A 115,343-nucleotide genomic window follows, 5' to 3' on the forward strand; every position below is an offset into this window, starting at 1 on the left:
CTACTTTAAAAAAACTTGGAGCATCCAATGAGCACAAACGTCACCCAGCTTTTCGCCGACTTAGACGGCGGACTATTTATAGAAAAACTAGCTCACACCCTCAGTGAAGTAGCCGGCGCTGTCAGCGACCACGAGAAAAAAGGCGAGGTGAATATCAACCTGAAAATGTCAACAATCAAGAACAGCGCCCAGGTCCAAATTGAACACACCGTGAAATTCAAGAAGCCGACCATGCGCGGCTCAATTATCCAAGATGACGCCACTTCTACACCAATGTACGTCGGCACCAAAGGCGCCCTAAGTCTCTACCCTGAAAAGCAGCCACCGCTGTTTGACCAAGAGAGCAACGGCAACGTCGCCAAACTTAAAAGCAACGGCTAAGCCTTAAAACCCATTTCTTTCAAACCCAAGTCAAACCTAAAAAAGAAAAGAAGGATTTACCAATGACCATGGATCAAAGCGCAGTAAAGGAAATTAAGCAATGCCAAACTGTAGCAACACTCGATGCCGCCATTCACGGAAAACAGCTCCAAACGCCAATTTTGGCTGCGCCCATAGACTTCAAGCTGCACGACCTCGAGGGTTATTTGCCTGGCAGAACCCGCCTGCGAGGCGCAATGCACACAACTGCTTTGAAAGATTTTATTGAGTACTCCCTCGGGCATCACTGTGCAGGTTCTTCAGCATGTTTTGTCAATCCTGAGAGAATGTCTGCAGAAACAATTTTTAACCTGGGTAATAGCACCCAACCAGGCCATGCAGATTTCTCTGCAGAAGTAGCACTTGTCAAAACTGCAGAATATCGCGCCCTGTTAGGCATCAACGGTGAAAGACTCAGTCAAAAACACCTGGCTGAATTTATGGAAGACTACACCGACAACATTGTCTGCTACTCCGCAGACGGCGAAACGATAAATAACAGCAAAGCCATCGCCGCCGTGCGTCGTCTCACTATCGAATCCTCACGCAAAGAGGATCACTCCGTTGAAGACTTTAAATCTAGCCGTAGTGCCTTGGAAAATATCGAAGCCCGCAGTGATGAGGGATTACCAGCCGGCTTTATTTTTGAGTGTGAGCCTTACAACGATCTAAAACTTAGAGCTTTTGATCTGCGCTTATCGGTAATTACCGGACGTGAAGCTCCTATGCTCAGCGTTCGCATCAAACGGCTGGAAGCCATTCAAGAAGATATGGGCAGAGAACTTGAAACCAAACTCGGCGAAGCATTCAGTTTAGATGATACAACCAGCCCAATAATAGACACCTATATCGGCACCTTCTCACCCTAACCACAAACTTAGTTGCTTCGGGCCGCAGATACTGGGCCCTAATACAGGACCAAGATCCAATGAAACCATACGCCCTATTTTACGGCGCCTACAACCTTGAGATGGGTGGCGTAATAGATTTTAAGCAGTCATACCACACAGAAAAAGAAGCCTTTGAAGTGGCAACACAAATTGCCAAAAACGATATTTTCACCAGCTGGATTCAGATATTCGACAAGAAAACAGACACCGCAAAGATTTACAGCGTGGTGGATGGAAAGTTGAAAGAACGGAAAGATAAGACTTGCCCTGCAGGGTTATTCGAAACCGCCCAGCCTCAGGCCTGCTGAAAATTAAATACTGACCTAAGCCCGCCCAGTGCGGGCTAAGTGGGTAGAGGTAATTAATAACTTAATCAGGTGGAGAACATGACAAACTTTGTTTCAGGAGTAACTCGTCATATATGCATTGATATCCAAGGCGCGTTGAGGAAATCCGACAAATGGCTAGATGGGATTTTGCAGGATGCTGAAACCGGGAGAGAAATGTCCCCAAATGAGGTACGGCATTTTCTGCGCAAACAGCAGGAGAAAGGACTTAGCTACTATAGCGGCTGCGACAACATGGACTCTACTGGGCGCTGCGCAGGACACCCACCAGAGGAAGAAAGCAGTGGCCAAGCGTAAACCCCGCAAACCCATGAGCAAGCAGGCACAACACGCCCGCCTGGTTAACCGCTGGCTGCCCGGCTTGGTCCTCACCGCCCGAAGCAGCACCGGCCTGGATACCGATGGCGACCCCATTCTCGACATCAGTCATCGACGTCAAGGCGGCGCTGTTGGTGATATTGCCCGCGCCAAGCTACAGCACGAAATCCTCAACTGGCAACACCACTGGCTGGTAACGGTTTTTGTTGAGTGCAAAACCCCAAAGGGCGAACGCTATACCGACTCCACCGAGTTCGAAGCCCGCGGAGTCCGCCTAAACGACTTGGCCGAACTGGTGCGCCCAGAGCTGGACAATATCCAAAACCAAGCCAACCCCAACCACTACAAAGACCACGGCTGGCAGGCGGAGATTCTGCCGAACCGTAAGCAAGAAAAAGGGAGAGCAGCATAATGAAGGAAAGACCTATTTTATTTAATGGGGATATGGTGCGGGCTGTTGTTTGGACCGGCTACCGCAACGCAAAACATCGACGGAATGGGGGAATGAAGTGATGACACCTGAACAGAGAGCTCATAGGGATTTTTTCCGGAAACACTCAGAGCCAACTGCAGATAAGCCGTGGTTTTCGTATAGCCCTGACGGCGACTTCTTATTTTTTTCCACTGAGGAAGAGGCCAAGGAGCATGCAGAGGGCGAGATTCCAGATTACTGCCAGGACACCTGGGATGAAGAAGTTGAAGGGGTTCTTGTGGGCAGGGTTTCGCTAGTGGCGACCCAGACCGATCTGCAGCATAGACCTCCAGAGGATCAGCTTGACGACGATGGCTGTGATGAGGATGGCAACTACTGGGATGATGGTGTCGATTATCGATGCGATTACAAGCTCCTACCCCTGGCAAGTGAAACTGAAAAAGCTGCAGAGCAGCAAGACGAGAGCCCAGTGGATGCGCTGATGAAGAAGGTTGAGTGCCTTATCACTACCTATGTCTCTGCTCGCACAGATGAGTCGAATGGAGCCCTGTTAGAGGGGCTGCAAGGGTTAGAAGATGCGAAGGAACTGTATTCAGAGCTGCGCGAAGAGCTGGAGGCACTCCTGTGATTTCACCAAAACAGGAAAAGCCGATCCTATTTAATGCCCAAGATGTGCGGGCAATTCTGGATGGCCGCAAAACCCAGACGCGCAGGCTTATAAAGCCACAGCCATTTAATGGTGTAAACGATGAGGAGGCTATCAAGCAAATGGGTGGTTTACCTGCTGGCCGCTCCTTATATCAGGAGATCAACAGTGCCTGGCAAAGCGGGTTTGTAGATATTAATTGCTCCTACGGTGAACCCGGTGACCGCCTATGGGTGCGTGAGACATTTGGTTATGAGGTTCGCTCATTGGGAGGCTCGCCACATGAACAGATCGTCTATCGAGCCTCTAAACCAGATGCCGTGCGCTGTTATGACTGCAATGGGATGGAACAACCCATAAAGTGGAAGCCATCAATCCACATGCCCCGCTGGGCCAGCCGTATCACCTTAGAAATAACTAATGTTCGCGTTGAGCGTATTCAAGGTATCAACGGCGATGATGCCATTGCTGAGGGGATTCAATCTTGGATAGACAGCTTTAAAGCGCGGCCAACGTATCACCAGAATAGCAATTTAGGTGGTTATCCAGTTACCGCATTTAGCCGGATGTGGAAATCCATTTATGGCGACGACTACTGGGACAAAAACCCATGGGTATGGGTGATTGAGTTTCGCAGGGTTGAACGGGCAGAGGTGGCAGCATGAAAGTACAGACCGGAATTATTGAGGGTGGCATAGCCACTATGTTTGCGCGTTAGCTTACAGGAAAGGATTATGAGCGAGATACTTACCGATGCCCAGCTGCGTAGATTGACCGGAGCAAAGTCTTCTGAGTTACAGAAGTCGGTGTTAGAGGAAAATCAGATTCCTTATGTACGCCGCAGGGATGGCACACCAGTCGTAACCTGGGCCATGGTCAACCAATCCAAATTAGCTTCACGACCAAGGGGTAAAGCACTCCCTCTTGGATTTAATCTGGAGGCCGCTAGTTAATGGGGAGACTTAGAAAGCCTGAAAATATTTGGATGCCGCCCTATGTTGTGAGATACCCCCGCGGTTATCGAGTACGCAGGCGGGGATACCCAATTCAACACCTGGCCGGACCTGACGCCAGTCGTTCTGAAGTGTGGGCAGCATATGAGCGCTGGCAGACTGGCCAGAAGGTCAAAAATTCTACCGTAAATGATTTAATTGACCTCTACTTCGCATCACCCCAATACACTAAGCACCTTAAGCCCAGTACACAGCGAGACTACGAACGCTACAGCAAGCGTATTCGCAAAGTGTTCGGTGAGATGGACCCAGACAATATCACCTCCCCTATCATTCAGATGTTTTTGGATGCACGTGGGGCTGAACACCCTACAGCAGCTAATCGAGAGAAGACTTTTCTGGGAATAATAATGACCTGGGGAAAAAGCCGCGGCCTCGTGAATATCAGCAACCCATGTGATGCTGTGAAGCCAATGCCGGAAAACCCTGGAGGCCGGTATGTTGAGGACTGGGAGTATGACGCTTTCTGGGAGTTTTTAGGTGCTAAGGGGCACCTCATGCATCAGTGCGCCATGGAGATAGCCTACCTATGTGCCGCGCGCCAACAAGACGTACTTGCCCTCTCGACGGAGCATATTCAAGAGGAGGGTTTATTAATTGTTCAAGCCAAGACGGGAAAGCAACAGATTAAGTTATGGTCACCTCGGCTAAAAGATGCCGTTGAAATGGCCCTGTCTACCAATACTCAAACCAAGGTGCAGACTTCCCACATACTAAGAGGCCGTACCGGTCGCGGATATACACGCACCGGCTTCAATGCGGTATGGCAAAGGGAGCAGCGCGCAGCTCTGGAAAGTGGAGCAATCAAGAAGCGCTTTCGGTTTCATGACCTCAAAATTAAAGCAATCTCTGATTTTGAGGGTGACACTCAACGCTTCTCTGGGCATAAAACAAGGTCCATGGCTGAGCGCTACAATCGCACTCCAGACCGCGTAGATACACTCACTAAAACCAGAATTGGCACCAGGGATTGGCACCACAAGTCCAAAAACGAAAAAACCCCGCACTAGGCGAGGTTTTAAGTCCTTGATAAACAAGGAAGAATCTGGGGTGGCCGACGGGGATCGAACCCGCGACCTCAGGAGCCACAATCCTGTGCTCTACCAACTGAGCTACGGCCACCATAACAGTGATATACTTCAGCACCTTGTGGCAGTACTGATTGCCGGATATCTCTTGCAGCCAATCTGGCTTCAGACCAAGTCCTTTTTGCCAAACCAGCACCATCTTGTGAAGATGGCACGCCCGGCAGGACTCGAACCTGCGACCATCCGCTTAGAAGGCGGATGCTCTATCCAGCTGAGCTACGGGCGCAAGGTGAACCCGGAAAATTGGTCGGGGCAGAGGGATTCGAACCCCCGACATCCTGCTCCCAAAGCAGGCGCGCTACCAGACTGCGCTATGCCCCGTTTTCCCAATCATTCGCACCTCTTTGACCCTGTTAACCGCCCCGTAGGTGGCTGTGTAAGTCGCTGTAGCTGCGAAGTGCGTGCATAGTAATGATACCCCCGGCCCATGTCAACGCTTCTAAGCTATTATTTTTAAAGAAGTTTATCCTTTTGCCTATCTGGGCCCAGAAGTGGCGAAATTATTTCCAACCTGTGCGAAAATGGCGCACTTCGCGAATCCGACCGGATAAAAAGTAAGCGTTTTTAAAAATCGCCTGCTTCCGCCCTTCTATTAACAGTAGGTGCTGGAGCAGACTCCGGTCTATTAGCCATCGATTTTTTATTGTTAGAGATAGCATCTATGTCTGCACTGGTTCTGGACGGCAAGGCCCTGGCACAGAAAACTGAAGAAGAACTCTCGGCCCGGGTAGCCGTACTAAAGGAGAAGAGCGGTGGGCAAACGCCAATCCTGGCGACCATCCTGGTGGGTGATGACCCCGCTTCCGCTACCTATGTAAAGATGAAAGGCAATGCTTGCCGCCGCATCGGCATGGATTCCATGCAGGTGGAATTGCCCTCCTCCACCACTACTGAGGAGCTACTCGCCAAGATTGAGGCGCTCAACGCCAACCCCAACGTCCACGGTATCCTACTTCAGCACCCGGTGCCGGCACAGATCGATGAGCGTGCCTGTTTTGACGCGATCAGCCTGGAAAAAGATGTAGATGGCGTGACCTGCCTGGGCTTTGGCCGTATGGCCATGGGTGAAGAGGCCTATGGCTGTGCAACCCCTAAAGGCATTATGCGCCTACTGGAGGCCTATAATATCGAAATGGAAGGCAAGCACGCCGTGGTCGTGGGCCGTAGCCCTATCCTAGGCAAGCCGATGGCAGCCATGCTATTGAACGCCAACGCCACCGTAACTATCTGCCACTCCCGCACTCAAGACCTGGCCGAACATATCCGCCGCGCCGATATCATAGTGGGCGCCGTGGGCAAACCGGAGTTTATCAAGGCTGAGTGGATTAAAGATGGCGCAGTGGTTGTCGATGCCGGCTACCATCCAGGCGGTGTGGGCGATATCGAACTGGGCCCGCTGACTGAGCGCGTTGCCGCCTACACTCCAGTCCCCGGCGGTGTTGGCCCCATGACCATCAATACCCTGATCTACCAGTCTGTCGATTCCGGTGAGCGCAAGATTGGCTAGTTCTATACGATTGGACAAAGCGGTCAGCCAGGTCACCGATCTCTCCCGCTCCGATGTAAAGCGCGCCGCCTGGGCGGGGCGCATTACTGTGAATGGTGTGACAGTCACGGATGCCTCTACCAAGATACAGCCCAGTGATGAACTGTGCCTGGATGATGAGCCCCTGCATGAGCCGGGGCCCCGCTATATTATGCTGAACAAACCTTTGGGCTATGTAAGTGCCACCAAAGATGGCGAACATCCCACGGTACTGGACTTAATCGACGAGCCGAACAAAGCCAAGCTGCATATTGCCGGGCGCCTGGATATCGATACCACCGGGCTGGTACTGCTCACTGATGATGGCCAGTGGTCCCACAAGGTGACTTCACCAAACCACCATTGTGAGAAAACCTACTACGCTCTGCTGGCAGAGAAAATTGAGGAGGATGCAGTGGCAAAGTTTGCCAAGGGCATCTGGCTCAACAATGAAAAGAAAAGAACCAAGCCGGCCAAGCTTGAGATTCTCTATGCCAACGAGGTGCGCATCACCCTCGGTGAGGGCCGCTACCACCAGGTCAAGCGTATGTTTGCCGCCCTGGGTAACCGGGTAATCGAACTACACCGGGAGAGAATCGGCGATATTTTCCTGGATGAAGAACTCCAGGAAGGCGAATACCGGTTGTTAACTCCTGAAGAAATCGCTTCGGTACAATAAAGAATATGTCTTCGCTTCTCCTCCAGGAAATCTCACAGGTGCCGAGTGAAACCCTGTGGATCGCCGATGAAAACAGCAAGCCCTTGCTACAGCCGGGTTTCCACTTCGAAGGCGATCTCCTTACCAACCGCTGGGATATTGCCGAGCTGGCACAGGGTAAGGTTGGGCGCAGCTTCTATAACGACTTTCACTTTGAAGAGCTGGATCGCCGCTATCGCCGCATCGTTTATTCAGTTTCTAAAGAGAAGGCAATCGTTCACCATATCATCAATCAGGCCCCCCCACTCCTCGGTGAGGGTGGCGAACTGGTGTTACTGGGTGAAAAGCAGAGCGGCATTAAAAGCTATGCACTGAAAGTTGCGGAGCGCCTGGATAGCGGTAAGCACCTGCAAAAATGCGGTAACGATTATTGCAGCGTTAACCGAGTGGAGCATCCCCAGGGCGGAAAGCTCATCGCTGAGGAGGATTACCCGCAGCTCCGCAGTCTGCCAGAGTTAGGCGGCCTCTACAGCAAGCCCGGTCTATTCGGCTGGAACAAGATTGACAAGGGCAGCGCCCTGCTGGCCCAGCAACTCACCACCGAGCTGCCCAAGGAAAACGCCCAGGTAGTGGACCTCGGCTGTGGCTACGGCTACCTCAGCACACGGCTGGCATCACTCGGGAGCTTCCACTTTACCGCCACCGATAATAATGCCGCCGCCCTGCTCGCCTGTAAGAAAAACTTTCAGACTCTAGGGATAAAAGGGGTAGTACTGCCCTCGGATGTCGGGGATGAGCTGGAAAGCGGTGCTGCCGATCTGGTGCTGTGCAACCCACCCTTCCATCAGGGGTTCCAGGTGGAGGGCGATCTCACCGATCGCTTTCTGCAACAAAGCGCACGGTTATTGAAAATAACCGGTACGGCGCTCTTTGTGGTGAATGAGTTTATTCCGCTGGCCAAAAAGGGGCCACGCTACTTCTCTGAGGTGCAGTTGATCACCAAAGAGAAGGGCTTCTGTGTATATCGGCTGCGCCCTTAGGGCGCAGTTTGCCGACGTCCAAATAAGGCGAGCAGTCGCCAGGACAAGAAATCATGCTTTCATGACTAACGCGATCTGCAAAGTCTGCAGAATTAGCACAATCAATAGTCGCGCAAATTAAACAGATTCATAGAGAGGGTGTGCTCCTCCAACTCCTCCAGTTGCCGCAAGCGCTCAAAAGCCTCACGGGCAGAGGGTGTCTCCGCCCCCTGAGCCAGATCCCGGTATTGATCGGCCAGGTAGATTTCAATATCCATAGCCAGTTTGGCAATGTCGTCTAGATTATCAATATCAATACTGCGCAGACGTTGCAGGAACTCCTTCTCGCGCCCTTCTGGGGCAAATTGCACCCAGGTATGCAGGGCACCAGGGGGCAGGTCGGCGTGGAAGTTCTCCAGCGAGTGCTTCATGGAGTCCTCCCGTCGTCGAAGCTGATCTAGAAGCAGCTCAACCCGCTTGTTGGTGGCAAGCTGCTCATACTCTTCGTATTGCAGCGCCAATTTGGCATGAAAATCCCTTCCTTCCTGAATAACTTCCTCAACTGTTTTGTACCGCATTAACGAGCCCTGGAGTAATAAGTCGCTAATGTCAGTATAGACAGACTGTGAGAAAGGGCGCCAACAAGACCCCACAAAAAAACGACAATGGCATTTTTCTCCCTATCTAGTTTGCCGTTTGGGCACGCCAGTCAGGAAACTCAACGCAAAATTCGGTGATGGGTATACAGACGACAGCTGGATCTACTGGGGTTGATTTTGGCTGGAGCGCGGGCATTCAGTTCCGACAGGGAAAGTGTCTTTCTACTTACCGCCAGGATATGGTTTTCATATTGGGGCATATAGGCCATCCAGGCGCCACGTAGAAGACTGCGCAAAGTTTTTTGACGCCAGGCACTGCCTCGAAGCTCCTGGAGATCGCCAAAATTGCTGACCAAAACACCCTCCTTGTGCAGGAGGCGCATTAAGCTGGAACACCATTCTTGATTTGCGGGTACGGCACGCTGTGCTACCCCCTGGAAGTGACCAAACAAATCATCGATCACCAGATCAAACGGCTCATTGGAGGGGTTTTCCAGGTAATCTGTCACATACTCATTGGCATCGGCATGCACCAACTCAACATCCCTAACACCGAAGAAGCGGCGGGCTACTTGCAGGTGTACCGGGTCCAAATCCACCCCAACAATACGCTCTGCTGAGGTATAGGTCTGCAGCAGGCGAATCAGGGCACCGCCCCCCACCCCCAACAGCAATACCGAGTTGAGGCGCTTTTCCGGGAGGAAGAAAGCCGGTAGCAGAAGCAGCTCCCACAGGGAGCCCTTGAGGGGATCGCGGGGATTCCACTGGGAGTGAAAAACCCCGTTACTGTACAAGCGAACACTGGCGCCGTGGTTGCGCACCTCGTAGCAGGTGTCTCCCACCTGCTTCTGCCACAACAGCGCCATTAGCTTTTCGGCAGATCGGAGGATTTCAGCAAAACCTGGGCAAAGCCCTGTAAGCCGGCCAAGTCTTCCTGAGTAAAGCGAGCAACGGTAGGGCTATCGATATCCAGCACTCCGAGGCAGCGGCCGTAATTATCGTAAAGCGGAATAACCACTTCAGAAGCAGAAACCGCATCGCAAGCAATATGGCCGGGGAACTGATGCACATCTTCCACTAACTGGGACTCACCAGTGGATACCGCTGTGCCACAAACGCCGGCACCGACCGGAATCCGAGTACAGGCGGGCTTACCCTGGAAGGGCCCCAGGCGCAGCTCATCCTCATGTAAAAAGTAGAAACCCGCCCAGTTGATATCTTCCAACTCCATAAACAGCAGGGCGCTGGCATTAGCAGTATTGGCTAGCCAATCATTCTCCGCTGATAACAGGCCTTCGAGTTGACTATTGAGCGATGAGTAGAATTTATTTAACGACATTGGCCGGGGCGCCCCCTCACAATCAGTGGCTGTAAAACGCATTTGCCAGATACAGCAAACCCGCGAAATACCTGGCACGGTGTGCGCCAAGAGGCAGGTATTTTGCGGGCTTTACAGCAGGAATCAACCGGTGAAGGTAAATTACTGGTAGGGGTCCAACACTTCCTTGTCCGTAGACTCCTTTTGATACTGGTCTGCATCCATAGTGGGGCGCGACCACTCATCACCCTCGTTCTCACCCTGCCCTTCTCCCGAATGGATTGCAGGCGGGGCCGTAGTAACATCGGAGGCCATCAGAGCGGAGCGTTTTTGCTCGAATCGCTTTTCCGCTACGGGTTTGGGAGGCATGGACGAGTTGGACTCCCGGCGGATACGATTGGCCATAGTGGACAAATTCGGCCGGCGACGCTCTGCGAGTTTCACGGCTTCAAGCTCGCTGTTAAGTCGATTGACCTCCGCCTGCAAATCCCCCATTTGCGCCTGCAGCTCGGTAATCTGGGATAACACGCCTTTAACCTTGCGGCTTTCCTTCTCATATAAAACAGCGGCGCCGCCAAAGGCCAAAGCAAAAATGACCAAAATGGAAAACTGACGCATAGAGATCTCCAGGAACTTCCCTTGTTATTTTTAAAGGGCATTTTTACCGCATATTTCCTGCATCTTCCGAGATGTTGCGCATAAAAAACAAGCTTTAAAGCTGACTGAAGCTATTGCATGGGCCACTGAGCGAAAAAACTGTAGAGAAATTTATCGATTAGCGACAAAGGCAATCTTTCCTAAAGACTATGGAAGGGTTTCCAGTAAAGCACCTAAATTGGCAGCCTCCTGGTCCACAAAAGAAGTGGTTGCCGAGAGAGCCGGGATCAAATATTGATCCGCGTATTGGCAGCCAATCATTTCGATGGGTTTTTGCCCTAGTTTTTCTGCCAAGTCGGGGGAATGGGCCTTGCCAGTGCGAAGAGAGTCGAGCAATAAGTCATAACCGGGACGCCAACACTGCAGCTCAGGAAAGCTTCTTCTCAATGCGGCAGCGATACGCAAGCCTTCATAGTCCAGATCCCCCCAGAAAAAAACTGGCAATGGACTCGAGTCATTGCCATACCACCATTGGAGAAATTGCTGCCGAGACGCTTCATCAACCACATTAAATGTACTAAAGCGAGCAATGCCAGGATTGCGAATCCGCTCTGCACCGCCCTGATAGCCCTCGCTATACACCAGGCCCGTGCGGTTGGGCTGCAATTCCGCCAGGCTGATAAAAGTATCTTGGTTTTCTATAAAAATGACCTGCACAAATTGTTTAGGCAGGTAGGCATGGAGTAACAGTTGGCGCTCGCGGATTTTTCGGCTCAGCTCCGGGAACAAGTTACGCACCAGGGACTGGCGACTATGTAATTCAAGATACTTGGAGTCGCCTTTAAAGCAGCGCGCGGCCAACTGCCGCCAGGAGATTTGCTCAGCAAATACCAACTCCCGGCCTATAGAGGCCCAACAAGAGACCAACTCTTCAACGGAGTCGAATCCCGGCTGGAGCTCCAACCCTTCAATGGGAAAAGCAGCGGGGTTCTCAAAACGGTCGGCATAGGGTTCCAGTAAACTGGTCCAGGCAGACTGGCGCAAATTGGGGGATGGGCGATCGAGCCACAGGCGCAGCTGCTCTTCACTGGCATCCTTAAAGATCAGCTGGGCGCCCTGCCACTCTGCAATACCCGGTCGCCGTTTGGGATTCGGCTTTACCGCAAAGCATTGATACTCATTGGCGAAGTGCTGGAGCTCGCTCCAAAGTTCCTGCTCATCCTGAGTGGGGTCCCTGAGCGGTTCAAGTACTTCCTGCCAGAGTTTACTGCCTGCGCGCAAATCCAACCTGAAACTAATGCGGGCTTCCTTGCCGCGTTGCAGCTGGCTGTCCCGCCGATCCAGAATAAAATTCAGGATACCGATTAATAGCGGGTTTTCCTTTACCCAATAGGGCAATGCCTTTTCCATCGGTTGCCTCCCTGCCAATGGAGGGGTTTCCCCCGAAAAACGCCTGCTCAGTTCAATCTACTTCTACCAGGTCCATAAAATCCAGCGATGCCTGTTGGCGAATCGTGCGGCGGTGATTGGCCCAGAGTTCGGCGATACGCTCTTGGTTGCACACCTTGCGATCCACATACACCCGAGTATTCAGCTGGCCGATAGGCTTGGCACTGGGGCACTTGCTGAAGACAAACTGGTTGGAGATCAGATCCATAAAAGGCCCGGATTTACTGCTGGGCATAATAAACAGCAGCTGTAAGCCCAGCGTTTCGGTCAGGTAACGGATCACTTCCTTAGAGCGGGACTCATCCATTTTGGAAAAGGCCTCATCCACCAGCACCATTTGCAAATGACTGCCACTTTCACCAAAGCGGAAGGCGGAAGTGACCGCTGCGGAGCGGATAATATAAGCCGGGGTTTCCAGCTGGCCGCCAGAGCCGGTGCCGTACTGGCTGAGGGCAATCGGTTCCTTGCCCTCCGGTTCTTTGTAGATCTCGTAGCTGCGGTAGTTGCGGTAATCGCTGATTCGATCCAGCTCGCGCCGCGCCACCTGTTCGTCCTCACTCAGCAGCATATCCAGCAGGCGATCGCGCACTTTACGGTGCTTGGGTGCCAAATCCGTATCAAACAGGCTCTGCTCTTCACCCAGACTTGGCAGCTCGATCACCGCCTTGAAGAAGCTCCAGTACTCCTTAAATTCCGCTACCCATTGGTAGTCGAAACGGAAGCGCTCGCGATCAGCGCCGAAACGGTGGTGCTCCAGTTCTTTGTTCAGATCATCCAGCACGCGCTTACCGTCGTTGATGGACTGGTAAATAGCGTGGCACAAGTGAGTGACAAAAGTGGTGTTGAAGGATTTTTTCAATCCCAGCAGTTGATCGTGACGCTCCACCAGCAGATTATTCTTCAGCCGGTTACGCAGGGTCTCAACCTGATTGCCGAGGCCACTGATCAACTTGAACAGGTTGTCTTTATGGCCACCGCTCAGGTCTGGCTCAAACACCAGGGTATCAACGCTGGCACAAGTGGCGTTGTACTCCATGACCGCACGATCCAGCTGACGACTGTATTTTTCCAGCTGCCCCTGCCAGCTTTCAATATCCGCTGAGAAATCGAAGTTATCGGCGACGCGCTCCACCTGCTCGTCGGCAGTAACCAGCACTTTCTCGGCATCGAAAGCCGGATCGATGGCGGTAATACGCCTTACCATCTCCTCGCTGTCACTGGCGGCATCGTCCAGGGACTCCAACTCACCAGACAGGGCATACAAAAGTTTTTCGTTGCTCTTTAACTTTGTTTCCAGGGAGCCGGTTTGACGCTGGAGATCAGACAACTGCTTCTGCTGGTTTTTAAGCTGGGCTTTTAGTTCATCGACTTGCTGCTCGAACTGCTCGAAATCCTTCAGATCCAGGTTTTCCAGGGCGCGCTCGGCACTGCGCCATTCGCGCTGGGCTGTCAGTGCGGAATCCACTATGGACAACAGCTTAATATTGGCCAGCCCACGCACCGCGTTGGTGACGCGGCGGTAAAGCTGGTGGCGCTCGTTGACGTGGGCGGCCTCTTCCAGCAACTGCTCCATGGCGCGCTGCTGTGCGGCCAATGCGCGAGCGCGGGCGCCCTGGCCGAATACCAGCTCGGCATCGTCCATATCGCAGCGCCACATGCTGTAGTTGCCACTGGCCATACCGTCGGCGGTCAGGCCTCGACGGGTACCGCGCAGCTCGTGTTCATCCTCTACCTGTACCACAGCACCGTAGGAAGCGCGCAAATAGTGCTCAGCAGTTTTATGGGTGAACTCCATCAATTCGAGAATGGAGCTGGACGGTGTCTCCAGACGCTCAGCATCATGGCGGGCTTTATCCCCCTGGATCACCCGGGCGCGGTTGTTGCGCCCGGGCAGGCTGCGCACTATACGAATTGCGCGGGCTTCGTGTTCCGGCTCCACAATAATTGAGAAGCGCGCGCCGCCCAGATAGCCCTCAATCGCCATCTGCCAGCGCTCATCCAACACTTCCACATAGTCACACAGGACGCGGGGTTCCGCCTGCGAGCACTGTTCGCGAATAGCGGCCAGGGCCGCTTCTACCGATTGGGGGTAGCGAACGCGGTTGGCCTGCAAATGCTGGATACGACTTTCCTGGGTGCGCAGCTGCTTTTGCAGCTGTTGCACTTTTTGTTCCCAGCGGGAGGCCTGCTGGGCAATCTGCTCTTTGGGAGAAACCTCATCACTGGTGCCAGCTTTGCCACTGCTATCCAGCAGGTCGAAGAGGCGGTTCTGTAGGGCCTCACTGCTGGCAGCACGCTCGCGCAGGGGCTCCAGTGCGGCCAGGTCAATCCAGTCCTTACCCAGCAATTTGTGCAGGTCCGGCAGGTCTTCCTCGCGGGCTACTTGCTTGATAGCCTGCACCAGCGCCTTATCGGAGAAGGCGGGAATTTCCAGCTCGGCGGAGGTGGAGTTGAGCAGGTTTAATAATTCTTCAGCGGCCTCGCGGTTCTCACGCCAGCGGGCCTCTTCGGCAGACATGGGGGTGTGCTGCTGGGACAGAAGGCTCAGGGCATTATTAATACGCTGCTCCAGCTCGTCCTTGTTGCGCAACGCATCGATGCCCAGGCGCTGGGCCTGGAGTTCAACGAGCTGGCCATTGAGTTGCTCGACGCGCTCGGAGGCGATGCGCACTTCCCGCTCATTGTTGTCCAGATCGCTGCGCAATTTTTTCTGGTCGTTCTTGCCGCTCAGGTAACTTTTTTGTACCCGCTGCTGGCGGTGGCGCGCGCACAAATATTCCTGCACCCGCAACTGCAACCACTGCTCCCGATAGAGCTCTACGGACTGGGCAATGGCCTCTAGCGAACTGACTCGCTCCACAATATGGCGGGCTTCCTGTTCCATGCTGTGAATGGTTTTCATCAACTCGGATACCGAGCGAATAGCATCGCCCAGATCGCGCTTTTCCAACACCTCTTGGGCAACAAAATCGTTGATGCTCTTTACTGGCTTGTAGGCCATAAAGTTGGCAAAGGTGCGCGCGGCGTGCGTGGCCTCGCGATCGGAGACTGCATCGCGGCGTCCGCGCAGGGCGCCGTAAAGGCGGCGCAGGTAGGCCTTTTTCTTATCGTACTGCTCAACTTTTTCAAACTGCTTGCTTAGGACCTGGTTGAATTTATCCAGGGGCAGCAGGTGTTTGCCATCGGTGTAATCCCGAACAAAATCCCCCATCACCAACTGTTCGCCGGGGAATACAAAAAAGCGCAAATCACTCTGGCGGGCCTGGGCGGGCTTACTGCTGCTATCCAGGTGTGCGCGGATGCCCATCACTGCGGTAAAGGGCTCAGCGCTCTCTTCACCACTGGTGGGATGAAAAATACCGGCGATATAACAATCAGTGGGCTCCACACGAGCGTAGCTGCCGTCGTCACAACCCAGTACATAAGAGGCCAGGGTGCGCACCTGTTTGCCACCGCGCCCGCGCTGGGTGGTTTCATCCTGCCCTGGGTTAAAGGTAAACAGGGTGTCATGGGCGGCGGTCATCAGCGTCTGGATGGCATCGGCCGCTGTCGTTTTACCGGAACCGTTACCCCCGGAAAACAGGTTGATCGGGCCGAAATCATATTCCAACTGCGGGATATTGCCCCAGTTAATCAGGATCAGTTTTTTTAGGAACATAGTCTTTTCAAAAACACAGTCTTTTCGCAGGCGGGAACCCGACAACCTTTTGCAAGGCTCCCGGGCGCAGTTCACACAGCCCCAGGTGGTCGAATATTTCTCGATTTTTTGGCCGGCAGTCCCGGCCATTTTTATTACACCCTAAGAGGCCGCTTCGCTCTCAAACAGGCTGTGGTCTTCAACTTCTGGGGTTATACGTTTGGAGGGTTTTTCTTCCTCAGCATCATCATCCTTCTCTTCGTGGGAAGCCGGTGGAATGTCATTGTCGATCAACTGGCGCAGTACCGACTCGCTGACAAAGTGCGCGATCGTCGGGCGCACTCGCAGCCAGACTTCCGCACTGGTCTCCACTTCTTCGCTGCTGAACTGCACCAAACGCAGCTGGCGTAATTTCTTCAGCAGGTTTTTGCGCTCGGCGTGTTTATCCGGCAGGGACATTTTCAGCAAATTACGCATGCCCAATTCCAGGGCTTCCAGAGACAACGCGGCACAACCGCCCTCATCCACCTGCCCTTCCCGCAGCGCTTTGTCGTACTCCACCCGCAGGGCGAGAATCGCCGCCACTTCCTGCTGACTCAGGCGGGCGCGGAAGCCACCGTGGTGCGGTTCTTCCTGATCCGGCAGACCGGGCACCTCAGCACCGGGCGGGTATACGCGGATAAACTGGAAACGGCTGTCGTGCTGCAAACGCAATCCCAGCGGAGCCAACCACTCGCGCACCAGCGGCTCACAGCGCTGGAAACGATCGTAAAGGGTGGTCTCAATCACGCTTTCATCCCGGCAGATCACACCGTAATCCAACAGGCGCACCATCAGCTCGGAGAATTCACTGCGATTCAGGCGGCATTGCGCCAGAGCCTCTTCCAAAGCCTGTTCAATCACTGTTTTTCAGCTCCAGGATATATTCGTCAAACTCGGTGAAATAATCATTGCTGGCAATTTCACCGGTAAATTTCACCTGCAGATCGGCGGCGCCACTCTGGTTCACCGCGGCCGCTTCGATCACATGGCTCATGGCGAGCAAATCCCGCGCATCCCGCAGTGGCAGGTTGCGGCTGTTGATCTGTCGGCCGGTGCCGAGGGCATCACTCAGATAATCGCGCAGGTGACTGTTGTTGAAGTTAAACGCCTGATCGAGCAGTTGTTGTAGCTCAATCTCGCGGCGGTTTTCTTCACCAATGGGGGTTTCATCTTCGACCCGGGTATTGACCGGCTGGCGGCGGTTGCGCTGCCACAACTGGGTTTGCTTGGGGTCGAATAAGCGCAGCTGAAAACCGCCCAGCTCTTCACCCAGCTGTTCGAGAATTTGTGTTTTTTGCTGGCTTTCGCCAAGGCGCTGGCACAGGTCGGCAAACTCGCCCTCGGCCTGGCTGTGAAGGTAACTCAGCTGGCGAATAATAATATCGGCGCGCTTGGTAAAGCCCTGTAGTGCGCGGCGCAGTGCGGGCAGTTTCACCTCGCAGGCGCGGCGCATGCGGTCCTCGATGGTATCGAGCATCAGCCACAATAAAGACTGCCCCTGCTCCACCAATTCCGGCAAAAATTGGCGCAGGCGCTTTTCCCACTCCGCCTTCTGCACATCCTCTTTGCGGCGAATACGCTCAATCACCCGGTTGATGGCATCGCGGTGCTTTTCCACGCTGTCCGCAGACAAGCGGATAGCCAGATCCGGCTGGAAGCGGCTCTCCATAAAGGAGAAAAACTCATCGGTGGCCTGCTGCACCAGTAACTGGGCTTCCACCTCGCGCACCATTTCCCGCTTGCGCTCTTCCAGCTCGGCAATCATATCGGTGAAGTCCGCCACGATACGCTCGGAATATTCCCAGGCATCGATTAAATCGTGGATTTCACCTCGGCTGGCAAAGGCTTCGAGGGCATTTAAGGTATTGCGGGTGTTGCGGTGGCGGGTGCGCACGCGGGTGCCATTCACTTCCACTAACGGCTGAGTGAAAAGTCGGCCCCGTCGGCTAAATGGATAAGTGGCGGTGAGCGTGGCGCTGTCCACCTGCTTCTCCAGCCAACCGAATTCCACCAAACCGTTCAGTACCCAGACGGCCTGATCACGCAGATTGCGGAAGCGGCCCTCTGGGTCTTGTACACCGTCCTCGCTATCGAGCTGCGGAGCGCGGGTCAGGGCCTCGGCAAAAATTTCCAAGATCTGCTCGCGCAGCAAAGACTCACCGTAATCAGCCTTGGCGGTGTACAGACGCTCGTATAACAAACGCAAGCACTCAACCACCTGCTCGCGGTATTTACCGGTCAGCGGGCGGAAGAAGTGCTGGTAGGAATCGACGAAGAACAACGACTGCAGACCCGCTTATTCTTCTTCCGGCTTTTGATTAAATGTACAGTACTTGAGGTAGTCGCCGGAATCATCCAACGTCCATTGGCCCTTGGGCACTTTATCCATTTTTTCACACCAGGCGTCGGAGCCGCGTTTGGGCTCACAGGCGGTCAGTGCGACAAGGGCTACAGCGGAACTGATTAAAACGAGTACTTTTTTCATGGTTCGCTTCTACAAATGAAATTCGAATGACGTTTTCTCCCCAGCTGCCACGCTGCGACTAGTCAGGGAGAAATCAGTGAGCGTAGTTTAAGGATGTAGTTTAGGGATCAGGAGCGCCCTACTCGCGGCGCCACTTGGTGCCCTCGCGGCTATCCTCAAGCACTACACCCTTGGATTTTAACTCTTCGCGAATCTCATCGGCGCGGGCAAAGTCACGGTTTTTCTTGCTCTGCACACGCTCTTCAATCAGCGCTTCAATTTCCTCTGCGGAAATGGATTCTTCGCCACCGCGGACCTGCTTAAACCAGGCCTCCGGGTCCTGCTGCAAAATACCGAGCATATCGCCAGCGGCCAACAGCAAACCTTTCAAGTGCGCTTTATCGACATCTTCGGCCTTGTTCAAATCACGGGCAATCTGGTGCAACTCGCTAATGGCGATGGGAGTGTTCAGATCATCTTCCAGCGCTTTAAGGAAAGCGGTGTCGGTCAAGTCTGCCACTTGCGCCTCAACCGCTTCGGTTTCACGCAGGGCGCCGTAAAGGGTATCCAGTGTACGCCAGGCTTGATCGAGCAGGTCTCCACTGAAATTCAATTCCGAACGGTAGTGGGCAGACAAGAGCGCAAAACGCAGCACCTCACCCGGGTAAAGCGCCAGCAGGTCTTTCACCATGCGGAAGTTACCCAGGGATTTGGACATCTTCTCGCCGTTGATATTCACGTAGCCGTTGTGCATCCAATAGCGCACAAAGTCCACGCCATTGGCGCAGCAGCTCTGGGCGCGCTCGTTTTCATGGTGGGGGAAGGTCAGGTCGCGACCGCCGCCATGAATATCGATAGTCTCACCCAGATGCTTCTTGATCATGGCCGAGCACTCCAAGTGCCAACCCGGACGACCGCGACCCCAGGGGCTATCCCAACCGGGCTCTTCATCAGAGGAAGGCTTCCACAGTACGAAGTCACCCGCGTATTTTTTATAAGGCGCCACTTCCACACGCGCACCGGCGAGCATATCGTCGAGGGAGCGCTTCGACAGCTGACCGTATTCCTGCATCGACTCCACCGCGAACAGCACATGGCCCTCGACGGCGTAGGCGTGGCCCTTCTCCAGCAGGCTTTCGATCATAGCGATCATTTCCGGCAGGTGCTGGGTGGCATAGGGGACAATATCCGGCTCGAGGTTATTGAGCGCTGCCATATCCTCATAGTAAGCCTGGGCATAGCGGGCTGACAGCACAGCGATCTCCTCGCCATTGTCCCGTGCGGTTTTCATGATTTTGTCGTCAATATCGGTGATATTGCGCGCGTAAAGCACATCGCTGAAATTTCTTTTCAGTAGCCGATAAAGGGTGTCGAACACCACTACAGGGCGGGCATTGCCGATATGCACGCGGTTGTACACGGTGGGGCCACACACGTACATGCGCACCTGATCTTCCACCAGTGGTACGAAAGGTTCTTTCTTGCCGGAAAACGTGTTGTAGACCTGTAGAGACATCTCTTCTCTCAAATTCTTTTGCTGACTGGGCTGGGCCTATCATTGGCCCAGCCTCCAAACACCGCCCTCGGACAGTGACCTGTTATGTTATTTGCTTTGCTCTTTCGCCCAGCTGTCGCGCAGACCAATAGTGCGGTTAAACACCGGCGCTTCCGCGCTGCCGTATTTGCTGTCGCGACAGAAATAGCCGTTGCGCTCGAACTGGTAGCCCTGCTCCGGCTCAGCTTTGGCTAGGCCGATTTCTGCTTTGCAGCCTTTGAGGACTTGCAGGTTGTCCGGGTTGACACAGTCGAGGAAGTTCTTGCCGCCGGCATCCGGCGCCGCATCATTAAACAGGCGATCGTAGAGGCGCACTTCGCAATCGACATTGTTATCCGCAGAAACCCAGTGAATTACGCCCTTGGGTTTAACGCCGTCGGCCGGGTCTTTACCCAGGGTGTCGAGATCGACAGAGCAGATCACTTCCACAATTTCGCCAGCATCGTTCTTCACCACTTCTTCGGCAAAAATCACATAGGCATTGCGCAGGCGAACCTTCTTGCCCAGCACCAGGCGCTTGTACTTCTTGTTGGCCTCTTCGCGGAAATCCTCTTTTTCAATATAGAGAGTACGGCCAAACGGAAGTTCACGAGCTGGCAGATCATCGCGCACCGGGTGGCCCGGTGCCGACAGCAGTTCTTCCTGACCTTCCGGGTAGTTTTTCAGGGTGATTTTCAACGGCTCCATCACACACATTGCGCGCGGGGCTTTCTTGTCCAGGTCATCGCGGATGCTGTACTCCAGCATGCCTACATCCACCACCGAGTCAGAGCGGGTTACACCGATCATCTCGCAGAAATTGCGGATGGAGGCCGGGGTAAAGCCGCGACGGCGCATACCCGAAAGGGTCGGCATACGGGGGTCATCCCAACCATCTACATGACCTTCATCGACCAGCTGCTTGAGCTTGCGCTTGGACACCACGGTGTAGTTGAGGTGCAGGCGTGCAAATTCGTACTGGCGCGGGCGCGAAGGCACCGGCAGGTTCTCGATCAGCCAGTCGTACAACGGCTTGTGATCTTCGAACTCCAGGGTACAAATAGAGTGACTGATGCCTTCAATCGCATCGCACTGGCCGTGGGCAAAATCGTAGCTGGGATATATGCACCACTTATCACCAGTCTGGTGGTGAGCCATTTTTTTGATGCGGTAAATAATCGGGTCACGCAGGTTGATATTGGGCGCGGCCATATCGATCTTGGCGCGCAGGCTGCACTGGCCCTCTTCCATTTCGCCATTTCGCATCTTTTCAAACAGCGCCAGGTTTTCTTCCACGGTTCTTTCGCGGTAGGGGCTGTTTTTACCCGGCTCCTTGAGCGTGCCGCGGTAGTGACGAGCTTCTTCCGCAGACAGATCACAGACGTAGGCCTTGCCAGCCTTAATCAGGTGCAGTGCCCACTCGTACAGTTGATCAAAATTATCCGAGGAGTACTTCGCCTGGCCATTCCACTCGAAACCGAGCCAGGAGACGTCGCGCTTGATCGCATCGACAAACTCTTCCTCTTCCTTAGCTGGGTTGGTGTCATCGAAGCGTAAATTGCAGGTGCCGCCAAACTCCTGTGCCAAACCAAAGTTCAGGCAAATGGATTTGGCGTGTCCAATATGTAGATATCCATTCGGCTCCGGTGGAAAGCGGGTTGCCACCTGGGATACCCGGCCCTCTGCCAGGTCTTCGCGAATAAGGTTCTGTAAAAAGTGAGCGGGCTTGCTCTCGGATGTCATAGGATTCTCTTATTTACAGCTGTGCGAACATAAACGGCGAATTATACCCTAGTTGAGCCACAGAATATCCTATTTAGCTGAGCGTCAGACGATGATTTTTACTGTTGGCGCACACTTTTTAGGCAATCCATTATGATATCGTGACTCGGCGTTTTACAGCTCCTGACGAAAAGGTATCATGCCGGCCGAAATCAACCCTCATAGGACATTTTATGATCACCTTGCACACTACCCACGGAGATATTGCTATCGAACTGGATTTCGACAAGGCCCCAAAGACTGCAGCCAACTTCCTGCAGTACTGCCGTGATGATTTTTACACTGGGACCATTTTCCACCGGGTGATCGACAACTTCATGATTCAGGGTGGCGGTATGACCCCCGATATGGAGCAGAAAGAAACCCGCGAGTCCATTGAGAACGAAGCGGACAACGGCCTGAAGAATGACACCGGCACCCTGGCCATGGCCCGCACCATGGACCCACACTCCGCCAGCTCCCAGTTCTTTATCAATGTAAAGGACAACGACTTCCTGAACTTCCGCAGCAAGGACACTCAGGGCTGGGGTTACTGCGTGTTTGGTAACGTGGCCGATGGTATGGACGTGGTCAACAAGATCAAGAGCGTAAAAACTGGCAGCAAGGGCTTCCACCAGGACGTACCGCTGGAAACTATCGAAATCACCGGCATCAGCATTTCTGACGACTACGCGGATAAGTAATTTTTCGAGCCCTCTCAGGCTCTAAGGCGGGGACATTGTCTATTTATTTTATTTCCGATCTGCACCTCGATGAGAGCCGTCCGGAGATCACCCAGGCTTTCTTTGATTTCCTGCGCGGCCCCGCCGCCGGTGCCGAGGCACTGTATATTCTCGGTGACTTCTTCGAGGCCTGGATTGGCGATGACGACGATGCTCCCCTGATCGATGAAGTGGTGCGGGAGTTGAGCCACTACAGTGGCTCCGGGGTGGAACTGTACCTGATGCACGGCAATCGCGACTTCCTACTCGGTGCCGATTTTGCCCAGCGCACCGGGGCAATATTGCTGCAAGACCCGACCACTCTCACTCTGGCAGGCCAGCGAGTATTGCTGATGCATGGCGATAGCCTGTGTACCCGAGACCAAGAGTACATGGCCTTCCGACGCCAGGCGCGGAATCCCAACTGGCAACAGGGGTTGTTGGCCAAACCGCTCGAAGAGCGCCGCGCTATCGCTGCACAGATTCGCGCCGCCTCCAAAGCCATGAATAGCCGCAAAGCGGAAGACATCATGGACGTCACCCCCGAGGAGGTGGAAAGAGTCATGCTTGAATACAACGCGGACACTCTGATCCACGGCCACACCCACAGGCCAGGCCGCCACCCATTCTCACTCGATGGCGCCCCTGTAGAGCGCATTGTACTGGGAGACTGGGAAAGCAATGCTTGGTGCCTAAAGGCGAGCGGGGAAACATTGGAGCTAATGCATTGGCCAATCGGCTAAGCCCTGGCCGCCACCCCATCAATCCTCCCTGTTAATGGTAGAGTCTTTGTTCGAGCTTCACAGCTTCCGCCAAAAGGCGCAGGCTGTGACGCAAACGCTCAGTCCCACCAAATTGGAATCCTTTACCCTGTAAATAGGCGCAATCCATTACTGCTGGCGGTTCATCCTGGGGTTCTGGGGGTAGAGGGCTACGTTTTCCCACCATAGACTGCAAAATCTCCGCCACCTCCCGATAGCTCACCAGGCGATCGCTGCAATTTACCGCCCGGCCCCGAGCATCCTCCTCAGACAGCACCAACTCTACCGCCCTGGCGACATCTTCTCCATGTACCTCGGTGGCAACTCTAGCTTGGGTATAGGGCTCTCCACTAACCACCGCACGGGCAATGTCATACCACTTGCTACGCTCCAGTGGATTGACTACACCGTAAACTCCGGTGAGACGCAGAGAAACCGCGTGCCATTGACGCTGCTGAGCCCAGGCTGAGATCATCGCCTCCACCGCCGATTTATAAGCCCCATAAAACGTATCGGGCCGCGCCGCCTGATGCTCGTATAAACTGCCGTGCAGACAGCCTGTTGCGTACACCGCCCTACTGGAAATAAAAACAAATTTATCCACGGCCGCTGTGTGGGCCATTTGCATTAACAGCAGTGTACTGTTTAAGTTGGAATCGAGGAACTTGGGGAGATTCTCGCCCTCCCCTCCGCGATAACGACCGGGTAGATGGTCATAGGCGCAGTGCACTATCGCATCCAGCCCTCTAACAAATTTATTTAAAACACTGCGATCCCCCATATCGCCAGCAACCCATTCGAAGTTACTGCCCGCAGCAAAAGGAAATAATCCTGACTTGCGCCCCGAACGAGACAACGCCCGCACCTTGTAGCCATGATCAAGAAAGTAGCGAACAATAAATTGCCCAACATAACCACTGGCGCCAGTGATACCAATAATCACAAACTACCATCCGACGATTGACGCTGCTCACGGGCAAACTGTTCGATTCTCAAGCTGATATCGCGCCCTTGCTTGACCGCCCACCACAACTCGATCAGTGGCCTGAGTTGCTCCGCTTTTGCATGGTCCTTTTGCCAGGGTTTTTCGTATTGATAGTGAATCACATGAATACTGCTCCACAGCCATAATTGCGGTAAGTTCAGGTACAGATACTGCAAAGCATTGTAGATATAAGGTATACCGTGCCAACGGGGAAAAAACGCCTGTAAGAAAGTTTGGTCAGTACGACGCCAAAATACGCCTGGTCGATCCAGGAACTTTAGCATTTTCTGATAAGTACTCTCACAGGGTACAGCGGTGAACAAGCCCGAATTCATCCGCGCAAACCCATCCAAGCCTTCATAGAGGTTAGGGGCGGCACAAAACTCGGGGTACTCCATCAGGTGATCAATATTGCGAAGCACTAAAATATCCGCATCAAGAAACACCAACTTGTCATATTCCTCTAGACGCCAAAGGGCCAGCTTTGAGAAATTATTCAGTGGAATATGGAACTGGGGCTTTTCCCCTTTATCAAAAGGCGCACACCGGTGTAGCCCCTCGCGCCCATGACGCAGAATAAATGCCTCAGATAAATCCGGTGGACTGATCTCCCGCACCAAGCACCCAGAGGATTCCAGATGCTCAGTATCCACACACTCCGCGGCCACCATTGCTATCAGCGGATAGACACTGCCTACCCTCTCCAGTGAGCGCTTAAGAACAACTGCACCAATCACATAATCCGGGCTATTAACGAGGGTAACAAAGGCACAACGAGACATGGCGACAACTGCAAACTACTTGAACTCACTGGGATACGCACTGCCAAGTATTCAGAAAAAACATAAGGGATGGATCACAGAGGAGGCATCTTATCGCCCGAGCCATGGATCGAACGGAGGCGCCATCGATCCATAATGCTTTCCACCTGATTTTGACTGAAACAGTTCACATTATAGATAAAGCTCGCCCTTAGTTGGCCTCCATAAGCCGCCATTGAGAGGTAGATTCCGTAGGGGGTTAGCCGTGTGGGCAGCGGGGTCGTATGAATTTTCAATTTCTCGCCAACCTCCACCCATTCTGAAGTTTCGCCGGTATACACAGCGGTAAAACCCTCGCGGTGCTCTTCCGTTTGAAGAAAAGTAATCAGAAAACAGCTCGAAGCATTGAGGTTATGGCCGATACTGCCATGAGGACCGATAGAATCTGCGGCATAAGCCGTGCGCACTGCGTGTTTGATCTCCTGCGACAACCGGGCCAGCTTTTCCGACCAGGATTCATTCCTGCAAACAGTCAAATTCCCATAACGAAACATAGGCCCCAGAATATACCGATGCTCCCGTTTTAAGCGCAGAGACAAGCTGGTATTCATCCAAAAGTCATAATGGAGAAATTCACATAAAGTTTGTTGGTAAGCCGCACACAAGTAGGCAAACAGACTAACTTCTGCATCATTGGCATTGGTTTGAATCTGTACGAACTCCACCCCCTCAATATTGAGAGTCTCTTCGCCGCAAATAATTGAGGCAATTTCTTGATGCGAAGCTTGCCAGACCGTTTCTCTCTGCAATTCCAATTTGTTGCGCCAGTAATAACTGGCTTTTTGCCCCCGCTCCGATTCGAGATAGGTTTCTTCAAAATTGATATAGTCAGCAAAATCCGTAGTTTCTCCACGGGGCTTATAAGGCTTCCCAGCTCCCATAGTCAGGTAAGCAGTCAATGATTCGGCCCACAATAGTGATAGGCTAATGCCATCGGTAATGATGTGGTGGCACTTGGTCAAGAAAATATATTCATCCTCACCAGTACGAAAAAGGCTGAGGCCAAGTAGTTGATCCGAATTTAAATCCATGGGTGAACTGCTGAACTGGCGCAGGAAGCTGGTGATATCTGCTTCGCTCATATGGCGAATATCCATATAGTCCAGCTCGATATCATCAAAGCTTCGAACAGCTGGCTCATCGTGGTAACGACAACGAAAAATAGGATAGGTATTTACCACCAATGGAACGGCAAACTCAAACAACGCGACATCCACATCACCCTTGATACACATGGCCCGGGCAATCAAGTCCGCCAGCACTTTGCGGTGATGCAGGTTATAAATACTCTGCTCCGTGATAGATAGTGGCACACGCGCGGAGCTGTCCCATCCCGCCATCTCAGACTTCCGCTATTGATTATCAGGCCTGATCAAGCTTGAGGGCCTTTCCAGTAGCCGGCGCATGTGGGGCGCCTCCGCGGCTTGGGTAGGCCCCAGGTCTTTACGTGTACGCCAGTAGGAACGACAGGGAATCAGATCGGGATTACAGCGGTGGGCATATTTTTCAGCAATTTCAGAGATTTCCTCCATCAACCCCTGAGCCAAAAAGGTTGGCTTCAGCCCCAGATTGCAAAGGCTGGCATTCTCCACAAACAATTCATTTTCCGCATCTTCATTACGGGGATTATCGACAAACGCCATTTTGGCCCCACTGGCATCGGCGATCATCTTGGCGAGATCACGTACCCGATGAGTTTCAGTCATCTGGTTCATGATGCGCACACGCTCACCGGGAGCAGGTGGCGAATCTATTGCCAACTGAATACAGCGCACCGTATCGGAGATATGAATAAACGCACGGGTCTGCCCACCAGTGCCATGCACGGTCAATTCATGACCAATGGCAGCCTGCATAAGAAAGCGATTCAGTACAGTGCCGTAGTCACCATCGTAATCAAAGCGGTTAATCAAACGCTCATCCAAGGAGGTTTCCGCGGTTTGAGTGCCCCAGACGATACCCTGATGTAAGTCAGTAACCCGCACACCATCGTTTTTGTTGTAGTAAGCAAAGAGCAGCTGATCCTGAGATTTAGTCAGGTGATAAATACTGCCAGGGTTAGTCGGGTAGAGAATCTGCTGAGAAACCCTTTGACCGTTTTCCAAAGGTATTTCCACATCCAAGTAACCCTCCGGAATCTTCATGCCCGCAGAGCCGTAACCGTAGACTCCCATGGTACCGAGATGGACGATATGAGTATCGACACCGGCATCCACCACTGCAGCAAGAAGATTATTGGTGGCATTGATATTGTTGGAAACCGTGTAGCGCTTATGGCGCGAGGATTTCATGGAATATGGCGCAGCGCGCTGTTCGGCGAAATGTACTATTGCGTAGGGCCGGGTCTCCGCAATCAACTCCACAAGCGGCTCATAGTCACAGGCAAGGTCCAGCTTGCGCAGCTCAATATTAAGCCCGGTCATCTCCCACCAGCATTGCAGACGCTCACCAATACTCTCGATGGGGGTCAGGGACTCCACTCCCAACTCTTCATCTATAAGGCGTCGTGAAAAATTATCTACGATAGTGACAGCGTAACCCTGTCTCGATAAATACAATGCTGTAGGCCAACCGCAGAAGCCGTCCCCCCCCAATACCAAAATGCGGGCATTGTTGTTTTGCCGCATATTTGCCTCCCCAGAGTAAATTCGCGCCAAATACCGAAAGCTATGAATAAATAATATACAAGACCACCCACCAGAAGGATGACAGCTGCTGGTTAGTATCACTGATAAGCGCCTGCAATCCACCCACATTCCACAGAGGAAAAAACTGCGAGAAAGAATAGAAACCTAGGAACTGGGCGGATAAGGAATATAGTCCTGCAAAGAAGGTTGTGCCATTAAAGCGCAAGGAGAGGCTCCCATACGACTATCATTTTTTCACCAAACTCCTCTTTTCCCAGGTCAAATTGGACCTAACCACTACCCTGTTGATTGACCTCCGACACCAAGATTCTCTTGATTTACGCCACCACCCCATTGCATGATCCCCTCTGACCTCAGGGGAGAGGAGTGCGATCCAGGTGATCAACAACCTGAACAAACGCGTATTAATACTTGGCGGCTACGGCAACTTTGGCGCGCGCATCGCGCATATGCTGCGTTCCGAGCCAGATATTCAGCTGATTATTGCCGGCCGTAACAAGGCACAGGCGGACCAGTGCGCCGAACAGCTCGGCGGGCTTGCCGAAGGGTTGCGCCTGGAAAAAGATGCCATCAACCTGTCCGCACAACTAAAAGCCCTTCATCTGGATCTTTTGATTCACTGCGCTGGGCCTTTCCAAAAAGAGAGTGATTACCGGGTCGCCAAAGCCTGTATCGAGTCCCGCACACCTTACATCGATATCTCCGATGGCCGCCGCTTCGTGTGCGACTTCCATCGCCTTTCGCCCGCGGCAGAAGCTGCGGGAATTGCCATGGTATCTGGCGCCAGCAGCCTGCCCGGCCTGAGTTCCGCCGCACTCGCTGAAATCCAGCGGGAGTTACCGGTTATTCATTCTATCGACATTGCGATAGCGCCAGCACACCGTATAGACCGCGGCCTGGCAACCGTTCGCGCCGGTTTTGAATCCCTCGGCCACAGTTTCCCACAGCTGCAACGCGGCCACTGGCGTGAATCTCACGCGGGAAAAAATCTACGCCCGATCAAGCTCGCCCACCCAGTGGGTAAGCGCTGGCTGTGTGACTTTGATGTGCCCGACCTGGAGCTCTGCCCGAAGCATTTTCCCGAGATACACAGCGCCCGTTTTGCTACTGGATTGGAACCACTCACCCTGCAAATAGGCCTGTCCGCCTGTGCGCAGCTAGCTCGCCTACAACTACCAGCAACTACCGCACGCATCGCCCAGCTGGGACTTAAGATCAGCGACCGCTGGCCGGGGGGAACTCCACATGGTGGAATGATCGTCCGTGCCATGGGTGAAAATACCCATGGTGAAACGGCTACACGCTGCTGGCAGGTACTCGGCCTGAATGGTGATGGCCCCTGGATTCCAGCAGCGCCCGCCGCAGCTCTAGCACGAAAGTTTCTGCGTGGTGAAATGGTAGAAGCCGGAGCAAGGGCCTGCTGGAAGCTCCTAAGCCTGGATGAGATTCTGCTTGAGCTAAATGATCACTCTGTTGTTACCTCAATAGAAAGCCACTCCCGCGAGCGCATGCCGGCACTTACCCACTAGAAAATTTTTGGGAGGCCTCTGCCTCTCAGAGGCTCTCCTGGCAAGCTCACGGGCTAAAGATGGAGACTTACAAAGTCATATACAGTTAATTTCACCAGCACTTCTCTGTAATTTACGACTTTGGTTTAACGTCAGCGTATCTTGATAGGCCCCTAATACCCTTTCATTAAAATACAGCGCCAGCGAGCACTAAGTTTTTGAATGGTATCCCGACAAAAGCAATTAGCGTTATAAACAAAATCACTATGAAGATGTCCACTATAGACCGCCAAGGAAAGGTAAATACCATAGGGACTGATTCGGGCGGGAAGATCTATCGAACGTATTTTAATTTTTTCATTAATTGCAATCCATTTAGAGGCTGCCGCACTATAAGCAGCCTGTAATCCTTCTTGACGCACTTCTGTTTGCAAGTAGTTAACTAAATAAGTACAGGGGGCTGGCAAGTTATTACCGATGATTCCATGGGGACCTATTGAATCCGCCACATAAACTGTACGCACGGCATATTGAATTTCCCTGGACAAACGCCGTAATTTTTCCGTCCAGACTTCTTCACTTACCACAGCCATATTTGCCAAGCGAAACATTGGCCCAAAAACCTGCCTATACTCCCTTTTTATCCGCAATGATAAACTCACATTCATCCAAAAATCTTTTTGCAAGAGTTCGCACAAAGCCTGTTGAAATGCGGCACACAGATAAGCAAAGTGACTGACCCCAGCAATCCTAGCGCGCTCTTTTATATGTAAAAATTCTTTCGGTTCCAAGGTATAAGCCAAGTCTTCGCAGTAAAGAGAGACCATCTCTCCCGTAGAAGCCAGCTCAACAGCGTCTCTTTGCCGATTGAGTTTGTCCCGCCAGTACTGCAAGGCTTTTTGCCCACGCTGTGAGTCGATATAGTTATTTTCGAAATTTACATAGTCTGCAAAATCAATCATTTCGGGCTGTGGCCGGAAGCTTGCACCACGCTCGAGACCTAAATAAGCATCTAGAGCTAACTCTAAAAGCAGAGCCAAGCTAATGCCATCGGCAATAATATGATGACATTTTGCTAAGAGGATGTATTCAGCTTCTCCCGTACGAATCAGACTTAACCCCAAGAGTTGATCCGACTGCAATGCTATTGGCGCATTGCTGTATTGAGTTAAAAAACTCATGACATGGGCGCCACTCATCTCACAGACATCAATGATATCCAATTCGACATCGACAAAAATGCGCCTAATGGGCTCCCTAGTATAACGGCAGCGAAAAATGGGATAAGTGTTAACGGTTCTATGAACCGCCTCCCTGAATAGGTCAACTTGGAGGGGCCCTTTAATAGTTATGGCGCGGGCAATCATATCCGCCAAGGCTTTGCGGAAATGTAAGTTGTAGATACTCCGCTCTGTGATTGACAGAGGCACATCTGCAGACTGCTCCCATCCCGACATGCTTCTCTCCTGTGAACACTCAATGATCTTTCTGCCAAACTTCTGCCTAGCAGCTCTAAAATTAGACCGAGACCATTCACGGCGAGCTGCGTTTAATATCTAAGACCATCTTGTCCTGGATAAGAATTTCGAAGTTACTCAGAAACTCCCTTAATGAGTATTGCATGCTCGAGGGGGTCAGAAATGAGTCACTCACAGTGCCGCTCGCCCTGCACTAACTACCCGATAGCATTATTTACACGCCTAGATAGAAGTCGCTTGGCTTGATTCACACTTGGAGCGGCCTGTTTTGCGGCAGATCGAGGGCATATAGCAGCAAAGCCCCTCACGATGATCTAGGTTCATTATCGGAACTCCCTGTAATGAGATTGAACCCACCCACTATGATCATCTCCACGGCCTGGCGCGCCTACGCCAGTAGAAATGGAATCAAGCGCGCAATCATTCCGGTAACCGCCCTGGTTCTGACTCCGATATTTCTAATACTCACCATTGCAGTTGATGCCTGGTGGGTAATCGCCCTGCTGCTGAGCCTGTCATTGGTTCTCCTGGGTATCTACGACATGCTCCAACCCTACTGGAATGTGACACGTAATTTTCCTGTGGCCGGTCGCATCCGCTGGATATTCCTGAATCTACGCCCTTACTTCCGCGCCTATATGGTGGAGGGTGACGAGGAAGGCAAACCATTCAGCTATGAGGCGCGGCGGCTGGTTTACGCTCGCGCCGACGGCTTCTCGGACATGCATCCCTTTGGCACCCAGCTGGACGTGCAGAGCGATGAATATATGTGGCTCACACATTCCATTAATCCAGCCAAAGAAGCAGATGTGAAGTCCCGCATCGAGGTGGGTTCCGGTCGTTGTGCAAAGCCCTATTCGGCCACGCTATTAAATATTTCCGCCATGAGTTTCGGCGCCCTATCAGCCCCAGCCATTGAGGCTTTGAACAAGGGCGCCGCTATCGGCGGCTTCTATCACGATACCGGAGAGGGCGGCATCAGCCCCTATCACCGTAAACACGGTGGTGACCTGGTGTGGGAATTGGGCAGCGGCTACTTTGGTGCCCGTCACGATGATGGCAGCTTCGATCCCGATCTTTTTCGCGAAGCCTGTGATGATCAGGTAAAGATGACCGAAATTAAACTGAGCCAAGGTGCTAAACCCGGCCATGGCGGCGTATTGCCCGGTGCAAAAGTCACCCAGGAAATCGCCTCCACTCGCAAAGTGCAACCAGGAGTGGACTGTGTCTCTCCACGAGCACACTCGATGTTTTCGACCCCCATTGAAATGCTCGAATTTGCCGACCAAATGCGCACCCTCTCTGGAGGCAAGCCGGTAGGCATCAAGCTGTGTGTGGGACAGGTTTTTGAAGTGCTGGCCATTATGAAAGCCATGCTCGAAACGGAAAAGTATCTCGACTTTATCGTGGTGGATGGCGCCGAGGGTGGCACGGGCGCCGCACCGCTGGAATTATCCAACCATGTGGGAATGCCGCTGTTAGCGGGGTTGATCGTAGTGCGCAATGCGTTGGTAGGAACCGGCTTACGGGATAAAGTGCGGCTGGCCGCCAGCGGCAAAATCTACTCCGCCTCTGAACTGGCTGCCTGCCTGGCGATTGGTGCAGATTGGTGCAATGCCGCGCGGCCCTTTATGTTTTCCATCGGCTGTATCCAGTCGCGGCGCTGCCACACCGATACCTGCCCCACCGGCGTCACCACCCAGGACCCTAAGCGCCAGCGCGGTCTGGTGGTGGATGTGCAGAGCAAGCGCGCCGCGGCATTTCAGGCGAAAACCCTGGAGGCCCTGGGAGATATTATCGCCGCCGCCGGTTTAACCGAACCGCGGGATCTACAGCCCTACCACCTATACCATCGCATCAATGGCACCGAGTCATACCCTATCGATCGAATCTGGCATTTCCTCGACGATAAAGCCTTGATAGACGCACCGGATGAGACCCCTTACCGACACTGGTGGCAGGCCGCGAGGGCTAACACATTTAAGCCTGCGGTTAATCTGGCTCATCACGATGATCATTCCGCCTTGCGGCGCCTATAGACCCAGCCCCTTATTGTGGAGAGTTCCATGGAGACCGTTTCGGAGATTGTTGTTGATGCCCTGGTAAAGGCCGGGGCAAAACGCTGCTATGGCATCGTCGGTGATACCATCAACCACTTTACCTCTGTCGTACGCCAGTCCAAGCTGGAATGGGTGCATGTCCGCCACGAGGAGGTGGGCGCCCTCGCCGCCGGCGGCGAGTCCTATCTGAGTGGTGAGTTGAGTGTCTGTGCCGGCACTGCCGGCCCCGGCAGCCTGCATTTTCTCAACGGCATCTTTGAGAGCCACCGCAATGGTGCGCCGGTATTGCTGATTGCCTCCCGTATCGACCGCGCGGAGCAGGGGCTGGGATTTCCACAGGATGTCGATCAGATCAAGCTTTACGAGCAGTGCTCGGTATTCTGTGAAACCCTCTCCGACCCAGAACAGGCACGCCGTATCATCTGCCAAGCCGCCCAGGCCGCACTCAACCACCGAGGGGTAGCCGTGGTTCAGATTAGTGGCGATACATTCAAAACCAAGGTGAAAGACTCAATTCCTTGGGCGGTACATCGCCCCCAGTGGTTAGCGCGCCCCACAGACGAGGAGCTGGATACGCTGGCGGAAAAACTCAATAAAGCGGAAAAGATTGCGATCTATGGCGGCATTGGCTGCCGCTTTGCTCACGATGCAGTGGTCAAACTGGGTCAACACCTGGCCGCTCCAATCGTGCATACCACCCGCTCAAAGGAGTTTTTGGAGTACGACAACCCATGCAACGTGGGCATGAATGGCATTCTCGGCAACCCCGCCGGTTATCGCGCAATCCAGACCTGTGACCTGTTGTTATGCCTGGGCAACGATTTTGCCTACACCCAGTTTTATCCGGAAAAAGCCACCATCATCCAAGTGGACATAGAAGCCTCTCACCTCGGCCGCCGCACCCCCATCCATATGGGCCTGGTAGGCGATATCGGTGCAACCATTGAGGCCCTTCTGCCGAGACTGAAGGCCCGCAACGACAAAAAGTTTCTCCAAGACCTGCTCAGCCGCTATCAAAAAGACCTAGAGCAATTAGAGGAACGCGGCCATGAGCCCGACCCCAAACTGATCCATCCCCAGTATGTTGCCCGGACTCTGGACAAGCTGGCCAGCGACGAAGCCGTATTCACTGCCGATGGCGGTTCCCCCATGGTTTGGTTGTTGCGCCACCTGCGCGCCAATGGCAAACGCTCCTTTCTCACCAGCCTCTCCCACGGCACCATGGCCAATGCCTACCCTCAGGGCCTGGGCATGGCCAAAGCCGACCCCAACCGTCAAGTGATTGCTATGTGCGGCGATGGTGGGATGACCATGCTGATGGGGGATCTATTGACTCTGGTGCAGGAAAAAATACCTCTCAAGTTGCTGGTTTTTAACAATCACTCCCTCGGCTTTGTAGAAATGGAGCAGCGTATCGAAGGGCTGCTGGATAGCTATACCGATCTGCAAAATCCCGACTTCAGTCGCATGGCGGAAGTGATCGGTATCCACGGAGAGAAGGTCGAAAAAGCCGGGGATCTGGAGGATGCCATGAAGCGATGGTTGGCCGCGAAAGGGCCAGCCCTGCTGGATGTTGCCGTAAATCGCCTGGAACTGGTTATGCCCCCAGAGGTAACAGCCCAGCAGGTGACTTCGACAGCACTGTTTGGGCTCAAAGCCATCCTCAGCGGACGAACGGATGAGGTGGTCGACCTTCTGAAAGACAACTTCCTGCGCTGACGCGAGCCACCCAGCTTGCCCCGAGACGCAACCCAGGCGGGAGGTCCATGCACCAACTCGGAAAACAAGTACCCACCGGGATGCTGGCCCTGCTCGCCAGCGGAGAGATCGCCAGCAACAGCGCTTCGGGTCGCGCCGCCGCGCGCCTGCAAGAGGAGCTGGCCGAGCGCCGCATCGACCTGATCACCACGGTCTCCAGTGACGACGCCAGCGCCATGCTACGCGCCAACCCAGCGATACAATGCTTGTTGCTGAACTGGGAGCTGCCGGGCAGCGGCCATTTGCCCGCACTGAATGTGCTGGAACAGCTGAGGGCGCGCAATTTGCAACTGCCGGTATTCTTACTGGCTGATCGCGAAACCGTCAGCAATATGCCACGCCGCGCCCTGGAGTTGGCGAATGACTTTATCTGGATACTGGAGGACACCCCCACCTTTATCGGCGGGCGCATTCAAGGCGCGATTGAGCGATACAGCCGCGCGGTACTGCCACCGATGTTTGCCGCCCTGACCCATTTTGCCCGCGTGCATGAATACTCTTGGCACACACCCGGCCATACCGGCGGCACCGCATTCCTAAAATCCCCCGCAGGCCGCGCCTTCTACGATTTCTTTGGTGAGAACATGCTGCGCTCGGACCTGTCCATTTCTGTGACAGAGCTGGGTTCCCTGCTTGATCACACCGGGCCAATCGCCGCCGGAGAGCGCTACGCGGCCAAGGTATTCGGTGCTGACCGTACTTACTATGTCACCAACGGCTCCTCCACCTCCAATCGCGTGATTGTGATGGCCTCTGTGACCCGCGGCCAACTGGCCCTGTGCGATCGCAACTGTCACAAGTCGGTGGAGCACGCCATCACCATGTCCGGCGCCATCCCCACTTACCTGGTGCCTCTGCGTAATCATTACGGTTTGATCGGACCGATTCCCCCGGATCAGTTGACGAAGGAGGCGGTGTCCCAAGCGATCCAGAACAATCCCCTGGCAGGCACCGCCGACAGCCAGCGCGCGGTGCATGCGGTTATTACCAACTCCACCTATGACGGTCTCTGCTATAACGTGCGCCGGGTGGAGGAATTGCTGGGTGAGTCCGTCGACCGACTGCACTTTGATGAAGCTTGGTATGCCTATGCGCGCTTCAACCCCATCTACCGGGATCGCTTCGCTATGTATGACAGCGATGATACCGAGCCCCATGATGGACCGACCAAATTCGCCACCCAATCCACCCACAAACTGCTGGCAGCTTTATCACAGGCTTCCATGATCCACATCCGCGACGGGCGCAGCCCCATCGAACACGGCCGCTTTAACGAAGCGTTTATGTTGCACGCCTCCACCTCGCCGCTCTACTCCATCATGGCTTCGAATGATGTCAGCACCGCGATGATGGACGGCCCCGGTGGCACGGCACTCACCGGTGAATCCATTGCCGAGGCGGTGGCTTTTCGCCAGGTGCTGGCACGGCTCAAACGGGAGTATGAAGACAAGGGGGAGTGGTTTTTTGACGGTTGGCAACCGGATCAGGTGACTGACCTATCGAGTGGCCAGAAATACGCCTTTCACAGCGCACCCATAGAGCTGCTCTGTAACGAAGCCAGCTGCTGGCTGCTGAACCCCGGCGACTCCTGGCACGGCTTTGGCGAGCTGGAGAAAGGCTACTGTATGCTCGACCCTATCAAAGTCTCAATCACCACCCCAGGCATGCAGCGCAATGGCCAACTCGCACAATGGGGTATTCCAGCGGGCATTATCAGCAAGTATCTGGATAACCTCGGCATCATTGTCGAGAAAACGACCGACTTCACCATCCTATTCCTGTTTTCCATAGGTATTACCAAGGGCAAATGGGGCACGCTGATCAATGCACTGCTCGCCTTCAAACGAGACTATGACGCCAACCACCCCCTCAGTCAGTGCCTGCCCAATCTACTGGCCAAACACCCTGGCTATAGCGATATAGGTCTGCGGGACTTGGCGCAAAGAATGTTTACCCGTATGAAGGATCTGCGCAGCACGGCGAAAATGTCCGCCGGTTTTTCCGCCCTGCCCCAGGCCGATTGCAGCCCAGTGCAAGCCTATGAAGCCCTGGTGCGCGGCGAAGTAGAGTTACTCCCTCTCGGTCAACTGGCCGGACGCAGTGCAGCCACCGGAGTAATTCCCTACCCACCCGGCATTCCTCTGCTGATGCCGGGGGAAAACTTTGGCAGTGAGGGCAGCCCCGCCCTGGAGTACTTGCGGGTATTGGAATCCTTCGACCGGGAGTTTCCCGGTTTTGGCCACGATAACCACGGAGTGGAAGTACGCGAGGGGCACTACCATATCTACGCCCTGAGCCGGGGGGCCACGCCATAGCTCCCCAGACTGCGGAGAGTAACAAGATCGGACTGGTACCCGCCACGCTGATGGTGGCCGGCAATATGATGGGTTCCGGGGTATTTATGCTTCCGGCCAATCTGGCGGTTGTCGGCAGTATTTCCCTGGTCGGCTGGCTTATCACTATCGTTGGCGCCGTATCACTTGCATTGGTTTTTGCCCGCCTTGCCGCCCTTGACCCCGCTGCCGGAGGGCCCTATGCCTACGCACGCCAGGCCTTCGGCGACTATATCGGCTACCAGACCAACCTGGTGTATTGGCTGGCCAATGTCATCGGTAACGTCGCCCTGATTACCGCCGGACTAGGCTACATCACCCATTTCTTCCCACCGCTCAAAGACCCCTTTACCTTTGCCCTGGCCCAGGTGGCACTGATCTGGCTGCTCACCTACGCGAATATCTTGGGGCCGCATATCGTCGGGCGAATACAGTCTCTCACCACCAGCCTGGTTCTGATTCCGATTCTCGGCACTGCCCTTTTTGGGTGGTTCTGGTTCGACAGCCAGACTTTCAGCGCTGGCTGGAATGTCTCCGGCAAGAGCAATACCAGCGCAATCATGACCACTTTAACTTTTACCCTGTGGGCGTTTATTGGGGTAGAGACTGCCTCCGTGTCCACCGCAGTGGTAAGGAATCCCAGTCGCAATGTACCCATCGCCACCGTAGGTGGGGTGCTGCTGGCATCGGTAGCTTATGTGCTGAGTTCTTCGGTCATTATGGGCATGCTGCCCAACAAGGCGCTGATCGCCTCTTCCGCACCCTTTGCCGATGCGGCGCGCCTGGCACTAGGCAATACTGCGGCGAATATTGTGGCCATCTGTGCGGCTATCGGATGTATCGGATCACTCGGTGGCTGGATTCTTTTAGTGGGTCAATCTGCCAAGGCCGCCGCCGATGACGGACTCTTCTCCAAAGCCTTTGCCAAAACCAACTCAAAAGGAGTGCCTTCTGGCGGCCTGACGCTGGTAGCCATCCTGATGTCCTTGCTGGTGCTCGCTACTATTTCTCCTAGCGCCAGCCAACAGTTCGGCAAGATTGCCTCGGTAGCAGTCATCATGACACTGCTACCCTATATCTACTCTGCAATCGCTTTGCGAGTGCTCGCCTACGGCAAGATGCCGCACCATCAATACATTCTGTTTACCGTAATACTGCTAATTGCCGCCATATATTGCTTGGTGGCACTGGTAGGCTCAGATGGACAGCAGACGCGATGGTCACTGATTTTTGTCATCAGCACCGTTATTTTCTATGCGTTGATATTAAATCGCCGGCGCAGCGTTGAAGAAAGGCACCTACTGCCCGGTGGCCCAGAACCCAGATGGGTACACTATTTTACCCTGGGGGCGACGATCACCGCACTTTGCGTATTTTTCTGGTATTCAGTTGGCCAATATACGGATTTAGAAATTCGCCTGCGCGATCCTCTGCCACTGGAACAATCAATTAATCACTGAATACTCGTTGGATAATTTCAGCTACTCGCTGGGTAATACCATAAGAATTTGATTCCCTATTTCCAGCCACATTTAACACACCAGGTCTATTTTTCTCGATAAATGTACGTAATTTTCCGCAGCAGTTTTCCCCGGGGTCAACTATTAAGAACGGTTTGCCCATTTCCCGGCAGAACTGGATGGCATAATAAGTACCGTCGCTGCAGACATTGTCGGTAAAAATTAAAGTCGCATCCGAGTTGCGTATATTCTCCCGCGTTCGCTCCGCCAAATCGTTGGTCTCTAGCTCAATTAACCCAAAGCCTTTCAGAAATTCTGCGCGTGCTCCCACTTCGGTCAAATAGCCTTTCGGTGCCGCGCCACCTGTGGCAATACCCAGGCATTGCCCAGCGATCAATCCGCCGGTGTCCGCTCCAGTTTGCCCACCACTGATGATTTTTTCCGGTTTGAAGATCATGCTCAAAGAAAACCTATGAAAACCAATAGGATTGAAAATTCCCGCTCAAAGCCCTACCTTACTCCCGCTTAGTTTGGTCAGCGCGCTTATGAATTACTATCTCCTACTCAAGACATTACACATCCTTTGCGCCATTATCGTACTCGGTACCGGCACCGGGATTGCCTGGTATACCTTGCGCGGCTGGCTGTCCGGCGATTCACAGGTGATTCAGTGGGTGAGCAAGGAAACGGTACGAGCAGACTGGATTTTTACAGGCAGCGCAGTACTTGGACTACTGGGAAGTGCCATGGGCATGCTGCTGATTAATCCCGCCTGGATGCAGCAAATATGGCTGCAACTAGCTGCGGGGCTGACCCTCGCCGTCTTTTTACTGTGGCTACCGGTAGTCTACCTGCAATATCAGTTGCGCTCTCATGCCAACCAGGAGAATAACCACGGTAAAATTCGCAAAATTATGCGGACATGGTGCCTACTGGGTGCGCTGGCTTTCCCCCTAACGATTGCGATCGTTTACCTGATGGTCTCCAAACCCTCTTTTTAGGCTAAATCGGAAACTAAGCAGTCTTTACTTGATACAGATTGCGTACTAAGCCCAACTGACCTACCTTGTGAAAGTCTTATCATCCAGCTTGGCTTTACTGAACGATAGTCTCTTTTATAAAAGGGGCCTATTCATGATTTTTCTGGCATAGCAGTCCAACAGCATCTGGTATGCCTGAAAAATACTTAAATGCTCAGAAGAGACACAGCATAAATACTCAGCTTCCTACAATGTGAGAAAACGCTCGACGACCCGCCAACTCGTGTCACGTCCAAATAACTCATATAGAATTTCTTCTTCCCTGAGGAAAAATATTTCTCAGGCCGAGAAATATTTTTTAGCTGGCTATGAAACGTTAATCCAGCCCACTTTTAACATACCGATAAAAACCAAGCGGCTTTTACACCTTACCGCTAAACGACCCGACAGACTTCATCGAATTCAAAACGAGGATTGCGTGGGTGTAATTTGGCATCCACTCCGTATCCGAGATTACAGAGGAAGTTGGATTTAATATGGCTCTCAGGGCAGTGCTCCTGTACAAATGCAGGCGCCGAGGATTTATCGCTAAAGAATTCGTGATCCACCAGTGCATTATCAAAACCCGACATGGGACCGCAATCGAGGCCGAGGGCCCTCGCCGCCAAAATAAAATAGCCTCCCTGAATTGAACCATTGCGAAATGCCGTGGTTTCTGCCAGCTCTGGATTATCGGCAAACCATTCCCGGGCCGGTGCGTGGGGAAACAGCTTGGGGAGATGTTCATAAAAACGCATATCGTGCGCAATAATTGCCGTAACCGGAGCCGACATGGTTTTTTCAATATTGCCCTCATTCAAGGCCGGTTTGAGTCGAGCCTTGCCCTCCTTGCTCACAATAAAAACAACCCGCATCGGGCAACAGTTGGCGCTGGTGGGTGCCATCCTGACCAAGTCATGTAACTTTTTCAGCAGCGGCTGCGGCACCGGTTTATCCTGCCAGTAACTATGTGTTCTGGCGTCAAAAAATAATTGGTCTTGTGCTGGGGGGGTAATCGGATCCATTCCTGGCTTTTCCTTGTCGGTTTTCTGGTAGAGGTCTATTTTCAAAACGGCTAAGAAACTGCCACCAGAGACCTAAGACAGCAGCATCATGCCGAGGTGACAGGCAATCACAAAATAGGTCACGATACTGCGCGTGCGGAAGTATTGCTCCCGACCCGGCAGGTTCGGATTCAAGCGAGCCTCCATCCAGGCCACAAATGCGAAACCAATTGCGAGGATGGGCAACCCCCAGGCGCTTTGATACAAAAGCAATCCAATCCAGCCGGCCAGAGCCACTAAATTACTGAGAAATACCAGCGCAATCCGGTGCGGATGACCAGGCCGGTTAAGCGCGCCGCCCCACCAGATGCCACATAAAAAGCTGAGTATCACCGCGCTGTAAGCGGAAAAAAATAGGCGGGCATCGATGCCCAGCAAGGAGGCTTCGGCTATCTGCAGCAATAGTCCGATAACAAAAGGACATAGCCCCAAATAAGCCAGGATGTCAAACAGACGGGTATCGACCACCGGCTGCTGATAGCCGCTACTATCCATGCTGTCTAATATTCCATACAGTAAGGGAGAGAAATTTCCGACATCGAAACAACAAGTCTAGCGGCACGGGGAAGTCAGTATGGACAAGGAGAGCAAAATTGACGTCAAACAGGCCTTGCGGGTATTTGATCGAGTCACCCGCGAGGGACAGAAAGAAGCCGATGGTTGGCATTATCAGGGTCTGACTGTAAGCACCGACTTTGACGGCTATACCGTCTTCATCAACTCAGACAAAGTGAAGCTCACCGTATTTTTTCACAATAAGTTTTCTGTGGACTACGGGAGCGACAGGGATCTGCAGGACTTTAACCGCTTACTGGCCAGTCTGGACCAGAGCTGAAGCTGGGCTATATAAAGCGCACCTTAAGCTTTGCCAGGCACGCCGCTGTGAAAACGAAACTCGCCATCGCCACTCAGCACAAGCTCCTTCTCGAGCTGTAACAAGGCTTGCACTCGAGGCTCTATATCCTCATCGGCAGCTTTTTGTGCAAGGTGTAGATAATCGCGAAAGTGGCGGGCTTCTGACTTCAGAAGTGAGAGATAAAATTTCTGCAGCTCTTCGTCCAGGTGTGGCGCAATACGAGCAAATCGCTCACAGGAGCGCGCCTCAATGATGGCCCCACAAATCAGAGTATCCACGAGACGCCCAGGCTCCGCGGAGCGCACCTCTGCACGCAGCCCGGCGGCGTAGCGGGAGGCACTGACGTGGGGATAGGCAATGCCGCGCTTTTCCATAATTGCCAACACCTGCTCAAAGTGGCGTAACTCCTCGCGGGCCAAACGCGACATCTTGTGCAGCAGCTCAAAATCCCCCAAATAGCGAAACATCAGGTTGAGTGCCGTACCCGCCGCTTTCTTCTCACAGTTGGCGTGATCCACCAGCATCATTTCCGGCTCGGCTAGTGCCGCCTCAATCCAGGCATCCGGGGTGGCACACAAGAGGAATTTATGGATCGCGGACAAATCGGGAACTAGAGCACTCATGGGATCGGTATTCATCTGGCATCAATCATTTGGCGCGGGATTATAGCGGCACAGTGGCAGAAAGGCAGGTCCCAAGCTAAATCGACCACCGCATTCTCTAAGCGCAACCCTTAATATGACCGACCGAATGTTATCAACCTGCCCTATGCAACCTCTGGGGAACTCGATCCTGCCAGGCAGGGCCCTCAGGATTAAACTGTTAAAATAGACATTTGTTAACGGCTTATTAAGTGCATTAAAATATCAATTTTTTAAATGGTGGAACTCGGCGATGAAAGACCATCGGGAATTGGCACTCAGCATCCCACCTCTGCTGGAGCGGGTCCACAGCAGCGCTGCAGAGTTGCGAGACGCTCTCGAACTTCTACAGACTGCCGGCAAGCCCTGGCAGCACTACCTGCTGCAACCACCCTTTGCCTTGGAAGCTGCCCAGTCCTTGCAAGGAAGCTTTGAGCGCCCTTACTCGCTTGCGGGAGCCCTCTATACCCAACTGGATTATGCCGACCCCCTAGGTACCGGTGGCGATGCGCGAGTAACCCTGCAAATCCCCGGTTTGCTCGCGGTCCCACAAAAGACCGTGTCGCTGGCCAAACAGCTCAACAGTGCCAAGGAAGCATTTGCCAATGCCATCGCCGAATACCGTGCAGCCCTGGCTGAGCGGCCAATGGCCGAGCGAGACCGCAACGTGCGCGAGGTATTGGCGCAGGCAGGCTACCCCCGCGCTCACCTGCGCCAGTGCTACCGCCTGGTTTTACTCTGTGATGATCACCCCGACGCCATCACCCTTTCCTGGATAAAAGCGCGAAAGTCTATTCGTAAAGTAACAACGCAATGGTGTGAGAAAAAGCTGGTTCAGATGGACCCAACCGGTGCGGACCCCGGTATCCAGTACCAACGGCAACTGCTCGCCGGATTGCACAAAAGCCAGCAGGATGACCTGCGCCAGGTGCAGGTGCAGAGCCGTCCCAATCTGCAGGTCGCGGAAATATTCTTTGCGCAAGGAATGGGCGAGGAGGACCAATACCGTCAGGTAGGTTACTCCTCCATGCCGGTACTGGTGGCCGCCAACGAGGCCGGGCAGCTACCGGAATTTACCCGGATCGACCATCAACCCAGTGCAAGCCGGCGCCGGCAGAGGCGGGATCTGGCCATCGCCAATGAGCCTTTCCTGCCAGCCCTGCGGGTATTTCTGCGGCAGCAGCGCTGAGGGTGATCAGCCGGCGAAGATCACTGTAGGCGCTTTTCGAGCCAGGTCAGAGATTCCTCGAGGTGATGGCGACACTCACTCTTGAGCTCGCCGTGAGATCCCTCCAAAGCGCTCAGGTCCTCGCACTCCATATAGTCCAGCAGCTCGCGGTCGGCATCGAGACGCTGCTGAAAGACTTTCCTGGTCTTGTTGTCGGCCAGCAATGGCCCAAGCATCTGCAGAAGCTGCTCACCAGTCTTCAGGTCAGGGTCCGGTTCCGAGGGCAAGCCGCCCTCTGAGCGAATCGCCCGCTCCAGACGTTGCGCTAGTATCTGCCGCTTAGAGGCAATAGCGCATAAAAAATCGGCTGCAGCCTGATCTTCGAGCTGTTCCGCCGCAGCCCGGTAGTCATCCTCGCTGCGGGTAAGCGCCATAAACAGGTCATTCAATGCGGCTTGGGATTCAGTGCGAATGAGTGTCATTGCCCTCTCTCTCTTTCATTGAGGAGTTCCTCTGAGTTGCGAGGCACCAAAACTTCGAGTGCCTTGGGAATAACCGAGAAAGTCGCTGGCGTATTAGTAACCGGTTCTCCATCTGCATGGATCTCCAGACGCGGCTTGGTTTCCACCTCTATACGCTGAGCGCTGGCATTAAAGATTCTCTTGGCCAAGTGGTGTTTGCCACCTCGTACCAACAGTGCCATGCCCAGCAACTCCATCAGGCCACGTGGACGCAGACAATAAAGGTCAAGCCTGCCATCATTAATGCGCGCCTCTTCGGCAACCAGATTCCCACCGCCGTAATAACGGCCATTGCCCACCGCCAGTTGGATTGAACCCATTCGATAGCGCTCGTCGTCCAACGCCAGCTTAACCCGGAATTTTTGCGCCCGCCTCAGAGCAACAAAGAAAGCCCTCAGGTAACTCAGCACCCCCCAACGTTTTTTTATTTCGGAGTCTTGTGCCTCTGTCACTTTTACCCCGAGCCCCATATTGGCCACATTGAAAAAGTAGTGGCCATTGACAACACCGAGGTCAATTGGCTGGCGGTGGTTCTCGATAATGACATCAAAGGCCTGATCAAGCTCCTCGATGCCCAGTGAGCGAGCCAAATCATTCGCGGTTCCCAACGGCAAGATAGCTAGAGGCAACTGACACTCTTTCAATACCCTGGCAGTGGAGCTGATAGTGCCATCTCCGCCGCCGACGATCACAAAGTCCAGAGCCTTCTGGCGCTGCCGGATCGCATCCTCAGTTTCTTGTGGACCCCCGGAATGCAGGATTTCCACTTCTATTCCGTCAGCGCGCAAACGTTCTATACCGCTGTCGATATCCGCTTCGGCACCATTTCGGCTTTTCGGGTTGATCACGAGCAATGCTCGGCGAGAATTTTTTTGATTTGAGCTGATAGCCGGTTCTCCATTACCGGGAAAGGTGTATGAATTCTAAAGGGATAAGCTGCCCCAGGAAAACACCGATCGAGGCACGCAATGGTAAATAGCGAGAAGCCGTCAGTCTTTTTGCAGGCCAGGGGCAATAAAACGCTGGTAATAAGCTACAGATAAAGCGTAGAAATCCTCATCAATGCGTCGGCGAACTTCCACCAGACTCAGCCCCTTGGCCTGGGCGGTCGGCCGCAGCCCAAATGTGCTCAAGTCGCCAATCTGGCTGGCACCCGCCCGCAGTAACTCAAATACCCAACAATAGGCACTCTGACTATCATCAAAGCGAATCTGCTGATGACGTAACTGAGATAGCAACAGGGATTCATCAATGATTTCCAGCTGACTGCGCACGGCATTGGTTAAATAGCCTTCACGCCGGGAGGCAATAATGCGGCGCTGCTCCTCGGTATAGGCATTCCAATCGATCACCTCGTGGGCAAAGCGCTTGCAGCCACGGCAGACATCATCACCAATTCCCGTTGAGCAGACACCGATACAAGGTGTACGGACTTTTTTGTACATCAATTAACCAGATTTAGCCGATCAGGCAACGCAGGCCTGGATTAGAATTGCGCGTAGACTATTTTGTTTCGGCCCCTAAGAAAAGAGGCCGGAAAGCTGCAGTGATCGCAGTAAAATTCGCCCTACGAATAGTCGAAATTCACTTAAATTATTGATTTTTCGATAAACTTAACAGCTGTAGGGCTTTGCTGTAGTATTCGCCACCCCGCCTTCAGCGGCCTCGAAAAAAAAATCCCGACAGAAGTACAAAGATCGGGAATTCCACCCGCTGTTGGTGCCACCCCACACACCAAGAGGGACTTATCCGTGCTTGAAGCCTATCGTAAACACGTCGCAGAACGCGCCGAACAGGGCATCCCACCGAAGCCGCTCGACGCTGAGCAAGTAGCAGGCCTGGTTGAGCTGCTGAAAAATCCGCCAAAAGGCGAAGAGCAGGAACTAGTTGACCTGCTCACCCACCGTGTACCGCCCGGTGTTGACGAAGCCGCTTACGTAAAAGCCGGCTTCCTGTCCGCCATTATCAAAGGTGAAGCGGAGTCCCCGCTGATCGACCGTAAACACGCTGTAGAACTGCTGGGGCAAATGCTGGGCGGCTACAACATCTCCACCCTGGTAGAGCTACTCGACGACAAAGATCTGGCCGAGCTGGCCGCAGAGCAGTTGAAAGGCACCTTACTGATGTTCGACGCCTTCCACGATGTGGAAGAGAAAGCCAAAGCTGGCAACGAACACGCAAAAGCCGTACTGCAATCCTGGGCCAACGCCGAGTGGTTCACTAAGCGCAAAAAGGTACCTGAGAGCATCAAGGTTGCTGTATTCAAGGTCACCGGCGAAACCAACACCGATGACCTGTCTCCGGCTCCCGATGCCTGGTCCCGCCCGGATATCCCCCTGCACGCGCTGGCCATGTACAAAATGAAGCGCGACGGCCTGGAGCCTGAAGAAGCCGGCGTTACCGGCCCGCTGAAGCAGATTGAAGAAGTGAAAGCCAAAGGCCTGCCCGTTGCTTTCGTTGGCGACGTAGTGGGTACCGGCTCCTCCCGTAAGTCCGCCACCAACTCCGTACTGTGGTATTTCGGTGAAGAAATGCCCGGCGTGCCGAACAAGAAAGGCGGTGGTATTTGTATCGGCGGTAAAGTCGCCCCGATCTTCTACAACACCATGGAAGATGCTGGCGCGCTGGTATTCGAAGCCCCCGTTGACGAACTGGGCATGGGCGACGTTATCGAGATCCGCCCCTACGACGGCAAGATCCTGGCCGAAGATGGCAAAGTACTGTCCGAATTCGAACTGAAGTCCGAAGTACTGTTGGACGAAGTTCAGGCTGGCGGTCGTATCAACCTGATCATCGGTCGTGGCCTCACTGGCAAAGCCCGTGAATCCCTGGGCCTGGCGCCTTCTGAGCTGTTCCGCAAGCCTGAGCAGCCCGTCGATACCGGCAAGGGCTACACCCTGGCGCAGAAAATGGTTGGTAAAGCCTGTGGCGTTGAAGGTATCCGTCCGGGCACCTACTGCGAACCGAAAATGACCACCGTGGGCTCCCAGGACACCACTGGCCCCATGACCCGTGACGAACTGAAGGACCTGGCCTGCCTCGGCTTCTCCGCCGATCTGGTCATGCAGTCTTTCTGTCACACTGCGGCCTACCCCAAGCCCGTTGATATCGATACCCAGCATACCCTGCCGGACTTCATCATGAACCGCGGCGGTGTTTCCCTGCGTCCGGCTGACGGCATTATCCACAGCTGGCTGAACCGTATGCTGCTGCCAGACACCGTAGGTACCGGTGGTGACTCCCACACCCGCTTCCCCATGGGTATCTCCTTCCCGGCAGGTTCCGGCCTGGTAGCCTTCGCCGCCGCAACCGGTGTTATGCCGCTGGATATGCCTGAGTCTGTACTGGTGCGCTTCAAAGGCGAAATGCAGCCCGGTATCACCCTGCGTGACCTGGTACACGCCATTCCGCTTTACGCCATCAAGCAAGGCTTGCTGACCGTAGAGAAGAAAGGCAAGAAGAACATCTTCTCCGGCCGTATCCTCGAGATCGAAGGCCTGGAAAACCTGACCGTAGAGCAAGCTTTCGAACTGTCCGACGCCTCCGCCGAGCGCTCCGCAGCCGGTTGTACCATTAAGCTGTCCGAAGAGACCATGGCCGAGTACCTGCGCTCCAACATCACTCTGTTGCGCTGGATGATCGCCGAAGGTTATGGCTCCAAGCGCACCCTGGAGCGCCGCGCGCGCGCTATGGAAGAGTGGCTGGCCAACCCGAAACTGATGGAAGCAGATGCCGACGCCGATTATCTGGAAGTTATCGAGATCGATCTGGCCGATATCAAAGAGCCTATCGTTTGTGCACCGAACGACCCGGACGACGCGCGCCTGCTGTCAGACGTAGCTGGCGACAAAGTAGACGAAGTATTCATCGGCTCCTGTATGACCAACATCGGTCACTTCCGCGCTGCCGGTAAGCTGTTGCAGGGACACAAAGGTGGTATCTCCACCCGCATGTGGATCGCTCCGCCCACTAAGATGGACGAGCACCAGCTGATGGAAGAGGGTTACTACAACATCTACGGCGCTGCCGGTGCCCGCACCGAAATGCCCGGATGCTCCCTCTGCATGGGTAACCAGGCGCGTGTGGCTCCGAACAGCACCGTACTGTCCACCTCTACCCGCAACTTCCCCAACCGCCTGGGCGACGGTGCCAATGTGTACCTGACCTCCGCTGAACTGGCTTCTGTGGGCGCTATCCTGGGTAAACTGCCGACCCCGGCTGAGTACCAGGAATACGCGAAGAACCTGGATTCCATGTCTAGCGAGATCTACCGCTACCTGAACTTCGACCAGATTGAAGATTTCCAGAAGTCTGCCGAAGAAGGCAAGCGTATTGCCGCCACTGAGATCCAGGAAGTTACTGTTTAAGTAACAACTCTGCCTCAAGAAAAAGCCCCGCCAAATGGCGGAGCTTTTTTTATGGTACATCCATCACTATTACCAGGCAAAACAAAGTAAAGAACTCAACCTTAAATAAGGTTTTCCTCATTAGCCAACTACAGCAACAGGCTTGAAGCAAAAAGCCGATATTTTTTTGATTTACTTTATTTCTCGCCTGCAGATAAAACAAAAATATCCTTGGCTTCAAGTAATCACTGCAATATTTTCATGCTGCAAGAAGATTCTCTTACAGTCCTATAAATAGCTCATTCGATGACCTTCCACCCCGACTCGCTCTTGATCTACTGTTTCGACGATTCATTACAAATTGAACCTGCTTGTCTGTTACTCGATTGAAGTATGTATCCTTTTGGAAAAACTGCCGAATGTGGCCGTTAGTATTTTCATTAATCTCTCTCCCAAGATCTTGTTTTCAAGTAATAACAGCCAAAATGCAGTCTCACTCGACGCTATAATAATCAGGAATACAACAAACAGCTATTTTATAAGAGTGTAAATTAGAAAGGCCTACAGGAATAACTCCCAACTAATCCCCCTTAGGGATATGTTTATCAAGCCTGCCAAAGAAAAACAAAGGGAGTAAGAATCCTATAAAAGTTATATATGCATCTAAAGTGAATGCCCGATAGATGCCCACAGTAACATCTTCAGTGGAGGCCAAAATCGTTGCATTGATACCTAGTGCCAGAGCACCGCCAATAAATCTGAACATATAGATAATGGCTCCAGCGAGACTCGATCTGCTGGGATCGACAAGAGCAACAGCAGCAGTAACGACAGCAGGCCCATAAATTCCCAAACTCACTCCAACCAATATCAAGCCAGGAACAAATTGTATGTAACTGGCACCCTTATGGAGTATTGATAACCAGTAGACCCCTGCAGCCATACCAAAAGCGCCCACACAAATTAACCATTTTGCACCGGCTTTTTCATGGAGAACCCCGGAAACAAATGCAAAAATACTGGAAGCTATCATCATTGGTAGTAGTGCCATCCCAGATAGCAGGGCACTAAATTGATATACCTCAATAAGAAGCAAGGGGATATAAATGAGAATTGAAAAGAACGAAGCCGCAACTAATAATACACTAAAGGCAACAGATAGGAAACTGATATTCTCAAGTAAGTCAACAGGAATTAATGCGCTTGACTTTTCACTGATCTCTCGAAAGAGAAAAGATATAAGAAACAAAACTGAAGTGATCAATAAGGAAATAGAGAAAAAATCAATTGCTTGATTTTGAGCTAAAAAATCCATAGCTAACAAAAAACAAAATAGCGACATTGACAGTGTCATTACACCAAGAAAGTCTATTCCTTCTTTGATATTTTGAATTTCATCAACAGGATACCTTTTCCAACCAAGAAATATAACTAAGAAAGCCATAGGAACATTAAGAAATAATATCCAGCGCCAACTCAAGTATTCTGTAAAAAAACCACCCAATACAGGACCTAAAGCTGTAGATAAACCAAGAGCAGCTAACATTAACCCCCCGGCCAACCCCGCTTTTTCTTCAGGGAGAAGCGTGTAGGCCATGCCAATAATGGCAGACCAGATCAGTGCACCTGCCAATCCCATCAAAGCCCTACAAAAGAGAAGTACCCACAATATTTCTGCCAAACCACCTACAAAGGAAGAAATAGCAAAGATAAGGACTCCAAAAATAAATAAACGCCTACGCCCATAGATATCAGCAAGGCGACCAGCCGTTACAATAATCACCCCATAGGTGAGGGAGTAAGCATTAACCACCCAATGAACCGAAGTTAGGTTCGCGGTAAAGCTTGAAGCAATGGCTGACAAGGCGGGGGAAAAAGCAGTAAAGTCTCCCGCGACTAATAACACGGCTAGGAACAGAACAGATAGACCCCAATAATGATATGCCGAGAGAGTGCGCTTGTTCGCCATCATAGAGAGTATCGCTCGTGGTGCTAAGTTGATGTGGCCAACAGGAATTATATAGCTCTATATTTTAATATATACGCCAAACTGAATCTGAATCTGCACTGAAAACCACGTATAAAACAATGCCACAACTAACAGTGGTTAATTTACCCTATATAACCCACCTACAGTTAATACATATGACGCATTAATATATAAAATCACAGCTAGATTAAAAGTTCTAACATATACACAAAGCCAGCCTAAAAAGGCTTCTAAAAAACGCTTCCGCGAGAGAAATTATCCCAACTATCGACAAATAGAACTGTGACACCCCTAAAAATTCATCATAAGTAAAATTTACTAAAAACAATCAAAGGATGGTATGGCATTCTCCTAGCGCGGCCCCTACCTAAAAAAAACAAACTCTTCATTGACAATAGATTCCTGCAATAAGGCACTCTAACTATACAATCTAATGAGAATATGCGAGAGCCTCATTATTTAGCATGAACCTCACAAAGAAATTAATTTCAACACACTTAATTACGGGAAAAATGGTTCCAGGAGAAGTCATTGAATTAAAAATTGATCAAGTTCTCAGCGAGGATGCAACCGGTACATTAGTCATGCTGGAGCTTGAAGCCCTGGGAGCAAGAGAGGTAAAGGCTGAAATATGTGCGCAATATGTAGACCATAATGTACTTCGAGCAGATCATCGAAATGGTGATGATCATATTTTCCTAGAAAGTGCTTGTAGAAAGTACGGTATATGGTATTCACGTCCGGGCAATGGGATAAGCCACCCAGTACACATGTCATGTTTTGGTATTCCCGGAAAAACAATATTAGGCGCAGACAGCCATACGTGCTCCGCAGGATCTTTAGCCATGCTAGCCATTGGCACAGGGGGGATTGAAGCAGCTCTGGCAATGATGGGATTCCCACTTTCATTGGTGATGCCCAAAATTTTAGGAATACGATTAGAGGGAGAGCTTAGGCCATGGGTAAGTGCTAAGGATGTAATTTTAGAGCTTTTACGGCGGTATACCCTTAAAGGTTGCTGGAATAAAATTGTAGAGTACCATGGTCCTGGACTAAAAAAACTTACGGCAATGGACCGACATGTTATAGCCAATATGGGGCAGGAAATGGGGGCTGTCACTAGCGTATTCCCTTCAGATAATCAAGTAAGGCTTTTTTTAAGACAGCAATCAAGAGAGGAAGAGTTTGTGGAATTGATTGCCGATGAAAATGCAACTTATGATGAAGAAGCAAACATTGATTTATCAAAAATAGAACCAATGATTGCCCTTCCTTCTCGTCCAGATAAGGTAGTAAAAGTTCATGAAGTAGAGGGAAGGGATATATTTCAAAGTTATATCGGGTCTTCTGCAAACCCTGGGTTACGTGATTTTTCGATACCTGCTCGCATAGTTGACGGACTAATAATACCTCATTCAGTTGCCTTTGACATTAACCCATCATCCCGCCAATTACTTCACGAATTGACCCATAGTGGAGACCTGGAAAAACTTTTAGGCTCAGGAGCCCACTTACATGATACTGGTTGTGGGGGGTGTATTGGTATGGGGCAAGCCCCTGCTAGCGGGCACAATAGCTTACGCACTGTGCCGCGTAACTATCCAGGACGCTCAGGAACAAAAGAAGATAGTGTTTACCTTTGTAGCCCTGAAACCGCAACAGCAAGTGCCTTGCGGGGTAAAATAACCGACCCTCGTAACCTGGATATTGATTACCCTAACTTCAAAGAACCAGAGTATTTGATGGATATGAGGCCATTGATTCAGCCTCCTCAAGAAATACCAGTAAAGGTAGAGTTGAAAAAGGGCCCCAACATTAAACCACTACCAGTTTTAAGAAAAATGCTAAGCGTCATTTCTGGACCGATTTTACTGAAACTGGAGGATAATGTTTCGACAGATGAAATCATCCCGGGCGGGACAGAAGTGTTACCCTATTGGTCTAACATCCCGGAGCTAAGCCGTTACACCTTTCCCAAGATAGATGACTCTTTTTACAAGCGCGCGTTGGGTACCAAGGGAGATATATTTCTGATTGCCGGAGAGAACCTAGGTCATGGATCCAGCCGTGAACATGCTGCAATTGCGTTACATTATTTAGGCGTACGATGTGTAATTGCCAAGAGTGTAGCGCAATTATATCGTAAAAATCTAATAGATAACGGAATATTAATTTTTACTTTCGATAATCAAAGTGACTTTGATAACTTTAATCAAGGTGATGAATTACGCATCTTTGATCTCTCCAGCTGCACGAGAGGAAATATGAGCTTAGAGTTAGAAAACCTCACTCAAGGAAGGAAGACATGGTTGAAAAGCGATCTCTCCGAACGGGAAGTCAAGATTATTAAATTTGGAGGAAGAATTAATTATACCAAAGCCATAATTAATAAGATGAAAAAAGGCCACTAGATTACCAACCAAGAATATCGTCAACTATTAATTTCTCAGCCCAAACAAAAATCATGAAAATATTATTCATAACTATTCAATATAACCTCTTGTTAAATCAACCAATCATTCGATCAAACTAAAATGAGCACCCAGTTAATCAACGAGGCGGCCATAAAAACATATATCTATCTGCAACCAGAATAAATAATATTGTCATTTAGACATTAAAAGCTAAATCAAGCTTTAGGTATAAAAACTTGATTTAACAACTATTAATAGTTAAAGCTCCTTGCTCATGTGAGTATAAAAAAACACCTCAATGGAAAGATTCTTAACTTTATTATCTATATATCTTCTGATTTCCATACCAACTAGTGCCGATCAAATCTATAAATACAAGGATCAAAAGGGGAATTGGATTTTTACTGACAGGAAACCAACCAAAGACATTGAAGTAGTAACAATAAAAAAGACCTCCTCTAACCTATACAAGAGCAAACCAAAGATATATACCCTAGCTACCAATAAGGTTAATTATATATTTGCTCAAAACCCTTATTACGCACCTATCGAAGTACAACTTAAAATAAAGTCAACTACAAATGTAGATAAAATTTTCACAACAGTTGTACCTGGGAATTCAAAATTCAGCCTTTATGAAAGTAACGAAGAAATTGGCCAATATCATTACACATGGGTAATGGGCTCACCGGAGGTGCTTGAAAAGCCCTATATTTATCACTTACCCATTTCCTCGTTTCAAGGCCATCATATTACCCAATCCTTTAATGGTAGCTTTTCCCATCATCAACGACCGAATAAATATGCCGTAGATATTGCCATGCCTATAGGCACCTACATAAGTGCGGCCAGAGAGGGAACTGTCATCTGGGTAAAAGACGACTACCATATGGGGGGAGCAAAGGAGTACTTCCTCGATAAAGCCAACTTTGTATCTGTTTTACATGAGGATGGCACCTATGCAACATATACACATATATTACAAGGAACTTCATTGGTGAAACCTGGCGACAAAGTCAAATCTGGTGACCTTCTTGCTAGATCTGGTTCCTCCGGATTTTCAACTGGGCCTCACCTTCACTTTGTAGTCAGAAAAAATATTGGGCTATCAACTGTCTCTGTGCCTTTCCAGTTTATTGGGGATGACGGTGAACCATTTAATCCGCAGCGAGGAATGACCGTATTTAACGCTCCTGACTAAATCTGAATGTACTCGCACATGACAAATACATTGATAAGTAGAATTAATCAGATAGCATTCATAACAGCTTCCAGAGCTTGAAATCCGGCAAACGCATTATTTTGAAAATAAACACTTTAAATTGGGACTTGTTCTATCAGATGACACAGCTAAAAAGCAATTTCATAATTTAGCCAAACCACTACTCTAAAGATGAATCTCATGTTAAAAGGGGACAATTTTCCGACTTAGTCAATCGGAGTATAAAATTATCAAAAACCAAGCTGCGCCATACCTAATCAAACAGTAAGCTTATCAGCATCAAACTCATCTTCTATAGTTAAAATACCCTCCCTTTACCATAACCACTAGTCTTTCATTATTTTTGTGCTTTCCTTTAATGAATAACAATACTGATGCTAGACATGAATATCTACTAATTTATGATCATTTTCCTCCTCCTTGTTTTCGGACTAATCACTGGCTACATCTCTATCATGGCTGCTGGTGGAGGCGCTCTACTGCTAGTACCTTTAGTAGGATTTCTGGTAGGACCGCATCTTGTCGCGCCTATATTAACCACTGGAAATGCTATTGCATCTCCATTTGGCATTTTTTTGTTCTGGAAGTACATTAATTGGAAGGTGGCCCTCTGGTTACTTCCAGGAATTATTCCCGGAGCAATTATTGGTGCCTATATTTACACGCAAATGCATCCATTACTCATAGAGTTTACTGTCGGTCTATTCTTAGTGTCGACCGTATTTCAGTTTGGATTTGGGCATAAGAAAAAATCATTCACAATGCATCTTCCATATTTTCCCATGTTGGGTTTTGTCACCACACTCTTCTCCTCAATTATTGGCGCTGTTGGCCCTGTTCAAAACCCATTTTTCTTAAATTACGGCCTCAACAAAGAAAGCTTGGTAGCTACGCGAGGGGTCAGTTCTTTAATGATGCACTCCACAAAGCTTGTCGCCTATTTTCATTTTGGCGCCCTTAATTTAAAATTACTTATGTATGGCGTCACTATTGGCTTGGGGGTTATGGCAGGTATGTTTGTAGCAAAACATTTTTTGAAAATAATAAGCATCCAAAGATTCGAAAGTTATGCCCTATCCATCATGTTTATATCTGGACTAGTTTTGATTTTTCGCGTCAGCGCACAACTCTGGGAGGCGGTAGCTTAATTTCCGTCCTGAAATCTAGGTCGGCCTGATAAAAAAACAGCGAGAAATGGAATTTCCAAACCTATCCCTTTGACGGCTATATAGTTTTTCTATTATTTTAATTGCAGCATCAAGATTCACCATCAGTTCTCCCCCTCCCCCTTACCTTCAAGGTATTCCTTTCGAGTAATTTCTTGACCGTATAGAATAGCATCATTAAACAATCGATTGTTGTGTGGAATAGGGTTCGAATGTTCTCTCTCCCCATAAAACTTCCTATAAATATTTTTTGTTTTTTTATCCCGCCTAAACATCACTGACTCAAAAGAGTAATCAATATAAACATTTTTTAAATTTAAATAGTCGCCTGTTTTAACTGACATCACTTTTGACCTTATAGACTCATAATACATCTTGCTCTCAACTTCAAGATCCTTTCTATGCGGGTCATCTTCATCTAAAGAACGCCATTTTTCATACAATTCATGTCCTTTTCCACCTTTTGTGGGTGATTTGCTTGCTATCGAATCATAAACATCCTCTCCTAATAAGTCCTTAGCTATCTCAGGAGACTCTTTTGCATATATCATTTCTGGTGAATTTACCTGTATTTCGGCAATCAAACCAACTTTAGTTTTTATTTTTGAATTTACCCCACTATATCCTAGTGGATCTAGAGTTCCATCTGTAATTTTTAAAGTTGCACCTTTGGATTGAAGCATTCCCACCACGGCTTTGATATTGTCTTTTGGAACTATAATGGTGTTTCTGGCAAGATCTGTTATTCGAGTTGGATCACCGCCATAATCGTTTATTATCTTTATTCGAGCCCTATCTTTCGATTTGATCGGCACTTTAGCAACCCTACCACCATTCATCGCAGCGATCACATCTGCTAGGTTATCGATTTCTATTTTTGCGGCCGGTGCCATTGAATATATTTCATCAAACCCATCAATCTCTTCAATACTGTCGGGTTTAGCATTAATCTGGAACCTCGCTTCGTATTGTTGGTAAATTACATTTTGGGGCTCCTCAAAATTTTCTTCAAACTTTAGCCTTTCTGTCTGTGTTAATTGTTGCGATCTAACGGGAGGGTAATGCGAGCGAGAATCTTCTATTTTGTCAAAAAACTCTATGATGCGTTCACCATACTTATCACAGAAATAGTCTGTCTCGCCAAAGGAAAATAAGCTATGACGTTTGGTTTGTATAGCATCAAACTGCTGTATGCCTCCAGTAATTAACCTGGCCGCAGCCAAAGAATTGTTGGTAAAATAATACTTTAGGCATTCAAAATTAGGGCTATTTATCAGAGCAAGGCAATCAAGTGTATAGCAGCTTCCATCACTAGGCACTTTATTTTGATTGATTAAATTATTTCTCTCGGCTGTGGAAATCAATGGCGCCAATAAGCAGTAAATAATGAAAATGGCGTGTTGGAATTTCAGATAACTGAGCATTGGGCGGGCACGCATAGAGTGACTCCGTAAGCTAAGTTTGTCTTTAGTTTAGTTGTGCTGAAATATGTATGGCACTTCGAGACACCAGGATTGATACAAATATCGGTAGTTTAGGGTTTATGAAAAATTGCGTATCTCTCTCGGTTGCTGACTCCATCCAGTCAAGGATCCCGTGGAAGTAGAAGCCTATATTGAGTCCTTTGCTGGAGATGAGATTACCCCATTCTTTTAACAATACCCTTCAAAGCGCTTGACTAAACACCTGAGACTCCCAAGGTTTTATCAAGGGATTAATCAATGCCAATTGATTGAGCCTATAACTTAATTTCGCCCAATTAAACAAAAAATGCACTTTTACGAATTCCCACACAAGAGCTTGCTCGCCAATAACATTCCCGACCCCGGCGCAACACCACCTCCCGGCCAGGTGGACGCACCACACATATAGAGACCAGGAATTGGCATTTCGTGGTTTGCATATCCAACAAATGGCCGATTGCCATAAAATTGTGACAAATGGAGGCTGCCAGCGCTTAAATCCCCATTCACGAGATTTGGGTTCAATTGCTGCAGTTCCAATGGAGTGTGTATCTTCATCGCAAGGATGCTATCGGGAAGATCCGGTGCATATCTCGATATCTTCCGAATGACGCGATCTGCAACTTTTTTGGCGACGTCAGGTTTCCAAATCTGTTCATTTATTTGGCCCCCAGCATCTCCACGAATCTCAGCAGGTATCGCACGTACCATTATCCAGAGAACATGCTTACCATCAGGGGCGCGGGCCGAATCATAGATTGTCGGTTGACCCACAACGATGAAAGGGTGGCTTGGAAGCATACCCGCCATACCTTCCTGATAAGCGGCTGCGATATAGTCCAAGGATGGGCCTATGTGTACGTAGAAGCTCTGTCGCGCCGCTTCATCTTTCCAATCCGGCAACCTCGATAGAGCGAGATGAATCACCATTGTGCCTGGCCCGTAACGGTAGTTTTCCGCTTCTTTAACTATCGCATCCGGCAAGTTACCTCTAGTCAGTCTCACCAATGCCTGCGGTGTGACACTGGCGACTACTCCACGAGAACATCGCAGCTCCTGTCCACTCGCGAGACGAACACCTGACGCCCTCCCCTTATCAAAGAGGATCTCTTGTACCACCTGATTGGCAGCAACATTTCCCCCATACTCCTGAACAAGTTCTACAATGGCCCGGATCATGTTGCCGGAACCACCGCGGGCAATCGGAATGCCCTTGCGCTCATCACCATTGGTCTCCAGAAAAGGCATCCAGCATCCACCCGAGATATCAGGTGCATAATCTAAGTGCATTGCCCAAGCGGCTATCAGAGCCTGTACAATATCACTCTGAAAACGTCGTCCTAAATTCGCACGAAGGGAGTCAAGCAGTATCCCGCGTAAGGGAGTAGAGACACTAGCGGGTATATCCCCGATTCTGCCAAAAATAAGTTCCAATGGACCGGCTTGAACTGCTGGTGAGCCCAATATTTGGAACAAGATGGGACTGCACCGATCATAGTCTTCACGCCAATCCTTCCATGCCTCGGCGTCTGCCTTCGAGAAGCACGCAATGGATCTCAAATTGGCATCCAGATCCGTACTAACTCCCAAAAAATGGTCATCAGCAGCAAAAGATCCAAAGGAATGCTCGGCGACAATAAACTCCAAGCCCTTTTCTGCCAAGACCTCTCTGTGCTCAGTATAAAATTCTGAGCCTGCAAACATACTCAGGTTCATCGCCCCAATGTCATGTAAGAATCCTGGTAAAGTGAGTTCCAGTGTTCGTATCGCACCACCTGGAGAACTGTTTTGGTCGAGGACCAGTACTCGCCAACCCTCTTTGGCCAAGATGAATGCAGCACAGAGAGAATTGATGCCGGCACCAATGAAGATGATCTCAGGGTCTGTCTTAACTTCAAGTAATGACTCACTCATGACGGTATCTCATCGAACAATTGGCCAGCATCCAGACGATTGGATGCACCCCATATCCAATCAATTAATATTAGGAATAGTACAGTCGGCCCTGGTCAACTTGTAACAAAGGGGTAATGAAGAGGTGAGATAGATTTTTTTGAAAGCGAGAATACTTGTTCAGTCACTTAGTCATTAATTTAAAATTTATAAGATCCCATGAAAACTCTTATCGAGAGTTCAGCAAACTAATCCCCAGAATGGCGGATCAATAAATGAACAGGCTGATGGAATTATTCATACATTCTGGCAGCATAAAGGATTTCAGCAAAAACTTTCCAATGAATATTCTCGGGAATTTCTTCTCCCTGATTAGCGTAAAAACCATCCATATCATCTGCCCAAGCGGCCATTGCTTCCAGAAAACTTGCTAGATCAGTATTCTCCCAACTCGAAGGATTGTTTTTATAATCATTAAGAATATCTAGAACAAATTTAGAGAAATCATTTCTTGTCTTAATCTGGTTAAGATTTTCAAGTAAGCTTAATTTTTTCATATATCTCCTTTGCGAATACGGATCGAGGTACCATCATTTTTACTCGTGAATTTAAATGATCCCTCAACAATCTCGCCTGGGGTCGCGGGTGTTATACGGATCGGCTTGGCTGCCTCCTGAAAGGCTTTAAGCCTGCGATTGTCTAACGAATAGATTTTACCATCCCGACTAAACACCCGTATAGGCGGCACATCACCCGCATTCAATTTTCCACTCTTAAGATCTCTGATCAAGTCTTCCACTTTTCGTCCGTCTGTAAAAGTTGCCTTAATGCTATCCTGAGTGAATCTGACTGCTTTAGGATTTATCAACCCTTTCCGAATCACGGCGACTCTTGGAGAGCTTACCCAGGCGCTATAGGTGGTTGAGTCATCAGTCCTGACCAAGGCCCGAATTCTAAATTTATAGGAGCCACTTGTTAATCGCTTACCCTTCTCCCTTGGCAAGGTAATTGGGCCTGTACTTACTCCAGAATAAACACAGGACCATGTCGAACAATCATCTTTACACTGCTCGATTTCATAACCGGTAATTTTTATCCCTGAACCAGGGGGTACCCATTTGACTTCAACTGTCCCTTGAGATCCTGGATTTTCAGAAACAGCATCCACCACTCGGGGAGCTTGTATCGGAGGATTTACTAACTGTACTTTCTCCAGCTCTCCACTTTGAACAGTGATATTTCTTGGCGTGGGAAGAGGACTAGCACCATCTTGATGTTTCTCACTGGAAAAACCACCACAGCCTGCTCTATGACTGGGCCGCGTCTTGAACCCCCAATGCCCTTGAGATAGCCCTTTAAATTGATATGAATACCCTGTGAACTTACTAGACTTGGGCCAATTACCATCCTCTTTTTGCTTTACCAAATGATACTCATTGACAACATCTGGTAGTGAAAGCCAAGAAAATGGAATGTTTTCTATACGGCTGCTCGTTTCAGAGACGCTCGTTCTAACTACTGTTAGAGAAGAGTCTGAAGGCGATTTGCTGGAGAAACCACTGGCACAGGCTGCAAAAGATAAAAACAGAAAGTAGAAATAGGCAATAAAACGCAGGCTTAGAGACAAAGCTTTCACCCGAGAGTTGAGCATTACCGAAGGGGCAACACTGAGACCTTTAGTGACTACCCATTACCATATCTATAAAATTCGATTATAGGGTGAGATTTTGCTTGTTGCGTTAAACACTACTGAATAGGTAGTCAGGTCTTACGAGGATAATAATTCTATTGGCAAGAACAGCTAGAACGAGAGGAAAATTAAAAGGCATCGATACTTCTACAACCGGAAAGTACCTACCGCCCAGAAGCTTCAACAGCTAACTTACTTCTAGGCACCCTCCCCTTTAGTATATTTGAATGGAAGGTATAGGAGACTAAAGAAGACCAATAGTTTTCACTTCAGTCCTTAACTGCTGAACTAAAGATTTCCCGGTAGTACCCCAAGCACTCCCTTCCTGGGGTAAAACTGGGTAGAAAAAAATAGATCACTCATCTTGTTTGAACTCCAAAATATCACCGGGCTGACATTCAAGCGCTTCACATATTGCCGATAAGGTATCAAACCTGACCCCTTTCACTTTGCCACGTTTCAATAATGACAAGTTAGCCTCGGTAATTCCTATCTCTGCTGCCAACGATTTAGAGCTGACTTTACGTTTGGCCAGCATAACATCCAAGTTGACAATAATAGCCATGCTACACAAACTCTTTGTTTTCTTGCTCAATTTGTTTTGCTGCTCGCAAAATATAGAGGACGCTCACAAGTACGAATAATGTGAAAAGCCTGCCGACATCCAATGACAGCACCAGGGTTAGTTCATTTTCATGCAAATACAATAGATAACTGAGCCACAAAGACTCCAGCATGCGTACTAGGATCGAAGCCCCATAGAGCCAAACCAACCACACATAGCAGCGGTCACTCTCTTTACCAAAATAGTCACCCTTCGCGTACTGACCAAAAAGTCGCCAAAGCCAATAGATAAACAGGCCGGAAAGCACAAAGATTGGCAGTTGCCCAAGTAATAGCATCGACCTGTACTGGTCACCTAGCGCCCAAAGTTCCTGGAAAAGTGGGTTGCTGCTGTTGAAGGCATTCTTGTCGTAGACAAAGTAGTTGATCAGCAAAATGCTTATGGCAATCAAACTGACAGCGACGATAGCCCAGCGCAGACGCGTACTTAATACCTGAATATTTTGCTTCACAGGTTAGCTCCTATGGGATAAGCAAACATTATACAACAGTATCAAGTTTCTGCAATTCAGCTATAAATTATTGCTTTACAATAATTTATAGCTGCTCTACAGTATATCCATGGTCATCACTGATAAGGAGTTAAGTCCATGGAATTAAAGAATCATCGTTGGTCAATACGTAAAACCATCTGCTGGCTGAGCTTAGCCGCTGCATTTAGCGGCTGTAGCATGAATGTCGTTTTAAAGGATTCAGCATCAACAGAAGCCCAACAGGAGTTACTCCCTATTGAGAGTTTCTTTAATGACTCTGAAATCAATGGAGTCAAATTATCTTCTGATGGTCAATGGCTGGCCTGGCTCCAGCAACACAACGGAGCACCAAATATCTATGTAATGCCGAGTGATGGGAGTGTTGAGGATGCCTTCCCTTTAACTGCTTTTGCCGATGGAGCAGATAGCTTTTATTGGGATAAACATCAGCTCGGTATGTTTGTTTCTAAAGATTCCGATGGAAACGAACAGCACCAGATTTTCCGATTGGATCTGGAGGTAAAGGATAAAACTCTAAATTTGCTGAACACCCAAAATTTAACATCGAAAAAAGGTGTCAATTACATACTTTGGGGACAGGCTTCAAAAATACCTGACACCCTTACACTCATTGCGAATCACGACGATCCGATGACATTAAATTTTTATCGGCTGGATACTGAAGCCGGTAAGCTTACATCACTGATGACCAATACCGAGCGTTTTCATGATGTGCTGATTGATCCTAAAGGATTTCCCATTGCTGGTGTGAGATCGAACCCGGATACATCAATGCAGTTATTTATTTATAAGAATAAATCCTGGCAAGAAGCCCTGAAAACTGAAGCGGGAGAAATTTTACACCTATCCAGTTATAATTCAGATCTTGGAAGAGTGTATTTCGAATCCAGCTTCGGCGAGGCTGATACTTCAGGATTAAAACAACTGGATTTAAATTCAGGGGAAATTGTTGACGTTCACACCGACCCTAATCAACGATCCGACGTTTATAAAACCTTATTCAGTAAAGATGGAGAGCTTCAGCTGGTTTCTTACTACTATGGATATCGAGAAGATTATCCAATTAGTAAGGAGTTCAAAAAGCATTGGCAATATATCACCAGTCAATTTTCACGCAGAGTTGAAATTGATGTTGTCTCCATCAATGAGGAGGCTGGCATATGGCTGCTAGATATTGCCAGTGATGTCGATCTGGGGGCTTTTTATACCTACAATCAAGCAGACCAATCACTGAGGCGCTTGATTGATAAAGATACAAGGTTAGATACGGAATCTCTGGCAGAAAGACGCTCTATTACTTATAAAGCCCGTGACGGCATTACTATTCAAGCTTATCTGACTCTGCCCAAAGGCAAGAGCAGTCAATTGCCGCTAGTGGTATTGCCTCACGGTGGCCCATGGGGAAGAGATCACTGGAGGCTTAGTGATAGCTTTTTCAATCGCGTGTCTCAGTTGCTATCGAATCGCGGCTATGCGGTATTACAGCCCAACTTTCGTGCATCTACAGGCTTTGGTGAAACCTTCATCGCTTTGGGTAATCGCCAGTGGGGAACCGGTGCAATGCAACATGACCTGACTGATGGTGTTGAGTTTCTAGTGGAGCAAGGCATTGCGGACAAAGATAAAGTAGCCATCATGGGTGGGTCTTACGGAGGCTATGCAGCACTTTCCGGGTTGACTTTCACCCCCGATGTATATGCAGCCGCGATATCTTTTGTGGGCCCATCAAGCCTAGTCACCTTGGTTGAGTCATTCCCGGAGTATTATCGACCATTTATTTCCAACTGGTTCAAAGCAGTCGGTGATCCTTTGATTCAAGCAGACCGAGAGGATATGCAGGCCCGATCACCTTTAAACTTTACGGATCAAATTAAAGCACCTTTACTGTTGGTTCAGGGTGCAAATGATCCCCGCGTTACTCAACTTGAGTCTGATCAAATTGCTATAGACATGTATCAAAAAGACTTAGCTGTCGAGTATATTTTGGCTAAAGATGAGGGGCACGGATTTAGCAAGCGTATTAACAGGCTGGCTTATTTGATAAAAATGGAAGAATTTCTCGCAGAGCACTTAGGTGGTGAAGTAAGCTCTGAAATTCCTGAGGAGCTTACAACCCATTTGGCAGGACTTGAAGTTGATATATCAAAATTAGCCGAGAAATAATCTTAAATAGATTGCTTGCGATCTTAGGTTGATCGCCAATATAGAGCGCCGGTCTTTGATAGATATTAATCAATATCTATCAAAGACAGTCTACATTTAAAGTAAGATCATTTCATTTTCCAACAAACAATATAAAAAACTTCTTCACCCCAAGCACCTAAATAACCTACCGCTTAATAGCGGAAAAAAGATTACGAATGCCTCACTTTCTATTTAGGCAAGTTTATAATTCATATCCAAAACTGGCTAATAGAAATTATGAGTTAGCTACTAAGCCATCATTCACTGAGAACATTCGTTTAAGTAAGACTCGACTCATGAAAGGTCAGAAGGTTCAATTAGGTACAGAAGCACCAACACTTTCTTTTTCTAATCTTCAATTACATGAAGCCAAGTCTAAATTCTACTCATTGTCAGACAGTAGATTTTTGAGTATTGTTACGCCTTTTTTTACCGTAACTGAGGTAGGGCATATCGTAGATGTAAGAAGTATCCGCCGCTTTGTAGGAAGACAGGATACCTGTTGTCAGTCTTACCTAAGCAGTGAAGACCAAAAGAATTCACTACTTCTCCACTCCTGACCCCAGTATTACCGATCGAAGCCTTGTCGCCATATTGATTGGCTTCAACCCTTTTTAAACATTAGGGCCTAGCCTTAGAAAGTAAGAAAAAGCGTAGTAACCATATGGAGGAAGCCATGCATTCCCGTTTAACCACCTTTCTCGGAGCTCTTGTTATTTCAACTAACACTAGCGCAGCCGAGTTCGGCAACCAAAAGCCACTAAGTTTCCATCCGTATATATCCTTGAACACAGGGTATAGCGAAATGGAACTCACTCGAGATTATCGAACAACTGAGAAAGGAAATACAAAGGAGTTTAGCTACTTAGAATTCACTGCTTCTGAGAGCGAGTCATGGAATAGTATTTCAATAGGGGCAGACTTTGACAATTATCCACTGGAATTGCGATTAAGCTACAGCACCGTTTCTACTGATAAAATTGACGCATGGGATTTTGATGAGAACAATCCCGTCACGGCGCTAATCTTTGATTCCTGGCAAGAGTATGATTTAGAAGTATTCTCCCTGACTGGTATTTTTGAACTATCGAAATCCTGCCAAAGAGCCTGCCTGTACCTGCTAGGAGGTTATAGCTTTGGCGAGCTAGATTGGTCTCTGTCTATGGAAGGGATAATTGAAGGTATCGACGTCCACGAGTCGAAATCATTCAACAAAAGCTTCGTCCACCTTGGAGGTGGGTTTCGCTACAACTTCACCGACTCCTTGCGTATGAACACTGAATACATTCAATACAATATCGGACAGATCGGCAAATATAAAATAACTGAAAACGAACGAGTGGAATTCGATCTGGATAACCTTGGTGTATGGCAAGCAGGGGTATCTTATATTTTCTAGTTAGAGATGGGTACCCTACTAGATACCAACAAAAAACCTCACTCCTATGAGCCCTCAACAATAGTGAATTAATGAAGCTGATAGGCTAATTCCACAAAAAAAGACCCGGCGGAGTGCCAATACTCCACTGGGCCTTCTTTTTTACGTGCTGTAAGTAAAATCAAGTCTTTAAATCAAAAGGTGCTGATGTAACAACTTAACTAGCAGTTTTCTGAGCTTTTCAGGCTATCCCCCCACACCCTAAAATCACAACTTCCCAACAATATTCACAAACATCCCCTGGCTGTCGTAATCTAGCTGGGTGAGGTCATCGGAGAAGTCGGTAAAGTTGTAACCCACCCCCAACTTCAAATGATCACCGATATGTCGGTACAGGCCGACCAGTGCACCACTCTTACTGTCCTGTGCATCGGGCAAGTCGAGTAGGCGGCCTTCGATTAAGAGATCCCAGCGTTTTACAAAATGCCAGTCTGCGCGCAGTACATAGAGGCTGGCGCGGCTGTCGAAGAATTCTGGGTCTTCTCTATCCAGGCTTAACTGGCCCAGACGGTAGGCATATTTGCCTCCAAAGGTCCAGCGTTGGGTAAGGTCATAGCTGGCATCCACGGAGAAAATATGGCTCTTTTGAATAAACTCAGCCGAGGTATTTTCTACGGTTACCTGATCTTTGGTGGGCACGTTATAGAAATAGGTGTATTTCAATAGCGTATTGAGGCGATCGTGATTGACCGGGCGGTAGGCGTAGCCCATTACCGCTTCGGTAAACTTGCCATCATAGAACTCGCCCTGAGAGCTCTTGCTGTCGGAGTAATTAAACTTGCCGACTAAGCGCCAGTCTGGGTTAAGTTGATAGCTCAGGGTGTTTTTCAACAACCAGGTATCGCGCTCGGATTCCAGCACGGTATTTTCATCCAGTGCGGTTTCCATGGTATCGGTGCGGTATTCCACTGCCGAAGCCAAACGGATTTCATCCAGGCTATAGCCTATATTAAGACCCAGGGCGTTGCGCTCGGTTTTGGCGCCGGTGCGTGGGTCTTCCAGGGTGCCCGCCTCTACTGTGGTGCCGTATGTCCAGCGGTCGTTGGGTGCCAAGTCCATACCCAGGGCGTGTGTCAGGCCGGTAGAGACATCGCCGTGACTGTAGCGCTCCTCACCATACATACTCAAAGTGTCGGAATAACGGCTGCGGAAGCCGGTACTCATATTGCCTTTGCGGGCACGCACGCCGGTATCGCTGCGCTCGTTATCGAGGGTGTAATTCAAGTATACGCTGGTTCTATCGCTCACCAGGAAATCGGTACCCAGGCGCGCGGCCAAGCCGGTATCGCCGCTGGAGACTTCACTATCCATGGTGAGTCTGTCGCTCACCCGGTAGGCGCCGCCCATACCAACCCGGTTGTTTTCCTCACGGGTGCCGGTTACTTCCACAGTGCCCTGTACAAAGCCGAAAGCACTCCAGTTTTCACCGGAATCATAACTGGCTTCCACCGCCATATCGGTGCGATCGCCCTCGGTTTGGGTGGCTGCAACGACCTCTGAGAAATCCTCGCGGCTATCATTGCGCACGCCGGAGCTGAGACGCCAGTGATCGTTGAGGCGGTAGCCGAGCATCAGATCTGTAGCACTGGTGTGCAGACCGAATTCCTCTTCTTTATTATCCGCTTTCAAGCCCACATCGAAACTTTCACCAAGAGGTAGGTTGACCCCGACTCCAAACAGTGTGGTTTCGCCCCGGGCAAATTGGCCGGGGCCGGAGAATCCGGCTTCGCGCTGCTGGTGGTAGAAATTACTGGAGCCGCGCAGGCTTTCGAAGAAATCTCCCAGCTGTAGGCTACCCTCTACTTTGGTCGCACCCGCAGAGGCCTCGGGGTCTAAGGTCTGACCATTATCAAAAGTGAAACCACCATCCAAAGAGTTGGTGGTATCCAGGTTACCGCCTTCGCTATTGGCCACTTCAACTTTCAGCCAGCTGCCGGCGGTTTTGCGCAGGGTTATATCGAAGCCCTGCAACGCGGTTTCGTTGTCATCCTCATCCTGCTGGGTAGCACTGAGCCCCAGCTTTACGTGATCTCCAAACCAGTAATGGGTACGGCCACCAAAGGCCAGGGTGTCCATCTCTTCAAAACCGGGGGTGTATTCATAGCGGGCTACCAAATACTGCGGATTGCCGTTGTAGGAGCCATCCTGAATTAATAAATTATCGTTAGCCAGGGCGGATAGCGGTTTGTTCAGCAGTACGCGGCCCTGAATATAATCGATATCATAATCAATGACCGGCGAGAGATTTTTTACGGCCAGCACCAGTCCGGAGTCTTTATCCCGCACCTCAACACGCAAACGCTCGGAACCGTTGAGAATATCCTGATGTCGCATGAAATACAGGGAACCGCCGGTTCCACGATATTCATCGCGCCCGGCAATAGTACCTGGCTCCGCGCCGAAGGCATCCACCTGGAAACGCTTTTCCCCGAAGCTGGTCATGGAATCGCTTTCGAAGTGACCGTTGGCACCATAGAGTGCACGGTCAATCTGCGCCAGTTCATTATCGGTATAGGTCGCCTTGAAATTACCCCACAGGCCGTAGTCGTCGTACTTGGACAACTTCACATAAAACTTGCCGGAAGTGGGCGCATCTTCCACTACGGTGGAGTCGTCACCAAAGGTGGGATAGTAAAGATCACTATCTAAACGGCGAAACAACGCATCGGGGGTTTTTTCCATAAAATTGGAAAACAGATCATCCACCGGCCCTTCTTCCGTATCCGCACTGGCGGATAATCGCCAGCCCTCACCGAAACCACCGCTGGTATAAAATGCCAGGCGACCGTCGTAGCTGACAGAATTGTCGTAGTGGGTTTCATCGCCGGTCACCAGCGCCGCTGGGCCGTTGGTCTTATCGTAACTGATCGTAAGGTCGGCAATACCCACGGTAAACCAGTCGTTTTTGGCAAATTCCAGGTCGCGCAGGAACAATTCGCCATTGCCCTCTTCATCCAGAACAGCCACTTCCACGGTGTGCATACCGGGGTCGAAAATCTGCTCGGCCACAAACTGGCCCTGCTCGTTAACCGGTACCGGGTTGCCCGCCAGCCACACGGTGTGCCCTGGCGGCACCTCGGCACCGTTCACCAGCACACTGTTGCCGTCCAGAGGAATATTTCGTCGCGCTAGGCGGTTCTCGCCGTAGCCAACCAGTAATTCCTGGGAGACATCCACATCTTTTGTGGACTCTTCGACCTTATCCACCAACCACAGAGTCTGTTCGGTGGTTTCATCGAAGCGGCCTTTTTTATCGTACACCCGCAGCACATAGTGCAGTTTTTTTAACGGCGCCTGGAACAGGGAAAATTCCGCAAACCACTCCCCTTCACCAGCAGTCAGCGGAACCACATCAAGGGGAGTGTCACGCAAAGACTGCCCCTCTTCAAACAGGCGCACCTCGGCCTGCTCAATAAAGGTGGGATAGTTAGTATAGCTGCGGAAAACTACGCGGTTCTCGCTGTGTTCCGTATCCGGGTTATCCGCATAGCGGATGGTATTGGGCCAGGCTGAAACATTCAGGCGCGGCTGCATCTTTTTGTTATCGAAGCGGAACTGGATATTGGCTTTATCCAGAGCCACATCGGTACAGCGCTGTAAATCAGCTGAGTTTTTATAGGGGTCATACTCCGGGCTGCCATCCACGGTAATACGCATTAAATTCAGCGAATAGGGATTATTAGCGATAGCCTCGCGATTAATGCGCTCGATTTCCAGGCGGTCACTCTCCGCCAGAATCGCCAGCTCATCATAGAGTACCTGTACTTCAACCCTGGCACCTTCATCCAAGGTGAAGCCGTTGGCCACTACATCGTCGGACTGCACATAACCGCGACCTTCCGATTGCACTTGAGTGTCTTCAAGGCTGAGAAGCTCTTTTACCTGCTCCATAGCACGACGGGCGCGTGCACCAGAAAGCCCCACATCATCGCCATAAACCATGGCTTCACGGCGATCCATACGTTTGTTTTCGCTGTAGCCAATAAAGCTCAAGCGCACATTGGCCTTGCTGGCGATTTCCCCCATGGCCGCACGCATTTGGGTCAGCTGTGCCTGGGTAATAATCGGATCGCCATTATCGAAGCGAATGGGCGGTATGTCTCCACGTAGGGATTGGTGTGCAATGGTAATGGTTTCTGCAGCCGCCGCTTCCGGACAGGCCTGTACCCCGTCCACCGCTACTTCGAGGGGATCGTCGTACCAGAATTCCACTTCCACGCGACGGTTTAGGGCGCGGCCTTTAGGTGTGTCATTGGCGGCAATAGGCTGACTGGCACCCTTGCCGCTACTGGTAATCATGGTGTCCGGCAGGCCCAGAGCGTCGCGCACTGCCAGAGCAACACGGCGAGCCTCACTATGGGATTTTTCCCGATAGGCACTCTGCTGCTGCTCGGAACTTTCCCCAATTTGCAGAGGCAGTGCATCGGTGTGGCCGACAAAATGGATGACCAGGTTATTTTTATTGGCCAAGTTTGTGCGCACTTCGCGGATGCGGCGTAAAAACGCCTCGGGCAAATTCGCTTGCCCTGCCTGCCAGCGCAGAGGGTTAACCAGGTTTTTTAAGCGCGCGCGCTGCTCAGTACCCGCGGTATAGTTGAGCCTACAAACCGTTTCCTGGCGACATACTTTAACGCGGTTGAGCGCCAGGGCTTCAGCGCGGGCGCGTGCCGCCATGGCTTTTTCATCCAGGGCATCGTAAGTCACCTGCACCTGCACGCGGCGATTCAGTTCGCGTCCTGCGGTGGTGATATTGTCGACGATTGGCTCAACATCACCGCGGCCTTCCACGGTGATCATTTCCTCTGGCAAGTCCAGGGCCTGCAGGAAGAAGTCCGCTACAAACTGAGCCCGCGCCTGAGTAAATTCTTCTTTGCTCTGGTAATCCGCCAGCAATTCTTTTTTTATCGGATCGGAATCGGTATGGCCTATAAAGTGCAATTTGAAGTTTGGCTTTTCACCCAACTCCGTGAGTTTCTCTCGCAATAACTCTATAGCCTCAGGAGAAACTTCATCCTCCACAGCGGAAAACGGTAATGGTTCGATAAAGTCTTCCAGCACAATCGGCTCGGGCGGAGCAATAAATGACCCTGCATCCTGCATCCATCGATTGGCCGGGGCGCGCAGCAGCATACTTTCTGTATTACTGCCGATGGGCTTTTCCTCAAACTCTGCCTGTGGCTCCTCTATTTCTGGAGCCAGTCCGGGAATTTTTTGCCACACTTGCCACCAGCTCGACTCCTGGGGCTCAGCACCCTCAGCGACAACTGGTTGTTGCGCTTGTGCCGGTAGCGCCAGTGCCAGGGCGATGGCCGTAGCCAGACAGCGCTCACGTCGGCGAAATGTGCGAACAGTTTTTTTTACAGCAACTAGAGCACTCGACGGTTCCATACTACTGCGATTTTTATCGCTATCTGCAAAGGACATTACTGCCACCCTCCTTTGCTGGGCGGCGCACCACGCCGCCAGAATACTTCCGTTTCAATAGTCAATTCGTAGTCGCCATAACTACGCGCCCACTGGTCGGCAATTTCAGTCTTGATCGCTTGCAAACGCTCTTCCACCAAATCCGGGTCTTCATTTTCCGCGAGATAAGACAGGCGCAACACCGAAGGTGCCTCACTGAGTTTTTCCAGCAACAGTTCAATACGGGACTGCCACTGGGGACGCATCTCGGTAGTTGTCGGTTCAAAGACCGCCTCAGCCATATCCAGTCGCACCACCCGGTGCAAGCTGGCACCGAAGTTAAACTTCACCATCTTGCCTCGGGTCGCGCGCACTACACGCGGGTTTTCCGTGGTGAGACGATAGCCGCTGGGCAGACTGCGGTCGTCGAGCTTGAGCACAAAATTGGAACCGCGATCAGGATTCGGTACCACAGCACAGGTGATATGGAATCGACCGTGAGCATCGGTAGTAGCATTGAGGCCAGTTGCACTCACCACTCGCGCACCAGGCAGGCCGCCTTCACCGGCATCTTGATAGCCATTCATGTTTTTATCGTCGAAGACCTTGCCGATCACATCGGTACAGTCGAAGGTGGGGTCTGGCACCACGCGTACCGTTGCTGAGGCCTCACCAGAGACTGCTTGTCCGGAAAGCTGGTTGAACATAGCCGCGCGGTTCACGTACTTGCCCTCACCCACACCGGAACCCACGACCAGCAGCAGTTTTAGCTCGCGGGTCTGATCGGCTTCCACACGCAGGTCGGACCAGATCAATTGCAAACCTTTTGTCTCCGGCTCTACCGGTTCGCCGTCGAGGCGCGCCGAGCCGGCCACGTATTTGAAGCCAGCGGGGAAGAAATCCACCAGCTGCAAATCTGTGAGCGGTACCGGCAAGCTGTTGCCAAAGGTAATGGTGTAAGGCACCAGCTGGCTGCGAGTCACATTCAGCATGGCCGCAGTTTTGGTAATGGAAAGGGCACCCTCCAGGTTCGGGTCCATGGGAATATGGTTGTTGAACAACTGGCTGTCCCCTGGAATCTGCTGGTCATCCAGAGAGAGGCGCAAGTAGTAATTGGTTAACGCATCGCGCGCTTCGATATCCAGCGGCGGATGTGCCGGGGACAGCTGCACTTCACAGTGCTCTGCGGTTCCCGGCACCATGTCGGCATTACTGCCGAGGCAGGCACCCACATCAAAGCCCGCAGTTTCCTCATTGGTTTGCGCAGGGATAATCAGAGATTCACCGCCGACAAATCCATCATCGGCGATATCCACCTTAATCAGATAATCGACATTGGCCGGACAAGACGCATCGTCGAAATTAATATCGAACTTGTAGTAGCCACCGGCACGGGTCACCTGGCCCTGTTGTTTTTCATCTTCGAAACAGCGATCCGGCAGCTCCTGGCCAGAGCTGGCACGCAGCATGGTCAGAACAGCACCGGTGATGGGTTCACGCAATACCGAGTTGTACACCACACCATTTGGTGTCAGCGGCAGATTCAGATCTTGCGGGTTAGCTCCAGAGGCTACGAAGATCTCGCTGATCCGCTGCGGCCCGTTGGTGAAGCCAGAAGCCGGATTGCCCAAGGAAGCACTATTTTCACCGGCATCCGGTGCGGTGTAGCGCATCTCATAACTAGCACCACCGGTGCCATTGGGCATCAGTCCCTGGAATTGGAAGTAGCCTTTATCATCGGTCTGGATGGTCTCCAGCAGTGCACCGTTAAAATACAGATCTACAGCCCAGTTCAATAGCAGGCGCTCATCCGTATCGGCTTGGTTATTGAAATTCACATCGTGCCACAGGTAACCGGCCAGATTAGCGATGCCCGGTGTGCCGCCCACATCAATGGAAACACTGGCCTGCTGGCTGGAGGACGGAGCGCCCCACTGTACTTCGGCAGTGTTCACTACCGTATGGCCAATGGCCAGTGACTCGGCGAGCTTGGCCTGGAAGCGCAGCGTTACCGCGGCCCCCGGAGCCAGATCCCCATAGTGCGCGGAGTAATCCGCTCTGATTTCACTGCCATTTACCGCAATGCCCTGGGTGCGACCATTGAGCAGGGCCGAACTGCCCACATAACTGAGGGCACCACCGGCAGTGGCCAGATCATCGATGATCAACACATCGGCTGCCGGCACCGCACCGATATTTTGCACCGTAATCAGGTACTCCAATTGCGCGCCCGCTTCGGCGGCGCCGCCACCGACAACCGCAACTTCCTTCACGATTGACAGCAACTGCGCATCCCCAACCACCACCTGCGTGGGCTGGGCACCATTCGCCGGGTTGCCATCGGCATCGGTCAAGGTCAGCGGTAATTCATCGGCAGAGACACTGCCCTGGTTACTGATGACCGTGCCCCGCGGAGTCGACGCGTCCACCACAACATCAAAGGTAACTGTTGCGGTGCGCGCAGAGCTGATCACACCTTTGTCTACCGCAAGTAACGGTGGTGTCAGATCGCTGGAGGAAATGGCCAAACCATTGGTCAATGGCGAGCTGCCATCGGCCAGGTCCGCCAACGCAGTCCCATTTAGCTGGGTGCTACCAGCCACGTAAGTGGTGTTTGCCGGCACCTGGTCAGTAAGTGCTACCTGTGTAGCATCAACCCCGCCAACATTGCTGATAGCGATGGTGTAACGCAGTACATCACCAGGATCGACCAGGCCTGCGGAAGTGTTATCCACGGCGATCGCCACGGTTTTATGGGCATTCAACAGCGGTACATCACCAACGATATCAATGGTGGGGTCATTAACTGCCGGAGTAGCGGGATCATCCGAGGGCGCCTCCGCCATTGGGCCGCTACCGGCACCATCGGCATTGACAAAGCCTTGGTTGGAAATCACCGTGCCGTCTTTGACGTTATTAATGGTCACTTCAAAAGTGACTTCCAGCCCTGCGGCACCAGCACCGACAAAACCAGCGGCTTCACCGGCGCTGTTAATCTCCATGCCTGCCACTAGGGGCGAAGCGCCAGCCACATCGGCAATGGCCGTACCGTTCAAAGTGGTAGAACTGGCAACGTAAGTGGTATTGGCTGGCAACTGGTCACGCAGGGTAGCGTTGACGATATTTTCGTTACCGGTGTTTTCCACACGCAGGGTGTAGCGCAAAGTATCCCCAACCATCAACAGATCGGCATCACCGCTTCTATCAACAGAGGTTTTCTGTACTAACAGCACCGGCTCGGATTCGATCACTATCTGAGTGGGATCTTCATCGCCACTCACATCGGTATCATCGACACCGTTGATATTGGGATCGTCACTGTTTTGCAGCAGTTGTCCAGGCAGCTGCGCCTGGGCCTGATTCATTACTGGTGTACCGCTGTCAATCACATCGGTCAACGTGACCTCGTACACCAACTGAATAGAGTCACCGGCATTGCCATTGGCTGCCAGATCCAGGTTTTTCACCTGCAGCAGGCCACTGCTGTGGGTACCGCCAGTGGTATTGGTGCCGCTGCTATCACTACCCGCCGGCGCGGATACCAATTGTAGGGAACCCGATTTGAACATCGGCAAGTTGTTGAGGCGGCCAAGATCATCAGTAATTTCTATTCCGCTGACATCCACACCGCTGACATTTTCCAGGGTGAGGGTATAGCGCAATACCTCTGCAGGACTGGCTGCGTTCGCTGGGTTTTGCCCACGGCTGACATTTTCCACCGTCTTGTAGAAAGTCACCTTGGGTACCGAGGCGCTCACGCTGAACGCGTCCTCGTGATCAAGAACCCCAGGAGTGCCGTCGGTAGGCGCCGGGCGGGTGTACTGGCGTGCTTCGGGCGCAGTGCTATCCCAACTGTGCCACAGCGTTACCCCGGCAACATTGGTCAGCGCATCGCCATCGCGGGTATCCGCATCCAGGGTGGCGTCGTAGCTCAGCAGCAGATGGTGATCCGCAGCCAACATTGCCCCAGCGCCAATCGAGGTGAGGGTGAGCGTACAGCTGGCAGCATCAAAGGCCGCATTAAAATCGGTGCCTTCGCTCAGAGTGGCAACCGCTGTACCGGCAGCGTCTGTAATTTGCGCAGCAAAATTATTTGGTGCAATTTCACACATACCACCGGGATTATTGTCCGGCAGAATATCGGTCACACTGATATCCCAAGCCGGGCCGGTGCCGATATTGTGTAAGTCCAATGTAAAGGTACCGGGCAAACCAGACTGCACACTGGCGGGGCCGGTTTTTGTCAGGGTAATCGCCGTGGGTTCTACCACCTGCATATCCAAAGTGGTATTACCAGCACCCGCGCCCTGCCCCAACGCCGGATTGTCGTTGCCGTAGTTGTAGCTGTAACTGGCGCTGTTGCTAAACAGGAAGCCATCCACATTGGGCGGATTGCTGTCGCGCAGGCGCAGAGTGATATCAAGCACCACCTGCTCACCAGCCGGTATGTCGATGCCACTGGTGCTATCGGCAATCACCAGCGCGGAGGCGGAACCGGTATTTTGCGGGGTAAATGCATTTTTACCGGAAACCTTGGCCGCACCAATAAATTCCAGATCCGCGGCAGAAGAGCTCAGGTCGATCAGCACGCTCACATCGTGCAGAGCTGCCGGCTGTGGCGTTTGCGGAATGGTAATACGGTAATTGAATGGCTCGCCTATCGAGGCCGTGGGCTGAGTATTTTCAATTAACAGCGGCGCGGCATTGGGGGTATTAAACTGCACGCCCACTGGAGCTGTGGGGCCGTAGTCTTCGCGCATATCCAAAGCAACCGCAGTGGCTCCCTGGGAAGGCAAATTATCGCCATCCAGTGAATAATAGGTTTCCACAGTGGCCGCATTTTGCAGATTGAGGCCTGCGCCTAAGTTGGCATCGGCCTGTACGCGATACACCATCTGCAAAGTCTGACCCGGATTAATGGCATAACCCGTTCCCGCAGAGAAATCCCAAACCGCAACACCGGTGCTGTTATCGAACGCCGGGGCAATTGCGCCGGCCGCAGCACCATTCACATTGATCGACTGTACACTGATGCCACCCTGGCGCAGGCCGTGGGGAATCAAATCTTTAAAGACTGGGTCGTAGGCCGGTGCTGAGCCATTATTGGTAATGGTAATGGTGTAATCGACCGTGTCACCGGCGGACAGAGTAGTACCACCCGCGGGCGTCGCGCTGATCGCTACTGCCAGGTCCGGCTGTAGTAGATCCAGGGTTTCGCTGTCATTGCGGGCCTCTGTACCGGTGGCCGCATCGAAGCTAAACACCGCATTATTGGTGAGCACCGTATTATTGGCAGGCCATGGATGTACATCGCGGTTTAGTACCCGCGCACGATAGCGCAGCACAAATTCATCATTGGCTGCATTGTTATCGCCGAGATTGCGCAGATCAGCAATATTCCAACTTAAAGTTGTTGGGCCCATCGCGGGGTCACCAGCCTGTACCGGCTCGGCAATATCGTTGTGGGCGAAAGGCGCCACAGCCGCGAAGGGTGCGTTGTTGTCGGCATTAACCGATACCGTGCCGACAAACACCATGCCCTGTGGCAGGGTATCGACAATCTGTGCGTTTGGCGCTGAGCCTTCGGGCAATGCCAGGCGCAGCTCGTATTCCACCAGATCACCGATACGCAACTGGGCATTGCCACTACCGTAACTGTCGTCGACACGGGTTTTACTCAGGGTACTGTCATTGGCGGCAGTCAGCTGTGCAGCGATATTTTCCAGCACATAATCATTTAAACCGCCGACACCATCAGCACCATTTCGCTCGTAGGGACTGCTGTTGTCTTCATCCAGGCTGGTCCACTCGATACGGGCATTGGCAGAAAGCGACGCGGCCGCCAATACTTCATCTAAAACCAATGCATCGAATACCAGCAGGCTGTTATTACCCGCGGCGATGTCTAGATCACTGTTGGCACGGTTCCAAACTAGGCTTTGTGCATTATTGACCCCATCACCAGTTACGGTGGGATCAGCCTGGGCAGCACCGGCAAAGGAGACACTGCCCGGTACAAATTGCAGGCCGAGAGAAAGCTGCTCACTGATTGCCAAATCAAATGCGGCAGAATTTTCTGTATTGCCCGCAGCGCTGAGATCCAGAGTGAAGCGCAGAATATCGCCCGCATCCGGGTCATTGCCGGGGCTGGTCTGGTTGGCTACGGCATTGGTTGCGGATAAATCCGGCTCTACAATCGTGAGCGCCGGCGCAGCGCCAATACCGCCTGCCTGAGCCGCACCACCTTTGGTGGCGGCAAAGGTATAGCTGGCCTCATTGGCAAAACTGTGCCCCGCCTGTGCGGTTGCGTTATTGGCAACACGCACACGCACTTCAAAAATCGCCACATCACCAGCCGGAATCATATCCACGGCCAGGGCGATATTGTTATTGTTGGTGTTATCAGTAAATGCGCGGCCGTTAATCTCCTGCAACTGCACCAGTGTCAGGCTGGGGTCGAGCACATCGGTAATCACCAAATCGTGAATCGCCGCGGTGGTGGCGCTGCCCGGTACTTGAATGCGGTACACCACTTCCTCGCCCACTGCCGCTGTGAGGGCAGTAAGCAGGGTTTTCTGTGGCGGCGTTACCGTGGTGGCAACCGTGCCCATCGGATAAGGGGTTGCCAGGGGAATCGGGGCATACTGCTCACCGTTCTTGCTGGGCAGTGACCAAAATTCATTGGCAGTAAAGGTGTTTACCCAATTTTCACCGCCGCCGATATCAGTATAAAAACCAATTTCATAATAAATATCCAAACAAGCGCCGGCTTCGATAGGCACCTGCAGAGTAAAGTGCATATCGTCGCCGCGATTTATCGGTGCGGTGTAGCTGTAGTCAGCGCCCTGCGTCAGTACTGTGCCATCCAGAGACACCCGCAAGTTGGCGATGGAATTCTGGTCCATCTGCGTAGCCAGATCATCGGTCAATGACAGATCATAGGCTGGAGCCAAACCGGTGTTGCAGGCTTGCAGGGTAAACTGCATCACATCATTGGCCGGGTTCACATTCATATGGGAACTGGGCCAGTTGGCATCGGTCTTGGTCAGATTCGCGAGGCGCGGCTGCAGCACGGTAATGCTGGCGCTGTCCTGCAATGCGCTGGCGGCACCGGTGTAATTCAATTGCGCAGTATTGGTTAGAGTGGCGGTGGGTACGGCAATGCCTGCACCGGTTTGCACCTTGGCGGTGTACTCAATCACAAAGTGATTGGTATTGCCGAAATTACTGCGAACATCCCCCAGGTTCCAAGTTACCGTACCGGTATCGCCGGCAGTGGGCACGGCAATCGCCGCATAGGAGTAATCATTTAGATTGTCATCGTAGGGGGCGGTGGTATCGCCATTTACGCTGACAATGGAATCAAATTCCAAACCGCTGGGCAGCGTATCGGTTACCGTCACCGCTGGGGTAGTACCCGCCTGTAGATTCAGGACCAGCTGATAAGTTACCGTATCACCAACACGCAGTGTGCCTACCTGGGTAGCGCTATCGGAATCCGCAATCACAGTCTTGGAGAGACTGGTGTTATCCACCGTATCGATACTGGCGTTGGCCGGGCCTACACAGTAGTCATCCGGTGCAGAAATACTTGGGCAGCCGGCGCCATCACGCTCATAGGCCTGATCATTGATGATGCTGCTATCCAGTGAGGTCCAGTCCAGCATCACACTATTACTAATCGGCGAACCAAAAACCCCATTCACCTGGGTGCGATAGTTGATCACCAGGGTTTCACCCAACTGCAGATCCAGGCTGTTATCGCCGTTATCGCGACCCCAAATCAACGGTCCGTTCGGTGCCGCCGCCGGTGTAGCGATAAAGCCAGCCACAGCGCCACCGTTAATCAATGCCGTCGGAGTAAAACGATTATCTAGCTGCAGTTCCGACGGCAGTGTGTCCACCAGATTTAAATCGTAAGCGGCAGCGGTGGAGCCACCAGCGTGGGCCACGGTAATTTCGTACTCCAATACATCGCCACCCACCGGTAAATTGCCGGGGTTGGTTGCATTGCTCACGGTTTTACTCACCGTTAACAGGGGCTCTACCACGGTAACCGCGGCAGTTCTGTGATTGAGGTTTTCCCCGGCCCCGGTTTCACCATTGCTATAAGACAGGGTGGCACCATTGCGACGTGAGTCACCGTCGTTGGTAGCCAAATCATTGGCGATACGGGCGAAATAGGTAATGCGGATCAGTGGTTCAATGGTTCCGCCTGCAGTGTCATTTTCACTATTCGTATCGACGGTACCGATATCCCAGGTGGCATTGCCAGAAGTATTGTCTGCGGGAAAGCTCTTAAATGCGGCTTCAGATGGCGCAGCGCCATTGATCGTCTCAATACCAATAAAGTCGTAGCTGATGTCGTAATCGCTATTATGACTCAGGACATAACCTTCCGGGCTGCCCAGTTGATCAGTAATCGCAACGCTTTGGCTGATACCTTCAGGTAAACGAATCTCCAGTTGGAATTTTTTATGGGCACCGATAGTGGGAACTACCGCCGGCAGCAAATCGGTTTTACTCATCTGCAGTGGCAAGACTTCTGTCTGGGCACTGGCATTGGTTTCATAATCATTGATAGCGTCACCACCATTGGGCAGTACGCCAATACGCATACCATCGGCGGCACCATCGTTGCCGATGGTCTTGCTGCTATTCAATGAAGTATCTTTGCCCGGCAGGGACTGCCAGCGAGCCTGAATAGTGTTATCAAGAATTTCATGGGGCTCCACGCCCTGCTCTACGCGCACATCAAACGTAAAGGATTTAGTGGCACCAACGGCAATACTGTAATCGGCATTGTTGCGATTCCAGCTAAAGATCGGTGCATTGGCACCTACGGTAGTGACATCAACATTTTGGGGTGGATCATTACCACCGATATTGCCAACGTAAACCAACTTTGTACCGGTCAGGTCATCGAGTACCTGCAGATTATAGGCAGCGGCGGTACCGGTATTTTCCGCGGTTACGGTTACTGTGAGAATATCGTCCGCATCGCTATTGGTTACGGCGAAGGATTTGTTGAGCTTTATTTTCGGTTCCAGCACGGTAATTTCGTGGGAATCGAAAGGCACTACGATATTGCCACCGGCCTCATCCACATAACTCACCTGCGCGGTGGTGTAGCTACCCCCGTTACCCAGTAAATCGCCATCGTCCGTATTACTGCTATTTTCGATACGTGCGATAAATTCAACTGGGAAATCAAACAGACTGCCGGTTACCGTTGTGAGTTCCTGGTCACCAAAATCCCACTCCACATAATCGGCAGTACCAGTACTGGTACAGGTTGCGCTAAAAGTACCACCGGGAATAAATCCAGCAGCATCATAAGGCGAAGCATTAAGGTTAACCGTTTGCCCTTCAATACACCGCATACCCGCTGGTAATTCATCGCGAATAACAAAGTTACGCAACTTGGCCGCGGGGATTTTCGCGGTTAATCGGTAGCGAACTTCCTCACCAACAACGGCAGTATCGCTATTGGTGCCACTGGCAGTGCCATTGGAAAATTCCAGGGCCTTTTTAGGTTCCGCTTTTACCTCAATAATCTGCATACGCGCTTCGGCATCGGCCGTTTTATAGTGGCGTGCACGCCCTGCTGCAGGAGTACCATCCCCGACACCATCGTTGTCCGCATCACTATCGATCTGTGTGGCAGTCTGGTGGCCAAAGTCACCTTCGAGGCTGTCATAGCGGGCATAGAAGGTGTTATTGAATAGCTGCAATGGCGCTACGGAGCGATGCGGCTTCACTCGGTAATAAAGGGTTACCGAATCACCGGGATTAATTCGCTCCAATGCCGATGAGTGCTCATAGGAGAAGGTAACAATGGCCGGAGTTCCACCATCGCTACAATGGCTAGCTTCAGAGTAATTATTCGCCCCGGCAGTGGTGCCGACCCATCCATCGTCACCACTATTCGTTTCCGCTGAACCATCGCCATCGTTATCCAAACCATCGCTGCCCAAGGCCTGAACACACATCTGCCCGGTGGGGTCGAGGGTATCGGTAACAACCAAATCATAGGCCGGAGCACGGTTTACTCCAACATCTGCCGCGCGGTTAGTCAGGGTCAAGCGGAAAATATAAGTCTGGTCCCGGTGACCTTCATTCGTAAAGTCCACGAAATTTGTACAGCTACTGCCTATACCATAGAGGTTTTCGTTACAGACTTTCTTATCGATTTCGATATGGGGCTCAGAGACGGTTACGGTTTCCGACCATTCAGTAATATCCGGGAAGCCCGGTACGGTAGTCGGAACTCCGTCGATATTAGTCAAGATCCCGCTGGTATTAAAATTATCCACCACAATTGTTTCGGTATCAAACACTGCGGTAAATTTAGCCCGTCCGTAGTCGGTGCTGAGGTTTGCGTGTTGGTTTGGATCGGTATTTTCGGTATCCACCGGATCATTGAGCAAGCGTGTGGTCATATCCGCAAGGAACCAGCGGTCTCGCAAGGTGATCTTGGAAGTCACCTCCCAGAGAAAATCTGTTTCACTGAGGGGTATATTCAAACCCCCACTTTCTACGATATCACCGCTGGGAATTACCACACAGTTGGCCTGGGAAGTTGGGTGCGGCAGTGTGACATCGGCACAGTTAAGCGGAGCATCGTTAATATAGCCCTGACCATCAGGCAGGTCATCGAGCACATCGATATCGCGTACTTCGATAAGAGTAAACCCGGGTGTATCGAAACCAAACCAGCCACCGGCCTGGATTTCAAAGCGACACTCTTCACCAATCAGAACACTGTCATCAGGAAAAGCCCCCTCTGAAGTCAATTCGTTACACTGATCAGAGCGATCCTTGATTAAGTTAAAACCCATTACCCGCGCACGCATGCCGTCGAGGGTATAGTTATTGGCAAGTTGTTCCTCAGGTGTTGTTTGACTCAGCTTAACGGGGTTGGGGAAGTACAGTGGTGCACCATCAGAGAGGGCTATCTCTCCCACCACATCCGCACGGAAAGTAAGGTCATCGTCGGTAGCCGAGTGGTTTTTTTCCACCTGGAAGACAATGCGCTCAGTTTTACCCGGCTCAATCACTCCTCCCAGGTTGGAGCAACGATAAACGGTCGAAGAGGCAGGAAGAAAGGCTGGCTGATTCCACAATGGGTGCTTGGGCACAGTACCAGGATTTGGTTTGCCAATTGCAGTACAGGCTCGGTCATTGGACAGCACGCGCATAGCTTCACCAAAGGTGACATACACATCGTAGTTGTCCGCATCGTGACCACCGTTATTGGTTACATCAACCGTCAGCTCAGAAGTACCGCTATCCCGCACAATATACAGAGGGTGTACGGTGCTGATATCCAGGTCTTCCGGGTCCGGTGTAACCGACTGCTTTTCAACTTGGGTCGGAGGATTGGTACTGGAGCAAAAGTCTTCGTAATTAATCGTTAAGACATTATTTGCCAGCCGAATATTACTATTGGGGTCCTTACCGTTGCCGGCGGTCTCTTCCTCAACATCGAGATCAACCATTTTGTCGTAGAAGCTCGGCTCCGTGGTAACAATACGGAAACGAATCTGAATTTCGTCCCCCTCCCGCATCATATTGCGCTGGTCTGAATAATTCGGGTGCGTAGTGCTACTCAGCAGACGAAATTCCGGCTTGTTATTTTGCAATGGGTCAGTGTGCCATTGATTCCAGTTGCTACCCACACGCCATTGCAGGGTATCGGCCTTACCGGGATAAGTGGAACTGTAATTCGCCCCATGCCCATCAATGCCGCGGCGTTCACGAATGATTTGTGGCGTATAGGTGGTATCCACAACATATTCATCAGGCAGATCACTGACGAACTGAATATCCTTAACCGAGCCGCGGGTCTGGTTATTGATGGTAATAGTTACAAACCCGGCGGAGCCCAAAGGCTGATTCAGGTTGGTACCGGTAATGACCTGGGTAATATCGAGCGCGTCGGCAACGCGTGCGTATATCCTCTCTGAATCTGAGCCAGGCCCGGACCCTACAGCCGGGGAGGAAATTCCGCCCACCCCAGTATCATCATCAATTTCACAACCCCACTGTATGTCCGAAACTGTATTAGTGCCGTCGCTACAAGAGGTGTTTACCTTACCTACCAGATAGATATTCAAGGTTGAGCTTGCAGGAACATCCGTACGACCTGAACCACCGGAGAAGCTGCCATCAAGCTCAAAATTATTGATATTGTTGCTGGCTGAAACACACCCAGAGACACCTGGATTGGAGCCATTGTTATTGGCGATAGCCTGCGCCGCTGATTCGCTGGAACAGGCATAATTGATGTCCATATTCGGGTTGGTCATCAAATCATCAAAGCGTACATCCTGCATATCTGCATCCCCAGCATTGGAGATAGCGATACGCCAGATCACATCATCATTGATATTGCCGTAAACATCATTGGTGTAGTTAGTTTGACCCGCATCGATATTACGACCGCGTTTATCTACGGAGGGCAGCGGCTCTTTAATAGCCAATTCCATACTATCGTAATCTGTCTCGGAATCACCACAATAGTCGAAAGAGGCAGAGGCATTGATAGTGCGGTTGTTATTAACCAAATCCTCTTCACGGTCTGCCCTACTGCGCACACCGAAAGTAATCCATAAGGTAGTATTTTCATTTCGTGCAGCGAGTGCAGATAGGTCGTTTTGGTCCCAACGGATAGTAGTGCCGCTGACAGTAGGTTCGCTTAAAACAGCACCAGAGCTTACTCTAGTGGAACCCGGAACATATTCCAGCTGTGAAGTCCCCAGGTTTTCTGTGACTACAATATTTTCAATATGCTGGGTTCCCATAAAACCACTGCGGATGCTGGGAACATCAATTACGATGGTCACTTGGCCATCGCCACAGAGTTCACACCAGCTATTACTATAGCTATGGTCAAGGATATTAAAAAATGCGGGGTTATCCGGAGATGAGGGACAGTTGTGATCCGCCCTAGCCTGCGGGGCAAATAAAGCAATCCAAATACAGAGCAGCACTAAACCAACAAGCGCATTATTCCAGGATTTCCGTCCAATTACTTCTGACATCATCGTCACTTATCAGCCGCCGCTTTTCTGTTTGCAAAATCCTCGACAGAGCCCACAAGCACTGCCACCGCACAGGGTCTGCCCGGTGCGCGAACTTTAATTGCAGAGGAAAAAAGTGGCCGTGAAATAGGTCATAAATACCGCGGGGCAAGGGAACTTTTTTGGAGATTGCCAAGTGGTTCTCAGGGAAACACGGGAAGAGAGTCATCGAGAAAGCAACGGAAAACTTTACAAAATCAGCATGCACAAAAAATGTCTCCTCCTCACCCAAGCGAGAAGGAGACAATTTTGGTTAGTTTTGAGGCAGGAAGTCGATCGGGTAGAGAATGGTGATCGTTGGAACACCAGCCTTTTCACCAAAGTTAAACCGCTTGACCCTTGCCACAATCTTGGCATTGAGTGCCGGTGAATCCATATCACTGGACTCCACTTGCGCCATGGATACAGAACCGTCCGGTTCGATAGTAATTTTCAACACCATCTTGCCCTGCAGAGCCGGATTGTTACGTAACTCGCGGTTGTAGATACGATACAGCGACGACTTATAACGATCGAAGACAATCTGAATTTCTTCATCGGTTCGGGACGGGCCCACACCATCGCTAAGCGGACGATCCTCACCGGCAAAGTCACCTTCGGTACCGATAGCACTCTCCACTCGCGCAAACTCGACACCACCCAGAGAGGAGCCAGTTCCAGCCACGTTGCGGCTCACATCGGAAGCACTCAGGCCGCCACTACCCTTGGCCGCAGCAGAAGTAATTAAAGAACGTTGACTGCGATTTTCCTTCTTACCAGCTGTACTCAACTGAGTCTGCTGGCCGAGACGATTATCCAGATCATCCTGAATGAGATCCTGGAAATTATCCTTGAAGGCCAGAACACCAGCGCGTTCGGCTTTCTTACGAGCCTGCTTTTTCTCGGTCTTGGTAGGCTTGGGCTCCTGCTTAGCCACCTTCTGCTCAGGCTTGGTCTCGGGTTTTTTCTCCTCTTTCTTGGGCTGCGTTTTCTCCGGCTCAGGCGGTGGCTTGGGCTTGGTTTTCTTTTCGATGACCAGCTTGGCCAGGCGCTCGGGAATCTCAACCACCTCGGTTTCCGGCTCCGGCAGTGTGTAGAGCGGCACTAGATAACCCAATAAAGTGGCGATAAATAGAGACGCAAATACACAGAGGCGGAAACGCTTTTCATCCTCACCTTGGGTATGCCAGGGCATAACCATCGGACGAAAATCCGGCTGCTCAAATTCGCGGGTGATTTCGAATTCGTACTTAGACTCTTCCTCTTCACGGCGCAGCTCATCCGCCTGCTCATCCAGAGCAAATATTTCCTCATTACAATATTCAATATTATCGAGGACTTGTCGGCGAGACTGATGTAGCTGATCCAGCCGCTCATTGTAATCGCGAGTGGATTCGCCAATTCGCGCGATCACCTGAGCGGAAGCATCGGCCCGGTAGCTTTCGGCCCAGAACATTTCTCCTGCGCCGACCTCTTCGAGCTTGCGCAGGCGCTCGGATATTTCATCAAGCAGCTGGAACTTGGTGCCATTGGCCTGCAACTCAGCCAGCTGCGCCTCTATCTGCTGCCGCTCATCCTCGAGCAGGAGCATGCGCTGGCGAACCGCATTGAGCGATTCGCTAAGCGCCTGCTGTTGTTGTAGAAAATTACTCACAAACTTCCATTAACCCTGAGATGCTTTCTGAATAACCGCCAGCGATACCTTGGTGTAGCCAGCTTCCGTACAGCTGGACATCACCTTTTTAAGCAAACTGAACGGAATGCCCCTGTCCGCGAGAATATTGACTTCCGGTGGCTCCGGCTGCACTTCACCTTCAGCGCCTTCCGCCCCAGCCTCTGCTTCGGCAGTAGCCTGGGCCACACCGATGGCCTTGCTCATTTCGGCGATCATCGCCTGCTTGATGGCCTCGATAATGATTTCCTCACTCTCAAGCACTTCACTGGTAACCACCACCGAATTGGATTCCACCAGGATTTCCTCATCGGTCACCATCAGGGTCACGGTTTCCCTGGGCTTAGTCTCCACCACTGAATCCGGCAAAGTGATGACCTTGGGTGGCTCCAACGCCTCATTACTGGAGGTGTTGGTGAGCAGGAAAAACACCAGAATGGTGAACACATCCATCAGTGAGGTAAGGTTCATCCCCGAGGTTTTTTTGCGCTTATGGCTGCGTGCCATGCGCTTCATACGTCGGCTTTCATGTCTCACGGCGCATCTCCTATGGAAATATCGGGAAACAGCACCACCCTCTCCACCGCTTCGGGATCGCTGGGGTCACTGCCTTCCACACGCACTTCTGCTCCGCGTACGGTATCCATCACACCCACGAGATGCTCATAGGCGATATCCGCTTCCATCAACAAAATGGAATCTGTTTTTTCCGGGTAGCTGGCTTTTACCTGCAATAAAAACTCAGTGAGTTTTTTCAGGTCGTAGACCTCGGCAGTTGGCAACAGGGTAAGCTTTTCGCCCTCTTCAGTGCCGGCCTCCACAGCCGCTTCCACCGGTGCTGACTCACTCTCTTCGAACTGAGTCAGATTAGGAAAACGCGCGATGACCTTCTCACCGTCACTGATTTCCAGTGCCTCCTTACGCACGACGACTTCCACCGTAACTGTGGGATCATCCGGCGCTCCGCCGCCGGCTCCGCTCGGCATATTCAGCTCTAAAATTGTTACCCGTGAGAACACTGCCGATACCAACAGGAAGGGTACCAACACCACCATCAGGTTCAGGAAGGCGGTGATGTCCAGCTCCGGGGCTTCTCTATCTCTCCCGTGGCGCCGCCTTCTCATTACGCAGTTTCCGTTTGCTGTTCTTCGGTTTTGGCCTGGGCCTCGGGTTGCGCTTTGGAGTGCTTTTCAGATTTCTTGACTGGCTTATTTTCAGCTTTCTTCTCTGAAGCAGGCGCATCGATTTCGAAGCGACGGCGAGTTGAACTGTCGATCAGGTTGGAGGCTTTTACGGAAACCATTTCCAGGCTGTCGATAATTTCACCGGTAAGAGAGTTGAGCAGCGCATGCACGATCAACAGGGGAATACCGGTCATCAGGCCGAAGGCGGTAGTGTTCATCGCCACGGAAATACTGGCGGAGAGCAGGTCAGCCTTTTCTGCAGGGTTTGCATTAGCAACCGCAGTAAAGGCTTCGATCAGGCCCATAATGGTACCGAGCAGCCCTAGCAGCGTGGCAATATTGGAAAATAGCGCTACGTAGGGAGTGCGCTTTTCCAGTTGCGGAGTGATTTCCATCATGCTCTCTTCCATCGCGATTTCGATGTCTTCGCGACGGCGCACCGCACCCTGGCGGGCCAGGCCCATGGAAAGCAGCTTAGCTACACTGGAATTATCCTGCTTGACCAGATTGCGAGCGCGATCAAAATCCCCGCTGGAGAGAATCGGCTGTAATTTATCCCACATGGTGCGGTTGGTATGGCGCTCGTAGTGCAGGCGAATAAATCGCTCAATCGCTACGGCGCTACCCAGGGCGGCCACCACAAGAATGGGGTACATAAAAGTACCGCCCGTCTGGAAAAACTCGATGACGCTATTGAAAAAGTCCATTACAAACCCTCTTGAGAAATACTGCAGTAATTGGTTGCTGCTCTGGCATTTGCCAGAGAAAGGACGGCGTTAATCGCCGGACAGGCTGAGCTGGTAGAACTCCAGCTCACGCATGAAAACTTCCTTGTCGAGCGGTTTGAGCTTGTCGTCCATCAAACTGGAGACAAGATCACTTTCAACGCCCACCTCGGAACTTTTCCAGGGAACGATATAAAGGGACTTGGGCGCTTCCTTGTTACCAATAATGGATATGCCCGACAGTTCCTTTACTTTGGAATCCACTTTTTTATCTGTGGATTGTGTTTTTTCTCCATCCTGTGATTGCGCATGGGCGATAGAAGAAATGGCTAACCCCATAAGGAATGGCAAAACCCATTTACACTGCACGGTCACTTGTCTGCCCTCCTCTTAAGATCCGCCAGCCAAATGGATACATCTTGATCTTCCGGCTCCAACTGCACATATTGCTGGAATTGTGCCAGAGCACACTGGAGATCTTGCAGATAGAGATCACACAATATGCCTAGATTTTTAATCAAAGGCAGGTATTCGGGGTTTTCTGCCAAGGCATTCACATAAATTTTGCGCGCATCGGCAAAGCGACCCTGCTTACGGTACAGCACGGCCAACTCATTGGTGGCTACCGGATGTTCGGCATCAATCTCCAAGGCCTTAAGAAAAGCCTCTTCCGCTTTCTTTTCCTCACCAACCTGAGATTGGGCAATACCGAGATTGATATAAGGTGCGGGCAATCGCTGCTCCCGCTCGACAACCGACTCCAATAATTCAATGGCCTGTACAAATTCCTTATCGGCGAGAAGCTCCAGGGAACGCGCAAAGTCCCGGCTCACACTGCCGGATACCCGCACTGAAGAATAATCAGAAACTTTTCCCGACTTGGTCTGGACACCCGCACAGGCACCCAGAAACAAAGCCAACACCATCAGGACAACCATTCGCAATCTTTTTTGCATAGCCCTAACCTCCATTTTCACTATTACTGGCCGGAAACCGCTTCACCCGATTCCAACACCTCTGGTTCTGGCGGTAGGGGCACAATGTTCTGCAGATACTCACCAGCTTCCTCGGCGCGTGCATAACGGGCCGGCATCAGACCGGCAAGCTTTCCGATACTCTTGTCGACCCAAGGGTTGTAGATACCCACCCCGAGCAGCTCAACATTTTTCTCATGTACAGAAATCGCTTTTTCCTCGAAGGGATAAATTTGATCCTCCAGAGCCAGCTCATACTCCTCCAGCTCAAGCGCACTTAAATTGCCTGGGCGCTCAGACTCTTTCAGGGACACACTGAAGTGCAGATAAATTTCCGCGAGGTAGTAGGTAGCCGCAGCAGTCACATCCGCCACCTTGTAGTCGATCAGGGCTGAGAAATCGCTGATCGCCTTTTTCATGCGCTTGCGCTTCAGATTCAGGTTCTGCTCGATGGGCTTCACCAGCGCCACCTGGGTAAAGGCTTCATAACTGGGCTGCGCCAGTTGAAGTGCGGCGTTACCGGCCAAGTAGCGGGTGCGATCACTGCGCTGGGAGCCGCCGCGCAACTCAATGCGCACCATCTCGCGCAGTTCCTGCGTGTAGCGTTTTTGCTGGCCGGAGGATTTATAGATATCGGCGATCTTCTGCCGCGTTTCCAGAGCCGGTTCCATAGGATTGGGGAACAGCTTGACGTAACGGCGCAATACCGCCAGGGCTCTGTCACTATCTTTGGCGGCACTGTAGAGATCCGCCGCCTGAGTCAGGGCTTCGCGACGAATTTCTTCATCCTCAGATTCTCGCTCAATACGCTCAAATTCTGCGGCCGCCAACAAGAGCTCTCCGCTCTCCTGATAGACCACCGCCAGTTTCTTGGTGACATCTTTGGCCAGTTCGTGTTCGGGGAAATTCCTGCGGAAGCTGTTCAGCACCGAGGCAGCCTGGGTCCAATCCTTGAGCACAATCAGGGAGGCGGCGGCATCGTACTCAGCCGTAGCCAATAAAGTCGCCCCCGGAGCCGCAGCGCGAATTCGCAGGAAGTGGCCGGCAGCGGTGGCATGGTCCTCTTGCTTGCGCGCCATATCGCCCTGCTGGTAAATGGACGCGGCCAGGTTATCGACTAACCCCGCACGATCTTTGGCATCAGCCGCAGTGAGATTTAGCGTTTCCCCATAGGCTACTTCCGCATCGGCATAGGCCTGGGTATCAAAGGAACCGTGGGCCACCAACATCCAGGCGGAGCGACGAATTTCCTGCTCTGCCGCAGGGAATTTCTCCAGCAGCTGGCGGCCATTTTCGATCACTGGCGTATAGTCTTTAAGACCATACAATTCTTCTACCGCACCCAGCATCACCTGCGGCGCCTTGGCATGCTGCGCAAAAGTATCGGCAAACGTTAAGGAGGAACGAATAATTTCCCGCAACAGCGGCGCGCGCTGGTCTGCGCTCGCCTCTTTCAAGTTGTTGGCTAGGTGTTCACGGTAAGCATAAACCGCAGCGTAGCCCGCTTCACTGGAGTCCTTGTGGGCGGGATATTCGTAGGCGGTGCGCTCATATTCCAGTGCGGCATTGTGAAAATCACGATTTTCCAGCATCAAACCGGCGAGCTGGTAGTTCATTTCCGGCGCGCGCTCGGTTTCACGGAAGGACTGTAGATAGCGGCGATACCAGTGAATGGCCTCGCGGTAGTGCTCGCCTTTCTTATCCTTCAACTTCTTATTCTGGTAGGCAGCGTGATAGTGGCCAGCCAAGTCGATCAGGTTGGCCTGTAGAAATTCAACCACCTCGCCGAATTCATTGATATCGAATACGGTCCAGTATTCGGCATTGAGAGCGTAGGTATTGACGAAGGTTTTCTTCGCCTCAAGCACCAGCTTGGGAAATCCACCCTTGCTGTAAATATCGATGACGCGAATAGAAAAATCCGCGGAAACTTTGTGCAGTGGATTCCGCTCCACAAAAGCGATGTAGGATTTCGCCGAATCCTGGTAGCGGCGTTTGTCCAGGTAGTATTCACCCAGGTGGCTATACACCAGGTATTCATACTGACGCGCGCCCTTGCGGGAGAAATAATCGACAATGGAATCCGGCCCCTCCATATAAGAGAAACTCAGACTCACCACGCGGAAAGTATCATCCACATGTTTGCGTTCAACCGTATTGGTCTGCTGGTCGAAATCGTAACCTTGAGAAACTTTGTAGTCGAGCATGGCCACGTAATCATCCAGTGCCATCTCGTACATATCCTGTTTAAACAGGGACCATCCGCGCTTATATAAGGCCAATTCGTAAAAACTGGAAATCTCGCCGATCGTAATTACCCGACCATAGGCCTCTTCTGCATCCAGGTATTTTTTACGGGTAAAGTGGTATTCACCCAGGCGAAACCAGGCCTCATCGATATGGCGTGAGTCTGGATACTTGGCCACCAGCTGGCGCAACACATCCACTGCGGCATCAATTTGCCCAGCTTCTTCGTAGGCACGGGAGAGCTGGTACATTACCTGGTCATTGCGGTCGTAGAGGGGATATTTTTTCAGCAGCTTAAGATACAGCGCGATCGCCTCACGAGCATTGGCTGACATCAGCGCTTCCGGGTCCTCTTCGAGCACCTGTAGCGGGGTAGTATCCGCTGCAATATCGACACTGCTGCTAGCACGGGCTTCGAAATCCGCATCGGATTCCACCCTGCCATTCTGCTCTGCGGCAACTTCTTGTTCCTGTTGTTGCTGTACCTGTTGTTCTTGTACTTTGGCCACAGGCGCAGCAAATCCTGTGGGAGCCTCCAGGGTATTTTCTTCAGGTACTTCTGGTGCATCGATGGCGATCACAGCACCGCTCCCAGCAGCCGCAACACCGTCGATAGCGGCATCTTCGGCCCGGTGCGCCTGCTTGATTTTCAGGTCGGCAATACGACGCATCGCCTCGGGAGTGAGTTTAGACTCTGGGGTTTCCTGCAAGTAGCGCTGGTAACTGGCCAGGGCCTTCTCCAGGCTTCCGTCGATATATTCTTCTTTGATCTGAATATCGACATTCTGCAGACTGCCAATGGTCTTGCCGCTGTTAACCGCACAGGCGTTGAGCAACAAAACTGCCGCAGCTAATGCACAGTGTTGCAGCGCAACCGGAGGCTTACACCTTGTCGCAATTGGCTCAATAACAGCTTTAATGGAGAGTTTTACGCGCTTGGTTATGGGTTTCACGCTTTATCCCCCTCAATCTCTGGAGCTTCCGATTCGGCAGGACTGTTCTCTGGAGGAGTTACCGTCTGGGTCTCGCTGTGTGGCTCAACTTCGTCCGGCTCCTGCAGATTGTTTTCAGTTTCTGATGCTTCCATTTCGGGAGGGTTGTGCTCTGGAAGAGTTTCCGGCTGAGCTTCGCGGTGCTGCTCAATCTTGCGCTCATCCTCGCGCTGTTCCTGCAGCTCGTTGGCACGGTCATAACTATCGGCCAGAGCGAAGCGCGCTTTAATCTGGTAGCTTTCCAACTGGCTGCGACGGCGCTCTAATTCTTCAACGGCGAGCGCTTCCAACATGCTGCCCTGGCGGGCCATCAGCATCTCCAGACGCTGCTGTGCAGCGTGAATTTGCGCACGCAGACGCTGGATATTCTTGTTGTAACCGGTGTAGCTATGGGTGGCCGCCTGACGACTGCGCACATAGGAACGATAAATTGTTTGCAGTTTTTCGATCTCAATATTGAGTTCCTGCAAATGCCTGTAAGCCTCTGTGAGACGCTGGTGATACTCGGTAGAGAGACGCAAATCCAAAATACCCTGCAAGCGCGCCAGGCGGCTGCGGGTTTCCTCGGTAAAACCTTTGGGATTGCGCGAGATCTCCTTGTGCAGCTGCAACAGCTGCAGGCGAGCTTCCTGCTCATCGGCGGTAGCGAGATATTCGGGGCGACGGGAAACCAGCATCTGTTCGATACGATTGGAAAACTGATCGCGCTGTTCCATACGCAACTTGATACGCGCATCCAGCGCACGGAATTTTTCGTCTAACTGTGGCAGCAGGGGCTCGTAGTAAGCTCGACGGGCACTGATAATATCTTCATAAGCGGTCAGGCTTTTAAGCCACTCTTTATTGCGCTCGAAGAGATCATTGAGATCGCGATAATTGCGCAGGAATTCCTGATAATCATTGGAGGCCATCAGATCAAGGAGATAATGGGTCTCCGGCGCCTCCGGCAGATTGCGCAAAGCCACCACCCAGTTTTGCACCTGGGTAGCCTCTTTACGGCGTAGCGCTTCGAGAAACTTTCCCTGGCGAATACTATTGATAGAAGCCGTCAGCGTATCGATTTCACGGCCAAAAGCATCCAAGGCGCGGCCGTAATTAATGGCTGCCGTACTGTGTACATCCAGCTTGCCGTAGGCATAAGGCACCGCCAACATCACTTCCTGAACCGCCTCATTAGTGCCCTTACGGTTCTGCAAGATTCTCCAGGGCACCAGGGCGCGATCATATCGGCCCGCACGAGCCTCCACCCAGCCAGCACCGAGCAGTGCTCGATTGGAGAAAGGCCCCTCGAGATTGACTCGATCAAAATAGGGGCGCGCCAACTCCAGCTCGCCGGCCTCCATTAAGTGTGAGCCCAGCAAGAGGTTGGTCTTGTCATACAGCGCTTGGTCGACGGGGTTGCTACTGCGGCGCTTGCCCAGAGTCGTCAGCTCAAGCACACCGCGGGCTTCCTCACCGGACTTCAACTGGGCGATACCCAGGTTGAACTCCACAAAGCCGTCCAGGGATTCCTCACCTTTTAAATCTTTAAGCAGCTCAACTGCTTCTTCGAGACGCCCCAATTCCATAAATACCCGCGCACGCAGGAACTGCTCATCGGCGCGTACCCGCAGGGGTACCCTGCCCTCAATCATTTCCAGTGCGTGCAGAGCATTGAGGGGCTGCTGTTTGTGATAGTGAATCTTAGCCAGGCGATAGGCAGCCTCATTACGCACTTCCTGAGAAACGTTGCCTTTCAGCACCGCCTCAATCGCACGGCCCGCTTCCCGGTGCATACGATAGGAAAGCTCCAGGTCGCCCACAGAAAATTCCGCCTGCCCCAAATGCGTACTGAATGGGTCCAGCTCTGGCTCATCCAGGCGGTGGTACTGGGCCAACTCATTATCCAGGGCCACAATAGCATCGAAGTAATTTTCCTGATGGGCGTAATACATGGCCGCACCAAAAAACAAATCGCGCAGCTCCTCTTTCTCATCATCGGCCTGAGCGGCACTGGAGAGCAGAGAGAAGCTACAGAGGGTGAAGCTGAGGGCACGCAGGCTGACCCCAGCGACGCCAGAAAATGCGGACAGCAGTGGGATGCGCATGATTACCAGTCCTTGAAGTTAATCTCGGACTCGGTTCCGGAAATCCTGATTTCAACAAACTTGGGCCCCACTGCCTTATCGATCTGGTAGGAGGCATTGGCCTGATAATCTTTACCGGAAGGGGTCTTACCGATAAAACGCACCTGCAACGGGTGCGCACCCGCCTGCACATTGCCGGTATAAATTTTTTGCACCCCACCCTTCTGCAGAGATTCAATTTCGCGATAGGTGTAGAGGTGGTGTGCAACGATCTCCCCATTGAGCGTAATCTCTACAGATTCCAGCTCAAATGGCTTTTCATCGGCAACAGAAACAAACAGGGCCACCTGGGTATTTGAGGGAAACAACAGTTTCTCTTCCAACTGTGCCAAAGTCGCGGTGAGGTCGATTACGTCTTTTTTGACATCCTGGATCTGTTCATCCAAACCACGGATATCATCTCGGCTGACATCCTGCGCATTCACTGCGACTGCCAATAAAAGAAGGAGAGTTACCTGCAAAATTCTGAACATGTGGCCTACCTCTGACCCAATCCTTATCAATGAAAACCAGCGATGTGCAAGCCCCTTATGGGCCACATTGAAGTGCCTGAAAACAGGGACCTTTCAGCCAGCGGCATTGTAGTGAATACAGAAATGGGCAGATGTGAGGGAAGTCAAATCTAGGGAAACCGGCCGTTGTTAATTTTCAACGCAGAGAAGTTGCAATCTGAGGTAATTATGTGAGGCAAGTCTCATAACCTCTCAATTAAAGCCGGAAATTGATGGCAATTATTTTACAGATACATTGGGAGAAACTATCTCTCTTCAGTAACAGGGCTCTATAAAATTTTAAAAAAACAGGAATGCAATCGATAGGCATTGATCAACTGCGCCCGAGGATAAGAAGATAACTAGTGAGAAGTTATAAGTCGGTGGCAGCCATACCCAAACATCAGGGTATGACTGACATCTTAGCGAAAAAGCAACGTTAAAGAATCCAGCGCATCAACCGCTATTCGCCAGTGAAATAACCACTTTGCCTTTTGCTCGCTTGGTGTTGAGGTAAGAGAAGGCTGCCAGGCTCTGCTCGAACGGATATATCCTGTCGACGACCGGATGAATTATCTTGTCCTGATACAGGGCCCCCAACTCATTGAGCTGGGCACCATTCGCCTGCATGATGACCATACGATAAAATGCGCTCTTCTCTTTCGCCAGCTTCAATATCGGGAGCGATTTCAGGCCGATCAACTTGCGCAACAACCAGTTAATACCCAACTCCCTCGCCGTCTGCGGGTCCACTACCCCTGCGATAGATACTACCCTGCCACCTTTCTTCAAGACTTTGAAAGCGTCTAATGTGTATTGTTTACCGAGGGTGTCATAAACCACATCGATATCAGACAGCAGTTCCAGGTAGTTTTCTTTTTTGTAATCGATAACCTGATCCGCTCCAAGCTTACGCACCCATTCCACATTGGCACTACTGGTTGTCGTAATCACATAAGCGCCGTAAGCCTTAGCGAGCTGAATAGCCATAGAGCCAATGCCACCGGAGCCCGCATGAATCAATACTTTCTCCCCCTTTTTCAAACCCGCAACTTGAATCAGGGCCTGGTACGAAGTCAGCCCCACCAGGGGGATGCTTGCAGCCTCTTCATGAGTGAGATTGTTGGGCTTTTTCGCCAAGTGAGAAGCATCCACTACCAGATACTGGGCAAGAGTTCCTACATGATCCTCCCCCACCCTAGCGAAGACCTCTTCACCGGACTGATATTGGGAGACCCCATTACCCACAGAGACCACCTCACCACTTAGATCACGGCCGATACCCACTGGTAGATTGAGCTTCTTCACAGCTTTCATTTCACCGCGCATCACCATCAGATCTATGGGGTTGATACTCGCTGCATTTATTTTAATCAGCACCTCGCCAGCACCCGGCTCAGGTACATTGACCTCTTGAAATGCTAGGCTGCTGTCGATATCACCATACTGAGTAATTTTGAGTGCTTTCATTAGTCCCTCTAGTCATCTGTTCAGGAATGATGGTGATAGTGCCCCCTAGCCCGCTTATGAAACAGTGAGCATCCGGTGGAAGTCTTTTGTCTTTCTGGCAATAATGAAAGGGAGACAGCCGTATGACGTGTCGAAAATAGAGGTTTTATGGACAAAATCAGGGCATTGCGCTACTTCAAACGTGTGGCAGAACTATGCAGTTTTACTGCCGTAGCCGAGGAGTTTGATGTGCCGGCCTCCTCTATCTCCCGACGGGTACGGGATCTGGAGCAGTCCTTGGGAGTAGAGTTATTGCAACGCAGCACCCGCAAGGTGGAGGTTACCGAGCTGGGCAAACTTTACTATTCCATGACCAGTGAAGCCATTCGCCAACTGGAGCAAGCCGACGAACTGGTGAGCCAAACCTTCGAGGCACCGAGTGGGTTGATCCGTATCAGCTGCCTGCCCTCTTATGGGGAACAACACCTGACACCCCTGCTGGAAGAATTCGCCCAGCGTTACCCCAAAATTGTTTTTGATCTGCACTACAGCGACGACCTTGCCCAGCTGGGCAAAGACCCAGTGGATATCGCCATACGCGGAGGCTATGCCCCCGACGAGCATGTCATCGCCAAGCGCCTATCCAAGAACGAATTCTCACTCACCGCCACGCCAGAGTACCTAAACGCCCTGGGGCAAGAGTTTCCGCTGAACATACAAGCTATCGAGTCTGCCCAAGCCCTGCAGTACCGCGGCCCCAGAGGCCCTATAGACTGGCACTATTTCGATGGTGATCACTGGAAGCCACTAAAACTATCCACCCACATGATAAGCAATAACGGTAAGGCCCTGCTGGCTGCAGCACTGAATCACCGCGGCATGTTCTGTGTACCTTCATGGAGTATTTGTGAGTACCTGGAATCTGGGGAATTGGTACAGGTACCTACCCAAGGGCAGGTTTCCGTTAGCCCCGGGGGCGATATTGGCATTTTTCTACTTTATGAGCGCAGCAAATACCAAATACCTAAAATTAAATTATGTGTGGATTATATTTGTGAGCATTTACAGCACAATTAAGAGCAAGCTGAAGAAACATCACGCTATAGAGATGAATATTACTGTCAATTATCTAGTACCAAACCCTATTAAAATATAAGGCACTCTATTCATTGGCAGGCACTCTGAATTATATCAACATCCCATTTCCTTAACCAATTATTTGATCGAACTATGTATGTAATTCTCATCTCAACAGAGTAATTGGTAACGTCGATCAAACTGAATATTCTAGAGCCTTAAAATTTTATATCGCAAGGAAAGATCTATGGGGCCAGATTGGAACCACACTAACAAGGAAAAAATTCTCTAGCCCTCCATTTTCACTGCCTTAGACGTTCATTTGCACTTAAAATAGCATTTCAAAATGTCAATTGCTTTATATACAAGTAGATCAATACAAAGGCTATGAACTGCAAACAATTAGATGATGTTTGTGATCTTTAAGTTCAGGCAAACCCCTTAAAGAGATTGCGAAAATCAGTAAAAAATATGGTAAAGAAACGTATCAAGAAAAAGTGCTGGAAAATCCAAAAAATCATGAAGTAAATAATGAACCTTAAGAAATATCTTAGTCATCATAAAAAATGGATTGAATCCCCAGAGAGCCTTTCCACCTTATTAACCTTTCAGTAGTAGATGTAAACCCAATGACAATCCAGAATGCTTTAGAGGTAAATTATATGGTAACTCGACATTCGAAAAAAGGAAATAAATTCTGCACCTAAATCAGACACAATTTAGGAGAAAAATTATTTAAATATAGTAATAAATAGACCTCCTGAGTTAAAATGGGCCTAGACCATTATCCATATAGAAATGTTATGCAAACCATTATAACTCTAACCATCGCACTTCTATCCAACTCAAGCACAGCTACTCAGAGTACACCTGAAATCCTTAAGATGTATGAGCACTTTACCCTGTCTAGCGCCGCAGCGGGTAAGTGTTACAAGCCTACAGAGCAGGAGCCAGCTCTATTTCTAGCCAATTATGAGCTGGTCACTCGAATGTCCTCCCAATATATTAAAAATAAAAAGCCGAGCCTCACGGACAAGCAGGCCTCATAGATACTCATTGATGCAGGCAAGCGAGCAACCGACATGGTATATAGGGAAATAGAAGAGGCAAGCTGCACGAGCCCCAAGATTCAAGATCTTATTAAGCAATTTAAGGTGCAATCCGCTTGGAAGCCCGGCAAACAACCTTCAGGCAAGTAATCATGAAAGGATAATTGGTACTAACGATCAATATCAGACGATATCTCCTAGCTAAGAGATCGTTAACATACGACAATAGCCTGAATGTCCACTCCCCAAAGGATAGCTTTAACAATATAATTGTTACCTAGACCTTAAAGGGAAATAAATCTTACTATTCAACAATAGGAAACACAGGCAAGTCGATATTAATAAATCTATTAACTTTCAACAAGCTTAGGCCTGTGTATGTTTACCCTATCTACTTCGTCAATTTTATAGAAAAGGATTTCCCGTGGGACGCAAATTAATCTGGTCAGGTATTTTGATTACTTTATTAAGTGGTTGCATCTCCCTCATGGAGGAAACTGTCACAAAAAGAGCACCCTTTGACTTAAACTGTGACGCTAAATCATTGACCATTCACCAACTAGACCGACGCACATACGGTGCTTCCGGCTGTAATAAGCTTGCCTCATACATTTTAGAAGGGCCTTGTGCAGGACCGGGAAGCCCCTGTGTGGCCGTAATGAATTCGTAACTACTCACTCCCCTAACTGTAAATTTTGCCACCCAAGGCCATTTGTATACCCACCAGTGGATTAATACCTTTATTCGCCATCGCCTCCAAATAACTGGATATTCTGCAGTAAGCCCTCGCGTATTTCTCCACTCTAAAACAACCTGATACCTTTTGTTTGACTATTGGGCCGCGTAAATAATAATACAACTTGTTCATGGTTCTTCTGCCGTTCCCACAGACCCCCATCCCGTATTGCAGCGGAGCGGCCATCCCGACAGGAAAGACTCTTTAGTTACAGAATATCAAGACAACCCTGGGAGTGGAGACATTGAAGGACAAGATGGCAGCGATGTGCAAAAAAAGAACTGCGGGTTTATTTCCTGCGTACAATTTGATCCGATTATTGATGGTCGATACGGCTTCGCAGGCTGGCGCTCTGCCACGCCAATTGAGCTTCAAGCACACGTTACAAATTTGGGCCGCCTGGAGTCAACGGCAGAGTCTGTCAAGCCGGGAGGAAGAGACAGAAATTTTGTTTGTCCTCATTGCCCAAAACGCGCGTGAAAACGCCCTAATAGAATTGAACCACGGGCAGTGAGGCGGAGTCCGAAACCTTTTATACAGTTGAAAACGTCCCGGGAAACAGCGCGTAATCGAATTATAAAACGCAGCCAAGGGAAAACATAGAGCTTAATTAAGTAACATTAACCAAGTTACCGAACACGCTAGTCGGACACTTCGTTGGCCCACTCGTAAAAGCTAGAACATCCCAAAAACTGGTCACCGCCTGCTTGTCTTCTTACCCTTTTTATTCTATTACGCAGCTGTTTCCTATGGTTTCAACGCCTTTTTAAACTTCCAAAAACACTAGACTCACTTCCTCCACCCACCTCCAGGAGCACGATATACTCCAGGTTTTGGAGCTGGCTTCGCGGGAGCTGCTATCGAGCTTGATGATGAAGAGGGGGAGGATGCAGCTGCAGCAGTGTGTGCCACTATGCAAGTTGCTACAAGTTCAAGCGGCGTCCCTGGTGCAGCCACTGCTCCCGGGGCTGCGGGAACACCAGATGCTCCAGGCAACTTAGCTACCATTAAATCTCTCCTTAACTTCGCTGTCTTTTTCCTGGTTTCTGGGGCTACCCCCAATTCTGAAATATCACGTTGACCGGGTTGGCCTGGAAATAAATCATAACTACCATTCTTAAAAATATGATATGTTACCGATATCCTACTATCCCACCCATCTTCTTTCGGCTCCAAAGTCACAGTGATATGTTCTTCGCTTTCTTCAGGGCTGCTGTGCCACCAAACACGAACAAATACGTTGATTTCTGTACTATCAGGCGCCCGCTTTAGAAGAGAATCGTCAGTTGAATCCGCTATTTTCTGAAATTCTTGTTTCACCTCTTCATCGCTTCCGAAATTTGATCTCACACGATTATTGAATGTAAGCGTCATCTTTAATATCTCCATATATATTCATTGAGAGCCCCTCAAATTAAATCTATAGTCCTGCAATATGTATATCATGGGAGATAAAAGGACATCACGGTTTCTTACAATTTGCAGGAAAATATTCTATAATAGCAAGGGCAGACAGTGTGTTTATCGACGAACTCTGTAGTGATTTGCCCTATTGATCCCCACTCGACATATCCTCCAATAGTTCCTGAGTTAATGGGCCTATGAACCTCTTTATCATGATGTTGGTTAGTCGAGAGGATTTTTTGTCACAAGATAGATTTCTACCCAGTTTCATCTTCAGCTCGTCAATTATCTGAGTGATTTTCTTACTTTCGATTAAAAACCTCTCCTTTAACTACTCACAGGGTTCAGCGTAAATCTGTCCCGACAATGCCATTTGTATTGTAACAATCGGATTGGATCCTTTGCTGGCTATAGTCTGCAAGTAACTGGAAACTCGACAATATGTCGGTGCGCAATGTGGTTTCCTAAAGCAGCCTGAAACCTTTTGTTTAACCTTGCTCTTTCACAAATCGTGTTCAGCGCGATTATTAGCAAAAGAGACTGTTGACTCTCTGGAAAACAACAAAATTGCAGCTTCATATTCTTTTAATCTTCCCCATAAATTTTGTGCATCCGATTTTGTGATTCTTCCCCTCTGGCCGTTTTGACGAAGGGGAACCTCTGGCATCTCTTTCTCTCCAATGGTTAAAATATCTCTATAACATTTCTGTAAGCTGGCATACTCTGCAAGACTAAGTTTTTCCTCTTGTTCCGTTTTGAAACCTTCGCATTGGTCTCCTGCAACAGAGCCTTCAAATATTCCGCCCACAAATAGCCGTTGGACTCAACCACAAAAGTCAATTCACGCAATAAATGCGAATCACACAACCTATGACCACAGTGATCATAGGACAGATAGGAAGCCCAGCAATCATGGATGATGGTTCCATCGTATCGAGGAATGATACCCATCACCTCAATGGCCTCCTTGCCACACTTCTGATGAAAAATTTCAACGTCATTTCTCCAGCAGAGTAGACATGTATCCATCGATTTTCCATTTCCAACCACAGAGATATTTCATCAACGTGCATAGCCGGCTGCAATAACAGCTGCGATGCACGACTTTCCCACACTTCCAAGGCCCGATGTAACTGAAGAACGTACTTCAGCATGGTCGTCTCAGAAATGACCATGCCGATAAGTGCTTTGATGGGTTGCTGAACACGGCTCAAGGAAATCATTTGTACCACGAGCAAGCTGAGAAGATATGCTTTTATACCGGCACCGTATTGCAAGGCGCCTTGCATATCGGCTAGAAATATCCCTTTGTTCTTGCCATGGCAAACAGGGCACTCTTTTATTTCCGCATCAATATGCAAAACCACTTTTTGAAAGACAATGTCCACTTTTGTGCGCCGCTCAGGTGTATCACTGGGCAAATCGCGAAGATTTTCGCCACAGGTATCGTAACTATTTACTCTGGCGCACTTTATATCTTCACTTGTTTGAGCAATGGAGAAGCGTTCTTCACTTCCCCTTTTACCCTTCCCCTTGGGGCCTTTAGCGATAATCGAAGATTAGTCTTTGGGTGTTTGAGATGAAGGCAGGCTGGAATTAACGTTGGTTTTGCTGGTATTCTTTTCCAGAAAAATGGCAATCAGCATTTCAAACAGCAACAGCAGGCCTTGAATAGCGTCATACTTTCTGAGTTGATTTTATTATTAGTGGAAAGAGTGCCGAATTCAGATGTTAACCGCTCGAATTCTTCTCTTCGTGATGTCGTGTTGACGTAGGCCATAGGCCATAGGCCATAGGCCATAGGCCATAGGCCATAGGCCATAGGCCATAGGCCATTTTATATACTATAGAGCAACATTGGGAAGTTTTTATACGTTTATGAAGATCGACTCATTATTCAACGGGGGTGAGTAGTTACGTGAATTCTACCATTGATGAGCAAAAACTTTAATTACCACTCAAGCTTTAGATATCTGCGAAGTTGGATTTATTTCAAACTTACTTCGCAGACTCACTCCCACTTAAAAATTTTGGCCAACTTTTAAAATAACCTGAAACATCATCAAAATTAATGCACCAATGGAGTGTTGAACACAAATGAAAGTAAGTACCCAGCGCTTAACTATGTCACCAATCACCGAGGATGATTGGTCACTATTTGCGAGCTTGCATACTAATCCTCAAGTGATCCAGTTATGTTTCGATACGCCGGATGAAACAGCATTAAAGTCTAAGTTTGAATCAAGGCTTGCCCGCTGGGATGCGAACTCTACTACTTGGTCGTGCATGACTATTATAGAAAAACTCTCCGGTCAGAAAATGGTTGTTACTGGCCTTCATTTAGAAGATGGCATAGCCGAAGTTGGCTATTTATTGTTACCAGAGTTCCATGGAAAAAGTTATGGTACCGAATCGCTTGCCGGCTTAATGGAATGGGCCTATTTAGAGTATGGTATTACGCACTATAAGGCAGTAGTAACAGAAGGTAACATTGCTTCAGAGCGGGTGCTCGGGAAGTGTGGCTTTCATCTTGATATGGTCATCCCAGAAGCCCATATGATTGGCGGAAAGACTTATGCCGATCATATTTATTTTCGAAAAATAGAGGCTTAGACAGAGTTTACTTTGGCGAGACTTTGATGTTTTAGTACTCAAGGGCTAATAGAAAGATAAAAAATACAATGATTACTATATAACCTCTTTCGTTAACCCAAAAATGATCGCCTTTTTGAAGAGCTATTTACTTGTTGGTGTACTCATTAGGTGTGCTAACCAGATACCTCCTTCTTCTTGCTAGCTCCAACAAAAAACAGGCATCCAACCAATCCTGCAAGAGCAAGATAGGCATTAACCGTAAATGCCCGGTCAATGCCTGAAGAAATATCAGGGGCAAAAGCCACGATAGTCGCATTCATACCAAGCCCAATAGCGCCGCCAGCAATTTTAAACATATATAAAACAGCCCCAGCAAGGCTTGCCCGACCTGGTGATACGGCAGTGATTGCAGCGGTGGTAATCGCAGGGTTGAATAGGCCAATGCCAGTACCTAGCATCGTCATACCCGGCAACAGGGCCAAAAATCCTGTATGGTCATCTAGATGAGACAGCATAAACATTCCCACACACATGCACAGTATCCCTGCCCCCGCCAGCCACCTTGGCCCAATGACTTCATAGAAACGTCCAGATAAATAGGCAAATACTCCAGAAATAACCATTAAGGGAATCAGTGACATACCGGACTGCATCGCACTGTATCCCTGTGTTTTTGTCAAAAACTGTGGGACATATAGTAGAGCTGAGAAATATAAGACAGCGACTAATAGGGTGACAACACTTGCCGCAAGAAATTTCCTATTACCGATAACATCACCCGGAACCAGCGCATTGCGCCCTGTTCGATATTCAGTAATAGCAAACACACAAATAAACACACAAAATACTGTCAAGAGCGCGATAATTAATGGATGCTTGAAACCAATCTGCCCAGACATATCCAGAGCAAACAACAAACCAAATAAAGAAATTGAGAGAGTCGCGACCCCTGGATAGTCAATTTTCTCATCTGTTTGTTCAGGAGGCTCGAACGGAACCACCTTCCAGCATACAAACATGGCGAGTGAAGCAATGGGGATGTTGATTAAAAAAATCCAACGCCAACTTAAAAGGTCAGCCAGTGTCCCCCCCAATACCGGGCCTATGGCATTAGCGAAGGCACAAACTGCCATAATTAACCCGCCAGCCTGGCCTGAGCGATCCTCGGGCATCAAGTTATAAGTCATCCCCAGGACGGATGGCCACATCATTGCCGCTCCGATCCCCATCAAAGCCCTGGAAACCAAGAGCAGATAAACATTAACAGCCAAGCCACCAAGAAGTGAAAAGAACATAAAAACCAAGGTGCCACAAAAGAATATGTTTCTTCTACCATAGAGGTCAGCAAGGCGACCACCGGTGATAATTAACACACCAAATACCAATGCATAGCCATTAATGATCCACTGCGAGGTGGTTATGTCCACGTTAAATTCATTTTCTATAGCAGGCAGTGCGGGGGCAAAAGCGGTAAAGTCATTAGCAACAAGGAACACTGCCATAGATAGGGCCGTGAGCCCTAAATATTGCTCCCTGCCTAGAGAAGAATTTGACGCCGACATAAATTGACTCCTTCTATACCACTTTAGAATTTCAATCTTGATCAGCGTTTTTTAATCATTCCTCAAGCAACCTCTTATATCCAAGCTTACTTACCAGTTTATTTCCAAAATATATACTTCGCATCAAGTTATAAGTTACTCTAAAATGAGCAACACGCTCCTTTGCCACTAGCGCCCTGAAAGCACTTTAGGCAATGGCCCTGGAACAAAGAAAACAGCGATGATAAATGCACTGAGGGCAAAGTAGGCATTCACCGTATAGGCTCGACTAATACCTTCAACCACATCTGGGGCGAACGCCACGATAGTCGCATTGATCCCCAACCCCAATGCCCCTCCAGCAATCTTGAACATATATAGAATCGCACTAGCTAAGCTTGAACGACTTGAATCAACAACCGAAACAGCTACAGTGGTCACCGCTGGGTTAAACAGGCCTATACCAATACCTAGAATAATTAACCCGGGAATAAGCTCCAGATAATCAGCCTCATGATTAAGGTATGATAGGGAAAAAATCCCTGCTCCCTTACAGACAAGCCCTACACAGATCAAGATCTTAGCCCCTAACTGTTTATGGAGCGCCCCAGAAAGGTAGGAGGTCAAGGCAAAAGTAGCCATAAGAGGAACCATTGCGAATCCAGACTGGACAGCAGTAAACCCTCGATATTCAATGAAGAATTGTGGCATAAACAATAGGACCGCAAAAAACATCATTGCGGACAACAGCGTTACAATACTAACAACACAAAAGGTTTTATTTGTGATGATATCTGCCGGAACCAAAGCCATCTCTTGATTACGCCTCTCTAAAACGATAAAGAGACATATAAATATTAGGAATGCCATTAATAAATAGACTACCAGTGGATGCCTAAAACCAATCTCAGAGGCCAGATTCAAGGAAATTAAAAGACTAAATAGCGAGGCACTTAATGTGATGACTCCCAGGTAATCGACTTTCTCACGTGTACCAGTTGGAGCATCATCAGGCACTGGCTTCCAACATAATAGAATTGCTGTAAGAGCAAGGGGGATATTTATATAAAATATCCAGCGCCAGCTCAAATATTCTGCTAGAACACCACCAGCAATAGGCCCGACTATATTCGCCAGACCCAAGATTGCCATTAAACCTCCACCAACCTGGCCTGCATGCTCTTTAGACACCAAGCTATAGGTCATTCCTATAATTGATGGCCACATTAATGCCGCCCCTATGCCCATTAAACAGCGGACCACCAATAGCATCGCCATATCGATAGAAAGCCCACCTAGTAGTGAGCAAAGGGCAAAAATGCCAGTTCCCGCCATAAATGCGCGTTTTCTTCCAAAAATATCAGCCAAGCGCCCGCCAGTAACCACCAAGATACCGAATACAAGCGCATAACCATTGATTACCCATTGTGAGGTAGTAATATCAAAACCAAATTCATTCTCTATGGCAGGTAGCGCGGGGGCAAATGCACTCATATCAATAGCGATCAGAAAGAGGGCCAGGGCAGCTGAAGACAACCCATAGACCTGTGCCCTTGAAATCTTCGGTTGCTCCACTAACCTACTTCCTTCAGCAGTTTTGGATGAGAACCAAAAAATAGGATATTTACTTCAGCCTTCTCCACATACTCCCTCATTTCAGCCATTACCCCTCTTCCCGCTCTGGGATTCTGGGTGCACTCATAAACAGAATCGCAATGACAAAGCCCACAAATGCAAAACAGGCATTCACTTCAAATGCCCGACTAATACCTGATGTTATATTCTGTGAAAAACCCAATATCGCTGCATTAACACCTAAACCAACAGCTCCCCCGGTAATTTTAAGCATATAGATAATGGCGCTCGCCAGGCTGGCACGGTTGGGATTTACGATGGCAATAACCATCGTTGTAGTTGAGGGGTTAAATAGCCCTAGGCCCGCCCCTAAAATGATTAACCCAAAGATATACTCGTAACCTTGACTCAATCTGGATAAAAAGAGCATTCCCAGACTCATACCAAGAATCCCAATACAGACCAATAGCTTCCCCCCTGTTCTCAGATATAATTTTCCTGCTATAAATGACGTCAGCCCGAAAGCAACCATCATTGGAACCAGGACTAACCCTGACTGTATAGTAGAAAAGCCTCGCACATTGGTTAAGAATTGTGGCAGGTACAAAATAACTGAGAAGAAAGTTACAGAGGTAAATAGTGTAACTGCACCTGCAGCCAAAAAACGCTTGTTTTCAACAATATCTGGTGGAATCAGCGCAATATCACGGGCTTTTATTTCTATAATAAAAAAAGCAACGCTGAATAATAAGAACAAAGATAACAGTCCCACCACTAAAGGGTTCAGAAAACCTTTCTCAGAAGCAAAGTTTAAGGCCAGGAGAAAACTTAATAGCGAACCTGTAAGGGCAGCAACACCAAGATAATCAATTTTTTCATCCGGATCAAAGGGAGCATCTAGAGGGATATATTTCCAACACATATATACTGCAACGGAAGCAATAGGCAAATTGAAGAAAAATAACCAGCGCCAACTCAGTAGATCTGCCAATAAGCCACCGACAACCGGGCCGAGGGTATTGGCGAGGCCACAAACCGCCATAATCAATCCCCCAGTTTCCCCGGCACGCTCTTCCGGCATCAGGTTATAAGCCATGCCCAGAATCGCAGGCCACATGAGGGCAGCTCCCACACCCATCGCCGCCCGACTTCCCAGTAGCATTGGCACATTGATTGAAAGCCCCCCAACAAGGGAAAAGAGCAAGAAAATACTGGCTCCTGCTATAAAAGTACGACGTCGACCGATAATGTCTGCTATACGGCCACCGGTAACAACCAGTACCCCAAAGACCAGTCCATAGCCATTAATAACCCACTGTGAAGTGGTAATATCCATATTCATCTCCCTTTCGATCGCCGGGACCGCCGGGGAGAAGGCGCTAATATCGATAGCGATAATAAACAGAGCAACGAATATGGCCAATAGGCCTAATCGGTTTGACTGCTGGGAGGACTCCTGCACGTACGCCATAAATGGTACCAGCTTCAGAGACTCCAATTAAAAATCAAGTCAGAAAGTTATCAGGCCCCTGCAATTCTTGGGTTTGGGACTTCTCTCAGTAACCCAGTGCTTATATCCAGGCCTCTTAAATAAGATCCACTAAAAACCAGGGTACCATCCCCTATTTCATTAACATGAGTAATCATGAGGGGCACCGTATAAGTCTAGTTGATATAACTCAGCTAAACTTAAGTGTATTTAGCAATCCAAATAGCAGAGTTGTACTAATGCGTATACTGTTTTTTTTGCTATTAATTCTTTATTCTTTACAGCTTTCCGCAGAGGAAGCAGCTATAAACAACCTTAAAAATTTCCAATGGAAATATCGTGTTTTGCTCCTGGCCAACCCTAAAGATGTGCCGGAGACTATGCAGTCTCTGCTCAAACTGGAACCACAATTCGCCGAAAGGCAACTTCTATGGTTTTTGTTTTCCAATGAGAAGATCGAGACTAATTACCCTGGTGAAGTTTCCAGAGATTTCGGTAAAAATGTCCGCGACCAATACTTTAGAGGTAATACTGAACAGGTTGTTTTAATTGGCAAGGATGGTGGAGTGAAATATCGCACTATAACCTTCTCACCCGTGGAAATATTTCATCGTATAGATCGTATGCCAATGCGGCAACAGGAGATGCAAGGTACCTATTTGCCTCGTCAAGATCGACTTTATAACTGTATTGAAACAGCCGGGACACTGAATTTTTTTTCTAGAATTGCCGAGAAGTTTTGCATTGAGCAACCTAAATAAAATCATTTCGAGGCATCCTTGATGCCTAAACATGCCGATCCCCTTCACGCCTAACCATTATCCAGTCTTTACGCACACTGGTTATGTACAAGATTTATTACTCTAGGATTCATCCATCCCAACTACACTTTAAGCCCTAGCTGACATACATACCCGGCTAACCCTTATATCCGATAGATCAATAGATTAAATGACGCCTGTTAAGTCCGATTCCTGATTCTTTCCCCACCACCTTGAACAACATTGGTCGCACTTTGACAAACTGACCCTACCCACCAAAAACGGACGCCTTAATGATCCTAACCTTAGAGATATCAGCTTAAATTTTATCCAACCTTTTAATCATAAAGGCTACGTTCATGAAGAAAGATTCATCCCTGGTCACAGTCATTTTGATTACTCTTGCTTTTATAGGGTTTGAAACAGCCGCTGAGGAGGGCAATCACAACGCCATCAAAAATGGCAAAGGCACCATTTGTAGCAATGAATATGTCTTATGCACATCCGCCCCTTGCGTTCCGGATCCCGAGAAACCGGATTCAAATGCAATTTGTAATTGTGATGTTAACGAGGGATTGAACTTCGGATTATCAGAATGCAAAGCCCGGGTGCCTGTAACTGACTCAAACGGTGTAAAAAAGGCCTTATCGACATTTTCTTTCGCGCAGGCACCTACTAAGCCTGTACTTTCCTGCCCACAGGGTAAACCGTGGACAGATTGCCTGGATCAACCCTGCATTGTCGATCCAATGAATCCGCTCAAAGCCATATGCACTTGCAAGATTGTACGTGATAAGCCCTTTGTAACTTTTGGGGGAGACTGTGTTTCTCTGACTTGTGAAACGGGCTACTGGTCAGGCGCAACGGTAGGGTCTTATGTTGGGGCAAGCAGAGATCTTATGAAGGCATTCCATTTAGATGAAATACCGGCCAAATATTGTGCAGGGATGAAACCTGAGGTTTTACAGTAATGCCTGTATTATTTCAAATTTCGGCTACTTCAGTCCTACTTTAAAAATGACACCCGATCACACTACAGTTTTTTAATTTTAAGCTTGCTTTGCTGCTTATAGTTATCTGCAAGGATGGACGGGGCGGATGTATACAGTTGTAAACCTCGACTCGCCTACACGAGGCAATAGACCAAGGACGATTCCAAAATTCGGCAATCTTAAAGTATACAGTGCCAAGATTTACTAAACATAGATGGCAAATCAAGAAAATGAACTTATACATTTGATTTAATAGTCTACCATCTGGAGATGAATCCTGGTGAATACTTTAAATTGTGATAAAAGTATGAGTCCATAGCCGGAACTCGCCCATCGCAAGAAACAACTAATGTGAAAGCCAATTCCTCACACAAGGAGGATACAAATTAAATCTTGACAGATGAAAAAATATTTGAAATGCGAGAAAATTTTTTATGCTGCCTAAGTGCAAGGTTTGATTGCCAGACAAATAGTATTTACTAAAATGAAATATTAAAAATTATACTCACATAAACGCTTATAAATGTCCTGTATAACCCTGCCATTAGGACGAAGCTCCAAAGCCTTCTTTATAAAAAAGCAAGCTTGAACATACTCCCCATTGGCTTCTAGCGCCAAAGCAGTCTCCCGGCAAATATCTGCCCCACCTGCAGTGCTAGCACTTAAAATACGAATCTGGCGCTCAGTGTATTTGAATTTTGAGATGATAGGATCTTGATAAGGAACCCCAAAAATATCAGCAAGCCGGAAGATCGTCAGGTTAATTTCTTCTAAATTCGATAAGCGAATAGAAATTAAATTTTTTATTTTTTTCTTTGCCTCTGGGTTCTTATCAATTGCTCTGGCCGCATCAATTAAAGCAGATATATGAACATGCTCTGATGACCCAGTGGACCCATCGCCTCCATCAACCAAACTCTCATCAAAGAAATTTTCCGGGCAGTATGCCAAGACATTATCTTTCATATATTTATTTGTCACCGAAAATTTCTCCTGCAGCTCTTTAAATTTCTCCAATGGTATTAGCTCAATCAATCTAGGTGTCGGCAAACCTAACTCATCAGAATATTTCTGTAGACACCAATCTATTTCATTCTGCAAAGACAAATCCGCATCAGGCAATATGAAATTCAACTGTCTTTTTAACTCCAGTGCGCCCAAACTATAAGAAGAATTTACAGCCTTCTCACTAAAGGCAAATTTGCAACTTGTCCTCTTTGAAATACCGAGATAACAAAGAAAATCTTGCTCGATGTTACATGATTTGTCCCTTACATCTTGATAGGGATACACAGTAACATTTTTAGAGCCAAACCTATCAATCCAAAGCCGAATAAAACCACCAGAATATCTATCTTGATTGCCCTCCAATATTAAATCAACGTAATTAGTCAAAAATCCTTTATTTAAATTTCGCTTAACGGATTGATTGTAATGGGAAAATAAGGCGCTGATGGGAGATCGATAATATGCAAAAATCTTCACTCTTTGACCCGCAAGAATACTCGCCAAATCATTCGCCCTACCATAAATAGACTCACTTGATAACAACAAGCACATATTATATTTCTTGGCGGTGTCGATCCATTTCTGTAAAATTTTTTTTACTCCCTCCAAGTCACCTTCAACAAGCTTAGCCTCCAATATGGAGTGTCCGCCCGAAACATTATTAACATCAAGTGAATGAAAAGGATAAAAATATCCATACTTTGCAAGCTTATCTCTATTCATTTTGCAAAATTTTTGTATTGCTGAAGATCCAGCCTTTGGGGCGCCAATATGTATGATAACATCTTGCGATTTTGGACTAAGAATGGATGAGCCCACCTCATCAGGCTTACTCAACCCAACCTTAAGAAAATTACGAAAATAATTACTTACCGAGTACCATGTATATAAACTTTTCATAATAACATTTTCTTTATTATTGACGGTCGATTATCATTTATTTATTGCACCAGCTGTTCGACCCAAGGTCAACCAGATATTCATTAACTCTCCATAACTTTATTAAATCGTCCCATACATTAAATTCATTTTTCCCGCTATATTTACCCCTTCAGCACTTAAATATAACGAAGTTCTCATTTATTTTAAAAATCTGACTAAAAAATAAAGTTCTTAAGGTACCCGACAAACTTGACAGGACCACCCCTTAATAGTGGATTATTCACCTAATAGCACAATGATTAACCGGGAAACTTAGCAATGAAAGCCATTATTATCGGAGCAACAGGACTTATCGGGAATCACCTGGTTGAACAATTAGCAAAAGAAGCTTTCATTGATGAGGTAATTACCCTTACCCGCCGAAGCGCCCCCTCTCCCCACCCCAAGGTACGCAATGAAGTAGTGGATTTTGATCACCTTGAGGAATATGCAGAATTATTTCGGGGCGACTTGCTCTTTTCTTGTCTTGGTACTACCAAGAAACAAGCTGGCAGCCTGGAGCAACAATATAAGGTAGATGTGGAATACCAGCTCCACGCAGCACAACTTGCAGCTGATAATGGGGTATCTCATTACCTGCTGGTGTCCTCCAGTGGCGCTAATGCCGAGAGTGGCAATGCCTATTTGCGAATGAAAGGAGAATTAGAGCAGAAGGTTTTGCTACTGCCCTTTGCCCAAATCAGTATCTTCCGCCCTTCTCTACTCGTGGGAGAGCGTAGCGATTCCCGCCCAGCCGAGAAAATTGGCGCCATACTGCTACCCTGGATCTGCCTGCTGCCTGGATTACGTCGCTACCGTCCAATAAAAGGCGCTCAAGTGGCGGCAAAGATGGTAAGCGAGAGTAAAAGGAAGGGAAAGGGCCTGGAAAGCTTCACTTTGGATGAGTTGTTTTCCAACTAGATCCCCTGCTGGGCTGGCGCTTGGGGCCTTGGCGGCACAGACTATCACTAGAGGTTTCCTTTCTGGTGAACGCAATGCTGTTGTTTGTGTCCTATTTATCCAAGCTTCTCTTGTCCTTCTTGCCCCAAGTCGCCTTGCCGACACTCCCAGCCATAGCTCATAGTCGGCGAGGATGCCAGTCTGTAAAGCCCTGGCCATTGGATCCTATGCAACCGAACACCGCCAGGCACTGAGCCTCACTATTATGACCCAGGAGTTTACCGGTCTGTGCCAACTGCTCGATCAAATCGAAACCAGCTGCCAACACGCTGAACGGGTCTCCTTGGAGCTTGTGATAGATACCATAGGGCTCAGGTCTTATGCGCCCTTCCTGTTGGTGGTAGGCTTGATTTTATTCTCCCCCTTGAGTGGCGTGCCTGGTATCTCTACCGCCATGGCAGCACTGTTACTGCTAGTGGCCATTCAACTCATACTGGGGCGCAGACATGTATGGCTGCCTCAATGGTTATTGAACCGTTCTATTTCAAAAAAGAAGCTCACAAGAGCATTGCATTGGTTGCGACGGCCGGCAGAGTTTGCTGACCGCTGGATGCAGCCGCGCCTGGACTTTCTGGTGAGGCGCGGCGGCACCTATGCTATCGCCACCACCTGCTCGCTGATCGCTTTAACGATGCCACTAATGGAGCTGGTGCCCTTTTCCGCTACTACGGCGGGTTTTGCCCTCACCATTTTTGGGCTGGCCCTGGTGGCCCACGACGGCCTTCTGGCATTGATTGCCTTTACTATAACGGCTCTACTCTCCCTACTACTTGCCCATACCTTGCTATAGGGCTGAAGGACTGAAGTGCCGAGCCCCTGAACACGCGAATTATTTGCTCAACCAACGATCTGCGCCCAGAACCTTGGGGTAATAGACGAGTGTGACCAAGGCGAAAAAATCGTAAACGGCGTGCCAGACTATCACCCCCAACAGGCTGCCACTGATTTGATAGGCAAAGCCGAGGATCAAGCCAAAAACAAAAATCAACAGTACATAAATCAGCGAAGCCCAATGTAGAAGTGCAAAAACGAGGGAGGCACCGAGTAACCCCAAAAGCGGTGAACTCAGCTGTGATAACCAAGTTTGCAGAAAACCACGAAATAACAGCTCTTCACACACGCCCGCAGCGATAGACAATATGACTAGTTGGACTAGAGGCATTTTGCTGAAAATTGGCGCCAATTGGCCACAGTACCAACGCAGGGTACGGCCCACCCGGTTGTGGAAACGACTCAACGCCACTACCGCAGCAAAGCTGAGTAACGCCCCCAGAATTCCCCAGGCCACTGAACTCAAAATGGCTCTGTCGACTGCGGGAAGTACTACCTCGGAAAACCCAAAACCGATTGCTGCCAGCAGCAGGCAGCCCGCCTGTACCCACATCATGGTAGAGAAAATATCGATCCGATATTCTTTTCCCTGCGACATAGAGCGTGACTCCATCCATTGGCATTGTTTTCTTTACTCGATTAGGAACCGGCATACTCCTACGCCAAACACCGCACAAGTAAATATACCGAATCAATCGTCCCCAACAACATTCTTAAGGGTCACTTGCCCGCTAGGCGCCACCATAAGCTCGGCAATCCCACCATCGCGCAATTCCCGCTCCAGTTGTAGAGCCTTTACCTTGGGCACAAAGTAAGCCTCTATGCTGTATTTGACTCGATAAAAATGCTTTGCACGCCAGGCATTACCACCCACAATCCGCCCTTTTAGGAATACTCCTTCGGTAGGCTTCTCCAGGCTCGCCGCGGAAAACTCATAGAGTCCTGAAGGATCTTTTTTCAGGGAGACATATACCACCTCTCCCTCTCGCACTTGCCGGTCTCCCGCCAGGGCCGACTTGGCAACACGAGAAAAATCGTAATTCAACCGCGCATAGTTACCGCGAAATAGAGAGCGGGGATCTACCGGAATCGCTTTGACTCGAATCGACTCTCCCGTCCAAAGCGGCATCTGCGCTTTTACATACATCCCCACAAGAATTAAAAACTGCGCAGCAATCGCCACCCCTAAGGCATAGGTCAGTCCCTTTTTCATGGCATTTCCTCCCTACCCTGGTGGTGCTTCCAGTACTTGGCGGCGCCCAGCAACAAGCCCGCAAATAGAATAAAGATTAACGCCGCCCCCAGGTAATCGCCGATCAGGTCGATATAGCGCAATAGTGCGGTGATCAATATTGACATCACCCCAAGGAAGAAATAATGGGAAATACCATCGTGAATACCCCGATAGATCAACCAAATACCGCAGCTGATAAGGGCGAAATTGGTCGCCACCTGCAGGTACACTGCCAAATCCTGGTTGTCACTAGTGCTAACGGTAATCAGGGCACCGACAAAAAACATCAAGAGGAGGCCGCTCGATAACAGGCGCCTGGTCGGCAGTGCCAAAACCAGAGTAACCGCAGCCATCGCGGCTACCACCAGCCACATACTCAGCCGGTGCTCCCACTGCGCCTCAATCAGCGCTTCCCAAGGAAATGCAAAGCTGAATACCAGCAGGCTGACCAGAGCAAAACGCAGGCACCATACGGAAATCACTGCTGCGTAGTCCTTGGCCACCGATGCGCCCCTCAAGGCCAGCCAGTGGCTGAAAACATACAGCAGAATAAACAGGGCAACCGCTACCGCCAGATTCTCGGGATAGAACTTCAACCCAACCCACGGCTGCTGGCTCCGCCAAAATTCCGACAGAGTGTATTCAATCCAGAAACCGATACTCACCAGGAGCAACAGCATAAGAACCGTACTCGCACGCCCGCGCAGAAGTACATAGAGAGAGGCCGCAATAAAGAGCGGGAAGAGCGCCGGGTAATAGCCCATGCTGACCTGTAAAAAGAACCACAGCAGCGCTAAAACTTGTGCCTGGATGGCCAGCCAGGGGCTGCGGGTAATCAGGGCAAACGGCAGGCAACCCAATGCCCACCAGAAGACGCCATCGGGCATATATTCGCCCAGATGGTATATCTGTGCGATCAGGATAATTGAGGCACCAAAGAAGAAGTTCCCCAGCAGGAAGAGCCCCTCGCCCCGGCGGGGATCGCCTGTGAAATAGATCCGCAGGGCAACACATTGGGTGGCTAAAGTGAGCGCTATTAGCCCTCCCATACGCAAAGCGCGTGGAATCTCCTCCCAGTTGGCGCCAATCAGGGTAATCAGTGCCAGCGCGATAAACAGGTAAGCGAGCCCCACCAACACGTTGTAACCCATTGAGCGCTGTCGGGCCCGATGGTAGTCCACCTCATAACGGGCGCAGATTAACTCCGCCTGCGCCTCGCTGATCACCCCATCATCCACCCAGTCCCCGGCTTCCCGCGCCAAGTCGTGCTTCAACAATCTTATCAATCGCATACCACTTTCCTGCGGCCTAGTATCCATTACCGGTGAGCAGCACAACGCACACCCCTAGTCCTAGGAGTATCCCTAAAGTCGCCCCTACCCACAATCCAGCCTGCCCGAGACATGCGCATAGCCACAAGCTATCTGACACATTTAAATTGTTAATTTTTATTAAAAAATCCAAAGCAATAGTATTCAAGTTACAGAAGTTACAGACACAACGCGGAATACATTTAATCCAACAAAGGAGCAATTCATGTCCCGTTATATCGAATCCGAACTCAAGCCCTTTAATGCCAAGGCCTATCAGAACGGTGAATTTCACGACGTCAGCGACACCGATGTAAAAGGCAAGTGGGCCGTATTCTTCTTCTACCCCGCGGACTTCACCTTTGTATGCCCCACCGAGCTTGGCGACCTGGCGGACAACTACGAAGAGTTCAAGAAGTTGGGGGTAGAGATCTACTCCGTCTCCACCGATACCCACTTCACCCACAAAGCGTGGCACGACTCCTCTGACACCATCGGTAAGATCCAATACCCGATGATCGGCGACCCCACCGGCACCATTACTCGTAACTTCGGTGTGATGATCGAGGAAGAAGGCATCGCCGACCGCGGCACCTTTGTGATCGACCCGGAAGGACGTATCCAGATCGTTGAAATCACCGCCGGTGGTATCGGCCGTGACGCCAGCGAATTGCTGCGCAAGATCAAAGCTGCCCAGTACGTCGCCGCACACCCCGGTGAAGTCTGCCCTGCCAAGTGGAAAGAAGGTGAAGAGACCCTGGCGCCGTCTCTCGACCTGGTTGGCAAAATTTAAGTTTTCCCAAGCCCTCACAGGATTGGAACCGGCATTGCCCACCTTTTGGTGGGCATTGTCTTTTTAGATTCCCTCTTTGTTGCTTCTCATAACCCTCAACCACCAGGAAGAAGTGTTAATCCCCTCTTCAGTCTTTTGTTTTCCCTACCTATTCACACAAATCCAGTCTTCAAGGACCTTGCCATGACTCTTGGCACTACAGGCTTCCGAAAAGTAATAGCTATTTAAGTAGCCCCATTAATTACTTACAACTAT

Annotated in this window: 90 protein-coding genes and 3 tRNA genes; 37 read left to right on the forward strand and 56 right to left on the reverse strand. The window is 50.2% G+C overall.

Annotated elements, in window-relative coordinates; all coding sequences use genetic code 11:
* Nucleotides 1–27: 27 nt before the first annotated feature.
* From LC073_RS14465 to LC073_RS14505, 9 genes are all read left to right on the forward strand, one after another.
* Nucleotides 28–381: a hypothetical protein gene (locus LC073_RS14465; RefSeq protein WP_226647964.1), complete on the forward strand. Its 354-nt coding sequence runs from the start codon at nt 28–30 to the stop codon at nt 379–381.
* A gap of 62 nt (nt 382–443) precedes the next feature.
* Nucleotides 444–1,289, forward strand: coding sequence for a DUF2303 family protein (locus LC073_RS14470; RefSeq protein ID WP_226647965.1), 846 nt, complete (start codon nt 444–446; stop codon nt 1,287–1,289).
* 59 nt (nt 1,290–1,348) lie between these two features.
* Nucleotides 1,349–1,618: a hypothetical protein gene (locus LC073_RS14475; protein WP_226647966.1), complete on the forward strand. Its 270-nt coding sequence runs from the start codon at nt 1,349–1,351 to the stop codon at nt 1,616–1,618.
* A 195-nt stretch (nt 1,619–1,813) separates the two neighbouring features.
* Complete coding sequence (locus tag LC073_RS14480; RefSeq protein WP_226647967.1) at nt 1,814–1,954, forward strand: hypothetical protein; 141 nt, start codon at nt 1,814–1,816, stop codon at nt 1,952–1,954.
* On the forward strand, nt 1,941–2,387 hold the full coding sequence (locus tag LC073_RS14485) for a hypothetical protein (RefSeq protein ID WP_226647968.1): 447 nt from the start codon (nt 1,941–1,943) through the stop codon (nt 2,385–2,387). Before LC073_RS14480 ends, LC073_RS14485 begins: the two co-directional genes overlap by 14 nt.
* A gap of 97 nt (nt 2,388–2,484) precedes the next feature.
* Nucleotides 2,485–3,036, forward strand: a complete 552-nt coding sequence (locus LC073_RS14490; protein ID WP_226647969.1) for a hypothetical protein — start codon at nt 2,485–2,487, stop codon at nt 3,034–3,036.
* Entirely contained in the window at nt 3,033–3,719 is a 687-nt protein-coding gene (locus tag LC073_RS14495; protein ID WP_226647970.1) for a hypothetical protein, read from the forward strand. The genes LC073_RS14490 and LC073_RS14495 overlap by 4 nt, the downstream gene beginning before the upstream one ends.
* A gap of 69 nt (nt 3,720–3,788) precedes the next feature.
* Nucleotides 3,789–4,007 carry a DUF4224 domain-containing protein gene (locus LC073_RS14500; RefSeq protein ID WP_226647971.1) on the forward strand — a complete coding sequence of 73 codons (219 nt, stop codon included), beginning with the start codon at nt 3,789–3,791 and terminating at the stop codon, nt 4,005–4,007.
* A gap of 47 nt (nt 4,008–4,054) precedes the next feature.
* A complete protein-coding gene (locus tag LC073_RS14505) occupies nt 4,055–5,077 on the forward strand; it encodes a tyrosine-type recombinase/integrase (RefSeq protein WP_226647972.1) in 1,023 nt (340 codons plus the stop codon).
* Nucleotides 5,078–5,113: 36 nt separating this feature from the next.
* Here the strand turns inward: LC073_RS14505 and LC073_RS14510 are convergent.
* The 3 genes from LC073_RS14510 to LC073_RS14520 all read right to left on the reverse strand — a co-directional run bounded on the left by LC073_RS14510 (nt 5,114) and on the right by LC073_RS14520 (nt 5,476).
* Nucleotides 5,114–5,189, reverse strand: a tRNA-His gene (locus tag LC073_RS14510).
* Nucleotides 5,190–5,304: 115 nt separating this feature from the next.
* Nucleotides 5,305–5,381 (reverse strand) — tRNA-Arg (locus tag LC073_RS14515).
* 18 nt (nt 5,382–5,399) lie between these two features.
* Nucleotides 5,400–5,476, reverse strand: a tRNA-Pro gene (locus LC073_RS14520).
* Nucleotides 5,477–5,816: 340 nt separating this feature from the next.
* Here LC073_RS14520 and folD point away from each other — a divergent pair.
* The 3 genes from folD to LC073_RS14535 are packed head-to-tail and all read left to right on the forward strand — an operon-like array spanning nt 5,817 to nt 8,378.
* Nucleotides 5,817–6,662 carry a bifunctional methylenetetrahydrofolate dehydrogenase/methenyltetrahydrofolate cyclohydrolase FolD gene (gene folD, locus LC073_RS14525; RefSeq protein ID WP_226647973.1) on the forward strand — a complete coding sequence of 282 codons (846 nt, stop codon included), beginning with the start codon at nt 5,817–5,819 and terminating at the stop codon, nt 6,660–6,662.
* On the forward strand, nt 6,655–7,359 hold the full coding sequence (rsuA, locus tag LC073_RS14530) for a 16S rRNA pseudouridine(516) synthase RsuA (protein ID WP_226647974.1): 705 nt from the start codon (nt 6,655–6,657) through the stop codon (nt 7,357–7,359). The genes folD and rsuA overlap by 8 nt, the downstream gene beginning before the upstream one ends.
* A 38-nt stretch (nt 7,360–7,397) precedes the next feature.
* Complete coding sequence (locus LC073_RS14535; RefSeq protein ID WP_226647975.1) at nt 7,398–8,378, forward strand: methyltransferase; 981 nt, start codon at nt 7,398–7,400, stop codon at nt 8,376–8,378.
* Between the two features lie 101 nt (nt 8,379–8,479).
* On the opposite strand, the gene LC073_RS14540 is transcribed toward LC073_RS14535, so the two are convergent.
* The 11 genes from LC073_RS14540 to LC073_RS14590 form a co-directional block, all read right to left on the reverse strand.
* Complete coding sequence (locus LC073_RS14540; protein WP_152453116.1) at nt 8,480–8,935, reverse strand: hypothetical protein; 456 nt, start codon at nt 8,933–8,935, stop codon at nt 8,480–8,482.
* 140 nt (nt 8,936–9,075) lie between these two features.
* On the reverse strand, nt 9,076–9,822 hold the full coding sequence (locus LC073_RS14545) for a methyltransferase domain-containing protein (RefSeq protein WP_226647976.1): 747 nt from the start codon (nt 9,820–9,822) through the stop codon (nt 9,076–9,078).
* The gene (locus tag LC073_RS14550) at nt 9,822–10,295 is read right to left on the reverse strand and encodes a GAF domain-containing protein (protein ID WP_226647977.1); all 474 of its coding nucleotides are present in this window, start codon (nt 10,293–10,295) and stop codon (nt 9,822–9,824) included. Before LC073_RS14550 ends, LC073_RS14545 begins: the two co-directional genes overlap by 1 nt.
* A 141-nt stretch (nt 10,296–10,436) precedes the next feature.
* Nucleotides 10,437–10,892 carry a hypothetical protein gene (locus LC073_RS14555; protein WP_226647978.1) on the reverse strand — a complete coding sequence of 152 codons (456 nt, stop codon included), beginning with the start codon at nt 10,890–10,892 and terminating at the stop codon, nt 10,437–10,439.
* A gap of 186 nt (nt 10,893–11,078) precedes the next feature.
* Complete coding sequence (locus LC073_RS14560) at nt 11,079–12,281, reverse strand: Wadjet anti-phage system protein JetD domain-containing protein (RefSeq protein ID WP_226647979.1); 1,203 nt, start codon at nt 12,279–12,281, stop codon at nt 11,079–11,081.
* Nucleotides 12,282–12,333: 52 nt separating this feature from the next.
* Entirely contained in the window at nt 12,334–15,978 is a 3,645-nt protein-coding gene (locus tag LC073_RS14565; protein WP_226647980.1) for an ATP-binding protein, read from the reverse strand.
* 141 nt (nt 15,979–16,119) lie between these two features.
* Complete coding sequence (locus LC073_RS14570) at nt 16,120–16,860, reverse strand: DUF4194 domain-containing protein (RefSeq protein WP_226647981.1); 741 nt, start codon at nt 16,858–16,860, stop codon at nt 16,120–16,122.
* A complete protein-coding gene (locus tag LC073_RS14575) occupies nt 16,853–18,280 on the reverse strand; it encodes a Wadjet anti-phage system protein JetA family protein (protein WP_226647982.1) in 1,428 nt (475 codons plus the stop codon). The genes LC073_RS14570 and LC073_RS14575 overlap by 8 nt, the downstream gene beginning before the upstream one ends.
* Nucleotides 18,281–18,295: 15 nt before the next feature.
* The gene (locus LC073_RS14580) at nt 18,296–18,484 is read right to left on the reverse strand and encodes a DUF3012 domain-containing protein (RefSeq protein WP_226647983.1); all 189 of its coding nucleotides are present in this window, start codon (nt 18,482–18,484) and stop codon (nt 18,296–18,298) included.
* Nucleotides 18,485–18,602: 118 nt separating this feature from the next.
* On the reverse strand, nt 18,603–19,979 hold the full coding sequence (gene cysS / locus LC073_RS14585) for a cysteine--tRNA ligase (RefSeq protein WP_226647984.1): 1,377 nt from the start codon (nt 19,977–19,979) through the stop codon (nt 18,603–18,605).
* An 87-nt stretch (nt 19,980–20,066) separates the two neighbouring features.
* Nucleotides 20,067–21,740 carry a glutamine--tRNA ligase/YqeY domain fusion protein gene (locus LC073_RS14590; RefSeq protein ID WP_226647985.1) on the reverse strand — a complete coding sequence of 558 codons (1,674 nt, stop codon included), beginning with the start codon at nt 21,738–21,740 and terminating at the stop codon, nt 20,067–20,069.
* 212 nt (nt 21,741–21,952) lie between these two features.
* On the opposite strand from LC073_RS14590, the gene LC073_RS14595 reads away from it, so the two are divergent.
* Nucleotides 21,953–22,462, forward strand: a complete 510-nt coding sequence (locus LC073_RS14595) for a peptidylprolyl isomerase (RefSeq protein ID WP_226647986.1) — start codon at nt 21,953–21,955, stop codon at nt 22,460–22,462.
* Nucleotides 22,463–22,497: 35 nt separating this feature from the next.
* Nucleotides 22,498–23,223: a UDP-2,3-diacylglucosamine diphosphatase gene (locus LC073_RS14600; protein WP_226647987.1), complete on the forward strand. Its 726-nt coding sequence runs from the start codon at nt 22,498–22,500 to the stop codon at nt 23,221–23,223.
* 31 nt (nt 23,224–23,254) lie between these two features.
* On the opposite strand, the gene LC073_RS14605 is transcribed toward LC073_RS14600, so the two are convergent.
* The 4 genes from LC073_RS14605 to LC073_RS14620 form a co-directional block, all read right to left on the reverse strand.
* Nucleotides 23,255–24,184, reverse strand: a complete 930-nt coding sequence (locus LC073_RS14605; RefSeq protein ID WP_226647988.1) for an NAD-dependent epimerase/dehydratase family protein — start codon at nt 24,182–24,184, stop codon at nt 23,255–23,257.
* A complete protein-coding gene (locus tag LC073_RS14610) occupies nt 24,181–25,008 on the reverse strand; it encodes a glycosyltransferase family 8 protein (protein WP_226647989.1) in 828 nt (275 codons plus the stop codon). Before LC073_RS14610 ends, LC073_RS14605 begins: the two co-directional genes overlap by 4 nt.
* 74 nt (nt 25,009–25,082) lie before the next feature.
* Nucleotides 25,083–26,387 (reverse strand): condensation domain-containing protein, encoded by a 1,305-nt coding sequence (locus tag LC073_RS14615; RefSeq protein WP_226647990.1) that lies wholly within the window; start codon nt 26,385–26,387, stop codon nt 25,083–25,085.
* Between the two features lie 12 nt (nt 26,388–26,399).
* Nucleotides 26,400–27,674 (reverse strand): NAD-dependent epimerase/dehydratase family protein, encoded by a 1,275-nt coding sequence (locus tag LC073_RS14620; protein WP_226647991.1) that lies wholly within the window; start codon nt 27,672–27,674, stop codon nt 26,400–26,402.
* Between the two features lie 398 nt (nt 27,675–28,072).
* Between LC073_RS14620 and LC073_RS14625 the strand changes: the two genes are divergently transcribed.
* Complete coding sequence (locus LC073_RS14625; protein WP_226647992.1) at nt 28,073–29,224, forward strand: saccharopine dehydrogenase family protein; 1,152 nt, start codon at nt 28,073–28,075, stop codon at nt 29,222–29,224.
* Between the two features lie 152 nt (nt 29,225–29,376).
* On the opposite strand, the gene LC073_RS14630 is transcribed toward LC073_RS14625, so the two are convergent.
* On the reverse strand, nt 29,377–30,660 hold the full coding sequence (locus tag LC073_RS14630) for a condensation domain-containing protein (protein WP_226647993.1): 1,284 nt from the start codon (nt 30,658–30,660) through the stop codon (nt 29,377–29,379).
* Between the two features lie 362 nt (nt 30,661–31,022).
* Between LC073_RS14630 and LC073_RS14635 the strand changes: the two genes are divergently transcribed.
* From LC073_RS14635 to adiC, 4 genes are read left to right on the forward strand one after another with little or no spacing between them, the layout of a single operon-like run.
* Nucleotides 31,023–32,720, forward strand: a complete 1,698-nt coding sequence (locus LC073_RS14635; RefSeq protein ID WP_226647994.1) for an FMN-binding glutamate synthase family protein — start codon at nt 31,023–31,025, stop codon at nt 32,718–32,720.
* Between the two features lie 27 nt (nt 32,721–32,747).
* Nucleotides 32,748–34,460 (forward strand): thiamine pyrophosphate-dependent enzyme, encoded by a 1,713-nt coding sequence (locus tag LC073_RS14640; RefSeq protein WP_226647995.1) that lies wholly within the window; start codon nt 32,748–32,750, stop codon nt 34,458–34,460.
* Between the two features lie 47 nt (nt 34,461–34,507).
* Entirely contained in the window at nt 34,508–36,814 is a 2,307-nt protein-coding gene (locus tag LC073_RS14645; RefSeq protein WP_226647996.1) for an Orn/Lys/Arg decarboxylase N-terminal domain-containing protein, read from the forward strand.
* Nucleotides 36,811–38,292: an arginine/agmatine antiporter gene (adiC, locus tag LC073_RS14650; protein ID WP_226648087.1), complete on the forward strand. Its 1,482-nt coding sequence runs from the start codon at nt 36,811–36,813 to the stop codon at nt 38,290–38,292. The genes LC073_RS14645 and adiC overlap by 4 nt, the downstream gene beginning before the upstream one ends.
* Here adiC and LC073_RS14655 read toward each other — a convergent pair.
* Nucleotides 38,282–38,749, reverse strand: coding sequence for a putative molybdenum carrier protein (locus LC073_RS14655; protein WP_226647997.1), 468 nt, complete (start codon nt 38,747–38,749; stop codon nt 38,282–38,284). The two genes, adiC and LC073_RS14655, sit on opposite strands and share 11 nt — an antisense overlap.
* An 88-nt stretch (nt 38,750–38,837) precedes the next feature.
* Between LC073_RS14655 and LC073_RS14660 the strand changes: the two genes are divergently transcribed.
* Nucleotides 38,838–39,293: a DUF2269 domain-containing protein gene (locus LC073_RS14660; protein WP_226647998.1), complete on the forward strand. Its 456-nt coding sequence runs from the start codon at nt 38,838–38,840 to the stop codon at nt 39,291–39,293.
* A 413-nt stretch (nt 39,294–39,706) separates the two neighbouring features.
* On the opposite strand, the gene LC073_RS14665 is transcribed toward LC073_RS14660, so the two are convergent.
* Both LC073_RS14665 and LC073_RS14670 read right to left on the reverse strand, forming a co-directional pair.
* A complete protein-coding gene (locus LC073_RS14665; protein WP_226647999.1) occupies nt 39,707–40,336 on the reverse strand; it encodes a malonic semialdehyde reductase in 630 nt (209 codons plus the stop codon).
* Between the two features lie 72 nt (nt 40,337–40,408).
* Entirely contained in the window at nt 40,409–40,870 is a 462-nt protein-coding gene (locus LC073_RS14670; protein WP_226648000.1) for a DUF3429 domain-containing protein, read from the reverse strand.
* A 79-nt stretch (nt 40,871–40,949) separates the two neighbouring features.
* Here LC073_RS14670 and LC073_RS14675 point away from each other — a divergent pair, with 79 nt between their 5' ends.
* The gene (locus tag LC073_RS14675; protein ID WP_226648001.1) at nt 40,950–41,210 is read left to right on the forward strand and encodes a DUF3081 family protein; all 261 of its coding nucleotides are present in this window, start codon (nt 40,950–40,952) and stop codon (nt 41,208–41,210) included.
* Nucleotides 41,211–41,233: 23 nt separating this feature from the next.
* Here the strand turns inward: LC073_RS14675 and LC073_RS14680 are convergent, their stop codons facing one another.
* On the reverse strand, nt 41,234–41,869 hold the full coding sequence (locus LC073_RS14680) for a tRNA-(ms[2]io[6]A)-hydroxylase (protein WP_226648002.1): 636 nt from the start codon (nt 41,867–41,869) through the stop codon (nt 41,234–41,236).
* Between the two features lie 256 nt (nt 41,870–42,125).
* Here LC073_RS14680 and LC073_RS14685 point away from each other — a divergent pair, with 256 nt between their 5' ends.
* On the forward strand, nt 42,126–43,061 hold the full coding sequence (locus LC073_RS14685; RefSeq protein WP_226648003.1) for a hypothetical protein: 936 nt from the start codon (nt 42,126–42,128) through the stop codon (nt 43,059–43,061).
* Nucleotides 43,062–43,081: 20 nt separating this feature from the next.
* Here LC073_RS14685 and LC073_RS14690 read toward each other — a convergent pair whose 3' ends face one another.
* The 3 genes from LC073_RS14690 to LC073_RS14700 form a co-directional block, all read right to left on the reverse strand.
* Complete coding sequence (locus LC073_RS14690) at nt 43,082–43,522, reverse strand: PA2169 family four-helix-bundle protein (protein WP_226648004.1); 441 nt, start codon at nt 43,520–43,522, stop codon at nt 43,082–43,084.
* Nucleotides 43,519–44,448 carry a lipid kinase gene (locus tag LC073_RS14695; protein WP_226648088.1) on the reverse strand — a complete coding sequence of 310 codons (930 nt, stop codon included), beginning with the start codon at nt 44,446–44,448 and terminating at the stop codon, nt 43,519–43,521. Before LC073_RS14695 ends, LC073_RS14690 begins: the two co-directional genes overlap by 4 nt.
* A gap of 102 nt (nt 44,449–44,550) precedes the next feature.
* On the reverse strand, nt 44,551–45,006 hold the full coding sequence (locus tag LC073_RS14700; protein ID WP_226648005.1) for a DUF1289 domain-containing protein: 456 nt from the start codon (nt 45,004–45,006) through the stop codon (nt 44,551–44,553).
* 306 nt (nt 45,007–45,312) lie between these two features.
* On the opposite strand from LC073_RS14700, the gene acnB reads away from it, so the two are divergent.
* Nucleotides 45,313–47,928, forward strand: a complete 2,616-nt coding sequence (gene acnB, locus LC073_RS14705) for a bifunctional aconitate hydratase 2/2-methylisocitrate dehydratase (RefSeq protein ID WP_226648006.1) — start codon at nt 45,313–45,315, stop codon at nt 47,926–47,928.
* A 559-nt stretch (nt 47,929–48,487) separates the two neighbouring features.
* On the opposite strand, the gene LC073_RS14710 is transcribed toward acnB, so the two are convergent.
* Nucleotides 48,488–49,879, reverse strand: coding sequence for an MFS transporter (locus LC073_RS14710; RefSeq protein WP_226648007.1), 1,392 nt, complete (start codon nt 49,877–49,879; stop codon nt 48,488–48,490).
* Nucleotides 49,880–50,361: 482 nt separating this feature from the next.
* On the opposite strand from LC073_RS14710, the gene LC073_RS14715 reads away from it, so the two are divergent.
* The 3 genes from LC073_RS14715 (at nt 50,362) to LC073_RS14725 (ending at nt 54,681) form a co-directional block, all read left to right on the forward strand.
* Nucleotides 50,362–52,308: an aconitate hydratase gene (locus tag LC073_RS14715; RefSeq protein ID WP_226648008.1), complete on the forward strand. Its 1,947-nt coding sequence runs from the start codon at nt 50,362–50,364 to the stop codon at nt 52,306–52,308.
* Between the two features lie 301 nt (nt 52,309–52,609).
* The gene (locus LC073_RS14720) at nt 52,610–53,512 is read left to right on the forward strand and encodes a peptidoglycan DD-metalloendopeptidase family protein (RefSeq protein WP_226648009.1); all 903 of its coding nucleotides are present in this window, start codon (nt 52,610–52,612) and stop codon (nt 53,510–53,512) included.
* A 422-nt stretch (nt 53,513–53,934) separates the two neighbouring features.
* Entirely contained in the window at nt 53,935–54,681 is a 747-nt protein-coding gene (locus LC073_RS14725) for a sulfite exporter TauE/SafE family protein (protein WP_226648010.1), read from the forward strand.
* A 122-nt stretch (nt 54,682–54,803) separates the two neighbouring features.
* Here the strand turns inward: LC073_RS14725 and LC073_RS14730 are convergent, their stop codons facing one another.
* The 6 genes from LC073_RS14730 to LC073_RS14755 all read right to left on the reverse strand — a co-directional run bounded on the left by LC073_RS14730 (nt 54,804) and on the right by LC073_RS14755 (nt 60,821).
* Nucleotides 54,804–56,138 (reverse strand): hypothetical protein, encoded by a 1,335-nt coding sequence (locus tag LC073_RS14730; RefSeq protein ID WP_226648011.1) that lies wholly within the window; start codon nt 56,136–56,138, stop codon nt 54,804–54,806.
* Nucleotides 56,139–56,477: 339 nt separating this feature from the next.
* Nucleotides 56,478–58,076, reverse strand: coding sequence for a phytoene desaturase family protein (locus LC073_RS14735; protein WP_226648012.1), 1,599 nt, complete (start codon nt 58,074–58,076; stop codon nt 56,478–56,480).
* 272 nt (nt 58,077–58,348) lie between these two features.
* Nucleotides 58,349–58,612: a hypothetical protein gene (locus tag LC073_RS14740; RefSeq protein WP_226648013.1), complete on the reverse strand. Its 264-nt coding sequence runs from the start codon at nt 58,610–58,612 to the stop codon at nt 58,349–58,351.
* A complete protein-coding gene (locus tag LC073_RS14745; RefSeq protein ID WP_226648014.1) occupies nt 58,609–59,682 on the reverse strand; it encodes a fibronectin type III domain-containing protein in 1,074 nt (357 codons plus the stop codon). Before LC073_RS14745 ends, LC073_RS14740 begins: the two co-directional genes overlap by 4 nt.
* Nucleotides 59,683–60,100: 418 nt before the next feature.
* The gene (locus LC073_RS14750; RefSeq protein WP_152453048.1) at nt 60,101–60,310 is read right to left on the reverse strand and encodes a helix-turn-helix domain-containing protein; all 210 of its coding nucleotides are present in this window, start codon (nt 60,308–60,310) and stop codon (nt 60,101–60,103) included.
* A gap of 1 nt (nt 60,311) precedes the next feature.
* Nucleotides 60,312–60,821, reverse strand: a complete 510-nt coding sequence (locus tag LC073_RS14755) for a DUF2975 domain-containing protein (protein ID WP_226648015.1) — start codon at nt 60,819–60,821, stop codon at nt 60,312–60,314.
* 138 nt (nt 60,822–60,959) lie between these two features.
* Between LC073_RS14755 and LC073_RS14760 the strand changes: the two genes are divergently transcribed.
* Together LC073_RS14760 and LC073_RS14765 are read left to right on the forward strand one after the other, a co-directional pair.
* Nucleotides 60,960–63,026 (forward strand): alpha/beta hydrolase family protein, encoded by a 2,067-nt coding sequence (locus LC073_RS14760; RefSeq protein ID WP_226648016.1) that lies wholly within the window; start codon nt 60,960–60,962, stop codon nt 63,024–63,026.
* Nucleotides 63,027–63,723: 697 nt separating this feature from the next.
* Nucleotides 63,724–64,446: an outer membrane protein gene (locus LC073_RS14765; protein WP_226648017.1), complete on the forward strand. Its 723-nt coding sequence runs from the start codon at nt 63,724–63,726 to the stop codon at nt 64,444–64,446.
* 246 nt (nt 64,447–64,692) lie between these two features.
* Here LC073_RS14765 and LC073_RS14770 read toward each other — a convergent pair whose 3' ends face one another.
* The 12 genes from LC073_RS14770 to LC073_RS14825 all read right to left on the reverse strand — a co-directional run bounded on the left by LC073_RS14770 (nt 64,693) and on the right by LC073_RS14825 (nt 94,833).
* Complete coding sequence (locus LC073_RS14770; protein ID WP_226648018.1) at nt 64,693–69,909, reverse strand: OmpA family protein; 5,217 nt, start codon at nt 69,907–69,909, stop codon at nt 64,693–64,695.
* Nucleotides 69,909–82,934 carry an isopeptide-forming domain-containing fimbrial protein gene (locus tag LC073_RS14775; protein WP_226648019.1) on the reverse strand — a complete coding sequence of 4,342 codons (13,026 nt, stop codon included), beginning with the start codon at nt 82,932–82,934 and terminating at the stop codon, nt 69,909–69,911. Before LC073_RS14775 ends, LC073_RS14770 begins: the two co-directional genes overlap by 1 nt.
* A 292-nt stretch (nt 82,935–83,226) precedes the next feature.
* Nucleotides 83,227–84,606, reverse strand: a complete 1,380-nt coding sequence (locus tag LC073_RS14780) for an AgmX/PglI C-terminal domain-containing protein (RefSeq protein WP_226648020.1) — start codon at nt 84,604–84,606, stop codon at nt 83,227–83,229.
* A 9-nt stretch (nt 84,607–84,615) separates the two neighbouring features.
* The gene (locus tag LC073_RS14785) at nt 84,616–85,161 is read right to left on the reverse strand and encodes an ExbD/TolR family protein (protein ID WP_226648021.1); all 546 of its coding nucleotides are present in this window, start codon (nt 85,159–85,161) and stop codon (nt 84,616–84,618) included.
* Nucleotides 85,158–85,748 carry an ExbD/TolR family protein gene (locus LC073_RS14790; RefSeq protein WP_226648022.1) on the reverse strand — a complete coding sequence of 197 codons (591 nt, stop codon included), beginning with the start codon at nt 85,746–85,748 and terminating at the stop codon, nt 85,158–85,160. The genes LC073_RS14785 and LC073_RS14790 overlap by 4 nt, the downstream gene beginning before the upstream one ends.
* Nucleotides 85,748–86,515: a MotA/TolQ/ExbB proton channel family protein gene (locus tag LC073_RS14795; RefSeq protein WP_152453028.1), complete on the reverse strand. Its 768-nt coding sequence runs from the start codon at nt 86,513–86,515 to the stop codon at nt 85,748–85,750. Before LC073_RS14795 ends, LC073_RS14790 begins: the two co-directional genes overlap by 1 nt.
* Before the next feature lie 69 nt (nt 86,516–86,584).
* Nucleotides 86,585–86,908 (reverse strand): hypothetical protein, encoded by a 324-nt coding sequence (locus LC073_RS14800; protein WP_226648023.1) that lies wholly within the window; start codon nt 86,906–86,908, stop codon nt 86,585–86,587.
* On the reverse strand, nt 86,905–87,489 hold the full coding sequence (locus LC073_RS14805; RefSeq protein WP_226648024.1) for a tetratricopeptide repeat protein: 585 nt from the start codon (nt 87,487–87,489) through the stop codon (nt 86,905–86,907). The genes LC073_RS14800 and LC073_RS14805 overlap by 4 nt, the downstream gene beginning before the upstream one ends.
* Before the next feature lie 23 nt (nt 87,490–87,512).
* Nucleotides 87,513–90,707 (reverse strand): tetratricopeptide repeat protein, encoded by a 3,195-nt coding sequence (locus tag LC073_RS14810; protein WP_226648025.1) that lies wholly within the window; start codon nt 90,705–90,707, stop codon nt 87,513–87,515.
* Nucleotides 90,704–92,833, reverse strand: coding sequence for a tetratricopeptide repeat protein (locus tag LC073_RS14815; protein ID WP_226648026.1), 2,130 nt, complete (start codon nt 92,831–92,833; stop codon nt 90,704–90,706). The genes LC073_RS14810 and LC073_RS14815 overlap by 4 nt, the downstream gene beginning before the upstream one ends.
* 2 nt (nt 92,834–92,835) lie before the next feature.
* On the reverse strand, nt 92,836–93,345 hold the full coding sequence (locus LC073_RS14820; protein ID WP_152453024.1) for a hypothetical protein: 510 nt from the start codon (nt 93,343–93,345) through the stop codon (nt 92,836–92,838).
* A gap of 474 nt (nt 93,346–93,819) precedes the next feature.
* On the reverse strand, nt 93,820–94,833 hold the full coding sequence (locus LC073_RS14825; RefSeq protein WP_226648027.1) for an NADP-dependent oxidoreductase: 1,014 nt from the start codon (nt 94,831–94,833) through the stop codon (nt 93,820–93,822).
* Between the two features lie 147 nt (nt 94,834–94,980).
* On the opposite strand from LC073_RS14825, the gene LC073_RS14830 reads away from it, so the two are divergent.
* The 3 genes from LC073_RS14830 (at nt 94,981) to LC073_RS14840 (ending at nt 98,188) form a co-directional block, all read left to right on the forward strand.
* On the forward strand, nt 94,981–95,889 hold the full coding sequence (locus tag LC073_RS14830; protein WP_226648029.1) for a LysR family transcriptional regulator: 909 nt from the start codon (nt 94,981–94,983) through the stop codon (nt 95,887–95,889).
* Nucleotides 95,890–96,692: 803 nt separating this feature from the next.
* Nucleotides 96,693–96,938, forward strand: coding sequence for a hypothetical protein (locus LC073_RS14835; protein ID WP_226648031.1), 246 nt, complete (start codon nt 96,693–96,695; stop codon nt 96,936–96,938).
* A 980-nt stretch (nt 96,939–97,918) separates the two neighbouring features.
* A complete protein-coding gene (locus LC073_RS14840; protein WP_226648033.1) occupies nt 97,919–98,188 on the forward strand; it encodes a hypothetical protein in 270 nt (89 codons plus the stop codon).
* A gap of 275 nt (nt 98,189–98,463) precedes the next feature.
* Here LC073_RS14840 and LC073_RS14845 read toward each other — a convergent pair whose 3' ends face one another.
* From LC073_RS14845 to LC073_RS21700, 4 genes are all read right to left on the reverse strand, one after another.
* Nucleotides 98,464–99,063, reverse strand: a complete 600-nt coding sequence (locus LC073_RS14845) for a hypothetical protein (RefSeq protein WP_226648035.1) — start codon at nt 99,061–99,063, stop codon at nt 98,464–98,466.
* A gap of 517 nt (nt 99,064–99,580) precedes the next feature.
* Complete coding sequence (locus LC073_RS21990) at nt 99,581–99,745, reverse strand: hypothetical protein (RefSeq protein WP_226648036.1); 165 nt, start codon at nt 99,743–99,745, stop codon at nt 99,581–99,583.
* A 17-nt stretch (nt 99,746–99,762) separates the two neighbouring features.
* A complete protein-coding gene (locus LC073_RS21995) occupies nt 99,763–100,107 on the reverse strand; it encodes an IS66 family transposase (protein WP_413231451.1) in 345 nt (114 codons plus the stop codon).
* The gene (locus LC073_RS21700; protein ID WP_264190604.1) at nt 100,029–100,499 is read right to left on the reverse strand and encodes an IS66 family transposase; all 471 of its coding nucleotides are present in this window, start codon (nt 100,497–100,499) and stop codon (nt 100,029–100,031) included. The genes LC073_RS21995 and LC073_RS21700 overlap by 79 nt, the downstream gene beginning before the upstream one ends.
* 676 nt (nt 100,500–101,175) lie before the next feature.
* Here LC073_RS21700 and LC073_RS14860 point away from each other — a divergent pair.
* Nucleotides 101,176–101,691: a GNAT family N-acetyltransferase gene (locus tag LC073_RS14860; RefSeq protein WP_226648038.1), complete on the forward strand. Its 516-nt coding sequence runs from the start codon at nt 101,176–101,178 to the stop codon at nt 101,689–101,691.
* Nucleotides 101,692–101,846: 155 nt separating this feature from the next.
* Here LC073_RS14860 and LC073_RS14865 read toward each other — a convergent pair whose 3' ends face one another.
* The 3 genes from LC073_RS14865 to LC073_RS14875 all read right to left on the reverse strand — a co-directional run bounded on the left by LC073_RS14865 (nt 101,847) and on the right by LC073_RS14875 (nt 106,260).
* Nucleotides 101,847–103,235 (reverse strand): MFS transporter, encoded by a 1,389-nt coding sequence (locus tag LC073_RS14865; protein WP_226648040.1) that lies wholly within the window; start codon nt 103,233–103,235, stop codon nt 101,847–101,849.
* A 168-nt stretch (nt 103,236–103,403) separates the two neighbouring features.
* Nucleotides 103,404–104,789 (reverse strand): MFS transporter, encoded by a 1,386-nt coding sequence (locus tag LC073_RS14870; RefSeq protein ID WP_226648041.1) that lies wholly within the window; start codon nt 104,787–104,789, stop codon nt 103,404–103,406.
* 88 nt (nt 104,790–104,877) lie between these two features.
* Nucleotides 104,878–106,260 (reverse strand): MFS transporter, encoded by a 1,383-nt coding sequence (locus LC073_RS14875; RefSeq protein ID WP_226648043.1) that lies wholly within the window; start codon nt 106,258–106,260, stop codon nt 104,878–104,880.
* A 257-nt stretch (nt 106,261–106,517) separates the two neighbouring features.
* Here LC073_RS14875 and LC073_RS14880 point away from each other — a divergent pair, with 257 nt between their 5' ends.
* Together LC073_RS14880 and LC073_RS14885 are read left to right on the forward strand one after the other, a co-directional pair.
* Complete coding sequence (locus tag LC073_RS14880) at nt 106,518–107,039, forward strand: DUF4174 domain-containing protein (protein WP_226648045.1); 522 nt, start codon at nt 106,518–106,520, stop codon at nt 107,037–107,039.
* Nucleotides 107,040–107,398: 359 nt separating this feature from the next.
* Nucleotides 107,399–108,010 carry a hypothetical protein gene (locus LC073_RS14885; protein WP_226648047.1) on the forward strand — a complete coding sequence of 204 codons (612 nt, stop codon included), beginning with the start codon at nt 107,399–107,401 and terminating at the stop codon, nt 108,008–108,010.
* Nucleotides 108,011–108,523: 513 nt separating this feature from the next.
* Here LC073_RS14885 and LC073_RS14890 read toward each other — a convergent pair.
* Entirely contained in the window at nt 108,524–109,939 is a 1,416-nt protein-coding gene (locus LC073_RS14890; RefSeq protein WP_226648048.1) for a hypothetical protein, read from the reverse strand.
* A gap of 300 nt (nt 109,940–110,239) precedes the next feature.
* On the opposite strand from LC073_RS14890, the gene LC073_RS14895 reads away from it, so the two are divergent.
* Nucleotides 110,240–110,881, forward strand: coding sequence for an NAD-dependent epimerase/dehydratase family protein (locus LC073_RS14895; protein ID WP_226648050.1), 642 nt, complete (start codon nt 110,240–110,242; stop codon nt 110,879–110,881).
* A 172-nt stretch (nt 110,882–111,053) separates the two neighbouring features.
* Nucleotides 111,054–111,710, forward strand: coding sequence for an exopolysaccharide biosynthesis protein (locus LC073_RS14900; protein WP_226648052.1), 657 nt, complete (start codon nt 111,054–111,056; stop codon nt 111,708–111,710).
* Between the two features lie 39 nt (nt 111,711–111,749).
* Here LC073_RS14900 and LC073_RS14905 read toward each other — a convergent pair whose 3' ends face one another.
* The 3 genes from LC073_RS14905 to LC073_RS14915 all read right to left on the reverse strand — a co-directional run bounded on the left by LC073_RS14905 (nt 111,750) and on the right by LC073_RS14915 (nt 114,277).
* The gene (locus LC073_RS14905; protein ID WP_226648054.1) at nt 111,750–112,349 is read right to left on the reverse strand and encodes a CPBP family intramembrane glutamic endopeptidase; all 600 of its coding nucleotides are present in this window, start codon (nt 112,347–112,349) and stop codon (nt 111,750–111,752) included.
* Between the two features lie 93 nt (nt 112,350–112,442).
* The gene (locus LC073_RS14910; protein ID WP_226648056.1) at nt 112,443–112,964 is read right to left on the reverse strand and encodes a GDYXXLXY domain-containing protein; all 522 of its coding nucleotides are present in this window, start codon (nt 112,962–112,964) and stop codon (nt 112,443–112,445) included.
* A complete protein-coding gene (locus tag LC073_RS14915; RefSeq protein ID WP_226648057.1) occupies nt 112,961–114,277 on the reverse strand; it encodes a DUF2157 domain-containing protein in 1,317 nt (438 codons plus the stop codon). Before LC073_RS14915 ends, LC073_RS14910 begins: the two co-directional genes overlap by 4 nt.
* 244 nt (nt 114,278–114,521) lie before the next feature.
* Here LC073_RS14915 and ahpC point away from each other — a divergent pair, with 244 nt between their 5' ends.
* On the forward strand, nt 114,522–115,088 hold the full coding sequence (ahpC, locus tag LC073_RS14920; protein ID WP_226648058.1) for an alkyl hydroperoxide reductase subunit C: 567 nt from the start codon (nt 114,522–114,524) through the stop codon (nt 115,086–115,088).
* Nucleotides 115,089–115,343 lie beyond the last annotated feature (255 nt).

This window comes from Microbulbifer variabilis (genome assembly GCF_020524905.1).
Classification (GTDB): domain Bacteria; phylum Pseudomonadota; class Gammaproteobacteria; order Pseudomonadales; family Cellvibrionaceae; genus Microbulbifer; species Microbulbifer variabilis_A.

Bases quoted from the DNA above. Each gene is read 5' to 3' on its own strand.
- LC073_RS14465 (WP_226647964.1), top strand. From the start codon at position 28: ATGAGCACAAACGTCACCCAGCTTTTCGCCGACTTAGACGGCGGACTA.
- LC073_RS14470 (WP_226647965.1), top strand. From the start codon at position 444: ATGACCATGGATCAAAGCGCAGTAAAGGAAATTAAGCAATGCCAAACT.
- LC073_RS14475 (WP_226647966.1), top strand. From the start codon at position 1,349: ATGAAACCATACGCCCTATTTTACGGCGCCTACAACCTTGAGATGGGT.
- LC073_RS14480 (WP_226647967.1), top strand. From the start codon at position 1,814: ATGTCCCCAAATGAGGTACGGCATTTTCTGCGCAAACAGCAGGAGAAA.
- LC073_RS14500 (WP_226647971.1), top strand. From the start codon at position 3,789: ATGAGCGAGATACTTACCGATGCCCAGCTGCGTAGATTGACCGGAGCA.
- folD (WP_226647973.1), top strand. From the start codon at position 5,817: ATGTCTGCACTGGTTCTGGACGGCAAGGCCCTGGCACAGAAAACTGAA.
- LC073_RS14540 (WP_152453116.1), bottom strand. From the start codon at position 8,935: ATGCGGTACAAAACAGTTGAGGAAGTTATTCAGGAAGGAAGGGATTTT.
- LC073_RS14545 (WP_226647976.1), bottom strand. From the start codon at position 9,822: ATGGCGCTGTTGTGGCAGAAGCAGGTGGGAGACACCTGCTACGAGGTG.
- LC073_RS14550 (WP_226647977.1), bottom strand. From the start codon at position 10,295: ATGTCGTTAAATAAATTCTACTCATCGCTCAATAGTCAACTCGAAGGC.
- LC073_RS14555 (WP_226647978.1), bottom strand. From the start codon at position 10,892: ATGCGTCAGTTTTCCATTTTGGTCATTTTTGCTTTGGCCTTTGGCGGC.
- LC073_RS14560 (WP_226647979.1), bottom strand. From the start codon at position 12,281: ATGGAAAAGGCATTGCCCTATTGGGTAAAGGAAAACCCGCTATTAATC.
- LC073_RS14565 (WP_226647980.1), bottom strand. From the start codon at position 15,978: ATGTTCCTAAAAAAACTGATCCTGATTAACTGGGGCAATATCCCGCAG.
- LC073_RS14580 (WP_226647983.1), bottom strand. From the start codon at position 18,484: ATGAAAAAAGTACTCGTTTTAATCAGTTCCGCTGTAGCCCTTGTCGCA.
- cysS (WP_226647984.1), bottom strand. From the start codon at position 19,979: ATGTCTCTACAGGTCTACAACACGTTTTCCGGCAAGAAAGAACCTTTC.
- LC073_RS14590 (WP_226647985.1), bottom strand. From the start codon at position 21,740: ATGACATCCGAGAGCAAGCCCGCTCACTTTTTACAGAACCTTATTCGC.
- LC073_RS14595 (WP_226647986.1), top strand. From the start codon at position 21,953: ATGATCACCTTGCACACTACCCACGGAGATATTGCTATCGAACTGGAT.
- LC073_RS14610 (WP_226647989.1), bottom strand. From the start codon at position 25,008: ATGTCTCGTTGTGCCTTTGTTACCCTCGTTAATAGCCCGGATTATGTG.
- LC073_RS14615 (WP_226647990.1), bottom strand. From the start codon at position 26,387: ATGGCGGGATGGGACAGCTCCGCGCGTGTGCCACTATCTATCACGGAG.
- LC073_RS14620 (WP_226647991.1), bottom strand. From the start codon at position 27,674: ATGCGGCAAAACAACAATGCCCGCATTTTGGTATTGGGGGGGGACGGC.
- LC073_RS14630 (WP_226647993.1), bottom strand. From the start codon at position 30,660: ATGTCGGGATGGGAGCAGTCTGCAGATGTGCCTCTGTCAATCACAGAG.
- LC073_RS14635 (WP_226647994.1), top strand. From the start codon at position 31,023: ATGAGATTGAACCCACCCACTATGATCATCTCCACGGCCTGGCGCGCC.
- LC073_RS14640 (WP_226647995.1), top strand. From the start codon at position 32,748: ATGGAGACCGTTTCGGAGATTGTTGTTGATGCCCTGGTAAAGGCCGGG.
- LC073_RS14645 (WP_226647996.1), top strand. From the start codon at position 34,508: ATGCACCAACTCGGAAAACAAGTACCCACCGGGATGCTGGCCCTGCTC.
- LC073_RS14655 (WP_226647997.1), bottom strand. From the start codon at position 38,749: ATGATCTTCAAACCGGAAAAAATCATCAGTGGTGGGCAAACTGGAGCG.
- LC073_RS14660 (WP_226647998.1), top strand. From the start codon at position 38,838: ATGAATTACTATCTCCTACTCAAGACATTACACATCCTTTGCGCCATT.
- LC073_RS14665 (WP_226647999.1), bottom strand. From the start codon at position 40,336: ATGGATCCGATTACCCCCCCAGCACAAGACCAATTATTTTTTGACGCC.
- LC073_RS14670 (WP_226648000.1), bottom strand. From the start codon at position 40,870: ATGGATAGTAGCGGCTATCAGCAGCCGGTGGTCGATACCCGTCTGTTT.
- LC073_RS14675 (WP_226648001.1), top strand. From the start codon at position 40,950: ATGGACAAGGAGAGCAAAATTGACGTCAAACAGGCCTTGCGGGTATTT.
- LC073_RS14680 (WP_226648002.1), bottom strand. From the start codon at position 41,869: ATGAATACCGATCCCATGAGTGCTCTAGTTCCCGATTTGTCCGCGATC.
- LC073_RS14685 (WP_226648003.1), top strand. From the start codon at position 42,126: ATGAAAGACCATCGGGAATTGGCACTCAGCATCCCACCTCTGCTGGAG.
- LC073_RS14690 (WP_226648004.1), bottom strand. From the start codon at position 43,522: ATGACACTCATTCGCACTGAATCCCAAGCCGCATTGAATGACCTGTTT.
- LC073_RS14700 (WP_226648005.1), bottom strand. From the start codon at position 45,006: ATGTACAAAAAAGTCCGTACACCTTGTATCGGTGTCTGCTCAACGGGA.
- LC073_RS14710 (WP_226648007.1), bottom strand. From the start codon at position 49,879: ATGATGGCGAACAAGCGCACTCTCTCGGCATATCATTATTGGGGTCTA.
- LC073_RS14715 (WP_226648008.1), top strand. From the start codon at position 50,362: ATGAACCTCACAAAGAAATTAATTTCAACACACTTAATTACGGGAAAA.
- LC073_RS14720 (WP_226648009.1), top strand. From the start codon at position 52,610: ATGGAAAGATTCTTAACTTTATTATCTATATATCTTCTGATTTCCATA.
- LC073_RS14725 (WP_226648010.1), top strand. From the start codon at position 53,935: ATGATCATTTTCCTCCTCCTTGTTTTCGGACTAATCACTGGCTACATC.
- LC073_RS14730 (WP_226648011.1), bottom strand. From the start codon at position 56,138: ATGCGTGCCCGCCCAATGCTCAGTTATCTGAAATTCCAACACGCCATT.
- LC073_RS14735 (WP_226648012.1), bottom strand. From the start codon at position 58,076: ATGAGTGAGTCATTACTTGAAGTTAAGACAGACCCTGAGATCATCTTC.
- LC073_RS14740 (WP_226648013.1), bottom strand. From the start codon at position 58,612: ATGAAAAAATTAAGCTTACTTGAAAATCTTAACCAGATTAAGACAAGA.
- LC073_RS14750 (WP_152453048.1), bottom strand. From the start codon at position 60,310: ATGGCTATTATTGTCAACTTGGATGTTATGCTGGCCAAACGTAAAGTC.
- LC073_RS14760 (WP_226648016.1), top strand. From the start codon at position 60,960: ATGGAATTAAAGAATCATCGTTGGTCAATACGTAAAACCATCTGCTGG.
- LC073_RS14765 (WP_226648017.1), top strand. From the start codon at position 63,724: ATGCATTCCCGTTTAACCACCTTTCTCGGAGCTCTTGTTATTTCAACT.
- LC073_RS14770 (WP_226648018.1), bottom strand. From the start codon at position 69,909: ATGTCCTTTGCAGATAGCGATAAAAATCGCAGTAGTATGGAACCGTCG.
- LC073_RS14775 (WP_226648019.1), bottom strand. From the start codon at position 82,934: ATGTCAGAAGTAATTGGACGGAAATCCTGGAATAATGCGCTTGTTGGT.
- LC073_RS14790 (WP_226648022.1), bottom strand. From the start codon at position 85,748: ATGAGAAGGCGGCGCCACGGGAGAGATAGAGAAGCCCCGGAGCTGGAC.
- LC073_RS14795 (WP_152453028.1), bottom strand. From the start codon at position 86,515: ATGGACTTTTTCAATAGCGTCATCGAGTTTTTCCAGACGGGCGGTACT.
- LC073_RS14805 (WP_226648024.1), bottom strand. From the start codon at position 87,489: ATGCAAAAAAGATTGCGAATGGTTGTCCTGATGGTGTTGGCTTTGTTT.
- LC073_RS14815 (WP_226648026.1), bottom strand. From the start codon at position 92,833: ATGCGCATCCCACTGCTGTCCGCATTTTCTGGCGTCGCTGGGGTCAGC.
- LC073_RS14820 (WP_152453024.1), bottom strand. From the start codon at position 93,345: ATGTTCAGAATTTTGCAGGTAACTCTCCTTCTTTTATTGGCAGTCGCA.
- LC073_RS14825 (WP_226648027.1), bottom strand. From the start codon at position 94,833: ATGAAAGCACTCAAAATTACTCAGTATGGTGATATCGACAGCAGCCTA.
- LC073_RS14830 (WP_226648029.1), top strand. From the start codon at position 94,981: ATGGACAAAATCAGGGCATTGCGCTACTTCAAACGTGTGGCAGAACTA.
- LC073_RS14835 (WP_226648031.1), top strand. From the start codon at position 96,693: ATGCAAACCATTATAACTCTAACCATCGCACTTCTATCCAACTCAAGC.
- LC073_RS14845 (WP_226648035.1), bottom strand. From the start codon at position 99,063: ATGGAGATATTAAAGATGACGCTTACATTCAATAATCGTGTGAGATCA.
- LC073_RS21990 (WP_226648036.1), bottom strand. From the start codon at position 99,745: ATGCCAGAGGTTCCCCTTCGTCAAAACGGCCAGAGGGGAAGAATCACA.
- LC073_RS21995 (WP_413231451.1), bottom strand. From the start codon at position 100,107: ATGGATACATGTCTACTCTGCTGGAGAAATGACGTTGAAATTTTTCAT.
- LC073_RS14860 (WP_226648038.1), top strand. From the start codon at position 101,176: ATGAAAGTAAGTACCCAGCGCTTAACTATGTCACCAATCACCGAGGAT.
- LC073_RS14865 (WP_226648040.1), bottom strand. From the start codon at position 103,235: ATGTCGGCGTCAAATTCTTCTCTAGGCAGGGAGCAATATTTAGGGCTC.
- LC073_RS14875 (WP_226648043.1), bottom strand. From the start codon at position 106,260: ATGGCGTACGTGCAGGAGTCCTCCCAGCAGTCAAACCGATTAGGCCTA.
- LC073_RS14880 (WP_226648045.1), top strand. From the start codon at position 106,518: ATGCGTATACTGTTTTTTTTGCTATTAATTCTTTATTCTTTACAGCTT.
- LC073_RS14885 (WP_226648047.1), top strand. From the start codon at position 107,399: ATGAAGAAAGATTCATCCCTGGTCACAGTCATTTTGATTACTCTTGCT.
- LC073_RS14890 (WP_226648048.1), bottom strand. From the start codon at position 109,939: ATGAAAAGTTTATATACATGGTACTCGGTAAGTAATTATTTTCGTAAT.
- LC073_RS14895 (WP_226648050.1), top strand. From the start codon at position 110,240: ATGAAAGCCATTATTATCGGAGCAACAGGACTTATCGGGAATCACCTG.
- LC073_RS14900 (WP_226648052.1), top strand. From the start codon at position 111,054: ATGCCAGTCTGTAAAGCCCTGGCCATTGGATCCTATGCAACCGAACAC.
- LC073_RS14905 (WP_226648054.1), bottom strand. From the start codon at position 112,349: ATGTCGCAGGGAAAAGAATATCGGATCGATATTTTCTCTACCATGATG.
- LC073_RS14910 (WP_226648056.1), bottom strand. From the start codon at position 112,964: ATGAAAAAGGGACTGACCTATGCCTTAGGGGTGGCGATTGCTGCGCAG.
- LC073_RS14915 (WP_226648057.1), bottom strand. From the start codon at position 114,277: ATGCGATTGATAAGATTGTTGAAGCACGACTTGGCGCGGGAAGCCGGG.
- ahpC (WP_226648058.1), top strand. From the start codon at position 114,522: ATGTCCCGTTATATCGAATCCGAACTCAAGCCCTTTAATGCCAAGGCC.